This is a genomic window from Delftia sp. Cs1-4, from assembly GCF_000214395.1.
GTDB lineage: Bacteria > Pseudomonadota > Gammaproteobacteria > Burkholderiales > Burkholderiaceae_C > Comamonas > Comamonas acidovorans.
Map to the genome: position 1 here is coordinate 3,667,896 of NC_015563.1, position 112,180 is coordinate 3,780,075.

The 112,180-nt window shown below is 66.0% G+C and carries 107 protein-coding genes, 1 tRNA gene, 1 pseudogene and 1 riboswitch (1 of these 110 running past the window's edge); of the genes and pseudogenes, 52 read left to right on the forward strand and 57 right to left on the reverse strand.

Features of this window, described 5'->3' with window-relative positions:
* From DELCS14_RS16035 to DELCS14_RS16045, 3 genes are all read left to right on the forward strand, one after another.
* Positions 1-181, forward strand: partial view of a hypothetical protein gene (locus tag DELCS14_RS16035; protein WP_228676763.1) — the 3' portion only. The gene continues 152 nt to the left of window position 1, outside the view; 181 of the gene's 333 nt are visible here — the last part of the coding sequence; the start codon falls outside the window, past its left edge; it ends in the stop codon at positions 179-181.
* Between the two features lie 255 nt (positions 182-436).
* The gene (locus DELCS14_RS16040) at positions 437-913 is read left to right on the forward strand and encodes a sigma-70 family RNA polymerase sigma factor (RefSeq protein WP_043781909.1); all 477 of its coding nucleotides are present in this window, start codon (positions 437-439) and stop codon (positions 911-913) included.
* Between the two features lie 4 nt (positions 914-917).
* On the forward strand, positions 918-1,889 hold the full coding sequence (locus DELCS14_RS16045; RefSeq protein WP_013802590.1) for a FecR domain-containing protein: 972 nt from the start codon (positions 918-920) through the stop codon (positions 1,887-1,889).
* 47 nt (positions 1,890-1,936) lie between these two features.
* On the opposite strand, the gene DELCS14_RS16050 is transcribed toward DELCS14_RS16045, so the two are convergent.
* Positions 1,937-2,494 (reverse strand): ATP-binding protein, encoded by a 558-nt coding sequence (locus DELCS14_RS16050; protein WP_013802591.1) that lies wholly within the window; start codon positions 2,492-2,494, stop codon positions 1,937-1,939.
* 178 nt (positions 2,495-2,672) lie between these two features.
* Positions 2,673-3,059: a fluoride efflux transporter CrcB gene (gene crcB / locus DELCS14_RS16055; RefSeq protein ID WP_013802592.1), complete on the reverse strand. Its 387-nt coding sequence runs from the start codon at positions 3,057-3,059 to the stop codon at positions 2,673-2,675.
* An 81-nt stretch (positions 3,060-3,140) separates the two neighbouring features.
* A riboswitch (Fluoride riboswitch) is annotated at positions 3,141-3,204 on the reverse strand.
* Positions 3,205-3,407: 203 nt separating this feature from the next.
* Between crcB and DELCS14_RS16060 the strand changes: the two genes are divergently transcribed.
* Positions 3,408-3,938: a DUF4124 domain-containing protein gene (locus DELCS14_RS16060; protein WP_049801507.1), complete on the forward strand. Its 531-nt coding sequence runs from the start codon at positions 3,408-3,410 to the stop codon at positions 3,936-3,938.
* 271 nt (positions 3,939-4,209) lie between these two features.
* Here the strand turns inward: DELCS14_RS16060 and DELCS14_RS30020 are convergent.
* From DELCS14_RS30020 to DELCS14_RS16115, 11 genes are all read right to left on the reverse strand, one after another.
* Positions 4,210-5,018 (reverse strand): IS5 family transposase gene (locus DELCS14_RS30020; RefSeq protein WP_085929071.1). Its coding sequence is split into 2 segments (ribosomal slippage): positions 4,210-4,688 and positions 4,688-5,018, totalling 810 coding nucleotides; the frame shifts between segments, so codons are not numbered across the junction.
* A gap of 455 nt (positions 5,019-5,473) precedes the next feature.
* Positions 5,474-5,974 (reverse strand): hypothetical protein, encoded by a 501-nt coding sequence (locus tag DELCS14_RS16075; protein WP_228676764.1) that lies wholly within the window; start codon positions 5,972-5,974, stop codon positions 5,474-5,476.
* The gene (locus tag DELCS14_RS16080) at positions 5,916-6,497 is read right to left on the reverse strand and encodes a lysozyme (protein ID WP_013802596.1); all 582 of its coding nucleotides are present in this window, start codon (positions 6,495-6,497) and stop codon (positions 5,916-5,918) included. Before DELCS14_RS16080 ends, DELCS14_RS16075 begins: the two co-directional genes overlap by 59 nt.
* Positions 6,494-6,805 carry a hypothetical protein gene (locus tag DELCS14_RS16085; protein WP_013802597.1) on the reverse strand — a complete coding sequence of 104 codons (312 nt, stop codon included), beginning with the start codon at positions 6,803-6,805 and terminating at the stop codon, positions 6,494-6,496. The genes DELCS14_RS16080 and DELCS14_RS16085 overlap by 4 nt, the downstream gene beginning before the upstream one ends.
* Before the next feature lie 50 nt (positions 6,806-6,855).
* Entirely contained in the window at positions 6,856-7,149 is a 294-nt protein-coding gene (locus tag DELCS14_RS16090; protein ID WP_228676765.1) for a hypothetical protein, read from the reverse strand.
* An 80-nt stretch (positions 7,150-7,229) separates the two neighbouring features.
* Positions 7,230-7,769 carry a hypothetical protein gene (locus DELCS14_RS30625; RefSeq protein WP_157158281.1) on the reverse strand — a complete coding sequence of 180 codons (540 nt, stop codon included), beginning with the start codon at positions 7,767-7,769 and terminating at the stop codon, positions 7,230-7,232.
* Between the two features lie 124 nt (positions 7,770-7,893).
* Complete coding sequence (locus tag DELCS14_RS16095) at positions 7,894-8,547, reverse strand: hypothetical protein (RefSeq protein WP_013802599.1); 654 nt, start codon at positions 8,545-8,547, stop codon at positions 7,894-7,896.
* Positions 8,544-8,795, reverse strand: a complete 252-nt coding sequence (locus DELCS14_RS31020) for a hypothetical protein (protein ID WP_172642960.1) — start codon at positions 8,793-8,795, stop codon at positions 8,544-8,546. Before DELCS14_RS31020 ends, DELCS14_RS16095 begins: the two co-directional genes overlap by 4 nt.
* A complete protein-coding gene (locus tag DELCS14_RS30630; RefSeq protein WP_157158282.1) occupies positions 8,770-9,396 on the reverse strand; it encodes a hypothetical protein in 627 nt (208 codons plus the stop codon). The genes DELCS14_RS31020 and DELCS14_RS30630 overlap by 26 nt, the downstream gene beginning before the upstream one ends.
* An 18-nt stretch (positions 9,397-9,414) precedes the next feature.
* A complete protein-coding gene (locus DELCS14_RS29545) occupies positions 9,415-9,876 on the reverse strand; it encodes a hypothetical protein (RefSeq protein WP_013802601.1) in 462 nt (153 codons plus the stop codon).
* Complete coding sequence (locus DELCS14_RS16115; protein ID WP_013802602.1) at positions 9,873-11,051, reverse strand: hypothetical protein; 1,179 nt, start codon at positions 11,049-11,051, stop codon at positions 9,873-9,875. The genes DELCS14_RS29545 and DELCS14_RS16115 overlap by 4 nt, the downstream gene beginning before the upstream one ends.
* A gap of 343 nt (positions 11,052-11,394) precedes the next feature.
* On the opposite strand from DELCS14_RS16115, the gene DELCS14_RS30635 reads away from it, so the two are divergent.
* Positions 11,395-12,351 carry a hypothetical protein gene (locus tag DELCS14_RS30635; RefSeq protein WP_013802603.1) on the forward strand — a complete coding sequence of 319 codons (957 nt, stop codon included), beginning with the start codon at positions 11,395-11,397 and terminating at the stop codon, positions 12,349-12,351.
* Between the two features lie 160 nt (positions 12,352-12,511).
* On the opposite strand, the gene DELCS14_RS30640 is transcribed toward DELCS14_RS30635, so the two are convergent.
* Complete coding sequence (locus DELCS14_RS30640) at positions 12,512-12,832, reverse strand: hypothetical protein (protein ID WP_157158283.1); 321 nt, start codon at positions 12,830-12,832, stop codon at positions 12,512-12,514.
* A gap of 35 nt (positions 12,833-12,867) precedes the next feature.
* On the opposite strand from DELCS14_RS30640, the gene DELCS14_RS16125 reads away from it, so the two are divergent.
* From DELCS14_RS16125 to DELCS14_RS16170, 12 genes are all read left to right on the forward strand, one after another.
* The gene (locus DELCS14_RS16125; RefSeq protein WP_013802605.1) at positions 12,868-13,047 is read left to right on the forward strand and encodes a hypothetical protein; all 180 of its coding nucleotides are present in this window, start codon (positions 12,868-12,870) and stop codon (positions 13,045-13,047) included.
* Between the two features lie 101 nt (positions 13,048-13,148).
* Positions 13,149-13,712, forward strand: coding sequence for a hypothetical protein (locus DELCS14_RS30645; protein WP_157158284.1), 564 nt, complete (start codon positions 13,149-13,151; stop codon positions 13,710-13,712).
* 160 nt (positions 13,713-13,872) lie between these two features.
* Complete coding sequence (locus DELCS14_RS16130; RefSeq protein WP_013802606.1) at positions 13,873-14,220, forward strand: hypothetical protein; 348 nt, start codon at positions 13,873-13,875, stop codon at positions 14,218-14,220.
* A gap of 446 nt (positions 14,221-14,666) precedes the next feature.
* Positions 14,667-14,963, forward strand: a complete 297-nt coding sequence (locus DELCS14_RS16135) for an excalibur calcium-binding domain-containing protein (RefSeq protein ID WP_013802607.1) — start codon at positions 14,667-14,669, stop codon at positions 14,961-14,963.
* A gap of 230 nt (positions 14,964-15,193) precedes the next feature.
* Positions 15,194-15,535 carry a hypothetical protein gene (locus DELCS14_RS16140; protein WP_013802608.1) on the forward strand — a complete coding sequence of 114 codons (342 nt, stop codon included), beginning with the start codon at positions 15,194-15,196 and terminating at the stop codon, positions 15,533-15,535.
* Positions 15,536-15,793: 258 nt separating this feature from the next.
* The gene (locus DELCS14_RS30650; RefSeq protein WP_013802610.1) at positions 15,794-15,958 is read left to right on the forward strand and encodes a hypothetical protein; all 165 of its coding nucleotides are present in this window, start codon (positions 15,794-15,796) and stop codon (positions 15,956-15,958) included.
* A 115-nt stretch (positions 15,959-16,073) separates the two neighbouring features.
* The gene (locus tag DELCS14_RS16150) at positions 16,074-17,057 is read left to right on the forward strand and encodes a recombinase RecT (protein WP_013802611.1); all 984 of its coding nucleotides are present in this window, start codon (positions 16,074-16,076) and stop codon (positions 17,055-17,057) included.
* A 1-nt stretch (position 17,058) separates the two neighbouring features.
* A complete protein-coding gene (locus tag DELCS14_RS31275) occupies positions 17,059-17,853 on the forward strand; it encodes a YqaJ viral recombinase family protein (protein ID WP_228676766.1) in 795 nt (264 codons plus the stop codon).
* 38 nt (positions 17,854-17,891) lie between these two features.
* The gene (locus DELCS14_RS31280; RefSeq protein WP_228676767.1) at positions 17,892-18,857 is read left to right on the forward strand and encodes a hypothetical protein; all 966 of its coding nucleotides are present in this window, start codon (positions 17,892-17,894) and stop codon (positions 18,855-18,857) included.
* An 86-nt stretch (positions 18,858-18,943) separates the two neighbouring features.
* The gene (locus DELCS14_RS16160; RefSeq protein ID WP_013802612.1) at positions 18,944-19,576 is read left to right on the forward strand and encodes a 3'-5' exonuclease; all 633 of its coding nucleotides are present in this window, start codon (positions 18,944-18,946) and stop codon (positions 19,574-19,576) included.
* A gap of 38 nt (positions 19,577-19,614) precedes the next feature.
* Entirely contained in the window at positions 19,615-20,313 is a 699-nt protein-coding gene (locus DELCS14_RS16165) for a hypothetical protein (protein WP_013802613.1), read from the forward strand.
* A 54-nt stretch (positions 20,314-20,367) separates the two neighbouring features.
* Entirely contained in the window at positions 20,368-20,649 is a 282-nt protein-coding gene (locus DELCS14_RS16170; RefSeq protein WP_013802614.1) for an H-NS histone family protein, read from the forward strand.
* Here the strand turns inward: DELCS14_RS16170 and DELCS14_RS30655 are convergent.
* Positions 20,637-21,290, reverse strand: coding sequence for a hypothetical protein (locus DELCS14_RS30655; protein ID WP_013802615.1), 654 nt, complete (start codon positions 21,288-21,290; stop codon positions 20,637-20,639). The two genes, DELCS14_RS16170 and DELCS14_RS30655, sit on opposite strands and share 13 nt — an antisense overlap.
* A gap of 79 nt (positions 21,291-21,369) precedes the next feature.
* On the opposite strand from DELCS14_RS30655, the gene DELCS14_RS31285 reads away from it, so the two are divergent.
* Both DELCS14_RS31285 and DELCS14_RS31290 read left to right on the forward strand, forming a co-directional pair.
* On the forward strand, positions 21,370-21,747 hold the full coding sequence (locus DELCS14_RS31285) for a DNA adenine methylase (protein WP_228676768.1): 378 nt from the start codon (positions 21,370-21,372) through the stop codon (positions 21,745-21,747).
* Positions 21,711-22,232 (forward strand): hypothetical protein, encoded by a 522-nt coding sequence (locus tag DELCS14_RS31290; protein WP_228676769.1) that lies wholly within the window; start codon positions 21,711-21,713, stop codon positions 22,230-22,232. Before DELCS14_RS31285 ends, DELCS14_RS31290 begins: the two co-directional genes overlap by 37 nt.
* Positions 22,233-22,614: 382 nt before the next feature.
* Here the strand turns inward: DELCS14_RS31290 and DELCS14_RS30660 are convergent, their stop codons facing one another.
* Positions 22,615-23,253, reverse strand: a complete 639-nt coding sequence (locus tag DELCS14_RS30660; protein WP_013802616.1) for a hypothetical protein — start codon at positions 23,251-23,253, stop codon at positions 22,615-22,617.
* A 133-nt stretch (positions 23,254-23,386) separates the two neighbouring features.
* Between DELCS14_RS30660 and DELCS14_RS31295 the strand changes: the two genes are divergently transcribed.
* From DELCS14_RS31295 to DELCS14_RS16190, 3 genes are all read left to right on the forward strand, one after another.
* Positions 23,387-24,550, forward strand: coding sequence for a DNA cytosine methyltransferase (locus DELCS14_RS31295; RefSeq protein ID WP_228676770.1), 1,164 nt, complete (start codon positions 23,387-23,389; stop codon positions 24,548-24,550).
* Complete coding sequence (locus tag DELCS14_RS31300) at positions 24,538-25,065, forward strand: hypothetical protein (RefSeq protein WP_228676771.1); 528 nt, start codon at positions 24,538-24,540, stop codon at positions 25,063-25,065. The genes DELCS14_RS31295 and DELCS14_RS31300 overlap by 13 nt, the downstream gene beginning before the upstream one ends.
* A 308-nt stretch (positions 25,066-25,373) precedes the next feature.
* On the forward strand, positions 25,374-25,619 hold the full coding sequence (locus tag DELCS14_RS16190) for an AlpA family phage regulatory protein (RefSeq protein ID WP_013802617.1): 246 nt from the start codon (positions 25,374-25,376) through the stop codon (positions 25,617-25,619).
* Here the strand turns inward: DELCS14_RS16190 and DELCS14_RS16195 are convergent.
* Positions 25,606-26,880, reverse strand: coding sequence for an integrase arm-type DNA-binding domain-containing protein (locus DELCS14_RS16195; protein ID WP_013802618.1), 1,275 nt, complete (start codon positions 26,878-26,880; stop codon positions 25,606-25,608). The two genes, DELCS14_RS16190 and DELCS14_RS16195, sit on opposite strands and share 14 nt — an antisense overlap.
* 188 nt (positions 26,881-27,068) lie before the next feature.
* On the opposite strand from DELCS14_RS16195, the gene DELCS14_RS16200 reads away from it, so the two are divergent.
* The gene (locus DELCS14_RS16200; protein WP_013802619.1) at positions 27,069-28,085 is read left to right on the forward strand and encodes a D-2-hydroxyacid dehydrogenase family protein; all 1,017 of its coding nucleotides are present in this window, start codon (positions 27,069-27,071) and stop codon (positions 28,083-28,085) included.
* A 45-nt stretch (positions 28,086-28,130) separates the two neighbouring features.
* Here the strand turns inward: DELCS14_RS16200 and DELCS14_RS16205 are convergent, their stop codons facing one another.
* The 3 genes from DELCS14_RS16205 to DELCS14_RS16215 are packed head-to-tail and all read right to left on the reverse strand — an operon-like array spanning position 28,131 to position 31,013.
* The gene (locus tag DELCS14_RS16205) at positions 28,131-28,955 is read right to left on the reverse strand and encodes a hypothetical protein (protein ID WP_013802620.1); all 825 of its coding nucleotides are present in this window, start codon (positions 28,953-28,955) and stop codon (positions 28,131-28,133) included.
* Between the two features lie 3 nt (positions 28,956-28,958).
* A complete protein-coding gene (locus DELCS14_RS16210) occupies positions 28,959-29,390 on the reverse strand; it encodes a DNA polymerase III subunit chi (protein WP_012205376.1) in 432 nt (143 codons plus the stop codon).
* 45 nt (positions 29,391-29,435) lie between these two features.
* Positions 29,436-31,013, reverse strand: a complete 1,578-nt coding sequence (locus tag DELCS14_RS16215) for a leucyl aminopeptidase (protein ID WP_013802621.1) — start codon at positions 31,011-31,013, stop codon at positions 29,436-29,438.
* A gap of 23 nt (positions 31,014-31,036) precedes the next feature.
* Between DELCS14_RS16215 and lptF the strand changes: the two genes are divergently transcribed.
* The 8 genes from lptF to DELCS14_RS16255 all read left to right on the forward strand — a co-directional run bounded on the left by lptF (position 31,037) and on the right by DELCS14_RS16255 (position 41,114).
* Positions 31,037-32,164, forward strand: a complete 1,128-nt coding sequence (lptF, locus tag DELCS14_RS16220) for an LPS export ABC transporter permease LptF (protein WP_013802622.1) — start codon at positions 31,037-31,039, stop codon at positions 32,162-32,164.
* Positions 32,164-33,273: an LPS export ABC transporter permease LptG gene (gene lptG / locus DELCS14_RS16225; protein ID WP_012205373.1), complete on the forward strand. Its 1,110-nt coding sequence runs from the start codon at positions 32,164-32,166 to the stop codon at positions 33,271-33,273. Before lptF ends, lptG begins: the two co-directional genes overlap by 1 nt.
* A 10-nt stretch (positions 33,274-33,283) precedes the next feature.
* Entirely contained in the window at positions 33,284-33,697 is a 414-nt protein-coding gene (locus tag DELCS14_RS16230; RefSeq protein WP_013802623.1) for a CbiX/SirB N-terminal domain-containing protein, read from the forward strand.
* Between the two features lie 64 nt (positions 33,698-33,761).
* Positions 33,762-34,703, forward strand: a complete 942-nt coding sequence (locus DELCS14_RS16235; protein WP_034398475.1) for a CysB family HTH-type transcriptional regulator — start codon at positions 33,762-33,764, stop codon at positions 34,701-34,703.
* A gap of 58 nt (positions 34,704-34,761) precedes the next feature.
* On the forward strand, positions 34,762-35,928 hold the full coding sequence (locus tag DELCS14_RS16240) for a pyridoxal phosphate-dependent aminotransferase (RefSeq protein WP_013802624.1): 1,167 nt from the start codon (positions 34,762-34,764) through the stop codon (positions 35,926-35,928).
* 105 nt (positions 35,929-36,033) lie between these two features.
* Positions 36,034-37,728, forward strand: a complete 1,695-nt coding sequence (locus tag DELCS14_RS16245) for a tannase/feruloyl esterase family alpha/beta hydrolase (protein WP_013802625.1) — start codon at positions 36,034-36,036, stop codon at positions 37,726-37,728.
* A 126-nt stretch (positions 37,729-37,854) separates the two neighbouring features.
* On the forward strand, positions 37,855-38,817 hold the full coding sequence (locus tag DELCS14_RS16250) for a helix-turn-helix transcriptional regulator (RefSeq protein WP_013802626.1): 963 nt from the start codon (positions 37,855-37,857) through the stop codon (positions 38,815-38,817).
* 77 nt (positions 38,818-38,894) lie between these two features.
* Positions 38,895-41,114, forward strand: a complete 2,220-nt coding sequence (locus tag DELCS14_RS16255) for a TonB-dependent siderophore receptor (protein WP_228676772.1) — start codon at positions 38,895-38,897, stop codon at positions 41,112-41,114.
* Here the strand turns inward: DELCS14_RS16255 and DELCS14_RS16260 are convergent.
* The 4 genes from DELCS14_RS16260 to DELCS14_RS16275 all read right to left on the reverse strand — a co-directional run bounded on the left by DELCS14_RS16260 (position 41,111) and on the right by DELCS14_RS16275 (position 46,087).
* Positions 41,111-42,421: a RhtX/FptX family siderophore transporter gene (locus DELCS14_RS16260; protein WP_013802628.1), complete on the reverse strand. Its 1,311-nt coding sequence runs from the start codon at positions 42,419-42,421 to the stop codon at positions 41,111-41,113. The two genes, DELCS14_RS16255 and DELCS14_RS16260, sit on opposite strands and share 4 nt — an antisense overlap.
* Positions 42,418-42,828, reverse strand: coding sequence for a cupin domain-containing protein (locus tag DELCS14_RS16265; protein ID WP_013802629.1), 411 nt, complete (start codon positions 42,826-42,828; stop codon positions 42,418-42,420). Before DELCS14_RS16265 ends, DELCS14_RS16260 begins: the two co-directional genes overlap by 4 nt.
* A 30-nt stretch (positions 42,829-42,858) precedes the next feature.
* Positions 42,859-45,027: a TonB-dependent siderophore receptor gene (locus tag DELCS14_RS16270; protein ID WP_013802630.1), complete on the reverse strand. Its 2,169-nt coding sequence runs from the start codon at positions 45,025-45,027 to the stop codon at positions 42,859-42,861.
* Between the two features lie 172 nt (positions 45,028-45,199).
* Positions 45,200-46,087 carry an AraC family transcriptional regulator gene (locus DELCS14_RS16275; RefSeq protein WP_013802631.1) on the reverse strand — a complete coding sequence of 296 codons (888 nt, stop codon included), beginning with the start codon at positions 46,085-46,087 and terminating at the stop codon, positions 45,200-45,202.
* Positions 46,088-46,322: 235 nt separating this feature from the next.
* Here DELCS14_RS16275 and DELCS14_RS16280 point away from each other — a divergent pair, with 235 nt between their 5' ends.
* Positions 46,323-47,315, forward strand: coding sequence for a tripartite tricarboxylate transporter substrate binding protein (locus tag DELCS14_RS16280; protein WP_013802632.1), 993 nt, complete (start codon positions 46,323-46,325; stop codon positions 47,313-47,315).
* Here the strand turns inward: DELCS14_RS16280 and DELCS14_RS16285 are convergent.
* The 9 genes from DELCS14_RS16285 to DELCS14_RS16325 form a co-directional block, all read right to left on the reverse strand.
* On the reverse strand, positions 47,251-48,480 hold the full coding sequence (locus DELCS14_RS16285; protein ID WP_013802633.1) for an FAD-dependent monooxygenase: 1,230 nt from the start codon (positions 48,478-48,480) through the stop codon (positions 47,251-47,253). The genes DELCS14_RS16280 and DELCS14_RS16285 overlap by 65 nt on opposite strands.
* A 9-nt stretch (positions 48,481-48,489) precedes the next feature.
* On the reverse strand, positions 48,490-50,391 hold the full coding sequence (locus DELCS14_RS16290) for a LodA/GoxA family CTQ-dependent oxidase (RefSeq protein ID WP_013802634.1): 1,902 nt from the start codon (positions 50,389-50,391) through the stop codon (positions 48,490-48,492).
* 179 nt (positions 50,392-50,570) lie between these two features.
* A complete protein-coding gene (gene rng / locus DELCS14_RS16295; protein WP_013802635.1) occupies positions 50,571-52,058 on the reverse strand; it encodes a ribonuclease G in 1,488 nt (495 codons plus the stop codon).
* Positions 52,059-52,219: 161 nt separating this feature from the next.
* Entirely contained in the window at positions 52,220-52,834 is a 615-nt protein-coding gene (locus DELCS14_RS16300; protein ID WP_013802636.1) for a Maf family protein, read from the reverse strand.
* A gap of 127 nt (positions 52,835-52,961) precedes the next feature.
* Positions 52,962-53,429: a 23S rRNA (pseudouridine(1915)-N(3))-methyltransferase RlmH gene (gene rlmH, locus DELCS14_RS16305; protein WP_012205361.1), complete on the reverse strand. Its 468-nt coding sequence runs from the start codon at positions 53,427-53,429 to the stop codon at positions 52,962-52,964.
* A 21-nt stretch (positions 53,430-53,450) separates the two neighbouring features.
* Complete coding sequence (gene rsfS / locus DELCS14_RS16310; RefSeq protein ID WP_013802637.1) at positions 53,451-54,236, reverse strand: ribosome silencing factor; 786 nt, start codon at positions 54,234-54,236, stop codon at positions 53,451-53,453.
* A gap of 249 nt (positions 54,237-54,485) precedes the next feature.
* Entirely contained in the window at positions 54,486-55,460 is a 975-nt protein-coding gene (hemF, locus tag DELCS14_RS16315; protein ID WP_013802638.1) for an oxygen-dependent coproporphyrinogen oxidase, read from the reverse strand.
* 4 nt (positions 55,461-55,464) lie between these two features.
* Positions 55,465-56,748, reverse strand: coding sequence for a phosphoribosylamine--glycine ligase (purD, locus tag DELCS14_RS16320; protein WP_012205358.1), 1,284 nt, complete (start codon positions 56,746-56,748; stop codon positions 55,465-55,467).
* On the reverse strand, positions 56,745-57,464 hold the full coding sequence (locus DELCS14_RS16325; protein WP_012205357.1) for a YebC/PmpR family DNA-binding transcriptional regulator: 720 nt from the start codon (positions 57,462-57,464) through the stop codon (positions 56,745-56,747). Before DELCS14_RS16325 ends, purD begins: the two co-directional genes overlap by 4 nt.
* A gap of 78 nt (positions 57,465-57,542) precedes the next feature.
* Between DELCS14_RS16325 and DELCS14_RS16330 the strand changes: the two genes are divergently transcribed.
* The 3 genes from DELCS14_RS16330 to upp all read left to right on the forward strand — a co-directional run bounded on the left by DELCS14_RS16330 (position 57,543) and on the right by upp (position 60,880).
* Positions 57,543-59,069, forward strand: coding sequence for a helicase HerA-like domain-containing protein (locus DELCS14_RS16330; RefSeq protein ID WP_013802639.1), 1,527 nt, complete (start codon positions 57,543-57,545; stop codon positions 59,067-59,069).
* A 147-nt stretch (positions 59,070-59,216) separates the two neighbouring features.
* Positions 59,217-60,194: a threo-3-hydroxy-L-aspartate ammonia-lyase gene (locus DELCS14_RS16335; RefSeq protein ID WP_043796794.1), complete on the forward strand. Its 978-nt coding sequence runs from the start codon at positions 59,217-59,219 to the stop codon at positions 60,192-60,194.
* A 56-nt stretch (positions 60,195-60,250) separates the two neighbouring features.
* The gene (gene upp, locus DELCS14_RS16340) at positions 60,251-60,880 is read left to right on the forward strand and encodes a uracil phosphoribosyltransferase (protein ID WP_012205354.1); all 630 of its coding nucleotides are present in this window, start codon (positions 60,251-60,253) and stop codon (positions 60,878-60,880) included.
* Between the two features lie 72 nt (positions 60,881-60,952).
* Here upp and DELCS14_RS16345 read toward each other — a convergent pair whose 3' ends face one another.
* A complete protein-coding gene (locus DELCS14_RS16345) occupies positions 60,953-61,654 on the reverse strand; it encodes a YebC/PmpR family DNA-binding transcriptional regulator (protein ID WP_012205353.1) in 702 nt (233 codons plus the stop codon).
* Positions 61,655-61,947: 293 nt separating this feature from the next.
* Between DELCS14_RS16345 and DELCS14_RS30025 the strand changes: the two are divergent.
* Positions 61,948-62,088, forward strand: a pseudogene (locus DELCS14_RS30025) (PQQ-dependent sugar dehydrogenase); the annotation flags it as partial.
* Positions 62,089-62,108: 20 nt separating this feature from the next.
* On the opposite strand, the gene DELCS14_RS16350 reads toward DELCS14_RS30025, so the two are convergent.
* The 5 genes from DELCS14_RS16350 to DELCS14_RS16370 all read right to left on the reverse strand — a co-directional run bounded on the left by DELCS14_RS16350 (position 62,109) and on the right by DELCS14_RS16370 (position 67,163).
* Positions 62,109-63,101: a tripartite tricarboxylate transporter substrate binding protein gene (locus tag DELCS14_RS16350; protein WP_013802641.1), complete on the reverse strand. Its 993-nt coding sequence runs from the start codon at positions 63,099-63,101 to the stop codon at positions 62,109-62,111.
* Between the two features lie 63 nt (positions 63,102-63,164).
* Positions 63,165-63,986 (reverse strand): amidohydrolase family protein, encoded by an 822-nt coding sequence (locus DELCS14_RS16355; protein WP_013802642.1) that lies wholly within the window; start codon positions 63,984-63,986, stop codon positions 63,165-63,167.
* Positions 63,986-65,149, reverse strand: a complete 1,164-nt coding sequence (locus DELCS14_RS16360) for a CoA transferase (RefSeq protein ID WP_013802643.1) — start codon at positions 65,147-65,149, stop codon at positions 63,986-63,988. Before DELCS14_RS16360 ends, DELCS14_RS16355 begins: the two co-directional genes overlap by 1 nt.
* Before the next feature lie 58 nt (positions 65,150-65,207).
* Positions 65,208-66,212: a tripartite tricarboxylate transporter substrate binding protein gene (locus DELCS14_RS16365; protein ID WP_013802644.1), complete on the reverse strand. Its 1,005-nt coding sequence runs from the start codon at positions 66,210-66,212 to the stop codon at positions 65,208-65,210.
* An 81-nt stretch (positions 66,213-66,293) separates the two neighbouring features.
* Positions 66,294-67,163, reverse strand: a complete 870-nt coding sequence (locus DELCS14_RS16370) for a CoA ester lyase (protein WP_013802645.1) — start codon at positions 67,161-67,163, stop codon at positions 66,294-66,296.
* Between the two features lie 75 nt (positions 67,164-67,238).
* On the opposite strand from DELCS14_RS16370, the gene DELCS14_RS16375 reads away from it, so the two are divergent.
* Positions 67,239-68,156: a LysR family transcriptional regulator gene (locus tag DELCS14_RS16375; protein ID WP_013802646.1), complete on the forward strand. Its 918-nt coding sequence runs from the start codon at positions 67,239-67,241 to the stop codon at positions 68,154-68,156.
* A 9-nt stretch (positions 68,157-68,165) separates the two neighbouring features.
* Here the strand turns inward: DELCS14_RS16375 and DELCS14_RS16380 are convergent, their stop codons facing one another.
* Positions 68,166-69,074, reverse strand: a complete 909-nt coding sequence (locus tag DELCS14_RS16380; RefSeq protein WP_193760945.1) for a LysR family transcriptional regulator — start codon at positions 69,072-69,074, stop codon at positions 68,166-68,168.
* Between the two features lie 107 nt (positions 69,075-69,181).
* Here DELCS14_RS16380 and tam point away from each other — a divergent pair, with 107 nt between their 5' ends.
* Complete coding sequence (gene tam, locus DELCS14_RS16385; protein ID WP_013802648.1) at positions 69,182-69,955, forward strand: trans-aconitate 2-methyltransferase; 774 nt, start codon at positions 69,182-69,184, stop codon at positions 69,953-69,955.
* A 19-nt stretch (positions 69,956-69,974) separates the two neighbouring features.
* Here the strand turns inward: tam and DELCS14_RS16390 are convergent, their stop codons facing one another.
* Positions 69,975-70,370 carry a VOC family protein gene (locus tag DELCS14_RS16390; protein WP_013802649.1) on the reverse strand — a complete coding sequence of 132 codons (396 nt, stop codon included), beginning with the start codon at positions 70,368-70,370 and terminating at the stop codon, positions 69,975-69,977.
* A 148-nt stretch (positions 70,371-70,518) separates the two neighbouring features.
* Between DELCS14_RS16390 and DELCS14_RS16395 the strand changes: the two genes are divergently transcribed.
* Genes DELCS14_RS16395 through DELCS14_RS16405 form a run of 3 tightly spaced genes read left to right on the forward strand, consistent with a single transcriptional unit; the run spans position 70,519 to position 72,478 of the window.
* On the forward strand, positions 70,519-71,748 hold the full coding sequence (locus tag DELCS14_RS16395; protein WP_013802650.1) for a spore maturation protein: 1,230 nt from the start codon (positions 70,519-70,521) through the stop codon (positions 71,746-71,748).
* Between the two features lie 53 nt (positions 71,749-71,801).
* Positions 71,802-72,092 (forward strand): nucleotidyltransferase, encoded by a 291-nt coding sequence (locus DELCS14_RS16400; protein ID WP_013802651.1) that lies wholly within the window; start codon positions 71,802-71,804, stop codon positions 72,090-72,092.
* A complete protein-coding gene (locus DELCS14_RS16405) occupies positions 72,089-72,478 on the forward strand; it encodes a DUF86 domain-containing protein (RefSeq protein ID WP_013802652.1) in 390 nt (129 codons plus the stop codon). The genes DELCS14_RS16400 and DELCS14_RS16405 overlap by 4 nt, the downstream gene beginning before the upstream one ends.
* A 75-nt stretch (positions 72,479-72,553) precedes the next feature.
* Here DELCS14_RS16405 and sbcB read toward each other — a convergent pair whose 3' ends face one another.
* From sbcB to dnaE, 5 genes are all read right to left on the reverse strand, one after another.
* Positions 72,554-73,993 (reverse strand): exodeoxyribonuclease I, encoded by a 1,440-nt coding sequence (sbcB, locus tag DELCS14_RS16410; RefSeq protein WP_013802653.1) that lies wholly within the window; start codon positions 73,991-73,993, stop codon positions 72,554-72,556.
* Positions 73,994-74,030: 37 nt separating this feature from the next.
* Positions 74,031-75,485 (reverse strand): cardiolipin synthase, encoded by a 1,455-nt coding sequence (cls, locus tag DELCS14_RS16415; protein ID WP_012205340.1) that lies wholly within the window; start codon positions 75,483-75,485, stop codon positions 74,031-74,033.
* Between the two features lie 83 nt (positions 75,486-75,568).
* A complete protein-coding gene (clpA, locus tag DELCS14_RS16420) occupies positions 75,569-77,905 on the reverse strand; it encodes an ATP-dependent Clp protease ATP-binding subunit ClpA (RefSeq protein WP_012205339.1) in 2,337 nt (778 codons plus the stop codon).
* 63 nt (positions 77,906-77,968) lie between these two features.
* Complete coding sequence (gene clpS / locus DELCS14_RS16425; protein ID WP_012205338.1) at positions 77,969-78,346, reverse strand: ATP-dependent Clp protease adapter ClpS; 378 nt, start codon at positions 78,344-78,346, stop codon at positions 77,969-77,971.
* Positions 78,347-78,479: 133 nt separating this feature from the next.
* Positions 78,480-82,013 carry a DNA polymerase III subunit alpha gene (dnaE, locus tag DELCS14_RS16430; RefSeq protein WP_013802654.1) on the reverse strand — a complete coding sequence of 1,178 codons (3,534 nt, stop codon included), beginning with the start codon at positions 82,011-82,013 and terminating at the stop codon, positions 78,480-78,482.
* A 212-nt stretch (positions 82,014-82,225) separates the two neighbouring features.
* Between dnaE and DELCS14_RS16435 the strand changes: the two genes are divergently transcribed.
* A complete protein-coding gene (locus tag DELCS14_RS16435; protein ID WP_012205336.1) occupies positions 82,226-83,017 on the forward strand; it encodes an outer membrane protein assembly factor BamD in 792 nt (263 codons plus the stop codon).
* On the opposite strand, the gene DELCS14_RS16440 is transcribed toward DELCS14_RS16435, so the two are convergent.
* On the reverse strand, positions 82,980-85,142 hold the full coding sequence (locus tag DELCS14_RS16440; protein WP_013802655.1) for an ATP-dependent DNA helicase: 2,163 nt from the start codon (positions 85,140-85,142) through the stop codon (positions 82,980-82,982). The two genes, DELCS14_RS16435 and DELCS14_RS16440, sit on opposite strands and share 38 nt — an antisense overlap.
* A 136-nt stretch (positions 85,143-85,278) precedes the next feature.
* Between DELCS14_RS16440 and DELCS14_RS16445 the strand changes: the two genes are divergently transcribed.
* Entirely contained in the window at positions 85,279-86,049 is a 771-nt protein-coding gene (locus DELCS14_RS16445; RefSeq protein ID WP_012205334.1) for a protein phosphatase 2C domain-containing protein, read from the forward strand.
* A gap of 9 nt (positions 86,050-86,058) precedes the next feature.
* Here the strand turns inward: DELCS14_RS16445 and DELCS14_RS16450 are convergent, their stop codons facing one another.
* The 5 genes from DELCS14_RS16450 to DELCS14_RS16470 all read right to left on the reverse strand — a co-directional run bounded on the left by DELCS14_RS16450 (position 86,059) and on the right by DELCS14_RS16470 (position 93,746).
* Positions 86,059-86,787, reverse strand: a complete 729-nt coding sequence (locus tag DELCS14_RS16450; protein WP_013802656.1) for a hypothetical protein — start codon at positions 86,785-86,787, stop codon at positions 86,059-86,061.
* 40 nt (positions 86,788-86,827) lie between these two features.
* Positions 86,828-87,931 carry a cell division protein ZapE gene (gene zapE / locus DELCS14_RS16455; protein ID WP_013802657.1) on the reverse strand — a complete coding sequence of 368 codons (1,104 nt, stop codon included), beginning with the start codon at positions 87,929-87,931 and terminating at the stop codon, positions 86,828-86,830.
* A gap of 97 nt (positions 87,932-88,028) precedes the next feature.
* Complete coding sequence (gene lpdA, locus DELCS14_RS16460) at positions 88,029-89,456, reverse strand: dihydrolipoyl dehydrogenase (protein ID WP_013802658.1); 1,428 nt, start codon at positions 89,454-89,456, stop codon at positions 88,029-88,031.
* A 90-nt stretch (positions 89,457-89,546) separates the two neighbouring features.
* Entirely contained in the window at positions 89,547-90,812 is a 1,266-nt protein-coding gene (gene odhB, locus DELCS14_RS16465; protein WP_013802659.1) for a 2-oxoglutarate dehydrogenase complex dihydrolipoyllysine-residue succinyltransferase, read from the reverse strand.
* Positions 90,813-90,866: 54 nt separating this feature from the next.
* Positions 90,867-93,746, reverse strand: coding sequence for a 2-oxoglutarate dehydrogenase E1 component (locus DELCS14_RS16470; protein ID WP_013802660.1), 2,880 nt, complete (start codon positions 93,744-93,746; stop codon positions 90,867-90,869).
* 231 nt (positions 93,747-93,977) lie between these two features.
* On the opposite strand from DELCS14_RS16470, the gene DELCS14_RS16475 reads away from it, so the two are divergent.
* From DELCS14_RS16475 to DELCS14_RS16515, 8 genes are all read left to right on the forward strand, one after another.
* Positions 93,978-95,141, forward strand: coding sequence for an AI-2E family transporter (locus tag DELCS14_RS16475; RefSeq protein ID WP_013802661.1), 1,164 nt, complete (start codon positions 93,978-93,980; stop codon positions 95,139-95,141).
* 358 nt (positions 95,142-95,499) lie between these two features.
* Entirely contained in the window at positions 95,500-98,565 is a 3,066-nt protein-coding gene (gene fdnG / locus DELCS14_RS16485) for a formate dehydrogenase-N subunit alpha (RefSeq protein WP_157158287.1), read from the forward strand.
* Between the two features lie 10 nt (positions 98,566-98,575).
* Positions 98,576-99,505 (forward strand): formate dehydrogenase subunit beta, encoded by a 930-nt coding sequence (gene fdxH, locus DELCS14_RS16490; protein ID WP_012205325.1) that lies wholly within the window; start codon positions 98,576-98,578, stop codon positions 99,503-99,505.
* Positions 99,502-100,128, forward strand: coding sequence for a formate dehydrogenase subunit gamma (locus DELCS14_RS16495; protein WP_012205324.1), 627 nt, complete (start codon positions 99,502-99,504; stop codon positions 100,126-100,128). The genes fdxH and DELCS14_RS16495 overlap by 4 nt, the downstream gene beginning before the upstream one ends.
* Positions 100,129-100,340: 212 nt before the next feature.
* Positions 100,341-101,315, forward strand: coding sequence for a formate dehydrogenase accessory protein FdhE (gene fdhE / locus DELCS14_RS16500; RefSeq protein ID WP_013802663.1), 975 nt, complete (start codon positions 100,341-100,343; stop codon positions 101,313-101,315).
* Between the two features lie 14 nt (positions 101,316-101,329).
* Positions 101,330-102,796, forward strand: a complete 1,467-nt coding sequence (gene selA / locus DELCS14_RS16505; protein ID WP_013802664.1) for an L-seryl-tRNA(Sec) selenium transferase — start codon at positions 101,330-101,332, stop codon at positions 102,794-102,796.
* A 10-nt stretch (positions 102,797-102,806) separates the two neighbouring features.
* Entirely contained in the window at positions 102,807-104,750 is a 1,944-nt protein-coding gene (gene selB / locus DELCS14_RS16510) for a selenocysteine-specific translation elongation factor (protein WP_013802665.1), read from the forward strand.
* 181 nt (positions 104,751-104,931) lie between these two features.
* Positions 104,932-105,027 (forward strand) — tRNA-Sec (locus tag DELCS14_RS16515).
* Between the two features lie 32 nt (positions 105,028-105,059).
* Here the strand turns inward: DELCS14_RS16515 and DELCS14_RS16520 are convergent.
* The 4 genes from DELCS14_RS16520 to DELCS14_RS16535 all read right to left on the reverse strand — a co-directional run bounded on the left by DELCS14_RS16520 (position 105,060) and on the right by DELCS14_RS16535 (position 108,343).
* Positions 105,060-105,566: an OmpA family protein gene (locus DELCS14_RS16520; protein WP_013802666.1), complete on the reverse strand. Its 507-nt coding sequence runs from the start codon at positions 105,564-105,566 to the stop codon at positions 105,060-105,062.
* 1 nt (position 105,567) lies between these two features.
* Positions 105,568-106,797, reverse strand: coding sequence for a sensor domain-containing diguanylate cyclase (locus DELCS14_RS16525; protein WP_013802667.1), 1,230 nt, complete (start codon positions 106,795-106,797; stop codon positions 105,568-105,570).
* The gene (locus DELCS14_RS16530; protein ID WP_013802668.1) at positions 106,794-107,351 is read right to left on the reverse strand and encodes a YfiR family protein; all 558 of its coding nucleotides are present in this window, start codon (positions 107,349-107,351) and stop codon (positions 106,794-106,796) included. Before DELCS14_RS16530 ends, DELCS14_RS16525 begins: the two co-directional genes overlap by 4 nt.
* A gap of 182 nt (positions 107,352-107,533) precedes the next feature.
* The gene (locus DELCS14_RS16535; protein ID WP_228676773.1) at positions 107,534-108,343 is read right to left on the reverse strand and encodes a GNAT family N-acetyltransferase; all 810 of its coding nucleotides are present in this window, start codon (positions 108,341-108,343) and stop codon (positions 107,534-107,536) included.
* Positions 108,344-108,457: 114 nt separating this feature from the next.
* Between DELCS14_RS16535 and selD the strand changes: the two genes are divergently transcribed.
* Positions 108,458-109,516, forward strand: a complete 1,059-nt coding sequence (gene selD / locus DELCS14_RS16540) for a selenide, water dikinase SelD (RefSeq protein WP_013802670.1) — start codon at positions 108,458-108,460, stop codon at positions 109,514-109,516.
* 105 nt (positions 109,517-109,621) lie between these two features.
* On the opposite strand, the gene DELCS14_RS16545 is transcribed toward selD, so the two are convergent.
* Positions 109,622-112,072, reverse strand: a complete 2,451-nt coding sequence (locus DELCS14_RS16545; protein ID WP_013802671.1) for a penicillin acylase family protein — start codon at positions 112,070-112,072, stop codon at positions 109,622-109,624.
* Positions 112,073-112,180 lie beyond the last annotated feature (108 nt).

Sequence of the window (112,180 nt, forward strand, 5' to 3'; positions counted from 1 at the left end):
CCTGCCCTTGCTGCCGACGCAGCCCACCCTGCAATCCGCGCCTGAGCAGCCTTCAGGCCTGCGCATCATCCAGCGGTCGCCGCAGGAGCAGCCGGAATGCCTGTTCATCTCCGGGCGCATGGCCGATGTCTGCGCTGCTCTGGAGCGCATGGAGGCACACGGCGGATCAGCGTCCAACTGAGGCCCGATGCAAGGTGTGCGACACACCTTGCACGACACAAACTGGGTGGCGTGGACCGCGTGCCGCACGAGGAATCGGCCTGCGCAAAGCTGCTGCAGGCTGGCGGCCACCACTACCCTGTAGCGCACATGCAACAAGTGGACGCCCTCTTTGCGGGAGGGGCGCCGGCCTGAAAGATAATTGATAAGCATTCTTATTATCTTTTGCAGCAGCGATTGCCACTGCGCGCCCGCCTCCTCCGCCCCAGCCTTCTCCGTGCACAGCCTCTACCAGAACCACCATCCCTGGCTGGAAAGCCTGCTGCGCAAACGCCTGGGCAACCGTGACGATGCCGCCGACCTGGCCCAGGACACCTTTGTGCGCCTGCTGCGCTCGCCCCTGCCGCAGCAGGACATCCGCGAACCCAGGCGCTACCTGGCCACCATCGCCCGGGGCCTGGTCGCCGACCTGTTTCGCCGCCGCACGCTGGAGCAGTCCTATCTGGACTATCTGGCCCAGTTGCCGCAATCGCTGGCGCCTTCGCCCGAAGAGCAGGCCATCGTCCAGCAGACCCTGCTGGATGTGGACCGCATGCTCCAAGGCCTTCCGCCCAAGGTTCGCGAAGCCTTCGTGCTGGCCCAGTTCGAGGAACTGAGCTACCCAGAGATCGCCCAGCGCCTGGGTGTATCGCTGCGCACCGTCAGCAACTACCTGACCCGGGCGATGGAGCATTGCTGCCTGGTCCTGGCATAGCCACATGGGCGAGAGACATCTGGAAGGCAACGACCGCCGCGCCTTGCATGAGGCCGCCGCCTGGCACGTGAAACTGCGCGGCGCCTCCGCCACAGCGGGCCTGCAACAGGACTGGCAGAAATGGCATGAGGCCGATCCCGCCCACCAGCGCGCCTGGCTGCGCGTGCAATCCGTCACCGCGCAACTGTCGCATCTGCCCGCCCCCCTGGCGCGCCAGGCGCTGGGCCGTCGCGCCTCGCCCACCCGCCGCTCCGTGGTGCGCGGCGTGGCGCTGGGCCTGGGCAGCGGCGCCACGGCCTGGATGGCCTGGAAAGGCGCACCACTGGAAAGCTGGCAGGCAGGGCAGCGCACAGCCACAGGCGAGCGCCGGAATCTGACGCTGCCCGACGGCTCCCTGGTGGCCCTGGATACGGCAACCGCCTTGGACACCGTTTTTGACGACCGCCAGCGCCTGCTGCGCCTGCACCGTGGCCGCATCCTCGTCGCCACCGAGCCCGACGCGCTGGGCCGTCCCTTCAGCGTGCAGACACCGCAAGGCCACGTACTGGCCCTGGGCACGCGCTTCACGGTCCATCTTGCGGACGATGGCCTGTGCCACGTCACCGTGCAGGAAAAGGCCGTGCGCCTGCAGCCTCTGGACAGCGATGCGCCCTCCGCGCAATTGCAGGCCGGACAGCAGGCCGCCTTCTCTTCCAGCGCCACCCAGCCGCCCACGTCCGCAGACCCCTTTGCAGCCAGCTGGCATGAAGGCGGCCTGGTCGCGCTGGACATGCCGTTGGGCCAGCTGATTGACGCCCTTGCCCGCTACCGGCCCGGCTACCTGGGCTGCTCGGCCGAGGTCGCCGGGATGCTTGTCTCGGGCGCCTTTCCCGTGGATGACACGGATCGCGCCCTGGCCGCGCTCGTCAGCCGCTTTCCTCTGCAATTGCGCACGCGCACCCGCTATTGGGTGGAGGTGCAAGCTCGATCAAGCTGAGATGATGGGATGAGGCCGTGGCGAAGTCTCTCGTCCAGGCCGGCACTTCAGACCGGCGCATACGGGTGATGCACCACGTCGAAGCCCTCCTCGTCGGAGGGCGCGACAAAGTAGCTCGTGATCAGGTCGAATTGCTCATCGCTGGCCTGAAACGGATGCTCGCCTGCCGCATTGCGCACACGCAAGCGCTGCTTACAGACCTCGTCAGGCACATCCAGAAAATGCAGGCGGTGCGAGGCACCCACTTTCTCGAACACGCTGCGCGCCCAGCCCCGACCCTCCAGGGTATTGGCCGGAAAATCCAGCACCACCGACACGCCAGCGTCCAGCAGCGCCTGTACATGCGCCCCCATCAACCCCTTGAGCCGCGTGCTGCAACGCACGTAATCGGCCACCGACTGCATCTCGCCGGGGTACAGGCCGGCCAGCCAGGAATCCTCGCTGACCAACACCGTTCCGGGCCCGGCCGCCAATTGCCGCGCCAGCGTTGACTTGCCCGAGCCGATCTTGCCGCAGACCATGTGCAGCGTGGCAAGCCGCGCGTTGGCGGCAGGGGCATCGGCATATTCTGCGCAACGGGGCCGGGACTGTTCGGAAACCTGCATATCCATCTCCTGAAAGGCTTGAGAAAACCCCGGAGACGGAATGAAAAAACCCGCCTCCTCTGGGCGGGTTGCATGGCGCTGAAGGCCCCTGGCTAACCCACCATCCAATGGATGGTGCGAATAATCTGCGTTGCGTTCAGGCGGGCCATGGCGCACAGCATAGCGCAATCACGGTATCTCAATGGGCCACCATGCGCACCAGCCCCAACCCCGCAAACAGCGCGGCCACGCCCAGCACCAGCGAGCCCAGCGCATACAGCACGGAGGCCAGCCAGTCGCCACGCTCATACAGCATGCCGACCTCCAGCGCGTACGTCGAAAACGTGGTGAAGCCACCCAGAATGCCCGTGGTGATGAACAGCCGCGCACTCTGCGGCAGCGATGTCTTGAGCGCAAACCACTCCACCACCACCCCCATCACGAAGGCACCCAGCACATTGATCGCCAACGTACCCAGTGGATACGCACCGCCCACCAGCCGCAGTGCGAGCAAGTTCGTGCCATGCCGGAGCGCAGACCCCAGGCCGCCTCCAACGAACACCAGAATGAAACCGTAGAACCCCATGACCGTCCTTTCATCGAATAACCGGGACGGGCGTGCCGGGCGGGATCAAGACATGGCCCCGCCACCGGCAGGACCCATCCCACCAAGGCAGGAGCCATCAGCCCTTCGCAGGGCGGTTTCGGGAAGCTCCATTCCCATCGTGCAGCGAGTGCTGGCTGCGGGGGCGAGTTTACTCTGGACCTGGCAGGCTCAGGAGACCGCTGAAGCAGCCCGCCGCGCTGCCCTGCGGGACGCCGAGTGAAGCGGGCAATTCGAACCAAGACGAAAGTTGCCAGGCATGCGGGTCAAAGGACTATTCTTCGTCTGTAATTCGATTCCGATCAGGCCCATCAATTCATCGATATGCATATGCGACTCTTGACCACAGCAATCTTTACAGCACTTTTCGCATTGCCTGCCGCAGCCCAGGTCTTTCAATGCAAGGATGCTTCTGGAAAGTCGACTTTCTCAGACAGTCCTTGCAGCAGCACTGACACTGGCGCCCTGATACAGCGCAAAAAATCGGACGATGAGATCTCCCGTGAACGGGCTGATGCAGCACAGGCGAATGAACAAAAGTATCAGCGCCAGATGAACGAAATGCAGCAGCGCCAGATCGAGAGCCAGCAGCGTGTCATCGAGCAACAAGCCCGCCAGACAACTGCTCCTGCGCCCGAGCAGCTCGGCGCGTCCCTTCAGTGCAAGCAGGCGCGCAAGGAGCTGGAATTCGTCTCCAGCATTCGCACCATTTCCCAAGACGAAAAACGGATGCGGACCAATGCCGCGATCACGGGTGTCAATGCTGCATGCGGCTCAAATACGCCCCTGATGCAGGAGCCGCCGAAGGTGATTGTGACACCGGGAGTACCCCACTCCATTCAGCAACCAGTTTCTCAATGAGAACCAGGCACGGAACTGCCAGATATCGAGCGCAATCATGACTTCTTTCCCGCCACTTACCAGCGGGGGAGCATGTTCAGGCATTCTCCCAATGCCACGCAGCCTCTTCAGACCGCCGCCAACCCAGTCTTTACCGACTTCGCCAACAGGCGGCCATCCACCAAGCCTTCTCGACATCATCGTCGCCAAGACGTTCCAGTGTGTAAGCCACTGATACGGTTGCGCGGAGCCGACCTTGGCCTGCCTGCCTGCGCTCGTTGGATAAGACTGGCTAACACCACCGATCCACGAAGCGCGCGCAGATGATCGCTGCCGCCAATTTCAGCAGCGCTTCGTGGATATCCAGCCGTCGTTCAAAGCGGATTCGCAGCTTGCCAAAGCCTGCAAACCAGCTGTGCGTCCTCTCCACCACCCACCGGTGTTTGCCCAGCCGCTCGCTGCTCTCAATGCCTCGTCTGGCAATTCGGCCAATGATGCCCCGCTGCCTCAGGTGGGCTCGGCATCGCTTGAAGTCGTAGCCTTTGTCGGCGTGCAGCTTTGCCGGTCTTCCACGGGGACGTCCTGGCAGGCCAGCAATCGCAGGAATCGCGTCCACGCACCTCTCGAACATCTTGGAGTCGTGCCGGTTCGCGCCGCTGACCAAGATCACCAGTGGGATGCCTCTGGCATCTACGACGATGTGCCGCTTGGAGCCGAGCTTGCCTCTGTCCGTGGGGTTGGGGCCCGTTTCCTGGCCCCCCGGGGGCTTGGTACCGAGGAGCCATCAATGCTGGCCCGGCTCCAATCGATTTGGTCATGTTCACGCAAGCGAGTCAGCATGGCCTGGTGCAGTTGCTCCCAGATACCAGCGGCATTCCAGTCGCGCAGACGCCGCCAGCAAGTCATGCCGCTGCCGTAGCCCAGGGATTGGGGAAGGTCTTCCCATGGAATGCCTGTTTGCAGCACGAACAAGATGCCGTTGAGGGCGGCCTCATCGCTGACTGCGAGCTTGCGCGCACCGCCTTTGGCAGAAGGCACGAAGGCTGGGATCAGGGGTTGTAGCTGTCGCCACAGTTCTTTGCTAACGGGTCGTCTTGCCATGGGGGCCAGCGAGCATAACTGCTCTGCGGGGGCCTGTGACGAAGTGGTGTTAGCCACTCTTAGGCCAGTTGAGCATTCGACCACTCGACTCAAACCAGTCTGGGCGACATTGTCATCGCCAAGACTTCAACCAAGCGTCAACAAGATAAAATCTTTTATGTAACGAGTTTTTTACATCATAATTGACGGCTACAAGGGAGGATATGAAATGGTAGCTTTATTCTACATCGGATTCGCAATCGCTTTGATTGGGTACATCGGCGTCTTGAGGGCGGCATTCAAAACGGACGCATTCTGGGGGCTAGGCAGCTTGTTCATAGCGCCTATCACGATTCTATTCTTTCTAAAGCACTGGAGCGCTGCAAAAAACCCGTTTCTTCTGCAACTATCGGGAATTGCCGTGATCGCAGTCTCTCTCGTTTTCTTAGAGAAGACAAATTAGGGTCAATTCACTGCTACGGGGGCTTCGGGATCACGGGCCAGGCGGCGCCGAGGGTTTGGACATCAGCTGCGTGTCCTGCAGCCTTTGCTGCCATGTCACCATACGCTGCGCGGCAGTCTTCAAATACGACTCCGAGGGCAGTGGCGTACTCAAGGGCGGCAGCGGGGGGAGCGCTGGCAAGTCGGCGGGCGGCATTGAGGGCTCCTTGGTATTTGGTGGTCATGACCTTCTCGGCCTGGCGCACGCGGGCGTCTGCCGCGCGCTGGGCGGTGCTGGTTGCCAGCTGCTGGGTGGTGGTTTCCAGCCGGGCCTCGGCCAGCTCGGCGTTCAGACGTGCGCCCTGGAACTGCCATGCCAGCATGGCGGCCACGGCGGCGGCGCCCAGGTGGGTGTAGAGCGCGGGGATCACCGTCCGCCCCTCCACCAATACCACCACATTGCGATCCAGATCGGGCTCATGGCTGGGCCTCCATGCACGCGGCGTGCCGCGCCCGTTGACGGGTCCAGACGCCACGGCAAAACTTGTTGCCGGGCGCCGAGCAGTCGAAGCGCCACCGGGTGGGCAGCCAGCCCGCGCCCCACTGGTAGGCGGCGTAGCCTTGCAGGGGCTGGGCGCTGGTCATGAAGCGATAGGCCAGGTAGGCATGGCAGGCGCCGGCATAGTCGCCGGCCCGCGTGCGCGCCAGCATCGAGGAGCCGCGCCAGGCCTCGCACCCATACTGGCCGGCGAAGTCCACCGCCTGGGCAAACTCGACAGGATGCACCAGCGTGTCGCCCAGGGAATCGCGCACGCAGGCCCCGTACTGCTGCTCCAGCAGGTTCGCGGCCAGGTCGCGGGCGCGCTCCCTGGTGATGGGCGGATCTGCCAGGGTCACGCGCGTGCCGTCCTCGTAGCGCGTGGCGCCATGGCCGATGGTGGGAACATCGCCGCGAACTGGGATGATCGGATCTGCGCTGAATCCTTCTGCGGCAATCCATGCCGCGAGAATGGCCGCGCCAATGCCCAGGCCTGCCGCTGGCGCGCGGGCCGTGCTCATGGCGCGCCCCAGTCTGTTTCGGGCTCCGGCTTCAGGCCGGCCAACCGCGCGAGGCGCTGCCGCTGCTGGGCCCGTTGGTAGTCCTGGCGCCACTTCCAGACCAGATAACCAGCCTGCAGTGCAATGAAGGCCAGGGACGCCACGACGAGCCAGTCGCTCAAAGGCAGGCCCCAGACCTTGAACACCCCAGTCGCGGCGGCGCCCGGCGTGGCCTGCATGATGGCGCCGGCAATGTCCTGCCGCTGCTCTGCGCTCAGGTGCTGGTGGATGCCCATCAGCGCGAGCAGGGATACAAGGTATTTCTTCATGGCCCCGATGATTCCGGGGCCGGGCCGCGCTGGCGAACCCTACACGGGGGCTAGGCGCGCTGCGCCGCCGCCCAGACGAACAGCGCGTCCACCTGCTCCGCTGTCAGGCCCAGCACAGCAGCCACCGCCGCCACGGTCTCGCTATCGCGCAGCCAATCCTTTGCATCGTTGAGTACGGCGCCCACGCGGTCGAGCTGCTCGGCGGCCGGGAGCCCGTCGCGCCACTCCAGCACATGCGCCAGCAGGTTGTCGGTGGGTCGGACGTCGTCAGGGCCCTGCAGCACCAGAGCCCCCTGCTCCAGCACATGACGCTTGAGCGCCAGACGGCCAGCCCAGCGGGGCACTTCGTGAGTCGCGTCATCGTGGGAAGGTTCCAGCAGCGGCCCGTGGCGAACGATGACACCTCCGATTTCTTGCTCGTAGATCATTGTTCAGACTTCAGGATGTATGCCAGCGTCGTGTTGGCCACCGTCGCCGTGCCGGCTGGTGTGTAAATTATGCTTACCGAGCGCCTGAATGGCAGGCCGGCATCACTGGGAATTGCGGTGTATGCCGGGAATGTGGTTGTGGATACAGCAACCGCTCCTGGAGCACCGACAAATACATTGACATCAGCAGCAGCGGATTGAATTGTCGAGTCAAAAACACGCCGTCCATCAACAACCACTTCGAACCGCCCAGCTCCTGTGGTTGTCTTCATGAAGCCAAGGAACGCAAGAACGCCTCGTCCAGACGCGCTGAAAATCTCAACACGCGCACCAACCGCAATTGCACCGGGTAGATCCTTCAACGCGCCGTTTGCGAAGAACTGCGGACCAGCGTTTCCATTATTAGAAATGGTTATTGACAGGCCAAGCGCGGTGACTCGCGTGTACGTCATCGCGATGTAATTCGTGAGATCGTCCGCAGGGTCTGTTGTGCCGCTGCCTGTCGCGGCAATGCGCCGGTATTCCTCCCAGTCCAACCCGCTCGCCCTGAGCGACGGTCATGCCTGATTGCCAGACTCTGGTCATAGCTATCGAGTCTCCATCTGGCAGCTCTCTCAGAGAGCCGCCGATCATGACAAGGGGGCGCCGCTCGGCCATGGCTTACGCCAGCACCACAGGGACGCCGGATTCGAAGTTGATGGCTGTGGGCCTGATCGCAATGCCCAGGCGCTGCACCACGTTGCCGGCGGCGCTGGGGGCCGTGGCGCCTGCTGTGCCGGCCGTGGTCTGCAGGAAGACGGGGCCTGCCGTCTGGCCAGACACCTGGGTGTTGGTGCCCTCGAAGTACACGGTGGCATTCGCGCCGCTGGTCACGGCGGCCAGCACGAAGCCATGAGCCTCCTTGCCGGACACCGAGCCATCGGCTTTTCGGACCTTCGCGCCGGTGCTGTTCCAGACATTCACGAAGTCGCCTGCTGCGAGGGCCTCGCTGGCGGCAATGACAGCCGTGTCGGCCCCCATCCCCACGGGCATCATGCTCATATCCAGGCGCCCGGAGTCGTCCAAGGAGACGATGTCGCCCGCATTTGCAGCGCCTGTGGATGCCTGCACGCCGAACACCTCGGTGATGGCGTTGCCGGCTGGGCCTGGCGGACCACGCTTGCCCTCGGGGCCTGGAATGCCCCGCGTCACGACGACAGCGCCCAGCGCTGGCTGCCGAACCACATAGGTCTTTCCACCCTCGCGCGTCACCACGACCGAGGTCTGCCGCTCGATGACGGCGGCCGAGGGTTCGGACGAGACGACGGTGGTCACCGGGTGCCCTCCGGGTACAGGGCGAAGTACAGCTCGTACTGCCGCTCCACGTCACCGCTGGGGCACGTAACCTCGATCTGGCCGATGCAGGAAGTCCAGCCGGGCGCAATGGGTCCGTACACAAAGGCTGCGGTCTGCTCTGCCGTCATCAGCAGGCGCAGCCAAGCGCCGTCCAACTCGATCCCGCCGTTGGCCGTGCTCAGCTCCAGCAGCACCTCCGGGTCATCGATCTCGCGCTGCAGCTGCATGCGGGCCGTGCAGCCGGTGTAGTCCTCGTAGGCAGCGTGGACCAGGTACTTCGCCGTGCCGCCCCGGGGCAGCGAGGCCTTGAAGATCGCGCAGCCGCTCACCCCACGGGGCACCTTGATACGCGCGCCGTTGCGGAAGATCTCTGCCTTGGTTCCGCATGCCTGCATGCTGGGCTCCAGTGATCGCATACCGGAAGCCGTTGCCATGGTCATAGGTCAGCACCTCCTTGTGGTCGTCGCTGATCCAGTCGTGCGGCCCCGCCAGCAGATCCACGTTCTCTTTGCGGCGCAGCCCCTTGTCGGAGGCATTCAGGGTCATGGCGCACAAGGGCGAGATCTCCTGGCCATCCTTCTGGTGTACGCCCAAACCATGGTCCAGGCTCGTGGGCCAGACCAGATAGTCCCAGCGCCCGCCCTGGATCTCGATCCAGGCGTCGTCCCCGGCGAGGGTCACGCGCACCAGCATATCCAGCAGCTTGTAGCGCTGCGTGATGTGGCGAAACCCTGCTGCCCGCAGGGTGCGCACGCGCCCCCGCGCGAAGGGCAGCAGCTTGGCCTCTTCGGCGCCGCCCAGTAGCAGGTGTTCGCGCTCCGTTCCCATGGCCTGCCCACCCTCGCCTTACTGCGCCGGAATCATGTACGAGAACGAATCGATCGTGATGGGCTGGCCAACGACCACCGTGAGCGTCGAGAACTTGCCCTCGCCCGAGCCCACCGCTGCAGCACCGTCCAGACGCGGCAGCAGCGTCGACAGCGAGCCGTCATCGGCCGCATTGCCCACGAACCGAAACCAGCCGATGGTGCCCGCGGCCAAGCCGATGAACTTCCAGATGGCGGCGGCAGGCTTGAGCACCCCGCCGTTGACTGGTGCATCCAACACCAGACCATTCGTGGGCGAGCCTGCGACCCAGGGATCGCCATTGAGCGTGGCGCGACCCAGCAGCACGCCCGTGGGCGCGGCATCCGCGGTGATGGGCTGGGGCCCGCTGTAGACCAGGATGCAGCCGCCATTGAGCACGCCGGCCAAGCCGAGAGTGCCGGCCTGTGCATTGCGCACGCCGGTGGAGAGTTTGAAAGTCATGGCGATACCTCGCGTCGTTGGTTGAAGGGGATGCCGCCCGCATGCAGGCAGGCAAGGAATCGGACCTGGCCGTCGAGCTCGAGCACGGCCGCGCCGGCTTGCAGGCCGGGCGCCACGCTCACGCGCGAGGCGGTCAGGTTGGTGAATTCAGGGAACTGGCACAGACCGCGCTGGGACCAGATGAGAGTCCGCTTTCCGTCCAGCGCCCAGGGAAGGCCCGGCACCGTGCCGTAGCTGGCCAGCAGGGCCAGGCCCTCGGGCGTGTAGGCATGCATGGCGCGGTCGGTGGCCACGACCAGACCGGCATCGTTGGGCGCCAGGGCGTGCACGCGGCCAGGCACCATGAAGAAGCCTTCGGAGAGATTCCAGAGGTGCGGCGCCAGCGGCCCGCTGCGCCACACGACCGTCTTGTCATCCTCAGGCAGGTACTGGGCGGCGAAGATTCGGCCGCGCCATTCGGCGATCACGTCCACACCCACCGGCAGCGGGTCCAGGCCATCCGTCAGCAGTTCCTGGCCCAGGGCCTCGGGCGGCTGTGCCCAGACCGCGGCCGGGCCGGCATCGCCAAAGGCAAGCTGAAATGCGGTGCTGTCGGCCGGCGCCACGTAGACCCGCGCTACGCAGCCGGGCAGCTGCTCGATGCCGCTGATCTGCAGCGCAGCGCCCTGCTCCACCACGACCTCGGCCGCCGTACTGGCCGGGGTCTCGCGGCCGTCTGGCAGCAGGAAGGTGGCGCAGACGCGGTACTGGCCTGCCGGCAACTGGCCGCCCTCGCCCAGCACCACGCGCGGCTCGGCCGGCACGGGCAGGCGCCAGGGCAGCGCCTCGCCCTCGGCGGTGATGATGCCCGCCGCGTCGCCGGCCACATACAGCACCTGGTCGTTGATCTCAGCCCACCACGCATCGCGGCCCAGGCCCCGCGCCAGGGGGCGCACGGTCATGTCGTCCAGGACTTGGCGCAGCTCGCCGCCGTCGACCACATACAACCGGCTGAAATCGCGGGTGGAATACAGGCCCGTTGGCGTGCATGCCATCGCCAGCGTGCGGCCGACACGAACCTGCACCCCGCCCGACTCCGTCACATCGACGTTGTCGGCACGGGTGAACCAGGACAGGCCGAGCCGCAGCGGATCGGTGACGTTGTTCAGGCCTCGGAAGGAGCGGATTGCTGGCATGCCAAAAGTGTCTAGCCCGAATGCGATTTAACCGAACCCTAGCCGGAGACAACGCTACCAATTCATGCCGAATTCATTGCAACGGGATAGCTGTGTACTACGGCTACCAAGTTGTGAGGTGCATACCCACTATCAACCAAATGACCACTACTTAGAGAAGCCCCGCCCGCCGCGATCAAGACAATAGCAAATACAGGACTTCAACGGCCAAATCAATAGGTTCTCTGGTGTTGTTAACCATCTAACTCTCCAACTATCATGTTCTTTGCTGACAAAAGAGAATTTTGCAAAACACATCTACCTTTTTTAGCAAACAGACTTCAACAACCAAACCGGAGATACTATGAAAACCATCATCGCAATTACATCATTGGCACTTTCATCATCCATATACGCATCGAACGTCTGGCTGTATTCCACACCACAGACCCTGCCGCCAATTATTAACACTGTTGGATCCAACCAAGTAAATACACTTACAAGCCTTAACTTTTCTCTGGGGAATTTTAACTACACGCCGACAAGCGGAAATGAAAATTTCACCGGGCTAGTTGTCCCTGCGAATCTAAAATCCACCTACGAAAGATCCACAGACCCCAACTGGTATGGGGCTTCTTTTGTTCAAACCTATGAAAATAAGTTTTCTTTCTTTATAAACTCTGATTCAGCCCCCATAAACAACCGACCATTGGCACTGTATACATCAAATTTCCAAATAAACTTCACCAATGATATTCGGCCCTGGAGCGCAACCTACGGTGATAATCCAAGCCTTTGCAACGCATTCTTTGCAGCGGTGCCAACTTCGTGGCACGGTGGTGGATCACACAATCAAGGAGGTTTCAACTTCAATCTTACCGATATCTCTACAGGGCTAGTCCTCAGTCCAGGTGGCCTGTACTACGACAGCACGCCAAGCAATCTGGTGCAGCAAAGTGGTTTAGATGAAGAAACTCAATGGTTCTGGGTTGCAGCGAGTTACGGAAATCAAAACTATTTCACCACATCACCAGGATCCAGCAATGGACGCAGCACCACATGGAATACAGAAGATTGGTTTGGTTTATGCATCTATAAAAACAACCTTCTGACAATGGTTGATGCTGCGAATCAGACAATCCAGTCTACCAATGTAATTAGAGCACAAAAAAATCTTCCCGCACTTCCGTATTTTTCACGGCTACCAGCAAATTATCGACTGAACTTCGCCGTATTGGGCGGAGAAATTGTAGCCAACAGGCCTGCTACTGGTCACATGGGCGCAAGATTCCGAGAATGGAATATTTTTATTCAGCAATAAATTTGCAGCACCAAGGAAATTCCATCCCGCACTCTGACACGCAGGCTCGAATTTCCTTCCCACTAAATTACCCAAAGCGCCATTGAGTGTTTAGGCCTGCCAACTGCACTCATCAATCTATTTGAGGTCGGTAGCACTTGGCATTTCATTTAGCAGAAGTTCAGCCGACTTCCGCAGCCATCTCCCGCATTTGCTGACGCAGGGCCTTTGGCGATGTGTCTGCGATCCGGTCGGTGCGATCCTTGTTCATCTCGCGCACGCGCTTCATCACGTCGGGGACCTTGACCACGATGGGCTGCTCGGGGTTGTTCTTGTTCCAATCGGCCAGCCGGTCGCGCACGCGCTGCAGGCCGGCGCCCTGATGCCGGTCACGCGCCGCATCGAATACAAGGCCCGGCCTTCTCTGCATGAGTGCAACGCCAAGTGCCTGAACGGCAAACACAACGGCACTTGCGAATGCCGGTGCGGCGGCAAGAACCACGGGCGCGGCATGTTCACCAAGATGCTGGTGGCCGCATGAAAGTCACCAAGCTCCAGGACAAGCGCAAGCAGCCCCAGCGCGCGAACTACAAGGCGGCAGTCTTGGATGCGTTCGACGCGCTGTTCCCAAAAGAGCGGCAGCAGCAAGCCATCGGCAAGCCCCAGCGCCTCGACACCGATCCCGAGGTGAGGCGCAAGGCGAAACAGCAACTGTGACCGCCGCCCCGAGCGTCATCGGGGCAAACAAAAGAGGCTTGTACAGGGCCGCCGCGTTTTGCTCATGTGTTACAACTCCCCAATCCAAGAAGGGAGAGAAAATGCTCAAAAGCCAGCAGACACTGGCCGCTATTGCCTTGGCATTCGCTGCAACTGGCCCTGTATCAGCTCAGGTGAGATGCACCATGCCAAATCAGAAAGTCATCACGCTTCAGACAGCTAGCAAATGTCCGGCGGATGCCTTGAAAGCGGAGACGCTGGATGGCAAAGACATCACGCCGCCGCAAAGCGAACGTCGCACTCCAGCGCCCAGGCCGACCATCGTCGCACCCGCACCGCCGACGCCCAAGCCTATCGAAAACCATATCGTCAGACCTCGGCAGGAGGAGTACCGGGAGCCGTTCGATGTTGCGCGGAACATCTGTACCGTTGTCAAAGACGGCAAAGTAGGCATTTGCAGCATCGATCAAGCCCGTAGGCCGGGTGATCTGCCAAACATCCGCGTCGTCTCTGATGGCACAACTGCTGAATTGCGCCAGTTGTGCCAAATGCTCGCGAAGATGGGCAACGAGCTGAGCAAGGGCAGCATGCGAAATAATAATTGGGAAGTGAAAGTGTTCTCTCGTCATGATTTTTTTACACCTGTCGAAACCTGCAGGGTGTAGCTCATGACGCGCCATAGATCACAAGTCGCATGACACCACGCAACTTGTGAACCACCACAACCCGCACGGCAAACGCCTTGCGGGTTTTTTATTGCCTGCCCGCACTCTCGGGCCTTTTCATTCCCGGCCCGCAGCGGCCACCACCACAGGAGAGACCACCGTGAACCAACGTGACCATTTCAACAGCGGCATTCGCCACGGCCAAGCCGCCCAGGCCTCGGACAGCATGCAAACCGGCGTTACTGCAGAGGCCATCCCCATCAGTCCTGTCGATTCCGCCATCAGCCTCGTCTCGGTCAATGTGCGTGACCTGCAGGCCACCATCCAGCGCCTGCGCGCACGGCTGGAGCCGGTGCTCATGCCGACTGCCCCCATCGGGCAGGGAAGCCAGACGAACCCCGTGCCCGCCGCGCCTGCGCCGCTGGTCGGCCACATCGAAGACCTGTCCGACCAACTGCGCGAATCCTGCGCAGCCCTGCAGGACCTGGAGCGGCGCTTGGCGCTGTGACCTGCAATCCCGATTGAGCGGATTGACAGCGGCCCATTGATACCGCACCGACAGCCCTGGCGAGGCTTTCGGAACTCAACCCCTGACGATCCAAGTAGCGTGCGGCCGCGCGCGAAAGTGATGCCGGAACCGTAACCGGCAGCCTGACGCCTCGGAAAGACGAGGGCCATCACAGATAGGGAATGCGCAGGCTGATGCGACAGAAGGAACCTCGGGCGGATAGGACAAACGGGTCGCAACCGTACCTTGTAACGCCGCCAAGCCGGAGATCAGCACCGGCCCCTATCTGTGATGGCCAATCGTGACGGGTAGTTGCCCACCCGCAAGCGGTGAGAGTCCGCCAAACCGTTGTTGAGGGAAAGCCGGGGCGAATACGGCAGGCCATCTTCATTTCCGACTGCGATACGATGCCCGCCATATCAATCACAACAAGAGAGGGGCATTCAATGCTGAGGCTCATTGTTTACGTGCTGCTCGCGGTGGCGGCCTGGAAAGCGTACACGGCATATCAGGCCAAGACTGGCGGCCTATCGCCCACCCTGCTGCTGACGGAGCCACGGCCTCGCAGCATCGACGTGGGCAGCAGCACCTCCAGCGCGCCCAAATACACCTGCGACGGGCGCACGCACTGCTCGCAGATGACCTCCTGCGAGGAGGCCAAATTCTTCTTGCGCAACTGCCCCAACACGAAGATGGATGGGGACAACGATGGCATCCCTTGCGAGCGTCAACTCTGCAACTGATGCCAACGATCTTTTACCTCCCGTACATGTTTTTCTGATCATGTCCGGGCCATACTGAGTTCAACAGTTTCACGCCGAGCCTGGGTTTCCTCCTCCCTCCCTCTCTAATTCCCAGGCACGCCTTTCAGGCATCGGCACTTTCCACCAAAGGCCCGCAGCTATTCAGCTCGCGGGCCTTTTTCATTCCCCGGCCCGCAGCGGCCGCAACCACCACCACAGGAGATTCAGCCATGCTGATGACCGCCAACCCCTGCGCGGATGCGGAGCGCTGGGAGAACGAGATGGACCGCCGCGCCGCTGCGGCTGATGAAGACAGGGCCCGCGCCATGCAGAAGCTGCAGCGCGCCGCGGCGTTCATGACGCCGGTGGACTGGTTCCACGAGCGCATGCCCGGACCGTTCGGCTTGCCCATGTCGTTCGACGAGATGCTGGCCGAGGCCATCGCCGACGGTGACCATGACAGCATCACGGCACTCGGCGCGCTGATGGTCAGCCAGCCGGCCCTGCAGCTGCGAACCGCCGTCATGGCCCACATCGCCAACCGCTATCCGGAGGGCATCAATGCTGCCTGATGCCCGCCCTCCGATACAGCTCCAGCAGTTGCCCCGCCGCAAGAAGCCCGCCATCAAGCGGGCTTCGCTGCTTCTGGGCCTTGTCCTGGGGCTGATTGCCCTTGTGCTGACCATTTCCGGCTGCAGCGCAGCGGACGCAGCACAGGACAGCGCTAGCCCCGCCGACCTGAAGCGCGCTGCCGCTGGAGCCTGGCTCTGCCCGGGTATGCATGCGCAGTGGCTCAGCGACACCCAAGTTCAATGTTTGAAGGAGCGGCCATGAGCCAGACCCTGACCTACCAACAGTTGCAGGAGCAGCGCGACGAGCTGGCCCAAATGGTGCGCGAAGCTTGCCAAAAGCTGGACCGCTGCCTGCCGGCCGGCGGCCAGTTCTGGCTGAAGCGCGTAAACGAGATGCTGCCGCAGGAGGACGCTGAAGCATGAACGCCCTTCTCCACCTGTTCCTCTGGCTGGGCCTGAGCGCCATGTGCGCCGGCCTGGCCGCCCTCACTTCCGGCGCCTTCTGAGTGCCGTTTTCATTTCCACCACAGAGGTATTCATGAACAGCCTTGTCACCCAGGCCAGCGGCGGCCAGCTGCGCGCCGCCTCCCAATTCGACCTGAGCCCGCAGAACTTCGAGCAGGCCCTCACCTTCTCCAACTACCTCGCCGAGAGCGACATGGTGCCCAAGGATTTCAAGGGCAAGCCAGGCAACTGCCTGATCGCCATGCAGTGGGGCGCGGAGCTGGGGCTGAAGCCGCTGCAGTCGCTGCAGAACCTCGCCGTGATCAACGGCCGGCCTGCGCTCTGGGGCGATGCCGTCATCGCCCTGGTGCTGGCCAGCCCGGTCTGCGAGTACGTCAACGAGGACGACGACGGCAAGACAGCCTACTGTCGCGTGAAGCGCAAGGGTGGCGTCGAGCAGGTCCGCAGCTTCAGCATGGATGACGCAATCAAAGCCGGCTTGGCCGGAAAGCAGGGCCCGTGGTCGCAGTACCCCAAGCGCATGCGCCAGATGCGCGCCCGTGCCTTTGCCCTGCGCGACGTCTTCCCGGACGTGCTGCGCGGTATGCCTGTGGCCGAGGAGTTGCAGGACATGGCCAACGCTGCGCCGCCGCAGGGCGAGCGCCACATGGGCGATGCGGAAGTCGTGCAGCCCGAATGGCCAGCCGACCGCTGGGCCGCAGGCCTGGCCAAGTGGGTGGACGGCATCGTCAGCGGCGGCAAGCCCATCGCCGACGTGCTGGTCTGGCTGGGCAGCAAGGGCAAGGTCACGGCCGAGCAGGAGAAGCAACTGCGCGACGAGGTAGCCAAACGCCAGGGCGCCAGCGCGGCGCCTGCAGGTGCTGCGGCCGGCCCGGCCACCGACGCCGACGGCGTGCTGGTGGTGGACGCGGCCAAACTGGAACAGGACCTGCGCGGCGCCGCCGACCTGGACACGCTCTACAAGCACGGCTCCCTGCTGGACGCCGTGGAAGACCTGGGTGAACGCCAGCGCCTCACCGAAATCTTCGAGGCCCGCGTGGCCGAACTGGAGGGATGACATGCAGATCGTGAACCTCACGCAGGGCTCGCCCGCCTGGCACCAGCACCGGGCCCAGCACTGGAATGCCAGCGACGCGCCGGCCATGATGGGCTGCAGCAGCTACAAGACGCGCAGCGAGCTGGTGCGCGAGCTGACCACGGGCATCGCGCCCGAGGCAGACGCCGCCACCGAGCGCCGCTTCGCCGACGGCCACCGCTTCGAAGCCCTGGCCCGGCCGCTGGCCGAAGAGATCATCGGCGAAGAACTTTCGCCGTGCGTGGGCACCGAGGGCAAGCTCTCTGCCAGCTTCGACGACCTCACATTCATGAGCGACACCGCGTTCGAGCACAAGAGCCTGAACGACCGCCTGCGCGCGACCATGGGCGAGGGCTGTACGGGCGCCGACCTGCCGCTGCAGTACCAGGTACAGATGGAGCAGCAGGCAGCTGTGGCCGGTTGCGATCGCATCCTGTTCATGGCCACGAAGTGGGCGCCCGACGGCACCCTGCTGGAGCAGTTGCACTGCTGGTACACGCCCAACCCTGAACTGCGTGCCCAGGTCCTTGCCGGCTGGGAGCAACTGGCCCTGGAGGTGGAAGCCTATGCACCAGCGGAATGCGGCGCCGCTCCCGTGGCGGCCAGTCCTGTCGCGGCGCTGCCCGCTGTCGTGGTGCAGGTCACTGGCTCATCGCCGTCACCGACAACTTCGACGAGTTCGAAATGGCAGCCCGTGCCTTTCTGGAAACCAAGCTCATCCGCAAGCCCGAGACTGATCAGGATTTCGCCGATCTCGAGGCACAGATCAGACAGATGAAGGCCGCTGAGGAAGCCCTGGATGCATCCGAAAGCCAGATGCTTGCCCAAGTCGCACCTGTGTACTCCCGAAAACAGCGCAAGGACCTGCTGCATGCCCTAATCCGTGACAACCGCCTCTTGTCCGAGAAGCTGCTCAAGGCCGAGAAGGAAAGCCGCAAGGCCGAGATCGTGGCCAGTGCCCAGGCGAACCTGGACCAGCACATCGCGGCCTTGAACCAGCAGCGCCTGGGCGCCAACTGGATTCCGCGCGTTGCCGGCGGCTTCGCCGAGGCCATCCGGGGCAAGAAGTCGCTGGACAACATGCGCGACGCCATCGCGGTAGTGCTGACCAACGCCAAGGCCGACGCCAACGCGCTGGCCGGCAGGCTGGAAGCGAACCGCCAGCACCTGCGCCAGGACGACGGCGACTCGATCGCGCTGTTCGCGGACTTCGCTGCCGTGGGCGGCAAGGCGCCCGAGGACTTCCAGGCCCTGGCCGCGCTGCGCATCGGGCAGCACCGGCAGGCCGAAGCCAAGCGCCTGGAGGCCGAGCGTGCACGCATCCACCAAGAGGAGCAGCAGCGCGCAGACGCAGAGGCCCGCGAGAAGCTGGCCCAGGCCAACGCCCAGGCACAGGCCGGCATCGCCGAAGGCCGCGAGGCTGGCGCGCTGTCCGCGCCGCTGCTGGATGACCTGAGCGCCGCGGCCTCGCACGTGCACGACAGCGGAGTGGCAGCGCTCGACACGCAGCAGGCCATCAGCACAGCCCAGGCCAGCAGCGCTGCAGCAGCGCCCGCAGCCGAAGAGGCCGGCGCCACGATCACCCTGGGCCAGCTCAACGCGCAGCTGAAGGCCGAAAACCTGTCGGTCAAGGTGTCCGCCGAGACGCTGGACGACCTGGGCCTTCCGTACCGAAAGGAGCGCGGCGCCGTCCTGGTGCTGGTCTCCGACGCCAAGCGCATGGCCCTGAAGCTGGCCCTGGGCTTCGAGAAGTTCGCCCACGCGCTCACCGCACCCGCCTGATCCCGGGCTCTGCCCGCCGCCCCGGTGCCCGCTTCTCGCGGGCATTGTTTTTTCTACATCGGCCGCCTGGCCGGGAAAGACTGGACATGAACCCCGCCCTCTTCTTCGACACGGAAACCACCGGCCTGCCGCTCTTCAAGGAGTCCAGCGAACACCCGGACCAGCCCCACCTGGTGCAGCTGGCCGCCAGCCTGGTGGACCTCGACACCCGTACGGAGCTCTCCAGCATTGATGTCATCGTCAAGCCGGACGGCTGGACCATCCCGGACGACGTGGCCAAGATCCACGGCATCACCACCGAGAAGGCGCTGGACCTGGGCGTGCCCGAGGGTGTGGCCGTGAACATGCTGCTGTCGATGTGGGGCGGTCGCATGCGCGTGGCCCACAACGAGAGCTTCGATGCCCGCATCCTGCGCATCGCCATCAAGCGTCACATCGATGCGCGCGAGCCGGCCCCTGCCCTGCCCCAATCCAACATCTGGAAGGCCGGCCCCAGCACATGCACGGCGCTGCTGACCACGCCGCTCTGCAAGCTGCCGCCCACCGAAAAGATGCGCGCCGCCGGCATAGGCAAGTTCAAGACACCGAAACTGGCCGAGACCTACCACCACTTCTTCGGCCGCGACTTCGAGGGCGCACACACCGCTGGTGCTGACGTCGCCGCCCGCATCGCTGTGTATTTCGCTGTCCAGGACCTGAAGGCGGCAAAGGCAGCCTGACCCTTTTTCCACCACCACCACCACCGAGGACCATCCCCATGGCATTTGAACTTGCCGAATCCACGGCCGTCACCATCACCAACGCCAACCCGCGGCGCGAGCTGCACGGCGAAGAGAAAGTGCGCGCCATAGACATCTCCTTCACGCTCACGGGCGAGAACACGCTGCTGGACCTTCTGGAGCCCGGCCTGCGCGAGCACCACTACTGCAACAAGGCGGCCACGGCCGGCCAGGAGGCGCTGCCCGGCGTGCTGATCCCGCTGCCGAACCTGCGGCACCCGCTGCTCCCCACGAAGTACACCTTCGCACACAAGCAGAAATGGCGTGGCTACCGCTTCATCTGGGACTACGGCCTCAGCGATGCCCACGTGGACTTCGTGGACGCCGTGCTCAAGGGGTTGGAGTACGACATCCACGAAGGCGGCAGCGTCACGATCCGGGGCACGGTCGAGTTCAACGGCGATGAGCTCAACGACAACGTGCTCTACGGCGAGCTGTCTGGCCTGGCCTCCGAGGAAGAGGTCTACATCAAGCTGCTGGCCCCGGCCGAGCTGCTGCAGGCCAAGAAGGGCTACCGCGCCGGCAAGCCGGACACGCCCGCCAGCCAGCCGGACAACGAGGACCAGCAGGAGCTGGAGGTGGATGGCGAAGAAGAGCTGCCCACCGACCCGAACCACCCTGTGAACCAGACGCCCGAAGACGCTTTCGCGGCAGCCGTGACCGGCGAACCGGCCTGAACCATCCACTGAACCAACCTACGGCGCCCGCGCGGCGCCACGAAAGGAAACCCGATGTCCGAATACAAGACCCTGCTGGCCCGCAAGGCCGAGCTCGAAGCCCAGATCGCAGCTGCTCAGGCTGCGCGCAAAGCCGAGGGCATTGCCCAGGCACGCGCGCTGATCGGCGAATACGGCCTGACGGCTGCCGACATCTTCCCGGCCCCGGGCAAGAAGGCCAAGGGTAGCGTGGGCGCCCCGAAGTACCGCGACCCCGCCACTGGCGCCATCTGGACCGGCCGGGGCAAGCCGCCGAACTGGATCAATGGCCAGGACCGAACTAATTACCTCTTATGAGCTTCGCTCCCTGCTGAATCTGCCGCGCCAGCTAGTGGCGCGCGCAAATACCGCCGCTCATCCCACGCAGAAGTTATTTCCCTTAAACGCTCCGAATAATGAGGCATAAATCTCTTAAGAATTTGGAAAGGAGGTTTTGCTTGAGATGCTCGCTCCTCGTTTATTAAAACCTCAACTTGCGAGCAAACAGAGATTGCAGCAAGAATTGTTGATTCCGACTGTGAATCCAACAAATTAAAATCAACCGCACGAGCGATTGCCAGGGCTTCCGTAACAACTGCACCCCTAAGCAAAACATCCGACTTATCTCCAGAAGAGTCAAACGCTAGCTGGAGAGCCTTAATTGAGGCACCTGTAAGAATCAAGAATCGCTCGCCAGTTGCCCGTGCCTCACGCTTTTTTTGTTCATACTGCCGAAGCTGTTCTTCTATAGCACGAGTCTGTGCTTTCCGATCCTCAAACCTGCTCCACATAGCCAAGCCAATAGCGACAATCAAAGCGAGAATTGATCCAACTGCCTGCCACCAGCCTGACCATTCACTTTTTGTCATACAAGTCGCCCACCAATTTATCCAGAGAAAACAAAACTCGTCCGGCCCTGGATTTGGCAGCGCAGAAATAATCGCATGAGTCTCAATCATCGCCCTCTCCTTTCATGAGCGGCGAATCCTAACCTCCCATAGCCCGTCTGGCAGTCGCCTCTCGGGCTTTTTTGCGCCCATGCCACAAGTCACATCCCCCGCATTGCGCTATCACGGCGCCAAGTTCCGGCTGGCACCGTGGATGCTCCAGCATTTCCCCGTGCGCCGCTGCTACGTCGAGCCCTTTGGTGGCGCAGCCGGTGTCCTGCTCCAGAAGCCGCGTGCCTATGCTGAGGTCTACAACGACCTGGACGACGACATCGCCAACTTCTTCCGCGTGCTGCGCGACCCTGGCCAGTCCGAGCGACTCATCCAGTTGCTGCACCTCACGCCATACGCGCGGGCCGAGTTCGACCTGTCTTATCAAGACTGCGATGAGCCCGTGGAGCGCGCCAGGCGCACCGCCGTGCGGGCGCATGCATGGGCTTCGGCTCTGCCGGCGCCACAAAGGGAGTGACGGGCTTCCGCATTGACACTGCCAGGCCCTACGGCACGGCACAGCACCTCTGGAGCCGCTACCCCGGCCAGCTGCCGCCCATCATCGAGCGCCTGCAGGGCGTGCTGATCGAGAACAGGCCCGCGATCGAGGTCATGCAACAGCACGACACCGCAGACACGCTGCACTTCGTGGACCCGCCCTATGTCTTCGGCACGCGCTCACTGCGCAACGTGACCCAGGGCTGCTACCGGCACGAGATGACGGACGAGCAGCACCTGGAGCTGCTGGGCGTACTGCGAGGCCTGCGCGGCATGGTCGTGCTCAGCGCCTACCCATCGGAACTGTACGAGCGCGAACTGGCCGACTGGCAGGCCCACACCACCGGCGCCCGCATCTCTGCTGGCCGTGGCACAGCGGTCAAAACCGAAGTGCTGTGGCTCAACCCAGAGTGCCAGCAGCGCCTGGCCGTGCCACCCGCCTTGCAGCAAGCGCTCGGGATCTAGCTCGAGCAATTCTCCTGCCAGGCCGGCCATGACAAGCCACCGAACTGGATCAACGGCAAAGACCGCGGGCAATTCCTGATCGAAACGGCCAAAAGTTAGGCGAGGGGCTGCCGATACACCAAGTAAGGAGGTGCGCGCCAAGTCTAGGCGGCGCCTCAAGCCCCTGGGTGTGCGCTCCAGGGGCTTTTTCTTCCCAGGCGGCGCCCAAACTGGATCGTTGGCAAGGATCGGGAACAATTCCTGATTGCAAGTCAGTGGCAGACGTATACACCACTGATTAAGAGCTCGTAAAAAATAGCGAGCCATGAGAAATTAATATCTCGCATGGTCGCCAAAAATGCAACTCAACGTAATTTATTTGCAAACGCAAATGCTTTAACTATTAGTTTGTGTGCCTCACCCCAAAACCACGCAAATTATCCAAGTATCCCGGGGTATTATCTGCATCACATTGCTTGCAGACGCCATCAATCCCTTTTCGAAGCAACTCTTCGATTGTGACTGGCGTTGTTGGGAACGGGTTCTCTTCCTGCGTGACGACTATCGTGAATGTATCCCAATATGTTCCTTCACCCCACGACCAACGATATTCTCCAGGTCTAAGTCCTAAACTACTAAGGGTCCAGTCGTTCCATCTAGCGAGTGATTGAAGAGGTGCGCCGGACACATACCCGTTTGGCACCATTAGAGTACCCCACGATGCATCAATACCTACAGCATCACCTTCTGCATACGTGGCATCTATAACCCCGGGAGCAAATCCAAATCGATCAGGCCCAGTAACTTGCCCTAGATATATACCGGGATTACGCTTGCCTAATGCCAAAAGCCCATAACCAGAGGCAATATTGGGTTGAATAACGCGAGTATATACATCCCCCTTTAAACTTATCATATTAATTGACCCACTCCCCACCGCAATAACGTCACTGCCAGACTGATAAATTGTCACTGTGTAATGCGCATGCGCACAAACGGAAGTAGCAAAAGCAATTGCTGCAATCAGTTTTTTAAATTTCATTTAACCCCTCTTTGTTGATTACCAAATTTTACAACAAACCATTCTAATTTATCTTGAGCAATCGACAGGTATCTCGAAGCCGCCCGGCCCTGCCGCGAGCGGCTTTTTTTTGGCCCAAATTTCAAGGAGCCGCATGCTCACCCCTCAATTTCTCCTGCCCCTCGCTGCCAAGCTGGTGATCGACCTGTTTGCCGGTGGCGGCGGCGCATCGACCGGCATTGAGCAGGCCATCGGCCGGCCCGTCGATGTCGCCATCAACCACGACGCCGATGCCATCGGCATGCACGAGGTCAACCACCCGCAAACCAGGCACTACCGCGCCGACATCCGCGAGGTGGACCCGCTGTCCGTGACCAAGGGTGAGCTGGTGGGCCTGCTGCACGCATCCCCGGACTGCACGCACCACAGCCAGGCCCTGGGCGGCCAGCCGCGCAACGGGGAAATCCGGTCGCTCGCATGGATCGTCATCCGCTGGGCCGGCAAGACCCAGCCCGATGTCATCACGCTGGAGAACGTCGAACAGATGATGCAGTGGTCCCCGCTGATTGCGAAGCGCGATCCCGCCACGGGCAAAGCCACCTTCCGCGTAGCCGAACCCGGCGAGGTGGTGCCGCGCGGCAATCAGTTCCTGGTGCCAGACCCCAAGCACAAGGGCCGCAACTGGCGCCACTTCATCCAGGCGCTGCGCGACCTGGGCTACAAGGTCGAATGGCGGGTGATCTGCAACGCCACCCTGGGCTCTCGCAGCACCCGCACGCGGCTGTACCTGATCGCCCGCCGCGACGGCCTGCCCATCGTGTGGCCAGCGCAGACGCACTGGAAGCATCCGAAGGCGGGCCAGAAGCCATTCCGCCAGGCAGCCGAGTGCATCGACTGGAGCATCCCCGGGCAAAGCATCTTCGGGCGCAAGAAGGAACTGGCGCCGGCCACCATGCGGCGGATCGCGCATGGCCTGGACAAGTTCGTGCTGAACAGCCCCCAGCCGTTCATCGTGAACATGGCCCACGGCGGGAAAATCGAAAAGCTCGACCGACCCATGAGCACCATCGCCACGGAAAAAGGTGGCTGCCGCGCCCTGGTGTCGCCCACCCTGATCCAGATGGGATACGGCGAAGCCAAGGGCCAGGCACCGCGCGTGCTCGACTTGTCCCAACCTCTGGGCACTGCCGTGGCCGGCGGCATCAAGCACGCCGTCAGCTCGGCATACCTGGTGCAGGCCGGGCACGGCGAGGGCAAGACGGCGGCAAGCGCTGGAGCCACGGTGCCAACGACATCAAAGCTCCTTTGGGCACCGTGACGGCCAGCGGCGGCGGGCAGAGCCTGGCATCCGCGTTCATGCTCCAGGCCAACGGCGGGTTCAACAGCACGCCGACCCGCGACCTGCGCGACCCTGTATCGACCGTGACCACCAGCGGCAGCCAGCAGCAGCTGATCGCCGCGCACCTGTGCACACTGCGCCGAAACAGCGTGGGCCGCGACATGCACGAGCCCGTGCCCACCGTCACGGCCGGGGCCGAGCACCATGCCCTGATCCAGTACCACCTGTCGCCCGATCAGGAGGCCGGCGCCCTGCGCTGCGCCGCCTTCCTGATGCGCTACCACGCCAGCGGCGGCCAGTGGGCGGATCTGCGCGACCCCATGACCACGATCACCACGCGCGACCGCCTGGCGCTCGTGACTGTCTGGCTCAAGGGCGAGCTCTGGGTGATCGTGGACATCACTCTGCGCATGCTGGTGCCACGCGAGCTCTACAACGCCCAGGACTTCCCCCTGGCTACGTCATCGACAGGACCGCCTCCGGCAAGCCCCTGACGAAGACCGCCCAGGCGCGCACGGTCGGCAACTCCGTGAGCCCCGTGCCCATGCAGCAAATCGTCTCGCTCAACTCCCCCGAGTCCACGGCCTGGCAGCTACGCCGGGCCGCCTGATCTTTCCCCGGGCCCGCCACGCGCTGGCCGCCGCACTAACGCGGTTTTACGAGCGTGCCCACGACATCAAGGAAACCTAACCATGGCCAGCAAGAAGCCCAAACACTAGCGCGACAAGCGCGCTCCGCTCCCCGACAACGACGAACCACCCACCTGGCCCGCACCCGCGGGCCTTCTTCATTGAGGACGCCCATGTCCAAGAGCATCACCCTGAACTTTGCACCTGCCGTGCTCGGCCGCGAGCATGCCGCAGCCTACGTGGCGCTGAGCGTCAGTTCCTTTGAACAACTGGTGCGTGAGCGCCAGATACCCCAACCCCGCCAGCTGTCTGCCAGGCGCGTTGGCTGGCTGCGCGCGGAACTCGATGAGTGGTCAGCCCGGCGGCCAGCGTCTGAACTGCTGCCACCTGAGAACACCGGTGCCCCTAAGCCGCGATGAACTCCTCCAACTTCGCATCGAGCGCTGCCAGCCATTGGCTGCGCTCGGCGTCGTACCGGTAGAGGTTGTAGTCGCCGGCCACGCCAGGGAGGACGTGGCCAAGGATCGCCTCCCCCACCTCATGCGGACAGCCCATCGACGCAAGGATGGTGCGCCCCGTCCGCCGAAGATCATGCGGTGACCAATGCGTCACGGTCAGCCGCGCCCGCCGGTGCTCGGGCTTCGTCTTGCTGTAGGGCTGCAGATAGTGCACCTTGGTCTGCATGTAGGCCTGGGTCTGCCCTTTCAGCACACCATCGCGCCCAATGCTCGGGAACAGCCATTGCCCCTCATTCGCCAGCAGACGTCGCACGATCTGCTCGGCCCGACCGAACAAAGGCACACGCAGGTCATGTGCGACCTCAACGTGCCGAATCTTCATTGCCTCCTTGGGCACGGTCCACCAAAGCACACCCCCCTCTTCCGACAATTGCTTCTTCTGCATCTGGCAGATCTCCCCGCCACGCGTGCATGTCCACAGCTGCAGCGTCAGGAAATCCTGAACCTGCTGGCTGAACATCGACAGCTCACCCTCGATCAGCGTCTTGATCTCCGCGCCGCTCAGCACGCGCTTGCTGGTGCCCTTGTGTTTGCCCTCGCGCACTGCCCCTTTGCTGCGAAGCTTGTGGGACGTGCGTTCCGCCCACCAGTTGGGCATGCCGTCCGGAATTCGCCCTGACTCCAGCCCCACGCGCCATGCAGCTGCCATCTCCATCTTCACGGACTTGGCCAAGACGGGGCGGTCGGCCAGGCCTTCAATGACGTCGTAGACAAAAGAGCGCCCCACCTCGGCCACGGATGTCGACTCCCGTCCCGAGATCGCATTGCGCAGACGCTGCTCGATGTTGCGGGCGCCCTTGGCCTCTCGGTTGACCATGAGATACCGGGCGGCATAGTCGTCCACCAGCTTGGCCAATGTGTAAACCTGTGCAACCGGTTGCGCCAAAGCCTTGCGCGCCAGCTTTCGCTCGTCCGCTGGATCTCTTCCCTGCTCACGCAGGTCCCGCGCTGCCTGCCATTCGGCTGCAGCCTGGGCTGGCGACATGGCTGGCCATTGGCCGAGTTTGACCTGCTTGAGCTTTGCCGAATCCGCCAAGCTTCTGTAACGATAGGTCCAAGATTTCGTGCTGGCCGTCGCTTCGAGCCTCAAGCCTGGGCAACCTTGTACGACAATGTGTTCGCCCTGCTTTAGGGTCTTGGCTGAACGTGCGTCAAAGAACATCTGAAGCTACACCTTGAATGCCGGAAAAACCTACACAAAACCTATACCGAGCGGTGAAGTGTAGACGAGTCCAGGCAAGCGCAGATGAAGCACAAAGGTAAGCGCAGGAATGGAATAAATCATTTGCCGACAACATCTTACGCGGCAAACCAGAGATAAATCAAAGGCTTATGACGGATTCACAGGCAATGAACATCATCATTCTTGACGACTACCAGGACGCCGTGCGCAAGCTGGACTGTGCTCGTCTGCTGGAGCCCTTCAACGCCAAGGTCTTCACCAATACCGTCAAGGGCGTAGGCCAGCTGTCGGTGCGGTTGCGCGATGCGGACATCATCGTGCTGACCCGCGAGCGCACGCAGATCAGCCGGCAGCTGCTGGAAAAGCTTCCGCGCCTGAAGCTGATCGCGCAGACCGGCAAGGCCGGCGCCCATATCGATGTGCAGGCCTGTACCGACCAGGGCGTTGCGATTGCCGAGGGCGTGGGTTCGCCCATTGCGCCGGCAGAGCTGACCTGGTCGCTGATCATGGCGGCCACGCGGAGGCTGCCGCAGTACATCGCCAACCTCAAGCACGGCGCATGGCAGCAATCGGGCTTCAAGGCTGCGTCCATGCCTGCGAATTTCGGACTGGGCAGCGTGTTGCACGGGCGCACGCTGGGTATCTGGGGCTACGGCCGCATTGGACGGCTGGTCGCGCACTATGGCCATGCCTTCGGCATGCAGGTTCTGGTCTGGGGCAGCGAAAGCTCGCGCCAGAAGGCACAGGCCGATGGCTTTGCGGCGGCGGAATCGCGCGAGGCTTTCTTTACCGAATCCGACGTGCTGTCCATGCATCTGCGACTGCATGAGGCCACACGCGGCATCGTCACGGCGCAGGATCTGGCACGCATGAAGCCGACCGCCCTGTTCGTGAACACCTCGCGCGCGGAGCTGGTGGAGGCCGATGCCCTGCTGGGTGCGCTCAACCGGGGCCGGCCGGGCCTGGCGGCCGTGGACGTGTTCGAGAGCGAGCCCATCCTCCAGGGCCATGCGCTGCTGCGGCTGGAGAACTGCATCTGCACGCCGCACATCGGCTACGTGGAGCAGGACAGCTATGAGCTGTACTTTCGCGCCGCCTTCGACAATGTGGTGAACTTCGTTGCGGGGCAGCCCAGCAACATACTCAATCCCGAGGTGTTCTCAGGCCCGGCCCGCGCAGGCTGACGACCGATCAGGCGGGGGCTTGCGCCACCCGCCCTTGCCCTGCACTCAACGGTCGCCCTGGCCGGAGTCGCCACGTGCGGCCGTGGCGCGAAAGGCCAGCTCATCGGCCACCGCCTCATAGACGGCCTGGCGCACGACGGATTCCACCTCCTCGCGCAGACGCACGACGATGGACCGTGTCTGCTGTTGAACCACGGTGGCAATGGCGTCGCGCAGGCGCTGGTCCAGCACCAGGTCCACACGCTGCATGAGGCGATGGACCAGATATTCCTCGGTGACCTGCTGCGCATGACTGTCCCAGATGGACTCCATGGTGGGGGCTGCCGGCATGGCGGGGGAAGCCGGAGTCGGCGCGGCAGCCGCCTCTGCTACGACAGCCTGTACCACCGGGACCACCAAGTCGGCAGGGACCACTTCCCCGGCCGGTGCCGCGTCGCCCGCTGCAGCCGCACCTGCCGCATCAGTCACATCAGCCACGTCAGCCATTTCGGCCAGACGGCCTTCCTGGGCCAATTGCATTTCCACGGACGGGGCGCTGGGCGGCTGATAGTCCGAGAGCACGGGCTGCATTGCAGGTGTCGGGATTTCCTCAGGTGCATCCTGCTCGGCGACCATGGGCCGCTGGGGTTCCAGGTCCTGCGGCAGCGGCGGCAGGGACGCAGGCAGGGTGACCACGCCACGCCGAGGCGCCAGCATGCCTTCGCTGGCCCAGGGCGTCGCTTCGTCAGTCAGCGGCAGTTCGGACACGGGGTGTGCCAGGGGTGCCGGGGGTTCGACCGCCTGAACCGGTGCCTGCACCGCATCCACCGCAACGACATCGGTGAGCGTGGGAACAAAGCGCGGTGGGGTTTTGGAGGGAGGAGCGCTCATGGCTTACTCCTTGAGGACCAGGTCATGGCGCTTGATGGAAATACCCTGGGCCGCATAGTGCTTCCAGCGCTGCCGGGCCAGGTGGCGGTCTTCCTCGTCGGTGGCGGAAACCACTTCGACGACACGCGCAAAGCGCTCGAACCCTTCGGGCACTTCGCCGCCCAGGTTGACCAGCATGTCGTGGTGCGGCGCGCCGTCCAGCCGCTCCAGCAGAACGATGGGCGAGAAGGCCATGATGTCTGCCCCATCGCCTTCGCCCGCATGGGCCAGGAAGTCGGTGGGCGAGACACTCCACAGCCTGGGCGACAAGGCCTTGAGCAGCGGCGGCGACCCCAGCACCACCAGTTGCGTGCGGTGCCTGAGCGCCTTGCGCGCCAGGCGGCAGACATAGGCCAGCTTGTCGGGCGCGTTGAAATGGAACGCCACTTCAGTCAAGCGATGCTCCCTTCAAACAGGCCCGGGCTGACAGGGACGATGCGCTCATGCCTGCTCCGGCTGAGCGGCAACTGCAGCCTTGCGGCGGCTGGCAGATCCTGCCTTGGGTGGCACAGGTTTCTTGGGTGCAGCAGCTTTATGAGATGCCGCAGCCTTGGCCTGCGCCTTGCCAGCATCGATGCCGGCCAGCAGATAGTGCAGCAGCAGGCCCACGGGGCGGCCTGTACCGCCCTTTGCGGCGCCGCTCTTCCAGGCCGTGCCGGCGATGTCCAGGTGCGCCCATGGAATGTCGCCCACAAAGCGCTGCAGGAACTTGGCTGCCGTGACCGCGCCACCCGCGCGGCCAGCCACATTGCCCATGTCGGCGAAATTGCTCTTGAGGCCTTCGCCGTACTCCTCGTCCAGCGGCATGCGCCAGCAGGGGTCAAGTGCCGCATCGCCGGCCTGCTCCAGCGCGCGGGCCAGTTCGTCGCTGGGCGAGAACATGCCGCTGCGCAGCCCGCCCAGGGCGATGACGCAGGCGCCGGTCAGCGTGGCGATGTCCACCATGGCGCGGGGCTTGAAGCGGGCGGCGTAGGTCAGCGCATCGCAGAGCACGAGGCGGCCTTCGGCATCGGTGTTGAGGATCTCTATGGTCTGGCCGCTCATGCTGGTGACCACGTCGCCCGGCTTGACGGCAGCGCCGCCGGGCATGTTCTCGGACGCCGGAATGAGGCCGACGACATTGACAGCCGGCTGCAGCCGGGCCAGCGCCTGGAACACGCCCAGCACGCTGGCGGCGCCGCCCATGTCGAACTTCATCTCGTCCATTTCAGCGGCAGGCTTGAGAGAGATGCCGCCGGTATCGAAAGTGATGCCCTTGCCGACCAGCACCACGGGCGCGGCGCCCTTGGTGCCACCGTTGTAGTGCAGTTCGATAAAGCGCAGCGGCTGCTCCGATCCCTGGGCCACGGCCATGAAAGCGCCCATGCCGAGCTTGGCGACTTCGGCGGGGCCGTGGATCTTGCAGCTGATGCCGGGCAGCTTGGTCAGGGCGCGGGCCGCGTCAGCCAGCAAGGTGGGCGTGGCGTGGTTGGCGGGGCGATTGGCCCATTCGCGTGCCAGGGTCATGCCTTCGGCCTGGGCCACGGCGGTCTTGAAAGCGTCGGCAACGCCATTCTTGTCGCCCGCCTTGACGGCTGCGGCAATCACCAGCTTCTTGAGCGCCACGGGCTTGGCCTGCGGCTTGGTGTGGGTATAGCTGTAGCAGGCATCGGCCGCCGCCAGAACGGCGGCAGCAACGGCAGGACCTGCCGCATCGAAGCCAAAGCACAGCAAGGCCTTGCCAACACCGGTCGCCTTGAGCGCAGCACCTGCGCCGGCCACGGCCTGGCGCACTTCCCGTGCCGAGCCGTTGCCCGCGCCCAGCAGCACGACGCGGCGTGCAGCGACGGCTGGCAGGCCGTACAGTGCCAGCTGTTTGCCGGCTGCCGTTTCGAAATCTCCGGCCTTGACCGCGTGTGCGACCAGGGTGGACAGCGCGTCGCTGCCCGTGACCGTGGCTTCGGTCACCAGCACCAACAACAGGTCACACTTTTCACGTACTGCTGCGGCAGTCGTCAACGGCTTCAGTTCAAAGTTCATAATCGGCGTTTTCCTTTCAGCCAATGTTATTCGATTCATCCATACGCAAAGAGCTGGCCCGCAGCTTCGGTGCCACGGTCGTGGTGCTGATCACGGTCGTCATGACCATGATGCTGATCCGCACGCTGGGCCAGGCTTACAAGGGCAATGTCAGCCCTTCCGACGTTCTGCTGGTCATGGGCTATACGGTGCTTGGCCAGTTGCCCACGATTTTGGGCCTGGGGCTTTTCGTGGCCGTGGTCGGCTCGCTGTCGCGCATGTACCGCGACAGCGAGATGGTGATCTGGTTCGCCGCAGGCCAGGGGCTGGCCAGCCTGCTGCGCCCGCTGCTGCGCTTTGCCTGGCCGGTGCTGGCCGTGATCGCCGTGCTGGGCCTGGGCATCCTGCCCTGGGCCAATCAGCAGATCGAGCAGATCAAGACCCAGTTCGAGCAGCGCAGCGACATTGACCGCATCGCTCCCGGCGAGTTCCAGGAGTCTGCCGGCGGCTCGCGCGTGTTCTTCATCGACAAGGACGTGCCCAGCGCCACCGCTGCCAACAATGTGTTCATCGTGGCCAATGAGCGCGGGCGCGAGTCCGTGACCTCGGCGCGCGGCGCGCGGCTGGAAGTGGTCAAGGGCGAGCGCATGGCCGTGCTCACCGACGGCCAGCGCATGGAAACGCAGACCAGCGACGGCTCGGTGAAGATCAGCGAGTTCAAGGAATACGGCACGCAGCTCGGCAGCGGCAGCAATCTGGCCGCCGCCGAGGAAATGGCCGCACGCAGCACGTACACGCATGAGCTGCTGCCGCGCACCGAACCCATCTACCGTGCCGAGCTGGGCTGGCGCATAGGCCTGCCGCTGGCGGCGCTGAACTTCGTGATCCTGGGCCTGGCCGTGGCCAGCGTGAACCCGCGCGCTGGTGGCAGCGGCAGCCTCATGCTCGCGCTGTTCGCCTTCATCGTGTACTACAACCTGATGACGCTGGGCGAGAACTGGGTGGCCTCGGGCAAGCTGAGCATGCCCGCCATGACGGCCCTGCTGCACGGTGGAACATTGCTGCTGGCACTGCTGGTGCTGCTGGCCCGGCACAAGCGCTGGTCGCCGCGCGACCTGTGGCGCAGGCCCTGCAAGCCGGCTGCCCTGGACGACGCAAAGGCGGTGCCCTGATGAGAGTTCTGAGAAACCTGCTGTACCGCGACATCATCGCGGCCGTCGGCTATGTGACGCTGGCCTTCCTGGCGCTGTTCTTCTTCTTCGATCTGGTCGATGAGCTGCGCTGGGTCGGGCGCGGCGGCGACAACGGCTACCAGATCACGCACGCCCTGCTCTTCGTGGTGCTGCGCATCCCCAGCCACTTGTACGAGCTGATGCCCATCACCGTGCTGATCGGCACCATCTACGTGATGGCGCGCTTTGCCCAGAGCTCGGAATTCACCATCATGCGCACCAGCGGCATGGGCCCCTGGCTGGCGCTGCGCACGCTGATGGTGCTGGGCCTGGGCTTTGTGCTGGCCACCTTCGGCACGGGCGACTACCTGGCGCCGGCGGCCGAGAACGCGGGCCAGAACATCCGCGCCATCCACCTGGCCCAGCTGTCGCGCGGCGCCACGGGTGCCTGGCTCAAGGAACGGCAGGGCGATCACTCCATCGCCATCAACGTGCGCGCCATCCGCGGGCCCGGCGATTTCTCCAATGTGCGCATCTTCGACTTTGACGGCCAGGGCCGCATCTCGGCCCAGATCCATGCGCAGGCGGCGCAGGTCAGCGAGGATGGCGAATCCTGGACGCTCCAGGGCGTTGAGGCCAGCCGCCTGAAGGCCAAGGCCGACGCAGGCATGGTGCTGCTGCGCGAGAAAGAGGACAGCCTGGTCTGGAAGACCGGCATCAGCGCCGAAATGGTCTCGGCCGCGCTGCTCAAGCCCGACCGCATGTCCACCATCTCGCTGTTCCAGTACGTGCGCCACCTGGAGGCCAACGGCCAGGCCGCGCAGAAGTACGAGATCGAGTTCTGGCGCAAGGTCTTCTACCCCATGAGTTGCCTGGTGATGGTGGTGCTGGCCCTGCCCTTTGCCTATCTGCATTTCCGCTCGGGCGGCATCGCAGCCTATGTGTTCGGCGGTGTGATGGCCGGCATCAGCTTCTTCCTGCTGAACAACGTGTTCGGCTACATCGGCACGCTGCAGACCTGGTCGCCCTGGCTGACCGCTGCGGCGCCGGGCCTGCTCTACAGCCTTCTTTCATTGACCGCCTTCACCTGGCTGGTGCTGCGCCGCTAGGTCCGTTGCCATGCAAAACGACACAACAGCGGCCGGCATTGCCGGCCTGATCCTGCTGGCCCACGGCTCCCGCGACGCCTTGTGGCGCCAGCCCATCGAGGCCGTGCTCGGCGCCGTCCGGCAAACGCGGCCCCACGGCCTGGCTGCATGCGCCTACCTGGAAGCCTGTGCGCCCGACCTGCCCACCGCCGCGCGCGGGCTGGTCGAGGCGGGCGCCATGCGCATCACCGTGCTGCCCCTGTTCCTGGGCACGGGCAAGCATGCGCGCGAGGACATCCCGAAGCTGGTGCAAGAGATCCGCGACACCCACCCACAGGTGGCCGTGGAACTGGAGCCTGCCGTGGGCGAGCATCCGCGTGTCACGGCCCTGCTGGCAGAGCTGGCGTTGGCGGCCATGGAGCCTTCCGGCAGCTCAGGAAGCTGAAATAACGAATCGCTTCTTTATATAAATGCAGCATAATGGCGCGCTGCACCCAGCTGTCACCGCCATGAACCTGCACCAATTCCGATTCGTCCAAGAAGCGGCGCGCCGCAACCTCAACCTCACCGAGGCGGCCAAGGCCCTGCACACCTCGCAGCCCGGCGTCTCCAAGGCCATCATCGAGCTGGAGGAGGAGCTGGGCATCGACATCTTCGCGCGCCACGGCAAGCGCCTCAAGCGCATCACCGAACCCGGCCTGGAGGTGCTCAAGAGCATCGAACTCATCATGCGCGAGATCGGCAACCTCAAGCGCATCGGCGAGCAGTACAGCGCCCAGGACAGCGGCACGCTGTCGATTGCCACCACCCACACCCAGGCCCGCTACGTGCTGCCGCCCGCCGTGGCACGGCTGCGCGACCTTTATCCCAAGGTCACCATCAGCCTGCACCAGGCCACGCCGGCCGAGGTGGCGCGCATGGTCATCGACGAGATCGCCGACATCGGCATGGCCACCGAATCCCTGGCCGACTACCCCGATCTCGTCACCCTGCCCTGCTACGAATGGCAGCACGTGCTGGTCATGCCCACGGGCCATCCGCTGGCGCAGAAAGAGCGCATCACGCTGGACGACATCGCCCATGAGTCGCTGATCACCTACCACCCCTCTTTCACCGGGCGCGGCAAGATCGACCAGGCCTTCGCCACGCGCCGGCTGCGTCCGCGCATCGTGCTGGAGGCCATTGACTCCGACGTGATCAAGACCTACGTGCGCCTGGGCCTGGGCATCGGCATCGTGGCCGAGATGGCCATGCGCGACGATCCGGTCAACGACCTCGTGGTCCGCCCCATGGGCCATCTGTTCGGCCAGAGCGTGGCGCGCGTGGCCATCAAGCGTGGCGCCTATCTGCGCAACTTCGTCTACCGCTTCGCAGAGCTGCTCAGCGACCGCCTGACGCGCGACCTGATCATGCGCGCCATGAGCGGCCACGTGCACGACTACGAACTCTGATCCTCCGCCCCACCGGGCCCGCAGTGCGGGCCCGTTCCCGTTTTCCGCTGCCTCCGCCATGACCTCTGCCACGCCCCGCACGCCCGCCTTCCCCAGCCGCCTGCCCCATGTGGGCACGACCATCTTCACCACCATGTCGGCGCTGGCCGCCGAGCACCAGGCGGTGAACCTGGGCCAGGGCTTCCCCGACTTCGGCTGCGACCCCAGGCTGGTCGATGCCGTCACGGCCGCCATGCAGGCCGGCCACAACCAGTACCCGCCCATGCCCGGCCTGCCGCAGCTGCGCCAGGCCATGGCCGACAAGATGGAGGCGCTGTACGGCCGCCGCTACGACGCGGGCACCGAGATCACGGTCACGGCCGGCGCCACGCAGGCCATCCTCACCGCCATCCTGGCCACCGTGCATGCGGGCGATGAAGTCATCGTGCTCGACCCCTGCTACGACAGCTATGTGCCCAACATCGAGCTGGCCGGCGGCGTGCCCGTGCGCGTGCCGCTGACGCCGGGCAGCTTCAAGCCCGACTTCGCCAAAATTGCCGCCGCCATCACGCCGCGCACACGGCTTTTGATCATCAACAGCCCGCACAACCCCAGCGCCACCATCTGGAGCGATGCCGAGATGCTGCAGCTGCAGGAGCTGCTGGCGCCCACCGACGTGCTGCTGATCAGCGACGAGGTCTACGAGCACATGGTCTACGACGGCCGCCAGCACCAGAGCGCCGCGCGCTTTGCCGGCCTGGCGGCGCGCGCCTTCATCGTCTCCAGCTTCGGCAAGACCTACCATGTCACGGGCTGGAAGGTGGGCACCGTCGCCGCGCCGGCCGCGCTCACGGCCGAGTTCCGCAAGGTCCACCAGTTCAACGTCTTCACCGTCAACACGCCCATGCAGGCGGGCCTGGCCAGCTACATGGCCGACCCTGCGCCCTATCTGCAGCTGCCCGCCTTCTACCAGGCCAAGCGCGACCTGTTCCGCCAGGGCCTGGAAGGCTCGCGCCTGCGCCTGCTGCCCACGGCGGGGACCTACTTCGTCTGCGCCGACATCTCGGCCGTGTCGGACCTGGACGAAGCCGCGTTCTGCCAGTGGCTGGTCCGGGAGCACGGCGTGGCGGCCATCCCGCTGTCGGCCTTCTATGGCGACGGCTTCGACCAGCGCGTGGTGCGCTTTTGCTTTGCCAAGCAAGACAGCACGCTGCGCGCGGCGTTGGAGCGGCTGCGCAAACTCTGAAGCCGGGCGCGGGGCAGCGCCCACGCCGGGTTGTCCCGTCATCCTCTGAGATGACATGGCCCCTCCGTCCCTGGTCTTACGCTCGGGCGACAGGAGACACAAGCCATGCGAACCGACCACGCCCCACGCGCCTTGCGGCGCGTTTTTCCATCCACGGCCGCCTTTGCCGCATCCCTGCTCATGGCGGGCTGCGGCGGTGGCAGCAGCCCCACTTTGGCCGATGCCGCAACGCCGGCGGCCGCCTGCGCCGACCTGCCTGACAGGGCAGGCCTTGCGGCCACCCGGCTGTCCACCAGCTACGTGCCGCCCGACACCCGCAGGCCGGGCGGCGCCAGCACCGGCGCGCTGCTGCCCGGGCACTGCGTAGTCACCGGCGCCATCAACCCGCGCATGGGCGTGGACGGAAAGAACTACGCCATCGGGTTCCAGCTCAGCCTGCCGGACCAATGGAACGGCCGGTTTCTCTTCATCGGCGGCGGTGGCAACGACGGCATCCTGCGCGACACCTCGCTGAGTTCCAGCATCTCAGGCGCAACGCCTTCGCCGCTGGGCCAGGGCTTTGCGGTGGTCTCCACCGACGCGGGCCACACCGGCACCACGGCCAGCTTCGGTGCCGACCCTCAGGCCCGGCTGGACCACGCCTACAACGCCTACGACAAGACCGCCGTGGCGGCCAAATCGCTGATCTCCACGCGCTACGGGCGCAAGCCTGAGCACTCCTATTTTTCAGGCTGCTCGGGCGGAGGACGCCAGGGCATGGTGTTCTCGCAGCGCTTTCCCGACTACTTCGACGCCATCACGGCCGGTGCCCCTGCGATGCGGGTATCGAGCGGCGCCACGGTAGCCGCGATGTGGAACACCATCGAGTTCGACGCCATCGCGCCGGCCGACAGCAGCGGCCGGCGCATCCTCTCCCGGGCCTTCAGCAACGAGGACCTGAACCTGGTGGCCAAGGCAGTGACCGCCTCCTGCGATGCGGCCGACGGCGTGGCCGATGGCATGGTGAACCACGTCAAGGCCTGCCATTTCGACCCCGGCGTGCTGCAGTGCGGCGGCGCCAAGTCTGGCAGTTGCCTGAGCAGCGGACAGGTGAACGCGCTCAGAAACGTGTTTGCCGGGCCGCGCAACTCGGCAGGCCAGGCCCTGTATGCGGGCCAGCCGTGGGATCCGGGCCTGGCAGCGCCGGGCTGGCGCACCTGGACACTGGGCAGCTCCACCACCGCCACGCCGGATTCGCGCTACATCACGCTGATCGTGGATGCGCTGGTCAACGAATTCCTCACCCCGCCAGACCTGGGCTTCAACCCGCTGGCCTTCAACTTCGACACCGACCCGGCGCGCATGCAGGCCTACTCGGCCATCTATGACACCTACCGGGATGACCGGCTCACGGCCTTCCGGCAGCACGGCGGCAAGATGCTCTTCATCCACGGCATGTCCGACCCCATCTTCTCGGCGCTGGACACGCTGGACTACTACGAGCGCCTGGCCGCCAACAACGGCGGCATGCAGGCCACGCAGGACTTTGCGCGCACCTTCCTCGTGCCGGGCATGAACCATTGCTCGGGCGGCCCGGCCACGGACAGCTTCGACTCCATACAGGCCATGGTCGACTGGGTGGAGAAAGGCAACGCCCCGGACACCATCGCCGCCAGGGCCCTGCCGTCCAGCGCGGATTTCCCGCAGCGCACGCGCCCGCTGTGCCCGTATCCGAAGATTGCCAGGTACAGGTTCGAGGGCGCAGCCGCCGGCACGGGCAATGTGGAGGATGCGGCCAGCTTTGTCTGCGCCCTGCCCTGAGCCTGCGCATCTACGGGCTGGACGCCACAGGCCGTGGCAGCCGCAGGGCCGAAGCAAGCCTGCAGCGATAATGAGAAGCGTTCACTGCAGCGAGCGCTTCCTGCCACCGCCTTTCCGCCTCCGCCCATGCCCGCCCCTTCCCAACGCTACACCACGGCGCAGCTCGACGCCATGCGCCAGCGCCACGGTTTCAGCGTGCGCTTTCTCTCCACCGTCTCCGAAAACGATTGCATCTTCGAGGGCCAGGTACAGGAGCACCAACTGCCTTCGGGCCTGCAGCTGGTCAGCTCCGACATCCGCATCAACCATGGCTATGAATCCACGTCCGAGCATCCGCGGCGCTTCACCGCCGTAGTCCTGCTGGACGGCCAGGCCGAGCTGCAGCTGCCCGCCGCCCGCAAGGCCCTGAGCGTGACGCGCCATGCCGCTGCGGCATTCTCCTGCGGCGACACCGAGGTGCTCAAGGCCACCCATGCGGCAGGCCAGAGGGTGCGCGGCTTCAACCTGTCCATCGAGGCGCCCGAGGCCTGCGTCGATGCCGAACTGGCCGAGCTGCTGCACCATGCCCTGCGGCAGTCCGGCCCGCCGCTGCATGCCTGGTCGCTGCCCGAGCATCTGGCCGTCTCGCTGCGCCAGCTGCTCGATGGCGTCTGGAGCGGCAGCCTGGCCCGGCTGCACCGCGAAGGCATTGCGCTGCAGGTGCTGGCCTGCGCGCTGCAGGCACATGCGCAGCCGCGGCCTGCGCCCTCGCCGCGCATCCATCCCCGGGACAGGCGCGGCCTGGAGCGCGTGTGCGAGTGCATGGATGCAGCGCCGGGCCAGGCGCACAGCCTGGACGACCTGGCGCGCCTGGCCTGCATGAGCCCGACCACGCTGCGCGAGAAATTCCAGGCCGCCTACGGCCAGACCGTGTTCGGCTGGCTGCGCGAGCGCCGCATGCAGTTGGCGCGCGAACGGCTGGCACAGGGCTGGAGCGTGCAGGAAGCGGCCGACTGCGTGGGCTTTCAGCACGCCAGCAATTTCGCCACGGCCTTTCGCCAGCGCTTCGGCCACGCACCCAGCCAAGGCAGCCTGCGTCGCAAACCATAGGTCTGGCGTCGCCGGGAACAGGCGGCGGCGGCGCACATTTCCCACAATCCGGGCTCACGCCCAGGACCATGGAAATGATGAGCATTCGCATTCAAAACCCCACCCCGCGACACCCCCAAGGCGCGCGGACCCCGCTGTCCCTGCTGATCTGCGCCCTGTGTGCCGCCCCTGCGCCAGCAGTCTGGGCCGCCGACGAGGACAGGCCCCCTGCCAGGAAAGGCGACACCGAACTGGGCACCATCACCGTGCGCGCCGCCTCCGATGCCGGCACCACGGAGGGCGCGGCCCGCTATACCAGCGGCGCCACAGGCACGGCCACGGGCCTGCAACTGTCGGCGCGCGAGACACCGCAGTCGGTCAGCGTGATCACGCGCCAGCTCATGGACGATGCCGGCCAGCTCACGGTCTCGCAGACGCTGGAGGCCTCCGCGCCCGGCCTGTCGGTGAGCCGCAGCGACAGCAACCGCTACCAGTTTTCCTCGCGGGGCTTTGGCATCAGCAACTTCCAGTTCGACGGGCTGGCCTCGCCCATCAACAGCCTGTGGAACTTCGGCGCCACCGACATGGACACCGCCTTCTACGACCGCGTGGAAATCGTGCGCGGCGCCACGGGCCTGCTCAATGGCTCGGGCGATCCGTCGGCCACGGTGAACTTCGTGCGCAAGCAGCCGCGCGAGACGGCGGGCGGCCATGCCTCGCTGACGCTGGGCCGCTGGAACCTGCGCCGCGCCGAAGCCGATCTGTCCCTGCCGCTGGACCGCGAAGGCCGCGTGCATGGCCGCGTCGTGGCCGTGCAATCGGACAGCGACAGCTACGTCAGCCACTTCGGCCAGCGCAGGCAGGGCCTGTACGCCGTGGTCAGCGCGGCCCTGACGCCCGCCACCCGGCTCGTGACCAGCCTCGAATACCAGAAGAACACCAGCCCCGGCATGGGCGCCGGCTTTCCGCTGTTCTATGCGGACGGCAGCCGCACGGACTTCGACCGCTCGGTGTCCAACAACACGCGCTGGTCGCATTTCGGCACCGAGAACACCACGGCCACGCTGGACCTGACGCACCGCCTGGACAACCGCTGGCTGCTGCGCGCCGCCTACAGCCGCAACGACGGCAACTACGACATGCGCTACGTCTACCGGGGCGGCGCGCCGGACGCCACCACCGGCCTGGGCATGGCCAACTCCTTCATCAAATACCGGGGCGACCGCTCGCGCGACAGCCTGCACCTCACGGCCAGCGGCCCGGTCGCGCTGTTCGGGCGCCAGCACGAGATTGCCGTGGGCTGGAACCATGTGCGCGACGACATCGACATCCGCCGCTATGCACCGCTGGGCACGCTGCCCGCCACGGACAACTTCCTCGACTGGCGCAACGGCAGCCTGGCCGAGCCGGGCTGGTCCGACGTCTCCAACGGCGGCGACGACAGCCGCATGCGCCAAAGCGGCGGCTATGCCGTGGGGCGTTTCTCGCTGGCCGATGGCTGGACGGCCGTGGCCGGCGCCCGCCTGAGCCGCTGGTCCACGCGCCAGAACTACTTCGGCAGCCTGCGCGACTACCGCTACAGCAACGAAATCACGCCCTACGCCGGCCTGCTGTGGGACATCGATGCCCGGCACACGGCCTACCTGAGCTACACGGAAATCTTCACGCCCCAGAACTACCGCGACAAGCAAGGCAGCATCCTGGACCCCGTCACCGGCCAGGCCTTCGAGCTGGGCCTCAAGGGCTCCTGGCTGCAGGACCGGCTGCAGGGTTCTGCCGCGCTGTTCCAGACCCGCCAGGACAACCTGGCGCAGGACACGGGCGAGTTCATCGACGGCACCACGGACCAGAAGGCCTATCGCGGCGTCAAGGGCGCCCAGGTGCGCGGCATCGATCTGGAACTCAGCGGCGAGCCGGCCCGGGGCTGGCGCATGGGCGCCAGCTACACGCACTACACGGCACGCAGCGCCAGCGGCGCCGCCTTCAACACCACGCACCCGCGCAGCCTGGTCAAGCTCACGGCCATGCGCAGCTTCGAGGGTGCGCTGCAGGGCCTGAGCCTGGGCGGCAACCTGCGCTGGCAAAGCCGCATCTGGCAGAACGTGACCAACCCGCTGCGCCAGAGCGTGCAGGTCGGCCAGGGCAGCTACCTGGTGGTCAACCTCTCGGCCCACTACCGCATCGACCCCACCTGGTCCGCCAGCGTGCAGCTCAACAACCTGCTGGACCGCCAGTACTACAGCCAGATCGGCTTCTACAACCAGGGCTGGTGGGGCGAGCCGCGCAACCTGACGGTGAGCCTGAAGGCGGATTTCTAGGAGGACTTCGCCACCGGATCGGCGCTGGCATCGGCAACGATGCTTTGCGCTCCACCCTGGCGCCCCAGCACGCGCCAGCAGACGGCCAGCGTCACAGCCGCAGCCAGCAATCCAGCAGCAAAGCCACCGCCGTAGCCCACGGCCGCCGCCAGCGATGTCACCAGGGTGGAGGCCAGAATCTCCCCCGTGTCGCGGGCGCTTTGCACGGCCGTCATGTCGGTGCCGGCCTGCGGGCCGGCACCGGCAAAGCGCATGGCCAGCGTCATCACGGCCACCGAAGATGCACCCGTTCCAAACGCCCCCAGCGCCTGGGCCGCAAAGGCAGTGCCCATGTCCAGAGGCAGCAGGCCTGCGGCCAGGGCCATCCAGCCCAGCGCCGAGGCGGCGCAGGCCGCCAGCCCGCAGGCCAGCGCCGGCCTGGCGCCCAGCCGTGCCACCAGCCAGGCGCCCCCGCCACAGCCCAGCAGCACGGTCACCGCACCGCCCGCCATGCCCACGCGCCCCACGGCCTCGACCGGCCAGCCTGCATCCACGAGAAACAGCTTGGCCAGGCCAAAGCCGCTGACGGCCGTGATGGACGACAGCACGGCTGCCGCCACCAGCGGCCAGGCGCCGGAGCGCTGCACAAAGGCCTTGAGACGGGCTGGCGACCGGCGAACGCCCGGCCGGCTGCGCAGGCCCTGCAGCGCAGCCGGCTCACGCCACAGCGCCACCAGCAGCAGGCTGAAGGCCACGGGCAGGCATAGGGCCGCCAGCGCCAGACGCTGTCCCAGCAAGCCCGCCAGCACCATGCTGCCGGCCCCGCCCACAAAGAAGCCCACCATGGTGCCGCCCACCTGCAGCGCATTGGCGCCAGCCAGACCACGGCCCCTGAAATGCTCGGCCACCAGCCCGTCCGTGGCAATGTCCTGCGTGGCACTGGCCAGGGAACCCAGGGCCGCCAGCGCCACGATGGCCGGCGCCGTCTGCAGCGTGATGCCCAGCGCAGCCGATGCCGCCAGGCACAGCAGCACCAGGGCCTGCATGGGCAGGATCCAGCTGCGACGGCGCCCCAGGCGGGCCGACCACCGGTTGTCCACGCGTGTGGCCCACAGGAATTTCAGCACCCAGGGCAAGCCCACCAGGGGCAGGAAGGCCAACGCCCCCAGCTGGGCGCCCTCGCTGCGCAGCAGTGTGGGCACGGCGTCCATGGCCAGGCCCAGGGGCATGCCCTGGGTCAGGTACAGGCCGGCAACCATCAGCCAGGTGTGCAGGTCCGGCTGCGACATCGCAGGGGCGCTGTCCGCATCGTGCAGGGGCGGGCTCATGGCTGCACCTTCTCGTGCTCGCTGCCACGCGCGGGCGTGATGAACATCAGGCGGCCCGGCTGCACCGCTTCCAGCCGGTGCCAGCAGCCGCGCGGCACCACCAGCATCTGGCCTGCCGAGAGTTCCAGAACCGGAGCCTCCTCCCCGCGCCGCTGCGGGCGCAGCAGCACACGCACTTCGCCGTCCAGCAGGCACAGCACTTCGTCGCCGACGGGATGGCGCTCCCAGTGCCCGTCATGCAGCGAGGCACCGTCGCTGAAAGGCTTGATGCCAATGATCCAGTCGCTGGCCGGGTCCAGCTTTTCGTGCGGGCCCAGCACGCGCACCTGCGAAGGGGCGCACAGGCCGATGAGGTGGCTGGCCTGCGCCAGCGGCCGGGCGATGAGGGAATGGGCGTTCTTGTCCATGGTGTGTTCCATCGATGGTGAAGCGGGTTCTCAGAACTCGGCGCGCAGGCTGAGCGTGGCGCTGCGCGGCTCGCCATAGCGGTTGTTCCAGCCCGTGCCGGACAGGCTCTGGTAGTAGCGGCGGTCCGCCAGGTTGTCCACCTGCAGGGCCGCCGTGAGCTGGCGGTTGATGCGCCAGCCCAGGCGCAGGCTGGCCAGCGCGTAGCCGCCCTGCCGCAGCGTCACGCCCTGCGCCTGGTTGTAGAAGTCGCTTTGCGCGCGCAGGCCCAGGCCGATGCTGAAGCGGCGCTCTGCCACCGGCACCTTGTAGCTGGCCCACAGGCGCAGGATGTGGCGCGGCGTGAAGCTGGCGAAGGGCAGGCCCTGGTTCTGCGCGTCCTGCAGGTACTGCGTGCGGTTCCAGGTGTAGGAGGCGCTCAGGCGCAAGTCGCGGTGGGGCTGGCCTTCGATCTCGGCCTCCAGCCCTCGGCTGCGCACCTCGCCGGTGGCGATGTACCAGCAGGCATTGCCCACGCAGGGATGGGCCGGATCGGCCTGGGCACGGTTCTTCTGCCGGATCTCGAACAGCGCCAGGCCCAGGTTCAGGTGGCCGCCCAGCAGTGCACCCTTGATGCCGGCCTCCAGGTTGTTGCCCTGTACCGGGTCCAGCAGTTCACCGGCATAGGTGTAGCTGCTCTGCGGCTGGAGGATGCGCGCATGGCTGGCATAGGCGTTCCACTGCGGGCCGAGTGCGTACACCAGGCCTGCATAGGGGGTGAACTGCGTGCCCATGCGCGTGCGCACGCGGCTGGCGGCTCCGCCTGCGCCGCCCGTCTCTTGCTCCCAGCGCGTGAAACGCCCGCCCAGCACCAGCTTCAAGGGGTCGGCCAGCTGCAGCCGCGCCATGCCGTACAGGCCGCTTTGCCGCGTCTCGGTGGGGCCGCGCGTTGCGTAGCTGCCGACCAGGGGCAGCGGCACGCCGTGCGGATTCCAGTTCCAGACATCGACCGGGCTTTGCGGCAGATTGAGGATGGAGGCGGCCCATTGCGTGCTGCGCGTGCGCTGGTGGTTGAAGCCGGCCAGCAGCTCGTGCGTGCGGCCCCACAGCTGCACCGGGCCGCTGGCAAAGGCATCCACACTGGTCTGGCTGTCGTCGAAGCGGTAGGCCGCACCCGTGAGGCGCCCGCCCAGGCCCGTGGCGGGATTGACAGCGCCGTTGGCCCCGGCATAGAGCAGCTCGGAATCGCCGGAGAGGTGATTGAGGTTGAGCCTGGCCTGCCACCCGTTGCTCCAGACATGCTCGACGCCGGCAAAGCTGCGCGTGGTGTTCCAGTCGAAGCGGTCCCAGGCCGCGTCCAGATAGGTGCTGCGCGGCAGGCCCACATCGCGGCCGTCTGCATAGAAAGGCACGCCCGCCATGTTGGTGGTGGAGCGTATGCGCTGATGGTGCACCCCGGCGTGCACCGTGGCGCCGGGCGCCAGGTCCAGCTCGGCAATGGCGTAGAGATTGCCGGTGCGCTCGCCAGCCACGTCGTAGAAGAAGTCACGCTCCTCCTGCGTGGCCACCACGCGGGCACGCAGGCTGCCCGAGGCATTGAGCGGGCCGCCGACATCGGCCTCGGCGCGACGCCGGCCCCAGCTGCCCAGGGTCAGCCCCGCGCTGCCGGCAAACTCCCGCGTGGGCCGCTTGGGCACGAGGTTGACCGTGGCGGCAGGGTTGCCCGTGCCATGCAGCAGGCCTGCGGCGCCGCGCACGATCTCCACGCGCTCGTACATGGCCATGTCCATGCGCGGGCTGGCCGTGTTGCCCATGAGAATGGGCACGCCGTCCTGCTGGAACGAATCGATCTTGAAGCCGCGCTGGTAGTAGCCCGTGGTCAGCAGCTGGAAGGGCTGCACGGTGACACCGGGGGCGTTCTGCATCACGTCGTCCAGGCTGTAGAGGTTTTGTTCGCGCATGCGCTCCTGCCCGATCACCGTGACCGACTGGGCGATTTCCTGCAGGCTCTGGCCCAGCTTGTCCACGCCCGTGCCGGTGACTGCGCTGGCGCGGACCGTGATCCCTGGCAGTGCGGCTGTTTCAGGCGCGCTGCCTGCATCAACCGCCTGCGTCTCGGCATGCAGCCGGGCCGATCCGCCCGTGGCAAAGGCCAGGCACAGGGCCAGCGGCAAGGGGCGCAACACCAGGGGCCGCGCCGCTTTCATTGACGATGAATCCATCACTCCTCCCGAATTTCAAATGAGAACCAATCTCATCCAAATTCTGAAAGACGTGGGCAGCGTCCATGCGCGATTGCGTCACGGCCTGCCGCGATCCCGGCACGATCACGGCAAAATCACGGCACGATTGCAGCGCTGCAAAGCGGCAGCGGAGCCTGACCTGGGATGGAGACTATCCGCGCCGCAAGGCGCTGGGCAGCACGCCATGGTGGCGCTGGAAGACCTTGCTGAAATGCGAGGGGCTGTAGCCGCTGAGCGCGGCCGCCTGGGCCACATCCATCCGCGCAGAGGCCAGCAGCTCGTAGGCGCGCGCCATGCGCTGGGCCTGCAGCCATTCGGCCACCGTGCAGCCAAAGCACTGGCGAAAGCCCTGGGTGAGCTTGTTCACGTTAAGCCCCACCTCACGCGCCAGAGCGCGCAAGCCCGGTGGATCATCCAGGCGCTCGCGCAGCAGCTGCGCCGCACGCTCCAGTTGCTGGCGTCCGCGCCCGGACAGGTCTTCTTCCCCGGGCCGGGGCATGCACAGGGCCAGCAGCTCCAGCCCCTTGCCCGCCAGATAGAGCTGGCGCGCCGCGCCCTGCAGCGGACAGTGCAGGATCTGCTGCGCCACCGCGCGCTGGGCGGCACTGGCCTGGGCATCGCGGATGAGCGAGCCGCAGGCGCCGGATGCACCGGAATCTCCAGGAGCGCCTGCCTCCATCGCATCGGCCAGCCCCTGCGGCGTCAGGCCCAGGCTGGACGCCAGGCCCGACATGGGCAGGCTGGCCGACACGTACTCCAGATCCGAGCCCTGCTCCATGCCATGCAGCACGTCATGGGGTGCATCGCGCAGGCGCAGATGTACGGAGGGACCGCACAGCCGCACGGGCGCCGAGCGTTCCAGCTGGTAGCTGATGCTGCCGGACAGCACCAGCACGAGCTTGACCCCGGCCTGCTCGCTCTCGCTGAACCACTGCGTGCGGTCAAAGCGCAGCCGGCCTGCCGACAGGCTGAGCATGGGCGTGGGCATTTGAACGGCGCCGCCGGGGGAAGAAGCAGGAAGGGTGCGGTCCTTTTTCATGGGCGGGTCCGGGCAGCTTGCGCCGTGGTGGCAGGGATCAAGAGGGGCGCATGTTAATGCAATCCATTCTCATTTGCCGAACAAGGCCGAACAGGTCATTCGCCCGCCGCATGACGTCCTGCCAAAACATTGATTGACGTCAAGACAGCCACCGCCCAGCATTGGCCCGCCTGAAAAATCCGCCGCCGGCCCCAGCCGCTGCGCCACCAAAAACACCGACAAGGAGACATCCCCCATGCCCCGTACTCTTTCACGCAAGCAATTCCTGCGCGCTGCCGCGCTGCTCGGCGCCACGCTGCTGCCCCTGCCCCAGGCCTGGGCGGATGCCTATCCCACCCGGCCCGTCAAGCTGGTCGTGCCCTTCGCCCCTGGCGGCAATACCGATGTGCTGGCGCGCATGGTGGCGCAGGGCCTGTCCGAATCGCTGGGCCAGCCCGTGATCGTGGAAAACATCTCCGGCGCCAACGGCTCCATCGGCGCCAGCCGCGTGGCTTCGGCGGCCAATGATGGCTACACGCTGCTGTTCGGCACGGCCGGCACCCAGGCCATCAACCAGAGCCTGTACAAGAACCTCAGCGAGAAGAACCTGGGCGATTTCGAGTACGTGGCCCTGGTGACCACCATTCCCAATGTGCTGGTCGTCAACGAGACGCGCACGCCCGCCAGGACGGTGAAGGACCTGGTGGCACGCGCCGCCGCGCAAAAGACCGGCATGAGCTATGGCTCGCCGGGCAGCGGCTCCACGATCCACCTGTCGGGCGAGCTGTTCAAGAGCGCCACCCAGCTGGACATGGTGCATGTGCCCTACAAGGGCAGCGCGCCGGCCCTGACCGACCTGCTGGGCGGCCAGATCGATTTCATCTTCGAGAACGTGACGCCCGCCCTGCCCTTCGTGCAGTCCGGCAAGCTCAAGGCCCTGGCCGTGACCTCCGAGCAGCGCCTGCCCGCCCTGCCCGATGTACCGACCATGAAGGAAAGCGGCTACCCCACCTTCGTGACCGGCACCTGGAACGGCGTGCTGGCACCCAAGGGCACGCCGGCCGCCATCGTCAAGCGCCTGGAGGAAGCCACGCTCAAGGTGGCGGGCCATGCCGACTTCAAGTCCAAGGTGACGGCACTGGGCGGCGAAGTGCGCCTGCTGGACTCCAAGGCCTTCCGCGAATTCACGCGGGCCGAGTACCAGCGCTGGAATGCGATCGTGCAGACGGCGAAGCTGGAGCGACAATAACGTCGGCTCCGGCCCCCGCCTCCGGCGCCCGCTGGCGGCGGGCCCAGAACGTCTCGTTCGCCCAGCGCTGCTCCAGCGCGTAGTAGTGCTGGTGATGGGTGCGGTACGCGGCGCGTATCGTGCCGATCCACGCACTCCAGGACGGCAGCGCATCGGCATCGCCCGCCAGGCTGCGGCGCACGGCCAGGGCGGCCTCGCTGCCCGTGACCAGGCTGTTGAGCAGGCCCTGCGATGCCAGGGGATCGAAGGACAGGCCTGCATCGCCCACGGCCAGCCAGTCCGGCCCGCTGGCTGCATCAAGCCATTGCTCCTGGGCGGCGGCCACGCGCAGCGGCTCCAGCACCCGGCTGCCCCTGCTGCGCGCGCCCACCAGGGCCGTGTGATGCGCCATTTCCAACAGATCGGCCGTGCTGCGCAGGCGCCGGGCTTCAGGCAGATCGATGTCGGTCTGCCAGGCAATCACGCAACTGCCATCGGGCAGGTCGGCGCTGTACCACCAGCCTTCGGCATCCGACTCGATCATGGTGGTGCCTGCATGCTCATGCGATGGCGGCTCCACCCAGGCGTGAAAGCAGACCAGGCGGCCACCACGGTGGACCTGGGCGCCCGCCTGCCGGGCCACGCGGGCCGCGCGGCCCGTGGCATCGACCACGATGCGGCAGGACAGCTCCAGCGGGCCGTGCGCCGGGTCGCCCTGCGCCCTATCGATCAGGCAGCGCCAGCGCATGGGTGCGCCTGGCGGCTGGCGCTGCAGGCTGCGCAGCGTGGCGGGCACCAGGCAGGGCACGCCACGGCTGCGCGCAGCCTCCAGCAGCATGGCGTCGAAGCGCGCACGGTCCAGGTGCCAGCCCGCACCATGCGGGTCGAACAGCGCGTCCTGAAAGATGACCTCGGAGCTTCCCCACAATGACCGCCGCGCCCAGGCAGGACGGTGGCCCTGTGCCACGAACGCATCCCACACGCCCAGGTCGGACAGAATCACCCGGGCCGCAGCGGGCAGGGTTTCGCCAATGGCCCGCCCAGCCTGCACGGCGCGTCCTACCAGCGCCACGCGACAGTGCCCTGCCAGTTGCGCGGCAACGGCCGCGCCCGCCGGTCCCGCGCCCACGACGAGCACATCCAGTTCATCCGGCAGCGGCGCGACGGCCATGGCGTGCGACGGCATGGCCGGCACTCAGCGCGGCAGCACCGGGCCGCGCTGCGTCATGGCGCGCAACTGCTGCTCGTTGTCTGCATCGAAGGGCTCGATGCGGGGAGGCGCCTCCTGCCCGTCCGGTTGCACCGCAGTCTTGAGCATGTGCGACGGCGCCGGGGCGATGCGGTTTTCCACCTGCATCACCGGCGGGAAGTCCCTGTCGCCCCGCAGGCCGGGCCGACTCTCGATGACGCCCATGTCACCGAAGTGGCTGATCATGCGGTTGATCTCGCTCTCATAGCCTTCCTCACCTAGTGTGCGGAACCACGACTCGCGGCGGTTGAAGGCGGCAACGCGCTGCTCGCGCGGCAGTTCGGTGTCGATGACCCTTTCATAGGCCTCCCGCGTCAGCACCTGGTTGGGCACGCGGGCCGGCCAGAACGTGGGCAGGTAGGGGTCGTAGCGTGGGCCATAGCCGGCGTAATAGCCGCTGCGGCAGCTGGCGGTGTCGGTCTGCCAGGGGACCGCCATCCAGCGCGTGAGGTCGCCGGCCACCTGCGCATACAGCGGCCCGCTCTCGGACAGGGCCACCGCAGGCGTGAGCCGGGAGCCGTAGAGCTGCAGCTCGGGCGGGTTCACTGCCGCCTCGCGGATGCGGAACGGCGCCCGGTACATGCTGGCGTGCCGCATGGGCCAGGTGATCTCGCAGCCCGGGTGGAAGGCGTCGGCCAGGCAGTCGTCCATGGCAGCATGGTCGAGCATGGCCGGCTGCTCCTGCAGCGGCACGTCGGCGAGCTGGGCAGGGTACTGCTGGCCGGGTTTCCAGTCGGACAGGAAATGGCCACCGGCCCACAGGTCCAGCATTCTCAGCTGCGTGGGGGTCAGCGCCGCATGCTGGCGCGGTGTGTCGGCGGGCGGCACGGCCATGGCGTCGCCATACAGCCAGGGCCAGGGCTGGGGAGATGCGCCATCACGGTCAAAACGGCGGAAGGCATTGGCCACCTGCTGGCGCAGCTCGGCCCAGGTCGTGCCCGGGCTGTTGAGCCTGGCGATCCACGCCTCGTCATCCGCACTGGCCGCCCCACCCCAGCCGAACTGGGATGCAAAGCCCTTGTTCGCCCACTGCAGGCTGCTCTGGCGCTGGAGTATGGGCAGGATGTGCCGGCTGAAGGAGACGTGCAGCGGGAAGGCGGCCATGCCCGAGTGGATGTACACATCCTCCATCAGGTCCTTCATGGTGCGCACCGACTTCATCTGCGGGCCGTAGTTGGGCGGCGCAACCGTGACCCATGCCGCATCCACCGGCACGGAAACGCCGGCCACGACGACCTTGGCACGCACGGGGCCGTCAGCCACATCGTCATGCCAGCCCTCGTTGTTCGCAAACGTGGTGGCCTTGGAGCCATCCACGGAGGCAGAGACGCCACGGCCTCCCAGCACGAGAAGCTGGCCCGTCTTTTCAATGCGCAATTCGCCCAGATAAACCGGCTTGCCGCAGAAACTGCCGCTGTCGAATGCCACCGGGGCCGAGCCTTTGGCAATTCGGCGGGCTCCGGGTCGAATGGCCAGGCTTTTCCGGTCCTTCACCGTGGCATTGCGCAAAATCGTGGGATCGGCCGTTGCGGCTTCAGGCACGTCCAGCGCCAATTGGAATTGATACCAGGCGGCCTTGGTATTGGCCAGTTCGACCTCCCATTCGATCTGGTCCTGGTCGGACGTGAGTTCACGCACCACCTCGCCCGCGGCGTTGTAGCCGTAGATGCGAAAGCGCGCAGCCTGGCGCTTGAGCGCACCCTGCGCATCACGCAGGCTGCCCGGCGCCATGGGCGGCACATGCATCAGCTCGGGGCCGACATAGTACTCATCCGGACTATTGCCAATACGCGCCACACCAATTCCCGGGTGTATGGCTGCACGCACAATGGTGGAGTCGATTCCCATTCGTCGCCCTTTCAGTTGCTGAGGCACTGATTGCAACAAACAGTATCAAAAAAGCCGAGACAAAGTTAATTATCGGGAATCAACAATCCATAGCAACGCAAGAATGAGTTCAATTGAAACCATTCATTCGCCAATAGATGCACTGCTATTGATAATGAATTAGCAGGATAAATATCAATTCACAGCAGCACGATGTCGTATTGCTCCTGTGCCATGGCTGTCTCGGCCTGCAGCGAGATGGGCTTCTTGATGAAGTCGGACAGGCCTGCCAGGTGCTGGCTTTCCTCGTCCAGGAACATCTCCACCACCTTGGGCGAGGCCACGATGCGGAACTCGCGCGGATTGAACTGGCGCGCCTCGCGCAGGATTTCGCGCAGCACCTCGTAGCAGACGCTGCGCACGGTCTTCACATGGCCCTTGCCCTGGCAGACCGGGCAGGATTCGCACAGCATGTGGGCCAGCGATTCGCGCGTGCGCTTGCGCGTCATCTCCACCAGGCCCAACTGCGAGAAACCGCCCGCCATCGTCTTGACGCGGTCGCGCCCGAGCTGGCGCTTGAATTCGGACAGCACCTCGGCCTGGTGGTCATCGCGCACCATGTCGATGAAGTCCACGATGATGATGCCGCCCAGGTTGCGCAGGCGCAGCTGGCGCGCGATCTGCTGGGCCGCTTCCAGGTTGGTCTTGAAGATGGTGTCGTCGAAGTTGCGCGCCCCCACGTAGCCGCCGGTGTTGACGTCCACCGTGGTCAGCGCCTCGGTCTGGTCCACGATCAGGTAGCCGCCGGACTTGAGGTCCACGCGGCGGCCCAGCGCGCGGGCGATTTCCTCGTCGATGGCGAACAGGTCGAAGATGGGCCGCTCGCCGCGGTAGTGCTGCAGCTTGGGCACGGCCGCCGGCATGTACTCCTGCCCGAAGGTCATGAGCAGGGCGAACTGCTCCTTGGAGTCGATGCGGATGCTCTGCGTGCCCTCGCCCACCAGATCGCGCAACACGCGCTGCAGCAGGTTCAGGTCCTGATGCAGCAGCGACATGGGCGGCAGGCGCACCGAGGCGTCCTTGATGCGGCTCCAGGTCTTGCGCAGGTAGCGGATGTCGTCGGCCAGCTCGGCGTCGCTGGAATCCTCGCCATTGGTGCGCAGGATGAAGCCGCCGCCCCCGCCGGTTTCCTTGGTGCCCACCAGGCCCTGCAGGCGGGCGCGCAGCGCGTCGCGCTCGCCCTGAGGGATTTTCTGCGAGATGCCGATGTGGTCATCCTGGGGCAGCAGCACCAGCAATCGCCCCGCGATGCTGATCTGCGTGGACAGGCGCGCACCCTTGGTGCCGATCGGGTCCTTGATGACCTGCACCATGATGGTCTGGCCTTCGAAAACCTGCTTTTCGATGGGCACGACAGGCATATCCTTGCGCGCGAACATGGGGGCCTCGCCCCCTTCCTGACGCTGCCAGACATCGGCCACGTGCAGGAAGGCTGCCCGCTCCAGGCCGATGTCGATGAAGGCCGACTGCATGCCCGGCAGCACGCGCGAGACCTTGCCCAGATAGACGTTGCCGACCAGGCCGCGCTCCAGCGGGCGCTCCATGTGCAGCTCCTGGACGGCGCCGTTCTCGATGATGGCCACGCGCGTTTCCTGTGGCGACCAATTGATCAGAATGTCTTGCTGCATGCTGTGCCTGTGGTGTGCTTTGTCGTTTGTATTTCTCGGCCATGGCGGCCCGGCAATCATTGCGCCGGTGGCCGCTTGCCACTATCTTGCCGCGCCATCCGCTGCCATCGGCGGTCTGCGCATGCCTGCACGCCCCTGCGGGCCCAGGTCGGGGAGCCGGCCTACAGTGCCCAGCCCAGCTCGCGCAGCAGCGCCGCCGTCTCGAACAGCGGCAGGCCCATGATGCCCGAGTAGCTGCCGTGCAGCCACTGCACATGGGCCGCCGCGCGGCCCTGTATGCCATAGGCGCCGGCCTTGCCCATGGGCTCGCCCGAGGCCACATACGCGTCGATCTGCTGCGCGCTCATGGCCGAGAAGCAGACCTGGGACACCGACAGCGCAGCCAGGCGCCGCGCGCCGTGCTGTATGGCGACGGCGGTCAGCACCTCGTGCTCGCGGCCCGCAAGCGCGGTCAGCATGCGGCGGGCATCGTCGGCATCGGCAGGCTTGCCAAGAATGCGGCCATCCAGCGCCACCGTGGTGTCCGAGCACAGCACGGGCGCCACATCCAGGGCGCGGCGCGCATGGCGGGCCACGGCGGCATCGAGCTTGAGCGCGGTGACGCGCTGCACATAGTCGCGCGCTGCCTCATCGGCCAGTTCGGCCTCTATGGCCTCGGCATCTTCGGCAATGTCGCCCTCAGCGTTGGGCAGCAAAAGCTCATGGGCCACACCCAGCTGCTCCAGCAGCTGGCGGCGGCGGGGGCTCTGGGAGGCGAGGTAGATGAATGGCGGCATGATAAGAATGAGAAATGCCTTCAGCCCTTTGTTGCAAAGCGCTGAAGGCTATCAAAATCATAGTATCACGAGATCCTCGGATCCGCGTGACAGGGCCGCTGGCAGAGCCTGGGAGCCGGGACAGGCCCTATTCCCGGTGGTAGGGATGGCCGGCGTTGACCGACCAGGCACGGTACAGCTGCTCGATGAGCAGCACCCGCACCATGGCATGCGGCAGGGTCAGGTCCGACAGGCGGATGCGCTCGTGCGCAGCCTGCCTGAAGGCGGGGTCCAGTCCGTCCGGGCCGCCAATGATCAGGGCCACGTCGTCGCCCTCCAGCTGCCAGCCCTGCAGGCGCTGGGCCAGTGCCTTGGTCGTCAGATTGGTGCCGCGCTCATCGAGCACGACGATGCGCGTGCCACGCGGAATGGCGGCCTCGATGCGCTTGCGCTCGGCCGCGTACAGGGTCTCGACCGTCTTGGAGCCGCGCGGCTCGGTCTTGACGGCCTTGAGTTCAACCTTGAGCTCCGGGGGAAAGCGCTTGGCATAGTCGTCGTAGGCCGTCTGCGCCCAGTCGGGCACATGCTGGCCCACGGCCACGATCAACAGCTTCATGCAGCGTCAGTCCCGAACCGTTCAGGCCTTGGCGCGTGGAGCGCGCTTGGCGGCCGGCTTGGCAGCGGCACCTGCCTTGGGCTTGGCGGGAGCGCGGTTGACCACCACAGTCTTGATGGCCTTGGGCGCTGCCGTCTTGCGGGCCGGCGCCTTGGCGGCGGCCGACTTCACGGCGGCAGACTTGGGAGCGGCCGACTTTGCAGCAGCCGTACGGGATGCGGCCGGCTTGGCAGCCGCGGAACGGGGTGCAGCGGCCTTGGCAGGAGCTGCCTTCTTGGCAGCGGGCTTCTTGCCTGCGGCAGGCGCAGCGGCAGAAGCGGCCTTCTTGGCAGCAGGCTTGGCGGCCGTTGCAGCAGCCTTCTTGGAAGCGGCCTTCTTGGCCTTTTCCTCGGCCTTGTCGGTGGCGGCAGAGCGCGTGGGCTTGGGAGCACCCAGCTTCAGGCGCACAGGCGTCTCGCCCCAGATCTCTTCCAGGCGGTAGTACTGGCGGATGGCTGGCTGCATGACATGGACCACGGCCTGGCCGCAGTCCACGATGATCCACTCGCCGTTTTCTTCGCCTTCCTGGCGTGGCACGGGAAAACCGGCCTGCTTGACGGCGTCGCGCACGCTGGAGGCCAGCGCCTTGGTCTGGCGGTTGGAGGTGCCCGCAGCCACGATCACGCGCTCGAACAGCGGCGAGAGCTTTTCGGTATTGAAGACCTGGATGTCTTGGGCCTTGACGTTTTCGAGGCCGTCAACAATGGCGCGTTGCAGCTTGGTCACGTCGCGCTTGGCTGCGGAATCCGATTTGGTGGAAGTGGTCATCAGGCGGTGATCAGTGGAATAGAAATGGGATCAATATAGCGCGAGCGCCGTGCGGCCCGTAGAGGGCTTGGCTGTAGCGGCGCTCCAAAATGCATGGAGTTCGCCCACAGATCGCCGGAAGATTTCGCGCCGAAGAAAGTGGAGAACGCAGCCAACGCTGCGCCTCAAGCTATTGAAATTATAGTTTTGCCGCCTATTCCCTTGCACGCGCGGATTTCGCCACGCGGCCGGAGATGGCGGCAATGGAACTCAAAGCCAGTCGCGGCGCACCAGGAATTGCTCCAGCAGCGCCCGCTCGGGCGTGCCGGGCGCGTCCTCGCGCTGGTAGCTCCAGCTCGCATGCGGGGGCATGGACAGCAAGATGGATTCCGTGCGCCCGCCGGACTGCAGGCCGAAGTGCGTGCCCCGGTCCCAGACCAGGTTGAACTCCACGTAGCGGCCGCGGCGGTAGCGCTGGAAATCGACCTGCTGCTGCCCGTAGTCCATGGCCTGGCGGCGCTCGACGATGGGCAGGTAGGACTCCAGAAAGGAATCTCCCACCGAACGCAGCATGTCGAAGCTTCGCGCCTGGCCCAGCTCAGAGAAGTCGTCGAAGAAGATGCCGCCGATGCCGCGCTGCTCGTTGCGGTGCTTCAGGCAGAAGTACTCGTCGCACCAGGTCTTGAAACGCGGGTAGAGCGTGTCGCCAAAAGGCGCCAGCGCATCGCGGCAGACGCGGTGAAAGTGCTGTGCATCTTCCTCGAAGCCGTAGACCGGTGTCAGGTCCATGCCGCCGCCGAACCAGCAGGTGGGTTCGTTGCCCGGATGCCCTGCCGCACCTGAGCCCGCCGCACCTGAGCCGGCCGCAATCATTCGCACATTCATGTGTACCGTAGGCACAAAAGGATTGCGCGGATGGAAGACCAGGGACACGCCCATGGCCTCGAAAGGCGCACCCGCCAGTTCAGGCCGGTGCTGCGTGGCCGAGGGCGGCAGCTGCGGCCCGCGCACATGCGAGAAGCCGCAGCCCGCGCGCTCGAACACGCGGCCGCCCTCCATGATGCGGGTGATGCCATCGCCCTGCAGGCGCTCGCCGGGGCCCTTGCTCCAGGTGTCGGACAGAAAGCGTGCACCGCCCTCGCCTTCCACCTGCTCCAGCGCCTGCGTGATGCGGGCCTGCAGGCCCGTCAGGTACTCGCGCACCTGGGCCACGGGCAGCGCCTGCCCGGTCGATTGCTCTGCCATGGACTCAGTTCTTCACAGCACGGAAGCCGATGTCGCGGCGGTACTGGGCACCATCGAAATGGATGCCGCGCGCCACGTCATAGACTTTTTGCTGGGCCTGCTTGACGCTGTCGGCCAGCACGGTGACGCACAGCACGCGGCCACCGCTGGTGACGGGCACACCGTCCTTGAGCTGGGTGCCGGCATGGAAGACCATGGCATCGGCGGCGTCCTGCGGCAGCCCGCTGATGGCATCGCCCTTGCGCGGGTCCTCGGGGTAGCCGGCCGCAGCCATGACCACGCCCAGCGCCGTGCGGCGGTCCCATTGCAGCTCGACCTGGTCGAGCTTGGCATCGGTGGCCGCCAGCATGACGTCCACCAGATCGCTCTTGAGGCGCATCATGATGGGCTGGGTCTCGGGGTCGCCCATGCGGCAGTTGAACTCCAGCGTCTTGGGATGGCCGGACGCGTCGATCATCAGGCCCGCATAGAGGAAGCCGGTGTAGGGAATGCCGTCCTTTTCCATGCCGCGGATGGTGGGCAGGATGATCTCGCGCATGGCGCGGGCATGCACGTCGGCCGTGACCACGGGCGCGGGCGAGTAGGCGCCCATGCCGCCCGTGTTCGGGCCCTGGTCGCCGTCCTTCAGGCGCTTGTGGTCCTGGCTGGTTGCCAGGGCCAGGACGTTCTTGCCGTCGCACAGCACGATGAAGCTGGCTTCCTCGCCGGCGAGGAATTCCTCGATCACCACGCGGGCGCCGCCGTCGTTGTGGGCCACGCCGTACTTGTTGTCCACGAGCATGAAGTCCACGGCGTCGTGGGCTTCCTGCAGCGTTGTCGCAACGACCACGCCCTTGCCTGCGGCCAGGCCGTCGGCCTTGACCACGATGGGCGCACCCAGGCGGTCCACGTAGGCATGGGCCGCCACCGGGTCGGTGAAGGTTTCATAGAGCGCCGTGGGGATGCCGTGGCGCGCCATGAAGTCCTTGGAGAAGGCCTTGGAGCTTTCCAGTTGGGCGGCCGCCTTGGAGGGGCCGAAGATGCGCAGGCCATGGGCGCGGAACTCATCGACCACGCCGGCAGCCAGCGGAGCCTCGGGGCCGACCACGGTCAGCGCGACCTTCTCGGCCTGCGCCCACTCGCGCAGCGCCTGCGGGTCGGTGATGTTGAGGTTTTCCACCTTGCCGCCGGCCAGGCCCGTGCCACCGTTGCCGGGGGCCACATAGACCTTGGTCGATTTCGGCGATTCAGCCAGTTTCCACGCCAGGGCGTGCTCGCGGCCTCCGCCACCAATCACAAGAATTTTCATAGTTCAGCGTTGTGGTAGACGTCCTGTACGTCATCCAGGTCTTCGATCATGTCCAGCAGCTTTTGCATGCGGGCTGCGTCATCGCCTTGCAGGGCGATGGTGTTTTCCGGGCGCATGGTGACTTCAGCCACCTCCGGCGTCAGGCCCTTGGCCTGCAGCGCGTCGCGCACGGTTTCGAACTCTGCGGGTGCGGTCAGCACCTCGATGGCTCCCTCGTCATCGGTGATCACGTCCTCGGCGCCGGCCTCCAGAGCCACTTCCATGATCTGGTCCTCGTCGCTTCCGGGAGCGAAGATCAGTTGTCCGACATGCTTGAACTGGAAGGACACGGAACCTTCCGTGCCCATGTTGCCACCGTACTTGCTGAAGGCGTGACGCACATCCGCCACAGTGCGCACGCGATTGTCGGTCATGGTGTCCACGATGATGGCCGCGCCGCCAATGCCGTAGCCTTCGTAGCGGATTTCCTCGTAGGTCACGCCTTCGAGGTTGCCCGTGGCCTTGTCGATGTTGCGCTTGATGTTGTCGGCCGGCATGTTGGCCGCCTTGGCCTTTTCCACCGCCAGGCGCAGGCGCGGGTTGGCGCTGAGATCGCCCCCTCCCGTGCGTGCCGCCACCATGATTTCACGGATGATGCGAGTCCAGACCTTGCCGCGCTTTTCGTCCTGGCGGCCTTTGCGGTGCTGGATATTGGCCCATTTACTGTGTCCTGCCACAGGCTGTCCTTTGATATTGATTTAACCTTGCGGCTGGGATTTTACTTTTGACCGCATGCTCCCCCGAGGAAACCCGAAATGGCCGCTCCACTTCTGATCGCCCGCCACTCTGCCACAGAATGCCTGCTGCTGCCCGCACTGGCCAATCGACATGGCCTGATCACGGGCGCCACCGGCACCGGCAAGACCGTGACGCTGCAGAAAATGGCCGAGGGATTCTCCGAGATCGGCGTGCCGGTGTTCATGGCCGACATCAAGGGAGACCTGTCCGGCATCAGCCAGGCTGGCAGCACGGGCGCCAAGATGGTGGCCTCCCTGCAGGAGCGCGGCATCGAGATTCCCCAGCCCCTGGCCTGCCCCACCACGCTGTGGGACGTGTTCGGCGAGCTGGGCCACCCGGTGCGCGCCACGGTCTCGGACATGGGTCCGCTGCTGATCGGCCGCATGCTGGCCCTGAACGACACGCAGATGGGCGTGCTCAACCTGGTCTTCAAGATTGCCGACGACAACGGACTGCTGCTGCTGGACCTCAAGGACCTGCGCGCCATGCTCCAGCATGTGGGCGACAACGCCAAGCAGTTCACCACCGAGTACGGCAACATCAGCGCGGCCAGCGTGGGCGCCATACAGCGCGGGCTGGTGGCCATCGAGTCGCAGGGCGGTGACAAGTTCTTTGGCGAGCCCATGCTCGACATCAACGACCTGATGCAGACCGATGCCGGCGGCAAGGGCGTGGTCAACATCCTGGCCGCCGAGAAGCTGATGAATTCGCCGCGCCTGTACTCCACCTTCCTGCTGTGGATGCTGTCCGAGCTGTTCGAGCGCCTGCCCGAGATCGGCGACCCCGACAAGCCCAAGCTGGTCTTCTTCTTCGACGAGGCCCACCTGCTGTTCAACGACGCGCCCAAGGTGCTGCTCGAACGCATCGAGCTGGTGGTGCGCCTGGTGCGCTCCAAGGGCGTGGGCGTGTACTTCGTCACGCAAAACCCCATGGACGTGCCCGACACCGTGCTGGCCCAGCTGGGCAACCGCGTGCAGCACGCGCTGCGCGCCTTCACGCCGCGCGACCAGAAGGCCGTCAAGGCCACGGCCACCACCATGCGGCCCAAGCCCGGCCTGGATATCGAGGCCGCCATCACCGAGCTGGCCGTGGGCGAGGCCCTGGTGAGCTTCCTCGACGACAAGGGACGCCCCGGCATCACCGAGCGTGCCTACGTGATCCCGCCCGGCAGCCAGATCGGCCCCATCAACGAGGAGCAGCGCAAGACCCTGCTGGCACAGTCGCTGGTGGCCGGCGTCTATGAAAAGGCGGTGGACCGCGAGTCGGCCTACGAGGTGCTGCGCGGCCGCACGGCAGCGGCCGGCGACGGCGCAGCGCCAACCGGCACGGGCCCGGCCGGTGCTGCGCCCGCGGCAAGCGAAGGTGGCGCCATGATGGACGGGCTCAAGGACCTGCTGTTCGGCACCACGGGCCCGCGCGGCGGCAAGCACGACGGCCTGGTGCAGACCATGGCCAAGTCCACCATGCGCACCATGGGCAATTCGCTGGGCAAGGAGATCCTGCGCGGCGTGCTCGGCGGCATCCTGGGCAACAAGAAGCGCTGAAGCGCTGGCGCACCGGCCCTGCGCCGCATCAAACACCATAGCACCCAGCCGTTGCCATGCAACGGCTGGCGCATTTCAGGGCTCTGAAAGCCCGCGCATGCGGCTATGATCGAAAGTGCCTCCATCCACTTTGCGGAACCGCACGCCATGACGACGAACAGCCCTCCCTCGCTGCCCACCTATGACGATGTCGCCGCCGCCGCTCGCCGGCTGGAAGGCGTGGCCCACCGCACACCCATACTGCGCAGCCGCACCGCCGACGAGCTGCTGGGCGCCCAGCTGTTCTTCAAGTGCGAGAACCTGCAGCGCACGGGTGCCTTCAAGATACGCGGCGCCTACAACGCGCTGTCGCAGTTCACGCCCGAGCAGCGCAAGCGCGGCGCACTGGCCTTCTCCTCGGGCAACCATGCCCAGGCCGTGGCCCTGGCCGCGCAGATGCTGGACATGCCCGCGCTCATCGTCATGCCCGAGGATGCCCCCGCCTCCAAGATGGCGGCCACGCGCTCCTACGGCGCCCAGGTGGTGACCTATGACCGCTTCACCGAGGACCGCGAGGCCATCTCCCGCCGCCTGGCCGACGAGCGCGGCATGACGCTGATCCCGCCGTTCAACCACCGCGACGTGATCGCCGGCCAGGGCACGGCAGCCAAGGAACTGTTCGAAGAGGTGCCCGACCTGGACTACCTGTTCGTCTGCCTGGGCGGCGGCGGCCTGCTGTCGGGCAGCCTGCTGGCGGCCAGGCAACTGGCGCCGCGCTGCAAGGTCTACGGCGTCGAGCCCCAGGCCGGCGACGATGCCCGCCAGTCGCTGCGCGCAGGCCAGATCGTGCAGATCCCCACGCCCCACACCATTGCCGACGGTGCCCAGACCCAGTCCATCGGCGATATCACATTCGCCATCATCCGCGAGCATGTGGAAGATATCCTGGCCGTGGCGGACGAGCATCTGGTGCAGGCCATGCGCTTTTACGCGGAACGCAAGAAAATCGTGGTCGAACCCACGGGAGCGCTCTCGCTGGCGGGCGCCCTGCATGGCGGGGTTGCGCTGTCGGGCGCGCGCGTGGGCATTCTGATCAGCGGCGGCAATGTGGACCTGGCGCGCTACGCACGCTTTCTGCACGACTGAACCGCCCCCTGGCGCCGGCCACAAATGCCGGCGCCCCTTTTTTCCAGAAGAAAACCATGAGTACTCTGCACCTGATCGACCACCCGCTGGTCCAACACAAGCTCACGCTGATGCGCCGCAAGGAAGCCAGCACCAACAGCTTTCGCCGCATGCTGGGCGAGCTGTCCACGCTGATGGCCTACGAGATCACGCGCGACATGCCGCTGCAGGACATCGAGATCGAAACCCCGCTGGAGACCATGACCGGCAAGGTCATCGACGGCAAGAAGCTGGTGCTGGTGTCCATCCTGCGCGCCGGCAACGGTTTCCTCGACGGCATGCTCAACGTCGTGCCCGGTGCGCGCATCGGCCACATCGGCCTGTACCGCGACCCCGAGACGCTGCAGCCCGTCGAGTACTACTTCAAGATGCCTTCCGAGATGGAAGAGCGCGACGTGCTGGTCGTCGATCCCATGCTGGCCACGGGCAACTCGGCAGCCGCCGCCGTGGCGCGCCTGAAGCAGCTGAACCCGAAGTCCATCAAGTTCATGTGCCTGCTGGCCGCGCCCGAAGGCGTGGCCACCATGCAAAAGGCCCATCCCGACGTGGACATCTACACGGCCGCCGTGGACCGCCAGCTCGACGCGCACGGCTACATCCTGCCGGGCCTGGGCGACGCGGGCGACCGCATCTTCGGCACCAAGTAGGCTTGGTGCAAGCACCCACAAAAAAGCCGCACATCGTGCGGCTTTTTTGCTGGGGAGCGGGGGACAGCGGGATCAATCCACCAGCCCCGCATAGACGTGCTGCACGTCATCATCGTTCTCGATGCCGGCCAGGAAGTCCTGCACTTCCTCCTGCTGCTCGGCCGACAGGCTGGCCATGCTGACCGGCGTCTTGGCCTTGTAGCCTAGCTTGGCCGACAGCACCTTGAAGCCCTGGGCCGGCAGCGCCTTGCTCACGGTATCCAGGTCCGTCGGGTCGGTGATGAACAGCGTCGTGCCCTCTTCCTCGCCGGGCTCGAAGTCCTGTGCGCCGGCCTCGATGGCGGCCAGCTCGGCATCGGCACCGCCTTCGGGCTCGCCCTCGATCATGCCTACATGGTCGAAGTCCCAGGCCACGGCCGTCATCTGGCCCTTGCGGAAGCACACGCGCATGTTGGGCGCCGTGCGGTTCACGTTGTCGGTCAGGCACTCGATCATCACGGGCACGCGGTTGGGGCCGTAGCCTTCATAGACCACGCGTTCGTAGTTGACGGCATCGGCACCCACGCCCGAGCCCTTCTTGATCGCACGCTCGAGCGTGTCCTTGGGCATGGAGGCCTTGCGGGCGGCTTCCACGGCCATGCGCAGGCGCGAGTTGCCTGCCGGATCGGCGCCGGCGCGCGCCGCGACGATGATTTCCTTGGCCAGCTTGCCAAACAGCTTTCCCTTGGCATCGGCGACCAGCGCCTTGCCCTTTGCTTTCCATTGCGCGCCCATGGCTGCTTTTCCCTTGCGGATTCTCTGGTGGGTAGGAGGCGCCGCCGACCGCCCCACGCAGGGACCCGGCCCGGCGCCGAAAGAGCGCTGTTTATACACCCGCGCAAGTGGCTGCGCGGGCTTTTTGCGCAGTGGTTGACAGGGCGCCGCTGGCTCTGGCCGCGTCGTGCATGATGTTTGCCAGATCAAAGCCGGCCGACTGCGATACAGCGCAGTCGGCCGGGCCGCATGCGCATCGTGCACGGTGACGGGCGCCTCGCGCCGGCACCCGCTGGCCTGCCCCCCTGTGGACAGGCAAGGTGACCGCCAGCGAGCAGGTACTGCTGCGCCTGGGCCAGCGCGTGCGTGATGTCCGCCAGGGACAGGACGGCTGGCTTTACCTGCTGACGGATGCCCAGGACGGGCAGTTGCTGCGCGTCACCGCCACGCCCTGAGCCCCGTCACGCGCGGCGGCTCACTGCACGGTGATGCCGTTGGCCTTGACCACGGCATCCCAGCGCTTGCGCTCGGCCGCCACGAAGCCCGTGAAGGCGGCGGAGGAACTGCCCACCGGCGTCAGGCCCAGCTTTTCCAGGCTGGCGCGCGTGGCCGGCAAGGCCAGTGCCTTTTGCACCAGGTCCTGCAGCTTCTGCACGGTGTCGGGCGCCGTGCCCGCAGGCAGGAAGAAGCCGTTCCACTCCGTGACCTCGAAGCCCTTGATGCCGCTTTCCGCCACCGTGGGCACGTCGGGCAGGTCGGGCATGCGCTTGGCCGAGGACACGGCCAGCGCCTTGAGCTTGCCGCCCTTGACGTAGTTGATGCTGGAGGCTGCGTTGGCAAAGTACACATCGACCTGGCCGCCCATGACATCGACGATGGCGGGCGCCCCGCCCTTGTAGGGAACGTGGACGGCATCGAACTTGGCGTCTGCCTTGAGCAGTTCCGTCGCCATCTGGGCCAGGCTGCCCGGACCGTAGGAGGCATAGGTGAGCCTGCCGGGCTTTTGCCGCGCGGCATTCATGAAGTCGGCCAGGCTGTTGTAGGGCGAGGACGGCGCCGCCACGAGAATGTTGGGCACGCTGATGGCCTGGGACACGGCAATGAAATCCTTGGCCGGGTCATAGGGCAGCTTGCGCAATGCGGGGTTGATGGCGAAGGACGATGCGTCATACAGCACCGTATAGCCATCGGCCTTGGCGCGCGCCACGAGGGCGGCACCAATGGCGCCGCTGGCGCCGGCCTTGTTGTCCACCACCACGGTCTGGCCCGAGACTTCGCCCAGCGCCTTGGCGATGATGCGCGCCGCATTGTCCGCACCGCCGCCGGCCGAGAACGGCACGACGACGGTGATGGCCTGCGCGGCCGGATAGTCGGCCGCATGCAGCGTGCCCTGGAAAAGTCCCAGTCCCAGGCCCAGCCCCAAGGCCAGCACCGTCATGGCGGGCCGCAGTGTCTTGATCTTCTTCACGTTTCTGTCTCCTGTTGCTCAATGGTGAAAACCTGGGCTGCGAGGCTTGCGTGCCCCGCGCCCTCAATCGAATCCGTACAGCTCGGCGGCGTTGTCCACCAGCACGCGGGCGCGCAGCGCCGCATCGGGAATCCAGCGCGACAGCAGCGCCAGCAGCAGGGGGGTCTGCGGCGGATGGGCAACTTCGGTGACATGGGGCCAGTCGCTGCCCCAGACCAGGCGCTGCGGGGCCTCGGACACCCAGGCCTGCGCCAGCGCGTCGCAGTCGGCATAGCCTGCGGCCAGGCCCGCCCGGCTGTTCAGATACGGGCCCGAGAGCTTGACCCAGGCCCTGCCCTGCTGCACCAGCCCACGGACCACGCCAAAGGCGGACTGGTGCACGCCAGCGCCGTCAGCACTGTCAGCGAGCCGCGCCATGTGGTCGAACACCAGGGTGCATGGCAGCCTGTGCAGCAACGCCGCATGGGCCTCGATCTGGCTGGCCAGCCAGTGCAGCTGCACATGCCAGCCCAGCGCGGCAATGCGCTCGGCCAACGGCTCCAGCATGTCCAGCCGCACGGCTGCATCGTGCTCGGTGTGCAGCGAAAAGCGGATGCCGCGAATGCCGCCGTCATGCAGCGCCTGCAACTGTGCGTCGGTGATCTCGGGGTGCACTACGGCAATGCCGCGCGTGCTTGCAGCGCCCAGCGACTGGATGGCGTGCAGCGTGGCCCGGTTGTCCGTGCCATGCGCACGCGGCTGGACGATGACGGCGCGCTCCAACCCCATGGCGCCGCGCAGCTGCGCATAGTCGGCAGCCGTGGCATGGGCACCAAAACGCGTATCAAAGCGCGGATCGAAGACATGCAGATGGGCGTCGCAGGCACCAGCGGGCAGTGCCTGCATCAGCAGCCCTCTTGTGCGGCGGCCTTTAGGGCCTGGGTGTGCTGGCCCAGCGTGGGCGCAGCAAAGGCCGGCGGGCCGGGCGTGCGGTCGAATTCGACGGCGCCGGCAAAGCCCCGGTAGCTGCCCAGGGTCGGGTGCTCGAAACGGGTGACCATGCCCTCGGCCTGCACCTGCGGGTCGTCGAACATGTCTTCCACCGTGCGGGCCGCCGCGCAGGGCACTTCCTCGCCAAACAAGGCCTCCCATTCCAGCGCGCTGCGCCCCGCCAGCGCCTGGCGCAGCAGGGGCACCAGCACGTCGCGGTGCTGGGCGCGCTTGCGCACGGAGTCGTAGCGCTCGTCGCTGGCCACCTCGGGCAGATCCAGCTTGCGGCACAGCGCCGCCCAGAAATGCGCGGTGTTGGCCGAAATGTAGAGATATCCTTCGCGCGTCGGGTGGATGCCCGTGATGCCGCCGGAGCGCATGTCGCGCCCCACCTCGCGCGGCTCGCCCTCGGCCCAGACCATGCGTGCGGACTGCATGGTCAGCGCCGCGCGCAGCAGGGACACGCCTACATGCTGGCCCAGCCCGCTTTTCTCGCGCTCGTACAGCGCCGACGACACACCACCCGCCACCAGGGCCGAGGCGTAGTAGTCCACCACGGAGCCGTAGAGAATCTCGGGCGGCCCGCCTGCCTTGCCCTGCATGGCGCACATGCCGGTCATGGTCTGCAGCACCTGGTCGTAGCCCGCCTTGGCCTTGAGCGGCCCGCGGCTGCCATAGCCGGTGACGCTGCAATAGATGAGGCGTGGGTTGATGGCGGCCAGTTGCGCAAAACCGATGCCCAGCCGCTCGGGCACGCCGGGGCGGAAGTTGTGGACCAGCACATCGGCCTCGCGCACCAGGCGCAGCAGCACGGCATGGTCGGCCTCGTTCTTCAGGTCCAGCACCATGCCCCACTTGCTGCGGTTCACGCCCAGGAAGGCGCGGCTTTCAGCTTCCAGCGTGGACGGGTACTTGCGCAGGTTGTCGCCCACGGGCGGCTCGACCTTGATCACCTCGGCGCCCTGGTCCGCCAGCAGCGAGCAGCCATAAGGCCCCGCGATATAGGCGCTCAGATCCAGCACGCGCACACCGCTGAGCGGGCCTTTCGGTCCCTGGCGTTCACCGGGCACAAAACTCATTCGTTTCTCCTGATAGGGAAGCGGGAAGGCCTGGGGCACCTCCCGCCAAAGGCCGGGTTCAGTCGGCCTGGATATTGCGGTCCTTGGCGAGCTGCTTCCAGCGCGCCACGTCGCTGCGGATCACCTGTGCGAACTGCTGCGGCGTCACGGGGTTGGCAATGGCGCCTTCGCGCAGGAAGCTGGCCTGGATGGTCGGCTTGGCCAGCACCTGGTTCACGGCCTGGTTGAGGCGGTCCACGATGTCGGCGGGCGTGCCCGCAGGCGCCAGCAGCCCCCACCACAGATCGAATTCGTAGCCCGGGATGGCCGTTGCCATGGGCGTCAGGTCCGGCGCAATGGGGCTGGGCTTGAGACTGGTGATGCCGATGGCGCGCAGCTTGCCGTTGCGCACCATGGGCAGGATGGACGGGCCGCTGGAGACCAGCATCTGCACCTGGTTGCCGATCACGTCGGTCACGGCCGGACCCTGTCCCTTGTAGGGCACATGCATGATGTCCATGCCCGGCACCATGGAGCGCATCATCTCGGTCGCGAAGTGGTTGATGCTGCCAGTGCCCGAGGTGGCGTAGTTGAACTGGCCCGGGCTGGCCTTGATGGCGCGCACCAGATCCTGCGGCGTCCTGGCGGGGAATTCGTTGTTCACGGCCACCACCAGCGGGCCCTTGGCAAACATGGCCACGGGCGCCAGGTCCTTGACGGGGTCGAAGGGCATCTTGGCCTGTACCGCAGCATTCGTGGTCATGCTGGACGAGACCGCCACCAGCGTGTAGCCGTCTGCCGTCGACTTGGCCACCGAGGCCGTGCCGGTGTTGCCGCTGGCGCCGGGCCGGTTGTCCACGATCACGGTCTGCTTGAGCAGATCGCCCATTTCCTTGGCCACCTGGCGTGCGAAAACATCGTTGGAGCCTCCCGGCGGATAGGGAACCACCATGGTGATGGCCTTGGACGGGAAGGCGCCCTGCGCCATCAATCCCGGCGAAGCCAGCCCGGCCAGCGTGGCCACCGTTGTGGTGGCGGCCAGCGCCACCAGCCTGCGCCGCGCGCGGCAATGGGAAATGCTCATGTCTTTGTCTCCTGTACTGTTTCTTGTCATGGGGATGCCCGGCATGCCGGATGCCGGGGCACCGGATTGCCGGCCGCCCGTTCAGGCCGCCAGCAGCCCCTGTGCATGCGCCGCAGCCACGATGGCCTGGGCGCGCAGCACAAAGGGCTTGTCCACCATCTTTCCGTCCACCACATAGGCGCCCAGCGAATTGGCGTCAGCCTCGCGGGCCGCCTGGACCACCTTCAGCGAGTGGGAAATCTCCTGCTCGGTGGGCTGGTAGACCGCATTGGCCAGGGCGATCTGGCTGGGATGTATGCACGTCTTGCCCAGAAAGCCCAGGCCGCGCGACAGGCGGGCCTCGGCGCTGAAGCCCTCGCTGTCGCGGATGTCGGCAAAGGCGCCGTCGTAGGCGTAGACGCCGGCCTCGGCGGCGGCCATGCGCACGGCAAACAGCGCCTGGGCAATGGCGGCGGGCTCACGCCGGTTCACGCCAAAGGGCTCGAACAGATCGCCCAGCCCCATCTGCAGGCCGGCCACGCTGGCATGGGCGCTGGCCAGCTCGGCAGCGCAGCGCAGGGCACGGGGTGTTTCTATGTTGAGCAGCAGGCCAGGCGCCTGGGCCACGCCGTTGGCACCTGCCGCCTCGGCAATGCGCTGTGCGGCCTCGCGCACCTGCTGCACGGTCTCGGGCTTGGGCAGGTTGATGAGGTGCACGCCGTCGCGCACCATCTCGGCGATGTCGGCGCCGAAATGCGGCGTATCCATGGCGTTGACGCGCACGATCAGCGTCTTGCCATGGCCCCGGCTTTCAGGGCTGAGCAGGAAGCTGCGCAGCAGGCCGCGCGCCTCGTCCTTGCGGGCCTCGGCCACCGCGTCCTCCAGGTCGAAGGACAGTGCGTCGGCCTCGCCGGCCAGGGCCTTGGCGAACAGCTCGGGACGCGATGCGGGAACAAACAGTTTGCTTCTCATGCACCGCATTGTGGGCGGCAGAAAGCCAAGAGAAACACAGGTAATATTTGTTCAAACCACACAAATTCTTTGTTTATGGAAACCAGCTACCTGCACAGCTTCCTGCTCGTGGTCGAGACGGGCTCCATGGCCGAGGCCGCGCGGCGCCTGAACATCACGGCCGCCGCCGTGGCCCAGCAGATCCGCATCCTGGAGCGCGAGTTCGACGCCCCCCTGCTGGCCCGCGCAGGCCGCACCGTGCTGCCCACGCCAGCCGGCCACCGGCTGTCGCAATCAGCCCCGCTGCTGCTGCGCGAGCTGGCCAACGCCAAGACCCATGTCAACCATGAGGGCGCCGACGGCGAGCTGGTGATAGGCACCATCAACACGGCCCTGCACAGCCTGCTGCCCGACATCCTGGCGGGCTTTGTGAAGAAGTGCCCGCAGACCAAGGTCTTCCTGCGCTCGGCCACCACGCGCGAGCTGTACCAGGCCGTGCAGCAGGGCGAGCTGGATGCCGCTGTCTGCCTGCACCCCTCCTTCGCCCTGGCCAAGACCTTCGACTGGACACTGCTGCGCGAGGAGCCGCTGGTGCTGCTGGTGCCGCACCAGCTGGCGCACCTGGACCCGCACACGCTGCTGCGCACCCAGCCGCTGATCCGCTATGACCGCAGCCTCGGCGGCGGGCAAATGGTGGAGCGCTATCTGCGCGCCGCGCAGATTGCGCCGCAGGAACGCTTTGAACTGAGCTCGCTGGTGGCCATTGCCATGATGGTGGAGCGCGGCCTGGGCGTCTCCCTGGTGCCCGACACGGCCCTGAACCTGCCCGATGGCCAGGGCGTGGTGCGTCTGGCCCTGCCCGAGGAATCGCAGTCGCGGCGCTTTGGCGTGATGTGGCTGCGCTCGTCGGCACGGCTGCCGCTGATCCACAGGCTGGTGGACTGCGCACGCACCGTGGTCAAGCAGCGCGGCGGCCCGCGCGCTGCCGCACGCGCAGCAACCAGGACACCATAGTCCGCACCTTCAGGACTCCGCCACGGCCGCCGTGGCAACCAGGTCCTGGAACCTGCGCAGCACGGCCGACGCATCGCCCACGCGCGTGGCCAGATGCAGGGGAGCGGCCAACCCGGGGCACTGGGACAGCGCACGGTAGACAATGCCGTCGCTGCGCAGGCGCTGCATGGAGGCCGGCACGATGGACAGCCCCAGCCCTGCCGAGACCAGGCTCAGCGTGGCCGTCATGCGCGGCGCCTCCTGCACCACGCGCGGGCTGAAACCCGCCTCCAGGCAGGCCTTGAGAATGGCGTCGTACAGGCCCTGCCCTACCCTGCGCCGGTACAGCACGAAATCCTCCGAGGCGAGCTGCGGCAAAGGCACGGGCCGGCGCAATGGGCGTGCCAGCGCATGCCCTGCAGGCAGGGCCAGCAGCATGGGCTCCTCCAGAATCGGCACGGCCTGCAGCCCCTGGCTGCCATGCAGGGGCGAGCGCACAAAGGCCGCGTCCAGCCGCTCGTGCAGCAATGCATCCATGAGTTCACCCGTGCCCGCCTCCTCCAGCGCCACGGCCACGCCGGGCACCTGCTGGCGGAACATGCGCAGCACGCCGGGGACAAAGGGATGCAGCGCGGCAGAGCTGGTGAAGCCCACGGCCAGCCGGCCCGTCTCGCCCCGGGCGGCACGGCGCACCACCTCGGCCAGCACGTCACAGCGCTCCAGCAGCGCCTTGGACTCTTCCAGCAGCGCCAGCCCCGCCGCCGTCGGCCGCACGCCGCGCGGCAGGCGCTGCACCAGCTCCACGCCCAATTCGTGTTCCAGGCCCTGCAGCAATCGCGTCAGCGGCGGCTGCTGCATGCCCAGGCGCTCGGCCGCACGCGTGATGTGGCCTTCCTCGGCGATGGCGACAAAGGCGCGCAGTTGGCGAAGCTCGGGCACATCAATACTTTCAAGGTATGGGAAGACTTCAATTGTGGCATTTGCAATCATGGATGGACGGATTTACGCTCGCGCCCCACAAACACACCTACATGAAAGGCAACACGATGACCTGGTCCGCAAAGCAGTACACAACGTTCGAGCAGGAACGCACGCGCCCCGTGCGCGACCTGGTGGCCGCCATTCCCGATCTGCCTGGCCGCGCCGTGCGGCTGGCCGTGGACCTGGGCTGCGGCCCCGGCAACTCCACCGAGGTCCTGGCCCAGCGCTTCCCCGGAGCCACCGTGACGGGGCTGGACAATTCCGAGGACATGCTGGATGCCGCACGCAAGCGGCTGCCGGGCACGGCCTTCTCCCTGGCCGACATCGCCACCTGGCAGCCCGACCAGCCGCAGGACGTGATCCTGGCCAATGCCTCGCTGCAGTGGCTGCCCGACCACCAGCAGCTTTACCCGCGCCTTGTCAGCCACCTAGCACCCGGTGGCAGCCTGGCCGTGCAGACGCCGGACAACCTGGAAGAACCGGCCCACCGGCTGGCACGCGAAGTGGCCGCCAGCGGCCCCTGGGCGCCCAGGATTGGCGATGTGCGCCACCCCGCACGTCACAGCGCGGACTTCTACTACGCCCTGCTTCGCCCGCACTGCAGCAACGTCGATGTCTGGCGCACCACCTACTTCCACCCGCTGGCGGGCGGCCATGCCGCGGTGGTTGAGTGGTTCAAGGGTTCGGCGCTGCGCCCCTTCGTCGCGCCGCTGGACGCGGAGCAAAAGGCCGGCTTCTACGCAGCGTATCTGCAGGCCATCTCCCAGGCCTACCCCGCGCTGGACGATGGCACGGTGCTGCTGCCCTTCCCCAGGCTGTTCATCGTGGCCAGCCGCTGAAGCGGTGCGCCTTCAGCCCTCAGCGCGCAGGATGCGGCTCGATGAGATCCCACAGATTGCCGTAGAGGTCTTCGAACACGGCCACGGTGCCGTGGGGCTTGCGCTGGGGGTCCTGCACAAAGCGCACGCCGCGCGAGCGGTAGGCCTCGAAGTCGCGCAGGCAGTCGTCGGTCTGCAGGAACAGGAACACGCGCCCGCCGGTCTGGTTGCCCACGCGCGCGGCCTGTTCCTCATTCGTGGCGCGGGCCAGCAGCAGGCGCACACCGCCGCCACCGGGGGCCACGGTGACCCAGCGCTTGCCCTCTGACAGGGCGGTGTCCTCGATCAGCACAAAGCCCAGCGCGCCCACATAAAAGCGCAGCGCCTCGTCATAGTCGCGCACGGCGACGCTCACCTGTCCTATCACCTGGGGCATGGAATCCTTTGCAGCAATGGTGCGGTCCTCGGACCACGGGGCCGCGAGGATAACGGAGCCCTGTCAATGCCCTGCCGCCCTGGCCCGTAAGCCCTGCAGCTGGCCCCACAATGGCGGCTTGCAATTGCCTCGTGAGGGACGGGAAACCATGCTGAATGCCTTGTGGCTGGGCTTTTTTCTGGTGGCGGCCGTGGCTGCGCTGGCGCAATGGCTGGTCGGCGGCCAGGCCGGGATTTTCTCGGCCATGGTGCAGGCGCTGTTTGCCATGGCCAGGCTGTCGGTCGAGGTCATGGTGCTGCTGTTCGGCACGCTGACGCTGTGGCTGGGCTTTCTGCGCATCGCAGAGAAGGCCGGCGTGGTGGAGTGGCTGGCGCGCGTGCTGGGCCCGTTGTTCGCCAGGCTCATGCCCGAGGTGCCGCGCGGCCATCCGGCCCTGGGCCTGATCACGCTGAACTTCGCGGCCAACGGGCTGGGACTGGACAACGCGGCCACGCCCATGGGCCTGAAGGCCATGCGCTCGCTGCAGGAGCTCAATCCCCGGCCCGACACCGCCACCAATGCGCAGATCCTGTTCCTGGTGCTCAACGCCTCGTCGCTGACCCTGCTGCCCGTGACCATCTTCATGTACCGCATGCAGCAGGGTGCGCCCGATCCCACCCTGGTCTTTCTGCCGATCTTGCTGGCCACCTCGGCCTCGACCCTGGTCGGCCTGCTGGCCGTGGCCGCCGTGCAGCGGCTGCCGCTGTGGAGCCCCGTGGTGCTGGGCTATCTGCTGCCGCTGGGCCTGGCGCTGGCGGGCTTCATGGCCTTTCTGGCCACGCTGTCGGCGACCGCGCTGGCGCAGCTGTCATCGCTGCTGGGCAACCTGACGCTGTTTGCCCTGATCGTGCTGTTCGTCAGCCTGGGCGCCTGGCGCAAGGTCGCGGTCTACGACAGCTTCATCGAAGGCGCCAAGGAAGGCTTTGACGTGGCCAAGGGCCTGCTGCCCTACCTGGTGGCCATGCTCTGCGCCGTGGGCGTGTTCCGCGCATCGGGTGCGCTGGAGTACGCGCTGTCGGGCATACGCTGGGTGGTCGATGCCCTGGGCATGGACGCCCGCTTCGTGGACGCCCTGCCCACGGCCCTGGTCAAACCCTTCTCGGGCAGCGCGGCGCGCGCCATGCTGATCGAGACCATGCAGACCCAGGGCGTGGACAGCTTCGCCGCCCTGGTGGCCGCCACCATCCAGGGCAGCACCGAAACCACCTTCTACGTCCTGGCCGTCTACTTCGGCGCCGTAGGCATACAGCGCGCCCGCCACGCCGTGCCCTGCGCCCTCATCGCCGAACTGGCCGGCGTGGTGGCGGCCATCGTGGTCTGCTACAAGTTCTTTGGCTGACAGCACAGTGGATTGCATATCATCTCAACGAGATTCGACAAGAAAGGATGCCTATGCGCCCGTCCGTTGTGCTTGACATGAAGCGAAGTGCGGTGCGCGAAGCGGTCAGCCGCTTTCGCACGGCAAACCCGCGAGTCTTCGGTTCGGTACTGCATGGCACCGACCGGGACGGGAGCGACCTCGACCTGCTGGTCGACGCGCTGCCCGGTGCCACCTTGTTGGACTTGGGTGATCTGGAAGACGAGCTGAAATTGCTGCTCGGCGTTGACGTCGATTTGCTGACGCCCGGTGACCTGCCGTCGAAGTTCCGTGCCAAGGTGCTTGCAGAGGCAAAACCGGTATGAGCGAGAACTACCGCCTGCCTGACTACCTGGACCACATCCAGCAGGCTGCGATCGATGCGCGCAGCTTCGTGGAAGGGTTGACCAAGGAGGACTTCTTCGCCGACAAGCGCTCCCAGCAAGCCGTCATCATGAGCTTCATCATCATCGGCGAGGCAGCCACGAAGGTAATGGACGGCTACGCCAAGTTCACCCAGACGCACCCCGAGGTGCCGTGGCGCAGCATGCGCAATATGCGCAATCGCATGGCTCACGGCTATTTCGACATCAACCTTGATGTGGTGTGGGAGACAGTGCAGGAGTGGCTGCCGGCACTGCTCAGGCAGTTGCCTGCCGTGCGTCTAGATGCTGACGATGAAAACCGCAACGACTCTGGCATGGAACCGTGACTGACAACAGCAAGCTGCCGGTGTTCAGCCCCTCTTCCGTGTTCATGATTGAACCGGCCCCCTGACACTCCAGCGTCAGACCTCCGGCATGATGGCTTCCGCATAGTCATACAGCGCCCCCAGGATTTCCTCGCCGCGCTCGTCGGCAGTTTCCGATAGCTGATCGACCATGGCAAACATCTGCTCGGCCGTGCGTGCGCCGCCCTTGCCGTCGATCAGGCAGGCAGCGCAGTGCTGCAACCAGCGCTGGCGCTCGGCCGGGTTCAGGCTGGCGGGAAAGTTGCGGGCGCGGTAGCGGAACAGCAGTTCGGTCAGGCGGGCATCGTCGAATCCCGTGCGGTCCAGCGCCAGCTCCTGCGCGGACAGGCTGCGCAGGTGGTTCAGGCGGCGCCGGTCCTCGTTGCCCACAAAGCCGCCGTACAGGTCCTGGTCGGCATCCAGCCCTTCCTGCGCAGGGCGCTGGTGAACGGCACGCCACAGCGCGCTCATGTCGGGCAGGTCACGTGCAATGGCCGCATGGCCCATGCACTGCTCCACATCGATGCCCCATTGCGCGGCCATGGCCGGGCTCAGCGTCTTGAGGCTGCCGACCACCATGGGCGACTTGTTGACGTGGATGCTCTTGATGGGCAGGCGCTGCATGCCCTCGGGCAAGTCGGCCGCGCGCGAGAACAGGCGCAGGCGCAGCGTGTCCACGTCAATGGAGGCCAGCTCGGACGGGTCCTGCGCCAGATCCCAGCAGATGATCTCGTTCTTGTTGGTGGGGTGCGTGGCCAGCGGCCACATGACGGCGATGCAGCCGCGCTCGGGCCGGATCATGCCGCTGACGTGCAGGAAGGGCCTGGCATGCGCCGGCTCGGCCGGCAGGCCCATTTCCTGCAGCACGCGGTCCTTCTTGTGCAGCGAGAAGGCGAAGTCGAACAACCTGGGCTGGACCTTGCGGATCAGCCGCGCCAGCCCGATGGTGGCGCGCACGTCGGACAGCGCGTCGTGCGCCTTCTCGTGCAGCAGGCCGTTGGCACGGGCCAGATCCTCGAGCTTGAAGCTCGGAGATCCATCCTCCTTTTTCGGCCAGACAATGCCTTCGGGGCGCAGCGCATAGACCATGCGCACCACGTCGAGCAGGTCCCAGCGCCCGCAGCCGTTTTGCCATTCGCGCGCATAGGGATCGATGAGGTTGCGCCAGAACATGAAGCGCGTGATCTCGTCGTCAAAACGGATGGTGTTGTAGCCCACACCCACGGTGCCTGCCTGGGCCAGTTCTGCCTCGATGCAGGCGGCGAACTGGGCCTCGGGCATGCCCTGCTCCAGGCATTGCTGGGGCGTGATGCCGGTGATCAGGCAGGACTGCGGATCGGGTAGGTAGTCGCCTGCCGGCTGGCAATACCACATGACGGGCTCGCCGATTTCATTGAGTTCCGCATCGGTGCGGATGCCCGCGAATTGCGCGGGCCGGTCATAGCGCGGCTGGGCGCCGAAGGTCTCGTAGTCGTGCCAGAAGAAGGTATGGGCCATCGGGCGAGTATGCCTGCGAAAAACGGGCCACCGGCCCTCACAGCAGGGGCGAACACAGCCGCGCGCCCGAGTCGAACAGGCGCAGCGCAAAGCCCAGGTCGCGCTTGAAATGCACGCGCTGGGCCTGCTCCAGATCGGCCTCGAACTGCTTGGCCAGATCGCCGTTGAGCGCAGGCCCGTAGGCGATGGCGCAGACCTCGTAGTTCAGGAAGAAGCTGCGGTAGTCGAAGTTGGCCGTGCCGATGATGGCGATGTTGTCGTCCACCACCAGGGTCTTGGAGTGCAGCATGCGTGCCTTGTACTCGTAGACGCGCACGCCGCAGCGGATCAGCTCGTCGTAGTAGGAGCGCGCAGCCGCCGTGACCAGGGCCGAGTCCGAACGGCGTGGCACCAGCAGCTGCACATCGACACCGCGCAGCGAGGCATTGGTGAGCGCTGCCAGCGCGGCCTCCGTCGGCACGAAATACGGCGTGGTCAGCCAGACACGTTCCTCGGCCGCGTTGATGGCGGCAAGATGGGCGCGGTAGATGGCCTGCAGGCCGTTGTCGGGGCCCGAGGTGATGATCTGCACGGGCAGCGGGCCCTCGGGCGCATCCGGCAGCAGCAGGTCGATGTCGGCGGGCTCGTTCTTGGGGTCCTTTTCCAGCGCATAGGCCCAGTCTTCGAGGAACACGGTCTGCAGCCAGTTGACGATGGCGCCCTCCAGGCGCAGGTGCACGTCGTGGTAGGCATCGGGCATGACACGCGCGTTCTCTTCGTCGGTCACGTTGACGCCGCCCGTGAAGCCCACCTTGCCGTCGCACACCAGGATCTTGCGGTGGGTACGGAAGTTGATGACCGGGCGCAGGCGCCGGCCGATCTTGGTGCCATGGAACAGTGCGACCTCGGCGCCCGCATCCTCCAGCGGCTGCAGAAAGCGCCGCCCCAGCTTCTTGGAACCCAGGGCATCCACCAGCAGGCGCACCTGTATGCCTGCGCGGGCCCGCTGTATCAGCAGGTCGCGCAGGGCCGTGCCGGTCTGGTCCGGCTCGAAGATGTAGTACTCCAGGTGGATGTGGTGGCGCGCCGCATTCACCGCCTCGATGATGGCGTCAAAGGTGGCAGCGCCGCCCACCAGCAGCCGCAGGTCGGCGGCCGTGCTGACGGGAAAGTCGCTGGTGGCCGCCACCAGCCGCGCGACCTGGTGCAGTCGCTCAGAGCTGCCCGGCATGCGCTCACGCAGGCGCTGCACGCCTGTTCGCACACGCGATGTCTTTCGCGCGCGCAGCCGCTTGATGCGCTGGCGCTTGAGCCGCTGCGGGCCGAAGAAGTAGTAAATGGCCAGCCCGCCCACGGGAATCGCCGCCATGGACAGAAGCCAGCTCAGCGTGGCCACGGGCGCGCTGCGCTGCAGAAGGATCCACACCGCGACGATCACCACATAGACCGACCAGGTCACCGACAGCAGCAGCAGCGCATTCTCATGGGTCAGGTACTGACGAAGCCACTCCACAAAGACTCCTTCGGGCGGATCAAAGAAAAAGCCGGCAGCCCGGGGGGCTGTCGGCTTGCGCGATGGGCATCAGGCGATGCACATCAGTCGGCAGTGGCCTCTTTGGGCTCGGCCGGCTCGGAAGCCGGGTCCTGCTTGGGCTGGGGCGTGATGTCGAGCTTGACTTCGCCCTTGTCGGCATCGTCGGCGTCGGCCACCCAGTCCACTTCCAGGCGGCCACCGTCGACCAACTGCCCGAACAGCAGCTCGTCGGCCAGCGAACGCCGGATGGTGTCCTGGATCAGGCGCTGCATGGGGCGGGCGCCCATGAGCGGATCGAAGCCCTTCTTGGCCAGGTGCTTGCGCAGCGCATCGGTGAAGGTGACCTCCACGCGCTTTTCGGCCAGTTGCTGCTCCAGTTGCAGCAGGAACTTGTCGACCACGCGCAGGATGACCTGCTCGTCCAGCGGCTTGAAGCTGACGATGGCGTCCAGACGGTTGCGGAACTCCGGCGTGAACAGGCGCTTGATGTCGCCCATTTCGTCGCCGGCCTGGCGCGGGTTGGTGAAGCCGATCGAGGCCTTGTTGATGGTCTCGGCGCCCGCGTTCGTGGTCATGATGAGGATCACGTTGCGGAAATCGGCCTTGCGCCCGTTGTTGTCCGTCAGCGTGCCGTGGTCCATGACCTGCAGCAGCACGTTGAAGATGTCCGGATGCGCCTTCTCGATTTCGTCGAGCAGCAGCACCGAATGCGGCTTCTTGGTCACGGCCTCGGTCAGCAGACCGCCCTGGTCAAAGCCCACGTAGCCCGGAGGCGCGCCGATCAGGCGGCTGACGGCGTGGCGCTCCATGTACTCCGACATGTCGAAGCGGATCAGGTCCACGCCCAGGATGTAGGCCAGCTGCTTGGCCGCTTCCGTCTTGCCCACGCCCGTGGGGCCCGAGAACAGGAAGGAGCCGATCGGCTTGTCCGGCTTGCCCAGGCCCGAGCGCGCCATCTTGACCGAGGAGGCCAGCGCTTCCAGCGCCTTGTCCTGGCCGAAGACCACGCTCTTGAGGTCGCGCTCCAGCGTCTGCAGCTTGCTGCGGTCGTCGTTGGACACGTTGGCGGGCGGAATGCGCGCGATCTTGGCCACGATGGCCTCGATCTCGGCCTTGTCGATGGTCTGCTTGCGCTGCTCCACCGGGATGATGCGCTGCGCGGCACCGGCCTCATCGATCACGTCGATGGCCTTGTCGGGCAGGTGGCGGTCATTGATGTACTTGGCCGACAGCTCGGCCGCAGCCTGCAGGGCGGCGGCGGCGTACTGCACGCTGTGGTGCTCCTCGAAGCGCGACTTCAGGCCCTTGAGGATGTCCACGGTCTCGGCCACGGTGGGCTCGACCACATCGACCTTCTGGAAACGCCGCGACAGCGCCGCATCCTTTTCGAAGATGCCGCGGTACTCGGTGAAGGTGGTCGCGCCGATGCACTTGAGCTGGCCGCTGGACAGCGCCGGCTTGAGCAGGTTGGACGCGTCCAGCGTGCCGCCCGAAGCGGCGCCCGCGCCGATCAGCGTGTGGATTTCGTCGATGAACAGGATGGCGTTGGGCCGGTCCTTGAGCGACTTGAGCACGCCCTTGAGGCGCTGCTCGAAATCACCACGGTACTTGGTGCCCGCCAGCAGCGCGCCCATGTCCAGCGAATAGACCACGGCTTCGGTCAGCACCTCAGGCACCTTGCCCTCGGTGATGCGCCAGGCCAGGCCTTCGGCGATCGCCGTCTTGCCCACGCCGGCCTCGCCGACCAGCAGAGGGTTGTTCTTGCGGCGGCGGCACAGGATCTGGATGGTGCGCTCGACCTCGTAGTCGCGCCCGATCAGCGGATCGATCTTGCCGTCCTTGGCCGCCTGGTTGAGGTTCAGCGTGAACTGCTCCAGGGGCGAAGCCTTTTCGTTGCGCTCGCCGCCGGCGCCCTCTTCGGACTCGGCAGGGTTTTCGGCCTTGGCGGGCTCGGGCGGTTCGCCCTTCTTTATGCCGTGGGCAATGAAATTGACCACGTCCAGGCGCGTCACGCCCTGCTGGTGCAGGTAGTAGACGGCGTGCGAATCCTTCTCGCCGAAGATGGCCACGAGCACGTTGGCGCCCGTGACTTCCTTCTTGCCGTTGCCGGTGGATTGCACATGCATGATGGCGCGCTGAATCACACGCTGGAAACCCAGCGTGGGCTGTGTGTCCACCTCATCGGAGCCCGCCACCTGGGGCGTGTTGTCCTTGATGAAGTTGGACAAGGCCGAGCGCAGGTCATCGATGTTGGCTGAGCAGGCGCGCAGCACTTCCGCTGCACTGGGGTTGTCCAGCAGGGCCAGCAGCAGGTGTTCCACGGTGATGAACTCGTGGCGCTGCTGGCGCGCTTCGACAAAGGCCATGTGCAAGCTGACTTCCAGTTCCTGGGCGATCATTGATGACTCCTTTTCGCTTGCTGGGGATTATTGACTGCAACCATAAATCAGGGCGGCCCGGGTTTATTCAACAGGCTCGAACATCGCCTGCAACGGATGGCCTGCCTTCTGGGCCGCCTGCAGCACCTGTTCGACCTTGGTGGCCGCCACATCGCGCGAGTACACGCCGCAGACGCCGCGGCCGTCGAGATGGATCTTGAGCATGATCTGGGTGGCCGTTTCGCGGTCCTTACCGAAGAGTTCCTGCAGGACGATGATGACGAATTCCATGGGCGTGAAGTCATCGTTGAGCATCACGACCTGGTACATCTGCGGCGGCTGGACGCGCTGGCGTCGCCGCTCCAGCACCACGGCACCGTCATCGTCGGACACGGGCCGCACTGTAGGGATGGCAGGAGGGATCGAAGGGGGTTGGGTTGCCATGAAAATCATTCTAGCCATCGGAGCCACTGTTTTCCGGAAGGGATATGCGAGGCATGCCTGAAGAATTCAAGCGCGGTGCCCGCCCGGGCCGGCAAGCACGCACCAAAGCAGTGCCTGCTCGCCGCCATCGGGCGCTGCGCCACCTTGCGGGTTATTCGTAGACCACCTTGACCTGGGCACTGCCGGCCTGGGCGTACCAGGCCGCCAGGGCCGCATCGCTGGGATAGAAGCGGCTGGCATCGCCCAGCGCCAGCTCGCAGCTGGCCGAGCCGCGCTCGTCCTCGCAGACCAGCCCCAGGCGCACTTTCATGCCGCGCTGCAGCTCGCCGTGCTCGCCCTGCTCCACCACGGCGGGGAACTGGCGCAGCAGGCCAAGCACGTCAGGCATCTTCTCGCCCACGCTGACCTGCAGGTAGCGCGCAAAGCGGCAGCGCGCGTCCGCCAGATTCCACAGCTGCTGGGCCTTCATGCGCAGGCCGCCGCTGAAATGGTCAAGCTGCAGGCGCCCGGTGATGACGACGAATTCATCGTCCTTGAGCAGTTCGCGGTAGGTGTTGAGCGTGTTCTCGTCCACCGAGGCCTCGATCACGCCCGAGCCGTCATCGATCTTGAACAGGCCCAGCCGCCCGCGCTGGCCGTTGATGGCGCGGAAGTCGCTGATGATGCCGGCCAGCGTCTGGGGCTCGCGGCTGTCGCGCAGCTCGGCCAGGGGCGTGCGCACGAAGCGGCGCACCTCTTTCTCGACCTCGTCGAACAGGTGGCCCGAGAGGTAGAAGCCCACCGCCGTCTTTTCCTGGGTCAGCCGCTCCTTCACTCCCCAGGGCAGTGCCTCGACCAGCGGCGGCTCCTGGGTGCTGGAGCCCACGGCATCATCGCCCATCATGTCGAACAGGCCGCCCTGGTTGGCATTGGCCAGCGTCTTGTTGCCGAACTCGAAGGCATGGTCGATGGAGGCCACCAGCGACGCCCGGTTGAGCTCGATCGCGTCGAAGGCGCCGCCCTTGATCAGGGCTTCCAGCGTGCGCTTGTTCAGGCGCGTGCGGTCCACGCGCACGCAGAAGTCGGCCAGGCTCTTGAAAGGACCCTTGTCGGCACCGCGCGGCCCCACGCCGCGGCCTTCACGCGCCGCAACGATGGCCTCGATGGCCTGCTGGCCCGTGCCCTTGATGGCGCCCAGGCCGTAGCGGATGACCTTGTCGGTGACGGGCTCGAAACGGTACATGCCGCGGTTGACGTCCGGCGGCTCGAAGCTGATGCCCATCTTGAGCGCGTCTTCGTACAACACCTTGAGCTTGTCGGTGTTGTCCATTTCAACGGTCATGTTCCCGCAGTAGAACTCGGCCGTGTAGTGCACCTTGAGCCAGGCCGTGTGGTAGGCCAGCAGCGAGTAGGCGGCGGCGTGCGACTTGTTGAAGCCGTAGCCCGCGAACTTCTCCATCAGGTCGAAGACCTCGTCGGCCTTGTCCTCGCTGATGCCCTGCTTGGCCGCGCCCTCGCGGAATATCCCGCGGTGCATGACCATTTCCTCGACCTTCTTCTTGCCCATGGCCCGGCGCAAGAGGTCGGCGCCGCCCAGCGAGTAGCCGCCCAGCACCTGGGCGGTCTGCATCACCTGCTCCTGGTAGACCATGATGCCGTAGGTCTCGGCCAGCACCTGCTGGACCAGCGGGTGCGGGTACTCCACCACTTCCTTGCCGTGCTTGCGCGCGACGAAGCTGGGGATCAGGTCCATGGGGCCCGGACGGTACAGCGCGTTCAGTGCGATCAGATCTTCCAGGCGGCTGGGCTTGGCGTCGCGCAGCATGCCCTGCATGCCGCGCGATTCAAACTGGAACACGGCTTCGGTCTTGCCCTCGGAGAACAGGTGGTAGGTGCGCGCATCGTCCAGCGGGATGTTCTCGAAGGCGAAGTTCTCCTGGCCCTTGTGGCGCTTGATGATGAACTCGCGCGCGATCTCCAGGATGGTCAGCGTGGCCAGGCCCAGAAAGTCGAACTTCACCAGGCCCACGGCCTCCACATCGTCCTTGTCGTACATGGCCACGGCCGAGTCGCTGCCCGGCTGCTGGTACAGCGGGCAGAAGTCGGCCAGCTTGCCCGGAGCGATCACCACGCCGCCCGCGTGCATGCCGATGTTGCGAGTCATGCCTTCGAGCTTCTGGGCCATTTCGATCAGGGTCTTGACGTCTTCTTCTTTTTCGATGCGCTCGGCCAGCATGGGCTCGGCCTCGATGGCGTAGGTGTACTTGTCGCCCTCCTTCTTCGGATTGGGCGGGTATTTGAGCGTGACGTGCAGGCCCGGCTTGTTGGGAATGAGCTTGGAGATGCCGTCGCAGAAGGTGTAGCTCATGTCCAGCACGCGGCCCACGTCGCGGATGGCCGCGCGCGCGGCCATGGTGCCGAAGGTGGCGATCTGGCTGACGGCGTCGCGGCCGTAGAGCTGCTTCACATAGTCGATGACGCGGTCGCGGTTGGCCTGGCAGAAGTCCACGTCAAAGTCGGGCATGGACACGCGCTCGGGGTTCAGGAATCGCTCGAACAGCAGGTTGTACTCCAGCGGGTCCAGGTCGGTGATCTTGAGCACGTAGGCCACCAGCGAGCCCGCGCCCGATCCGCGGCCCGGGCCCACGGGGCAGCCGTTGAGCTTGGCCCACTTGATGAAGTCGCCCACGATGAGGAAGTAGCCCGGAAAGCCCATCTTGAGGATGGTGCCGATCTCGAACTCCAGCCGTTCCACGTAGCGCGGGCGCTGCGCCTCGCGCTTGGCGGGATCGGGATACAGGTGGGTCAGGCGGTCTTCCAGGCCGTTGAAGGATTCGCTGCGGAAGAACTCGTCCATGGTCATGCCGTCAGGCACGGGGAAATTGGGCAGCTGCGGCTTGCCCAGCACCAGGGTCAGGCTGCAGCGGCGCGCGATTTCCACGGTGTTGGCAATGGCGCTGGGAATGTCGGCGAACAGCGCCTGCATCTGCGCGGCGGTCTTGAAATGCTGGTCGCGCGTGAAGCGGCGCACGCGCTTGGGGTTGGCCAGGATCTCACCCTCGGCGATGCACACGCGCGCTTCGTGGGACTCGTAGTCGTCGGGGCCGAAGAACTGGATGGGGTGCGTGGCCACCACGGGCAGGTTCAGCCGCTCGGCCAGTTGCACGGCAGCCAGCACGTGCGCCTCATCGTCCTGGCGGCCGGCGCGCTGCAGTTCGATGAAGAAGCGGTGCGGGAACATGCCTGCCAGCCGCTGGGCCACGGCGGCTGCGCCGGCCTCGTCGCCGCGCATCAGCGCCTGGCCCACGGGGCCGGCCTGGGCACCGGCCAGCACGATCAGCCCCTCGCCCAGCTCCTGCAGCCAGGCCCAGGTGTGCACGGCCTGGCCCTTGACCACGTTGCGGGTCCAGCCACGGGCCAGCAGTTCGGACAGGTTGTGGTAGCCCAGCGGGCTTTGCACCAGCACGATGATGCGCGAGACGGCGGCGCCGTTCTCGCCTTCGATCTGGATTTCCGCGCCCAGCACGGGCTTGACGCCCTTGGCCCGCCCTTCGCGGTAGAACTTGACGCCGCCAAACAGGTTGTTGAAGTCTGTGACGGCCAGTGCGACCTGCCCATCCTCGGCGGCGGCCTTGACGATGGCATTGATGCGGTTGGTTCCGTCCACGACGGAGAATTCGGTGTGCAGGCGCAAATGGACAAACATATGGGCGCCATTGTAGAAAGCTCCGCAAGGCCGGGACCCGTTCACGGCCATGCCTTTGCCGCCGCCCCCGCCTGCGGGGCGGTCATCGCAGGCCGTTACAATGCTCCGGCCCGGTTGCGGGAAAATCAGGCTTTGTGCGGCCCCTCAGCGCGGCCCGCGTCCCTGCCCGCCAACCCTCTCACTGCCCTTCGATTGCCCGAGAAACGTCCACCATGCAGCGTATTCCCCTGTCCATCGTTCCCGCCATGCTGGTCGCAGGCGTTCTGACAGCCTGCTCCAGTACGCAGCAAGACCCTACTGCCAAGTGGACCCCGGACCGCATCTATACCGAGGCCCGCGACGAAGCCGCCTCCGGCGCGTTCGACAAGGCCGTTCCGCTGTTCGAGAAGCTCGAAGGCCGTGCCGCCGGCACGCCCCTGGCCCAGCAGGCCCAGCTCGACAAGGCCTATGCCCAGTACAAGAGCGGCGACAAGATCCAGGCCACCGCCACGCTGGACCGCTTCCTGAAGCTGCATCCGGCCAGCCCCGCCACCGACTACGCCCTCTACCTGAAGGGCCTGGTCAACTTCAATGACAACCTGGGCATGTTCTCCTGGCTGTCGCGCCAGGATCTGTCCGAGCGTGACCAGAAGGCCGCCAAGGACTCGTTCGAGTCCTTCCGCGAGCTGGTGACGCGCTTCCCCGAGTCGCGCTACGCCGAGGATTCGCGGCTGCGCATGCAGTACATCGTCAACTCTCTGGCGCAGTACGAAGTGCATGTGGCCCGCTACTACTACGGACGCGGCGCCTACGTGGCCGCCATCGCGCGCGCGCAGACGGCCGTCAAGGACTACCAGGGCGTGCCCGCCGTGCGCGAGGCCATGCAGATCCTGGTGAATTCATACGACGCCCTGGGCATGACGCAGTTGCGCGACGACGCGCAACGCGTGCTGACCGCCTCCTACGGCCAGGAGTCCGACCAGGACCTCACGGCAAAGCAGAAGTCGTGGTGGAAGCTGTGGTGATCTGCGGCGCAGGCTGCGCCAGCGCCTGCAGGGCCTGAACGAAGGCCGCCTCGTCCACCAGAGTCCGCATGGGCGGCAGCGCGGCACGCAGCCGCCGCCCGTAACCCATGGTGGCCAACCGGGAATCACAGACCACGAGCACGCCGCGATCCGTCTCGCGCCGGATCAGGCGGCCGGCGCCCTGCTTGAGCGCCATGGCGGCCTCGGGCAGCATGTAGTCGGCAAAGGCCTGACGCCCCACGGATTCCAGACTGCGCGAACGCGCCTCGACCAGCGGATCGTCGGGCGGCGGAAACGGCAGCTTGTCGATGACCACCAGCTGCAGCGCATCGCCCGGCAGGTCCACCCCCTCCCAGAAAGTGGCCGAGGCCACGAGAATGCAGCCCCGCCCCGGGCCTTCCCTGCCTTCTCCGGCCGCGATAAAGCGCTCGATCAAGGCCAGCTTGGGCGCCTGCCCCTGGACCAGCACATCCAGTTCACCAAACAGCCCCAGCGACTGCTGCAGTGCATCGCCTATGGCGTGCAGCGCACGCAGCGTGGTCGTCAGCACCAGCGTGCGCCCGCCCAGGCGCTGGGCGGCATCCAGCGCCAGGCGCGCCACCTCGGTGCTGTGCGTGGCACTGCCGGCCTGGGCGAAGGGCCGGGGCACGTAGAGCGCTGCCTGCCGCGCATAGTCAAAGGGACTGTCCACGCGCAGCACCTGGGCCTCGCGCAGGCCGCAGGGCTCGGTGAACCAGCTCAGGCGCTCGTCGTCACCCAGCGTGGCCGAGGTGAAGATCCACGCGGTGCCCGATGGCTGCCGAGGCAGGCCTGCAGCTTCGGGAACGGGTACGGGCGCGCCTTCTTCCTGTTCTTGTGGCTCGGGCTCGGGCTGTGCATCCTCTCGCTCCTGATCTGCCGATCCCTCCTGCTCCTGCGTCAACCCCAGCAGCCGCGTGCGCATGATGTGCGCAATGGTCAGCGGAGACTCCAGCATGCGCATCTGCTGGCTGCCCAGCTCCAGCCAGCGCACCGTGTCCTGCACGGCGGCGGCGGCAAAGGTGGCCAGGCGCCGCAGCAGCTCGTTGCCGCGCTCGAACAGCCTGCGCAGTTCGGGGTCGCTGACCTGCAGTTGCACCAGCGGCTCCAGCAATGCCCGCAGGCTGCGCCCCAGTGTGACCAGGGCGGTGCGCCAGCGCTGCGCGTCCAGCCCCTGCGGCGTCACGCCCTGCCAGGGCAGGCGCCCGCCCACCGGGGGCTTGCCTGCCGCCAGTCGCAGCTCGCGCAAGGCCTGCTCCACACGTGCCGAAAGCTGCATCCAGTCGGCCATGCCGCGCGCCAGTTCCTGGCCGGCGCGCAGCACATCGCGGGCATAGCCCGTCAGTTGCTGGCCCGACAGGCTCTGGCCCGCGAACTGCACGCCGGTGTCGTTGAGCTGGTGGGCCTCGTCCACCACGACCACGCCCACGCTGGGCAGCAACTGGGCCACGCCCGACTCGCGCACATCCAGGTCGGCAAACATCAGGTGGTGGTTGATGACCACCACGTCGGCCTCCAGCGCAGCGCGGCGGGCCACGTTGACATGGCAGTCCTGCCAATGCGGGCAGTCGGAACCCAGGCAGTTGTCGCGTGTGGAAGTGACCAATGGCAGCGCGGGCGAGCGCTCGTCCAGCGCGGGCAACTCGCCCAGGTCGCCCGTGCGCGTGGTGCGTGCCCATCGCTCGACCAGGGCAACGCTGCGCAGCACCTGCGGGTCCTGCGGCGCCGTGCGGCCCTGGCGCACACGCTCCAGCCGCTCCATGCACAGGTAGGCGCTGCGGCCCTTGAGGCGCGCCATGCGCAGCGGCATGCCCAGCGCGGCAACGAGGCGCGGCAGATCGCGGGCATACAGCTGATCCTGCAGCGCGCGCGTGGCCGTGGACACCAGCACGCGCTGGCCGCTGAGCAGGGCTGGCACCAGGTAGGCATAGGTCTTGCCCACGCCCGTGCCGGCCTCGACCACCAGGGTCTGGCGCTGCTCGATGGCCTGGGCCACGGCCAGGGCCATGCGGGTCTGCCCCTCACGCGGCAGGAATAGCGCCTCGGCGCGCGACAGCAGGCCTTGCGGCGCGAAGGCCGCCTGCACGGCGGCGGTCAGGGAATGCAAAGGGCGGGTCCGTTTGTTGAAAAAGAGAGCGCCGCCGGGGTGCGGCGGGCCAGCGCCGGGGACGGTGCTCCGATAATATGCGCCATGACATTGGTGTGCCCATCCACCGCCCCAAGAGCCCACCAAACCAGAGACCATGCAGCCAGCGTACCGACTCCAAGCCGCCACAGGCATCCATCGCGGTGACAGGCAATACCAGCAAGACCAGGTGATGCTCATGGCCCACCCCTATGTACACGGCTGCCTGCTGGGCGTGCTGGCCGACGGCATGGGCGGGCGCAGTGGCGGGCGCAAGGCCTCCGACCAGGTCATGCTCACGGCGCGCCAGCTGTTCGAGCGCTTCGAGCCGGGCAAGGAGGACTGCACGGCGCTGCTGGAGAGCATCGTCCACGAGTCGCACATGGTGATCCGGCTGACGGCCATTTCGGCCGAGCAGGAGCCGCACAGCACCATTGCCGCCTTCGTGCTGCTGCCCCAGGGCCGCTGCCACTGGGTGCATTCGGGCGATTCGCGCATCTACCACTACCAGGGCGCGACCATGGTCCACCGCACCAAGGACCACTCCTACGTCCAGTCCCTGGTGGACAGGGGAGAACTCACCGAATTCGAGGCCCATGTGCACCCCAAGTCCAACATCCTGCTGGGCTGCCTGGGCACCGAGGCCGAGCCGCCCATGAGCCACCACGTGATCGAGCACGTGCACCCGGGCACCACGCTCATGGCCTGCAGCGACGGCGTCTGGCACTACTACACGGCGGAGGAACTGGGCACCGTGCTCAACGCGCTCACGCCGCGCGAGGCAACTGAGTTCCTGATCGACAAGGCACGCGTGCGCGCCCAGGGCGGGGGTGACAACCTGTCGCTGGTGGTGCTCAAGCTCGAGGCACTGGAGCCGGTGACGGCCTGACCACCGGACTCAGGGCGCCGCAGGCGCGGGAGGCGCAGGCAGTGGCGCTGCCTGCGGGCCGCGATCACGGGCGGCATCGGCGGCGCGGGCCTTGCGCTCGGCAGCCTCTTTTTGCTTGGCCTCGAACTGGGCGCGGGCAGCAGCTCGCCGCTCCTGCTCCTGCGCGGACTGGCGCTGCTCGATCTGCGCCTGGCGATCACGCTGGTGGCTGGCCTGCTGGGCTGCGCGCTGCTGTGCGTCCTGGGCACGCTGGGCCCTGATGGCCTGGGTGTCGCGCTGGGCGGCCGGTGGCCGCTCCTTGGCTTGCATGGACGAGGCGGCCTTCTGCGCCTTCTTGGCCTCGATATCCTCAAGGCGCTGGGCGGCGCGCTCCTTGCGCTCCTCGTCGTTGATCTGCAGCTCGCGTTCGCGCAGTGGCTTGTCCTGCTCGCGGGCCTCTTCGCGCGCCTGCCTGAGGCAGTCTTCCACGGCAAAGCGCTGGTAGCACTCGGACTCCAGGGCCGTGCGCCGCCTGTCGATGACGGCACGCTGGGCCGCGATCTCGGCGCGTGCAGCCTTGCGCTCGGCCTGGACCTGCTTTGCAGCCTGGGCGCGTTCCTGCCGCGCATCGGTATCGCTATCCGCGCCAGCCTCCGCAGCCATCGCCGGGCCGGCCAGGACAAGGCAGGCCAGCGCAGCGCCCAGGGGAGCGGGCAGTTTCTTCAAAAGGGCGAAAGCAGAGGTAGGCAGTTTCAGCATGTACAGGTCCGGCAAACGACGCCAGCGGCCGGGACCGGCCTCAGGTCAGGCTGGTATCCACCACACGGCGCTCCAGCGCCAGGAATTCCTTGGACTGCATCTCGTTCAGGCGCGATACGGTGCGGGGGAACTCATGGGCCAGCGGACCCTCAGTGTAAAGCTGCTCGGGCGGCACGGCGGCCGAGATGACCAGCTTGACCCTGCGGTCGTACAGCACGTCCACCAGCCAGGTGAAGCGCCGCGCGGGCGATGCCATGTTGACCGGCATATAGGGCACGTCGGACAGCAGCACGGTGTGGAACTGGCTCGCGATCTCCAGGTAGTCGTTCTGCGAGCGCGGGCCGCCGCACAGCTCGCGGAAGTCGAACCAGACCACGCCACCGGCGCGGCGGCGCGCACGGATCTCGCGCGCCTCGATGTGCAGCACGGGGTCTTCGTCCTTGACTTCGGCCAGCTTGTCGAAGGTTTCGGTCATGGCCGCATCGGCCTGTGCACCCAGGGGCGTGTGATAGAGCCGGGCGTTTTCCAGCGTGCGGCGGCGGTAGTCCGTGCCGTTGTCCACGTTGACGACTTCCATGCGCTCGTTGAGCAGGTCGATGGCCGGCAGGATGCGGTCGCGGTGCAGGCCGCCCGGATACAGCTCGTCGGGCTTGAAGTTGGAGGTGGTGACAAAGCCCACGCCGTTGGCGAACAGCGAGACCAGCAGCCGGTGCAGGATCATCGCGTCCGTGATGTCGGCGACGTGGAATTCGTCGAAGCAGATCAGCTTGTACTTCTTGGAGATGCGCGCACCCAGCACGTCCAGCGGGTTCTGCGTGCCCTGCAGCACGGCGAGCTCGCGGTGGACCTCGCGCATGAATTCGTGGAAATGCAGGCGCACCTTGCGCCTGAGCGGCACGGCATTGAAGAAGCAGTCCATGAGAAAGCTCTTGCCGCGCCCCACCCCGCCGTACATGTAGACGCCGCGGGGAATCTCGGGATGGTTGATGAGCTTCTTGAAGGCGTTGGAGCGGCGCTGGCGGTAGACCGCCCAGTCGTCGGCACAGCGCTGCAGCGCCTCGACGGCGCGCAACTGCGCAGGATCACTGTGAAAGCCCTTGGCTACCAGTTCGGCCTCGTAGGCCTCTCGCACTGAAACGCTCATGCAGCATCAACCATTCGCTATGTATTCAGAAGCTGAAAACGCTTGCAGGGCAAGCGCTTTCAGGTCTTTGGCTTGGGCTAGATGGCTAGCCTGGCACTCAGAAATTCAGAGTGCGCTTGTCGACGGCCAGTGCCGCTTCCTTGGTGGCCTCGGACAGCGAGGGGTGGGCATGGCAGATGCGGGCGATGTCTTCGCTCGATGCCTTGAACTCCATGGCGACCACGGCTTCGGAGATCAGCTCCGAGACCATGGGGCCGACCATGTGCACGCCCAGGATTTCGTCGGTCTCGGCATCGGCCAGGAACTTGACCATGCCCGTGGTATCACCCAGGGCGCGCGCGCGGCCGTTGGCCAGGAAGGGGAAGGTGCCAGCCTTGTACTTGACGCCCTGCTCCTTCAGTTGCTGCTCGGTGCGGCCCACCCATGCGATTTCGGGGCTGGTGTAGATCACCCAGGGAATGGTGCCGAAGTTCACATGGCCATGCTGGCCGGCAATGCGCTCGGCCACTGCCACGGCCTCTTCCTCGGCCTTGTGCGCCAGCATCGGGCCGCGCACCACGTCGCCCACGGCCCAGACGCCGGGCAGGCTGGTCTTGCAGTCGTCATCGACCACGACGCAGCCGCGCTCGTCCAGAGCCAGGCCCACGGCCTCGGCATTGAGGCCGGCCGTGTTGGCGGTGCGGCCGATGGAGATGATCAGCTTGTCGGCCTCCAGCGCCTGGGCTTCACCCTTGGCGTTGGTGTAGGCGATGGACACGCCCTTCTTGCCGCTCTTGATTTCGCCGATCTTCACGCCCAGCTCGATCTTCAGGCCCTGCTTGTCGAACGCCTTCTTGGCTTCCTTGGCGATCTGCTCGTCCACGGCGGACAGGAACTTGTCCATGCCTTCGAGCACGACCACTTCCGTGCCCAGGCGGCGCCAGACCGAGCCCATTTCCAGGCCGATCACGCCAGCGCCGATCAGGGCCAGCTTCTTGGGGGCCTTGCCCAGGCGCAGAGCGCCGTCGTTGGACAGGATGTTCTCTTCATCGAAGGGCACGCCGGGCAGCGCGCGGGCGCTGGAGCCCGTGGCGACCACGATCTGCTTGCCCGTCAGCACTTCCTCTTCCTTGCCGGCAACCTTGATCTCGTAGCCGCCCTCGACCGCCTTGACGAACGAGCCACGGCCGTGGAAGAAGGTGACCTTGTTCTTCTTGAACAGGTACAGGATGCCGTCGTTGTTCTGCTTCACGACCGCATCCTTGCGGGCGATCATCTTGGCCACGTCCATCTCGACCTTGCCGGTGGAGATGCCATGGTCGGCAAAGTGCAGATTGGCGTGCTCGAAGTGCTCGGACGACTGCAGCAGGGCCTTGGAGGGAATGCAGCCCACGTTGGTGCAGGTGCCGCCCGGAGCGGCGCCGCCCGCGGCGTTCTTCCACTCGTCGATACAGGCCACGTTGAAGCCCAGTTGTGCGGCACGGATGGCGGCGATGTAGCCACCAGGGCCCGCGCCGATGACGATGACGTCGAATTGCTTGCTCATTTCAGGAATCTCTTGTCTGTGATGCATGAAAAAACCCACCGCAGGGCACGCGGCCAAGGGTGGGTTTTCGTCGTGTCGAACCCTGTGGAATTACAGGTCGAACAGCAGGCGCGAAGGATCTTCCAGCGCGTCCTTCATGGCCACCAGGCCCAGCACGGCTTCGCGGCCGTCGATGATGCGGTGGTCATAGGACATGGCCAGATAGTTCATCGGGCGGACCACGACCTGGCCGTTCTCGACCATGGCGCGGTCCTTGGTGGCGTGCACGCCCAGGATGGCCGACTGGGGCGGGTTGATGATGGGGGTGGACATCATCGAGCCGAAAGTGCCGCCGTTGGAGATGGAGAAGGTGCCGCCGGTCATGTCTTCAATGCCCAGCTTGCCGTCTGCCGCCTTCTTGCCGAATTCGGCAATCTTCTTTTCGATGTCGGCGAAGCTCATCTGGTCTGCATTGCGCAGGATGGGCACCACCAGGCCACGGGGCGAACCCACGGCGATACCGATGTCGAAGTAGCCGTGGTAGACGATGTCGTTGCCGTCCACGGAAGCATTGAGCACGGGGTACTTCTTCAGGGCGTGCACTGCCGCCTTGACGAAGAAGGACATGAAGCCCAGCTTGGTGCCGTGTTCCTTGGTGAAGGCATCCTGGAACTTCTTGCGCAGATCCATCACCGGGGCCATGTTCACTTCGTTGAACGTGGTCAGGATGGCGTTGGTGGACTGCGACTGCAGCAGGCGCTCGGCCACACGGGCACGCAGGCGGCTCATGGGCACGCGCTGCTCGGGACGGCCGCTGAGGTCTTCCTTGGCAGCGGGAGCCGACACCTGGGGCAGCGCCTTGGTGGGCACGCCGGTGGGGATGACGGCAGCCGTGGACTGCACGCCGCCCTTGACGGCGGCCAGGGCGTCGCCCTTGGTCACGCGGCCATCCTTGCCGGAGCCAGCCACGTTGGCGGCCGACAGGTTGTTCTCGGCCAGCAGCTTGGCAGCGGCGGGCATGGCGACATCGCCCTTGCTGCCGCCAGTGGCAGCAGCAGCGGCGGGAGCAGCAGCAGGCGCTGCGGCAGCGGGAGCGGCGGCTGCGGCAGGAGCGGCGGCGGCCACGCCGGCCACGCCTTCGGTGTCGATCTTGGCAATCAGTTGCTCGGCCACCACGGTGGCGCCGTCACCTTGCACGATCTCGGCCAGCACGCCAGCGGCGGGTGCGGGCACTTCGAGCACGACCTTGTCGGTTTCGATTTCGATGAGGATCTCATCGATTGCAACCGCTTCGCCGGCCTTCTTCTTCCAGGTCAGCATGGTGGCCTCAGCGATGGACTCGGACAGCTGGGGAACTTTGACTTCAACGATAGCCATTTGTGATTCTTTCCAAAAGTGTTCTGTACTGATACGTAGCGGGTGGGGGCTGCCTTACTTGTTCAGGACAAAACCCTTGAGCTTGGAGAACGCGCCTTCCACCAGGGCCTTTTGCTGCTCCTGGTGCAGGTGTGCGTAACCCACGGCGGGCGATGCCGAGGCAGCGCGGCCGGAGTAGCCCAGCTTCTGGCCATCGAGCATGTTCTCGTGGATGTAGTGCTGCACGAAGAACCAGGCGCCCTGGTTCTGCGGCTCGTCCTGGCACCAGACGATCTCGGTGGCGTTGCCGAACTTCTTGAGTTCAGCGGCGAAAGCCTTGTGCGGGAAGGGGTACAGCTGTTCGACGCGGATGATGGCGACGTCCTTGCTTTCCTTCTCGGCGCGCTTCTTGACCAGGTCGTAGTAGACCTTGCCCGAGCATGCGATCACGCGCTTGACCTTGGCCGCGTTCTTCACGACGGCTTCGTCCTGCTCGGGGATCACGGTCTGGAAACCACCGCTGGTGAATTCGGACAGCGGCGAGGTCGCATCCTTGTTACGCAGCAGCGACTTGGGCGTCATGATGACCAGCGGCTTGCGCAGCGGGCGCACCATCTGGCGACGCAGCACGTGGAAGATCTGGCTGGCCGTGGTGGGCTGCACGATCTGCATGTTGGCGTCGGCGGCCAGCTGCATGAAGCGCTCCAGGCGTGCCGAGCTGTGCTCGGGGCCCTGGCCTTCATAGCCGTGCGGCAGCATCAGCGTCAGGCCGTTGATGCGGCCCCACTTGACTTCACCGGAGGCGATGAACTGGTCGATCACCACCTGGGCGCCGTTGGCGAAGTCGCCGAACTGGGCTTCCCAGATCACCAGGGTGTTGGGATCGTTCGACGCGTAGCCGTACTCGAAGCCCAGCACGGCCTCTTCGGACAGGATGGAGTCGATGACGGTGAACGGAGCCTGGCTGTCGGCAACGTTCTGCAGCGGGATGTAGGTGCCTTCGCTCCACTTTTCACGCTTTTGGTCATGGATGACCGAGTGGCGGTGGGTGAAGGTGCCACGGCCGCAGTCCTCGCCCGACAGGCGCACGGGGTAGCCCGATGCGACCAGCGATGCGAAGGCCATGTGCTCGCCCATGCCCCAGTCCACGTTGACATCGCCGCGGCCCATGGCTGCGCGGTCGTCATAGACCTTCTTGACCAGCGCGTGCGGGGTCACGGTCTCGGGGATCGTTGTGATGCGTTCGGCCAGGCGCTTCCATTCGGTCAGCGGGATGGCGGTGTCGCCAGCGTCGGTCCAGGTCTTGCCCAGGAACGGGCTCCAGTCCACGGCGTACTTGCTCTTGAAGTTCGTCAGCACCGGGTCCACGGTGTGGCGGCCTTCGTCCATGGCGGCACGGTAGGCCTTGGCCATGTCGTCGCCCAGCGATTCGCCCAGGCCTTGCGTGGCCAGCTTGTCGGCGTACAGCTTGCGGGTGCCGGGGTGGGCGCCGATCTTCTTGTACATCAGCGGCTGGGTCAGGGCAGGCGTGTCCTGCTCGTTGTGGCCCAGCTTGCGGAAGCAGACGATGTCCACGACCACGTCCTTGGAGAATTCCATGCGGAATTCCAGCGCCAGCTGCACGGCCAGTGCCACGGCTTCCGGATCATCGCCGTTCACGTGCAGCACGGGCGACTCGATCATCTTGACGATGTCGGTGCAGTACAGCGTGGAGCGGGTATCGCGCGGATCGGAGGTGGTGAAGCCGATCTGGTTGTTGATGATGATGTGCACCGTGCCGCCCGTGGTGTAGCCACGGGTCTGGGCCAGCGCCAGGGTTTCCTGGTTCACGCCCTGGCCGGCAAAGGCGGCATCGCCGTGCACCAGCACGGGCAGCACTTGCTTGCCGTGCGGGTCGTCGCGGCGGTCCATGCGCGAGCGCACCGAGCCTTCGACCACGGGGTTGACGATTTCCAGGTGCGAGGGATTGAAGGCCAGCGACAGGTGGACAGGGCCGCCAGCGGTGGACACATCGGAGCTGAAGCCCTGGTGGTACTTCACGTCGCCCGAGGGCAGGTCTTCGGGGGCAGTGTGATCGAACTCGGCGAACAGGTCCTTGGGCATCTTGCCCAGGGTGTTGACCAGCACGTTCAGGCGGCCGCGGTGGGCCATGCCGATCACGACTTCCTGCACGCCCTTCTGGCCGGCAGCGTTGATCAGCTCGTCCATGGCGACGATGAAGCTTTCGCCACCTTCCAGCGAGAACCGCTTTTGGCCGACGTACTTGGTGTGCAGATAGCGTTCCAGGCCTTCGGCAGCCGTCAGGCGGTCGAGGATGCGCTTTTTCTGGCTGGCGTCAAAGCTGGGCTTGGTACGGCTGGTTTCCAGCTTTTGCTGCCACCAGCGCTTTTGCGTCTGGTCGGTGGCATACATGTACTCGGTGCCCAGGGTGCCGCAGTAGGTCTCGCGCAGCGCGTTCATCAGCTCGCGCAGCGACATGCTTTCCTTGCCGAAGAAGGTGTTGCTCGTGTTGAACACCGTTTCCTGGTCGGCATCGGTGAAGCCGTAGAACGACGGCTCCAGCTCGGGAATTTCGGGGCGCTCGGTGCGCTTGAGGGGATCGAGATCGGCCCAGCGTGCGCCGACATTGCGGTAGGCGGCGATCAGCTGCTGGACGGCGGTGCGCTTGCGGCCCAGCTCGGAGTCGGCGCCGGAGGCCACGACCACCTTGGTGCCGCCTTGCTTGGCGCGCTCGGCGAAAGCGTTGATGACGGGCTGGTGCGGGACGTCCTTGGAGTCCGTGCCGTCGACTGCGGGCACATGTTGCAGTGCATCAAAGTACTCGCGCCAGGAATCCGGCACGCTACCGGGGTTGGCCAGGTAGTTCTCGTACATTTCTTCGACGTAGGGGGCATTGCCGCCGAAGAGGTAAGTATTGCCTTGATAGGCTTGGTAGACCGACGTCTGATCGCTCATATTGCGCTGACCTCCGCCTCCCTGAAGGAGGCATTAGCTGGTTTGTAGAACCTTCCGCGACACGGCTGTACCGATTGGCGGATGCGACTGTGGCTGGGGAAGGGCCTGGTTGCGACCGCCATTGTGCCACCGTTCAAACATCGCAGCAGGGCAGTTACCAAGCGATTACCTGGACCCTCCGGGAGTTCCCGCAGTCGCGTACATTGGCGCATCTTCCGAACGGACCGACAGATGAACCTGCTGCCCTTACACAAACGCACTTTCATGCTGCTGCTGATCGCGGCGACCATAGGCTTCGGTGCCGTGCTCTGGGAATTCATGGGGGCCATCTTCTGGGGCGTCGCCCTGGCCATCCTGTTCTCGCCGCTGCACCGGCGCCTGCTGGCGCGCATGCCCCGGCGCACCAATCTCGCCGCCCTGTCCACCCTGCTGCTGTGCCTGGTCGTGGCCATCCTGCCGCTGGCGCTGATCGGCGCCTCCCTGGTGCGCGAGGCCTCGTTGATCTATGAGCGCGTCAACAGCGGCAACCTGGACGCGGGCACCTATCTGCAACAGATCATGGACGCCCTGCCCTCCTGGGTCACACCCTGGCTGGAGAGGTTGCACCTGGGTTCGCTGGCCGAGCTGCAGGACAAGCTGTCCAGCATCGCCATGCAGGCCTCCAAGCTGGCCGCCACCAAGGCGCTGGGCATAGGCCAGAACACGTTCGGCTTCCTGGTGGGCTTTTGCGTGATGCTGTATCTGCTGTTCTTCCTGCTGCGCGACGGCCGTGACCTGACCCAGCGCATCCGCATGGCGATTCCGCTGCAGGCCGACCACAAGGCCGAGCTGTCGAGCAAGTTCACCACCGTGATCCGTGCCACCGTCAAGGGGAACCTGGCCGTGGCGGCCGCCCAGGGCGCGCTGGGCGGGCTGATCTTCTGGATTCTGGGCATCCAGGGGCCCGTGCTGTGGGGCGTGGTGATGGCCTTCCTGTCGCTGCTGCCCGCCGTGGGCGCCGGCCTGATCTGGGCACCCGTGGCCATCTACTTCCTGGCCACCGGCGCCATGGGCAAGGGCCTGATCCTGATCGCCTACGGCGTGCTGGTGATCGGACTGGTGGACAACGTGCTGCGCCCCTTGCTGGTGGGCAAGGACACGAAGATGCCCGACTACATCGTGCTGATCTCGACGCTGGGCGGCATGGCTCTCTTCGGACTGACGGGTTTTGTGATAGGCCCCGTGATCGCGGCCCTGTTCATGGCGATCTGGGACATGTTCTCGCGCATGCAAGTGCAGGATGAGGAAAAGCGCAGCCAACTTGCCCAGGCAGGTTTGGCGCATGCTGAATATCAGACATCGGATGATATGGACCTCAAGCAAGCACCGCACGATCCGCGCCCGCCGGCACGCTGAGCCTGCTCCGGCCCCTCCCTCTGGACGAGGGCCGGAAATCCATTTTCAGGCATTCAATGGGTGCAAATGGATCGCATTCGCGCAATAGCCTGGATCCATCGACCTCATTCATCCACTCAATGAATGGCGGATTGATATAAAACAAAATGTCCGAAGCCCTGAATCCAGATAATCATTTCAACTGATGATCCCGCCGGGCGGCGCCCCGGCAAGCCCCGCGCAGCAAGGCCTGGCGTGGAGCTTGCGCGCGAATGCCGCACAGGACGACTCAGGATTAAGGGTTATTTCCCGGATTGATTCCGGGGTGCACTCGTAGAATTTGCTTACAAGCGTCAATTTCTATTAGAAGGTACCCCACATGGTCCAATTCTCCAGACGCCAGTTCATGAAAGTGACTGGTTCGACTCTGGCCGGATCCAGCCTGGCGTTGATGGGCTTCTCGCCCACTGCCGCCCTGGCTGAAGTGCGCCAGTTCAAGCTGGCCGCCACCACGGTCACCCGCCAGACCTGTACCTACTGTTCGGTAGGCTGCGGCATCCTGATGTATTCGCTGAGCGACGGCGCCAAGAACGCCAAGCTGTCGGTGATCCACGTCGAGGGCGATCCGGACCACCCCGTCAACCGCGGCACGCTGTGCCCCAAGGGCGCCTCGCTGCTGGACTTCGTCCACAGCCCGCACCGCCTGAAGTACCCCGAGTACCGCGCCCCCGGCTCCAACGAGTGGAAGCGCATGTCCTGGGACGAGGCGCTGACGCGCATCACCAAGCTGCTCAAGGACGATCGCGACGCGAACTTCGTCGAGCAAAACGACAAGGGCCAGACGGTGAACCGCTGGCTGACCACCGGCATGCTGGCCGCCTCGGCCTCCAGCAACGAAGCCGGTTACGTCACACACAAGGTTGCCCGTTCCTGGGGCCTGCTCGCACTCGATAACCAAGCACGTGTCTGACACGGCCCGACGGTGGCAGGTCTTGCCCCGACGTTTGGCCGTGGAGCGATGACGAACCATTGGGTCGACATCAAGAACGCGGACGTTATCCTGATCATGGGCGGCAATGCCGCTGAAGCACATCCCTGCGGTTTCAAGTGGGTGACCGAAGCGAAGGAGCACAACGGTGCGCACTTCATGGTGGTCGATCCGCGCTTCAACCGCTCCGCCTCCGTGGCCGATTTCTATGCCCCCATCCGGTCGGGCTCGGACATCGTGTTCCTGGGTGGCGTGATCAACTATCTGCTGACGAACGACAAGATCCATCACGAATACGTGAGGAACTACACCGACTTCTCGTACATCGTGAAGGAGGAGTTTGCGTTCGACGAAGGCATCTTCTCGGGCTACGACCCGCAGACACGCAAATACGACAAGTCCAGCTGGGACTATGAGCTCGACGCCGACGGCTACGTGAAGGTGGACGCCAGCCTGCAGCATCCGCGCTGCGTGTACCAATGGCTCAAGCGCCACTACGCCAGCTACACGCCCGAGAAGGTGGAGAGCGCCTGCGGCACGCCCAAGGAAAAGTTCCTGCACGTGTGCGAGAAGCTGGCATCGACCGCCGTGCCGGGTCGCGTCGCGACCATCCTGTACGCACTGGGCTGGACACAGCACACCACGGGCGCGCAGATCCTGCGCACGGGCGCCATGGTCCAGCTGCTGCTGGGCAATATCGGCGTGGCCGGTGGCGGCATGAACGCGCTGCGCGGGCACTCCAACATCCAGGGCCTGACGGACCTGGGCATCCTGTCGGCCTCGCTGCCCGGCTACCTGACGCTGCCCAACGAGGGCGAGCAGGACTACCAGAAGTACATCGACGCGCGCACGCCCAAGGCCATGCGCCCGGGCCAGATGAACTACTGGTCGAACACGCCCAAGTTCCACGTGAGCCTGATGAAGGCCTGGTGGGGACCGGCGGCCACGGCCGAGAACAACTGGGCCTTCAACTACCTGCCCAAGCTGGACAGGCAGTACGACATGCTGCAGGTGTTCGACCTGATGGCACAGGGCAAGATCAACGGCTACATCGCCCAGGGCTTCAACCCGCTGGCGGCCCTTGCGAACAGCAACAATGTGCGCGAAGGCCTCAAGAAGCTGAAGTTCCTGGTGATCATGGACCCGCTGGTCACCGAGACATCGGAGTTCTGGCAGAACCACGGCGAGTTCAACGACGTGGATCCGGCATCGATCCAGACCGAGGTGTTCCGCCTGCCCACGACCTGCTTTGCCGAGGAAGACGGCGCCGTCGTCAGCTCCTCGCGCGTGCTGCAGTGGCACTGGAAGGCGGCCGAGCCTCCGGGCGAGGCCAAGACCGACATCGCCATCATGTCGGCCCTGCACCTGCGCCTGAAGCAGGCCTATGAGAAGGACGGCGGCAAGTTCCCCGAGCCGATCACCAAGCTGTGGTGGCCCTACGCCCATGCCGATCATCCGACCTCGGAAGAGATCGCCAAGGAGTACAACGGCCGCGCCCTGGTGGACCTGTTCGACCCCAAGGACCCGACCAAGCTCATCCGCAAGGCCGGCGAGCAGCTGGCCGGCTTCGGCGAGATGCGCGACGACGGCACGACGATGGGCGGCTGCTGGATCTGGGCAGGCTGCTGGACCTCGTCCGGCAACCAGATGGCCCGGCGCGACAACAGCGACCCCACGGGCATCGGCAACACGCTGAACTGGGCCTGGGCCTGGCCGGCCAACCGCCGCGTGCTCTACAACCGCGCCTCCTGCGACCGCAACGGCCAGCCGTTCGATCCCAAGCGCACGCTGATCCGCTGGAACGGCAAGAACTGGGGCGGTGCCGACGTGCCCGACATGGGCCCGACCATGCCGCCGGAGACCACCGATCCGTTCATCATGAACCCCGAGGGCGTGGCGCGTTTCTTCTCCCGCAAGGGCATGAACGAGGGACCGTTCCCCACCCACTACGAGGCCTTTGACAACCCGCTGGGATACAACCCCATGTATCCCGACAACAAGCTGGCGGTCATCAACCCGGCCACGCGCATCTTCGACTCCGTCAAGGATTCGGCGGGCTCGCCCAGCGAGTTCCCGCACGTGGGCACGACGTACCGCCTGACCGAGCACTTCCACTACTGGACCAAGCACGTTCAGCTGAACAACATCGTTCAGCCCGAGCAGTTCGTGGAAATCGGCGAGGCGCTGGCCAAGGAACTGGGCATCGAGACCGGCCAGCATGTGAAGGTCAGCTCCAAGCGCGGCTTCGTCAAGGCAGCCGCCGTGGTGACCAAGCGCATCAAGCCCATGAAGATCGATGGCAAGACCATCCACCACGTGGGCGTGCCCATTCACTGGGGCTTCTCGTCGACGGGCCGCAAGGGCTACATGGCCAACAACCTGACGGCATCGGTGGGCGATGGCAACAGCCTTACCCCGGAATCCAAGACCTTCCTCGTGAAGGTGGAAAAGGTTTAAGGAGCAGCTGATGTCATCAACCATGTCTCTCGATATCAAGCGTCGCTCGGCCACGACGACGCCTGCTCCCAGTGCGCGCGAAACGCACAGCGGCGAGGTGGCCAAGCTCATCGATGTCTCCAAGTGCATCGGGTGCAAGGCCTGCCAGACCGCCTGCATGGAGTGGAACGACCTGCGCGACGAAATCGGAACCTGCGCGGCCGGCGTCTATGACAACCCGACCGATCTGACCGATCAGTCGTGGACCGTCATGCGCTTTACCGAGTACGAGAACGAAGCGACCGGCAACCTGGAGTGGCTGATCCGCAAGGACGGCTGCATGCACTGCGAGGACCCGGGCTGCCTGAAGGCCTGCCCCTCGCCGGGCGCCATCGTGCAGTACAGCAACGGCATCGTGGACTTCCAGCAGGACCAGTGCGTGGGCTGCGGCTACTGCGTCACGGGCTGCCCGTTCAACATCCCGCGCATCTCCAAGAAGGACCACAAGGCCTACAAGTGCACGCTGTGCTCGGACCGCGTGGCCGTCGGCCGCGAGCCGGCCTGTGTCAAGACCTGCCCCACCGGCGCCATCATGTTTGGCACCAAGGAGGCGATGAAGGACCAGGCCGAGCACCGCATCGGCGACCTCAAGCGGCGCGGCTATGCCGAGGCGGGCCTGTATGACCCGCAGGGCGTGGGCGGCACCCATGTGATGTACGTGCTGCATCACGCGGACAAGCCTTCGCTGTACAAGGGCCTGCCCGACGACCCGAAGATCAGCCCCATGGTGTCCCTGTGGAAGGGCGTTGCCAAGCCGCTGGCCATGGCCGCGCTGGGCGCAGCTGCCGTCGGCAGCCTGTTCCACTACATCACCAAGGGCCCGAACGACGTGTCCAAGGAACTGGAAGACGAAATGGACCGCAAGGACCAGGAAGCCGCTGAAAAGGAGGCCCGCCGATGAAACGCAATCCACGTGACCTGGTGCGCTACAACGCATCGGAGCGTGCCAACCACTGGGTGGTCGGCATCTGCTTCATCCTGCTGGCGCTGTCGGGCCTGGCATTCTTCCACCCGGCCTTCTTCCCGCTCACGCAGCTGTTCGGCGGCGGGCCGTGGACGCGCATCCTGCACCCCTACATCGGGGTGGTGATGGCGCTGTTCTTCATCATCATGGCGCTGCGCTTCTGGCGCCTGAACGTGGTCGAGCCGCGCGACATCGAGTGGCTCAAGAACGTCAACAAGATGATCGACGGCGACGACCACGACATGCCCGAGCAGGGCAAGTACAACGGCGGCCAGAAACTGCTGTTCTGGGGCCTGGTCATCGGCATGCTGGCGATCACCGTGACCGGCGCGCTCATGTGGCGCGCCTGGTGGACGCTGCCCGTCAACGTGGTGCGCGCCGCCTCGGTGGTGCATGCCATTGCGGGCGTGTGGATGATCGGCCTGATCATCATGCACGTGTACGCGGCCATCTGGACCCGGGGCACCATCCGCGCCATGCTGTACGGCACGGTGACGCGGGCCTGGGCCAAGCAGCACCACCGGGGGTGGTATCGCAAGATGACCGGAGACAACGACTGAGCCCCCTGAGCGGCTGCGCCGCTTCCCCCTCTCGCTTCGCGGGGGGGACGGCACCCTCGGTGCGGGGCGGCCCTTCCTCGGTGCCCCTGCTCTGGGGCACGCCGGTTTCATAGGCCAAGGACAATGCGGAACCCCGTGTTAGCCTTTCGCCTGAAGCCACCAGCCGCCCGGCGTCCCTGGACGCTGGGCGATTGTCTTTTTGGAACATTCCAATGCAACGCATTCTTCAACCCGGCGATATCGAGTCGCTGGATCACACCAGTTTTCCGCGCGTGCTGCTGCCGCAGTTGCCGGGGCTGTTCGTCGAGCGGGCGGCGCGGCTGCGGCAGCTGGCCGAGGGCAATCCGATTGCCGATTACCTGCGGTTCGTGGCGCAGATCGTGGACGCGCAGGGCAAGGCGGCCGGGCAGTTGACGCTGGCCGAGCCCGATGCGGCGCTGATCGCGCGGGCGCAGGAGCATTCGATGCCGCTGCTGCCTGCCGCCGACCATATCGATCCCGCCTGGCACGGTGTGCTGGACCGCATGCTCGATGCCCTGTCGGGCGCCGATGGCCTGCCTGCGCCGCTGCAGCCGCTGCTGCAGGAGCTGCGCGCGCTGGACACGGCCGGGCGTGACGAGATCGCGCAGCGGCTGCTGCAAAAGGAAGTGGCGGCCCGCCACGTGGGCATGGCGCCTTTTGTGATGGCTGCGCTGCAGGTGGTGTTTGCCACGCGCGCCAGCGGCCTGAGCGCACGCGACGTGCCCTATACCGATCCCGCCTCGATCTGCCCCGTCTGCGCCAGCGAGCCCGTGGCCAGCGTGCTGCGCATTGGCGGCAAGGCCGCAGGCCACCGCTACCTGCACTGCGGCACCTGCTGCACGGAGTGGCACATGGTGCGCGTCAAGTGCTCCCACTGCGAGTCGACCAAGGGTGTCGAGTACCAGGGCATCGATGGCGCAGGCGATACCGTGCTGGCCGAGACCTGCGAGGAATGCGGCAGCTACCGCAAGGTGGTCAACCAGGAAAAGGACCCGATGGCCGAGCCCCTGGCCGACGACCTGGCCTCGCTGATGCTGGACCTGCTGATGGGCGAGGAGACTCGCTTTCAGCGCGCCAGCGCCAATCCCCTGCTCTACGTGGCCTTTGCCGAGGAGCAGGATGAGGCCGGCGACGCGCTGATCGACCCCGCCACGCCTGCTGCCTGAACCTTTCGCACGCCATGACCGATACCGCCGCCACCTCTGCCGCATCCCCTGCCGCCTCCCCTGCCCCGTCCGCGCTGCGCCTGCCTGCCGTGGACAAGGTGCTGCTGAGCACCGACATGCTCGCGCTGCGCGAGCGCCACGGCCTCGATGCCTGCACCCAGGCCGTGCGCGAATCCCTGGCGCAGATGCGAGCCGATGCGCAGGAGCGGCTGCGGTCGGGCGAGCCCGATGCAGGCGCGCCCGGCATCACTGAGGTGGTCCAGGCGGCCGGCCTGCGCCTGGCGCGGCGCTTTGCGCCCCGGCTGCGCACGGTCTTCAACCTCACGGGCACGGTGCTGCACACCAACCTGGGCCGCGCCCTGCTGCCGCAGGAGGCGGTGGACGCCGTGGTGGCCGCCATGACGGCGCCGGCCAACCTGGAGTACGACCTGGAAGACGGCGGCCGTGGCGACCGCGACGACCTGATCGAATCCCTGGTCTGCGAACTCACGGGTGCCGAGGCCTGCACCGTCGTCAACAACAATGCCGCCGCCGTGCTGCTGACCCTGGCCACGCTGGCGGCCGGGCGCGAGGTCATCGTCTCGCGCGGCGAGCTGGTGGAGATCGGCGGCGCCTTCCGCATTCCCGACGTGATGACGCGCGCAGGCGCCACCCTGGTCGAGGTGGGCACCACCAACCGCACCCATGCGCGCGACTACGAAGGCGCTGTCGGCGAACATACCGGCCTGCTCATGAAGGTGCATTGCAGCAACTACGCCATCACCGGCTTCACCAAGGCCGTGAGCGACGCGGAGGTGGCATCCATTGCCCATGCGCACGGCCTGCAGATGGTTGTGGACCTGGGCAGCGGCACCCTGGTCGATCTGCGCGAATGGGGCCTGCCCTACGAGGTCACGGTGCGCGAGACCATCGAGTCGGGCGCCGACATCGTCACCTTCAGCGGCGACAAGCTGCTGGGCGGCCCGCAGGCCGGCCTGATCGTGGGCCGCAAGGACCTGATCGCCCGCATCAAGAAACACCCGCTCAAGCGCGCACTGCGCGTGAGCAAGCTCACCCTGGCCGCGCTGGAGCCCACGCTGCGCCTGTACCTGCACCCCGAAAAGCTGGCCGAGCGCCTGACCACGCTGCGCCTGTTCACGCGCCCCCAGGCCGACATGCAGGCCCGCGCGCAGGCGCTGCAGCCGCTGGTGCAGCAGGCGCTGGGCAGCCGCTACGTGGTGGAAACCGCCGAGATGAACAGCCAGATCGGCAGCGGCGCCCTGCCCGTGGAAAACCTGCCCAGCTGGGGCCTGCGCCTGCATCCGGCCGACGGACGCCAGGCCGGCCGCCAGCTCGCCCGGCTTGAAGCAAGCCTGCGCCGCCTGCCCCGCCCCGTCATCGGCCGGCTGCATGAAGACGCGCTGTGGCTGGACCTGCGCTGCCTGGAGGCAGCCGACGAGCCTGCCTTCACCGAACAGCTGCCGCTGCTGCACATCGCCTGAGGACGAACGCATGATCATCGGCACCGCCGGCCACATCGACCACGGCAAGACCACCCTGGTGCGCGCGCTCACGGGCGTGGACACCGACCGCCTCAAGGAAGAGAAGGCGCGCGGCATCTCCATCGAGCTGGGCTATGCCTACACGCCGCTGCCCAATGGCGAGGTGCTGGGCATCATCGACGTGCCGGGCCACGAAAAGTTCGTGCACACCATGGCCGCAGGCGCCGTGGGCATAGACCATGCCCTGCTGGTGGTGGCGGCCGACGACGGCGTCATGCCGCAGACGCGCGAGCACCTGGACATCCTGCAGCTGCTGGGCGTGCGCGAAGCCACCGTGGCACTGACCAAGGCCGACCGCGCCACGCCCGAGCGGCTGCAGCAGGTGCGGGCCGAGATCGGGGCCCTGCTGGCCCCCACGCCACTGGCCGGCGCGCCGGTCTTCCCTACTGCGGCAGCCCTGCCTGACGACGCAGGCGTGGCGCAGCTGCGCGAGCACCTCATGGCGCGCGCCCAGTCCATTCCCGCGCGGGCCAGCGACGGGCTGTTCCGCCTGGCCGTGGACCGCAGCTTCACGCTGCCGGGCCAGGGCACCGTGGTCACGGGCACCGTGTTCGGCGGGCAGGTGAAGGTGGGCGACACGCTGGTGCACTCGGCCTCGGGCACCGAGGTGCGCGTGCGCAGCCTGCATGCCCAGAACCAGGCCAGCGAACAGGGCCTGGCCGGCCAGCGCTGCGCGCTCAACCTGTCGGGCATTGCCAAGGAAGCCATCACGCGCGGCGACTGGATCGCCGACGCACGGCTGCTGCAGGCCAGCGACCGGATCGACGTGCGCCTGCAACTGCTGGCCGATGCGCCATCACTGGCCCAATGGACGCCTGTGCATGTGCACATCGGTACGGCGCGCTGCACGGCCCACGTGGCCCTGCTGCAGGACCAGCCGCTGGGCCCGGGCGAACAGGCCATCGTCCAACTGGTGCTGGACATGCCCGTACATGCCCAACCCGGCGACCGGCTCATCGTGCGCAATGCCCAGGCCAGCCGCACCATTGCCGGCGGCAGCGTCATCGATCCCTTTGCACCCGCACGCAAGCGCCGCAGCCCCGAGCGCACGGCCTATCTGCAGGCGCTGGAATCGCTGATTGCCACTGGGGACGCCAGCGCGCTGGTGCAAGGCGCGGCGCACGGCATTGCCACGTCGCAGCTCATGCGCCTGACGGGCCGCGCATCGGTGGCCACGGATGCCCGCCTGCACCGCCTCCCCCTGGCCGAGGGCGATACGCTGCTGCTGGGCGAGGCACGCTTGCAGCAACTGCGCAACCAGGTGCTGGACAGCATGGCGCGCTTCCACGACAAAAGCCCCGACGAGCCCGGCGTGAACGCCGCACGCCTGCGCCGCATGGCACTGTCGGGCCTGGTACATGCAGGGCATGACGCGCTGTGGAAGGGCCTGCTGCAAGCCCTGCTGCAGGACGGCAGCCTGGCCGCCAGCGGCGCCTGGCTGCACCTGCCCGGCCACAGCGTGCAGCTGTCGGACAGTGAAAAGCAGATCGCCCAGAAACTGCTGCCGGCCATCGAGGCCGGCCGCTACGACCCGCCCTGGGTGCGCGACCTGGCCCGCGACAGCGCCACCGGCGAGGAAACCGTGCGCCAGCTGCTGCGCAAGCTCGCACGCCAGGGCCAATTGTTCCAAGTCACCAAGGACCTGTTCTACACGGCAGCCCGCATGGACGAACTCGCAGCCCTGGTCCGCGAACTGGCCTGCTCCACCCCCAACGCCGAAATCCAGGCCCACGCCTTCCGCGACGCCACCGGCCTGGGCCGCAAACGCGCCATCCAGATCCTCGAATTCTTCGACCGCATCGGCTACACCCGCCGCCTGCGCGACGCCCACCTGCTGCGCCCCGATGTGCAGTGGACCACTGGCGGAAATTCGCTCACCCCAGCCAAAAGCTGAGCCATGACGCTCCCATGGGACCGCTACAATAGCCGGCTTTGGGCATAGCACCTGCAATGGCGCGGCCCAACCCAGGGACGCCGAGCAAGAGCCGCCTCGCGGCGATGGCGTCGTCCCCCTCCCGCGCAGCGAGAGAGGGGGAAGCGGCGCCAGCCGCTCAGGGGGTGCCCAACATCCAGAAGGAAAGCATACGCACCCGGTGGTGCGCCCGGGCTTCAAACCCGGTCAGGGGCGTCAGCCGCTCCTGGGTAGGTTCGACTCCTGCTGCTTTCCGCCAATCCCCCGACTCTGATTCCAGCCAGGTTACGGCTATTGCAAGGGCACGACGATGGCCACGCGGCGGTTCTCCGCCGCATCGCTGGGCACCACGGGCATGGCGCGGCCCAGACCCTTGACCTCGATATCCTGGCGCGCCAGGCCAGCTTCGGCCAGCACATCGGCCACGGCCTCTGCACGGCGCAGCGAAAGGCGCATGTTGTAGGCATCGCTGCCGCGATCGTCCGTATGGCCTTCCACGCGCAGCCGCTCTATGCCCACGCCCTTGAGGGCACGGCCCAGCTCCAGCACCTTGGTGCGCGCCTGGGCGCCGACTTCGGCCGAATCAAAGCCGAACAGCAGCTTGCCCGACATCTGCAGCTCCCAGCCCTGGTCTGCCTGCGCAAAACCCTGGCTGCGCAGCAACTGCTGCTGTTCTTCGGTCAGCCCCGGCGCCTTGGCCGGCGCCTGCGGCACCGTCTGGCAACCGACCAGCGCAAGGGCCAGCACTGCGGCCGCACCTGCGCCGCACATCCGGATCCAGCTCCGTCGTTTCAACATGTCATCCTCCTGTGATTCGTTCGGCCTGGCGCATGGCCTTGGCCTGGTACATGGCCTGGTCTGCATGGCGCATCAGCGTCTCCATGCTCTGGCCATGCTTGGGAAAAAGGGCGACGCCCGCGCTGACCGAAGGCTGCAGCACCACGCCGTCGCCAACGACCAGGGGCTCGCGCATGGCGGCCTCTATCTTGTCCTGCACCATCTGCGCATCGCCACCGCCGCCGATGGGATAGAGCAGGATGGCGAATTCGTCGCCACCCAGGCGGGCGACCAGATCGGTCTCGCGCACCTGCGAGCGCAGCCGAGCACCCACCGCCTTGAGCAGCACATCGCCCACGGCATGGCCGTAGGCATCGTTGACCTGCTTGAAGCGGTCGTTGTCCAGAAACAGCACGGCCAGCTTCTGCCCGCTCTCCGCCGCACTGTCCAGCGCCTGCTGCAGTCGCTGCTCGAAATGCAGGCGGTTGGCCAGCCCCGTGAGGCTGTCGCGCGAAGCCTGTCGCTCCAGGGCCGAATTTTGCTGCTGCAGCCGCTCATGGCGCGTCTGCAGCTCGGCCAGCAGTGCGTTGAAGTTGTCGCCCAACTCGCGCAGCTCGGCAATGCGCGCCAGCGGCACGCGCTGGTCCATGGATCGGTCATGGCGCACGGCCCTGGCCACGCGCGCCAGCTGCTGCAGCGGCTCGGCAATGTCGCGCAGCATGCGGCGCGACTGGCGCAGGCCCACATAGCCGCTGACACCCACGCACAGCACCAGCACGATGAAACCTGCGCCCAGGAAGCGGACCAGGCCCACGCCATCGCTGGCCAGTTGCACACTGCCGACCAGCCTGCCGTCCTGGCGCACATCGGCCTCGGCGCGCGGCAGGCCAATGCCCACGGCCAGCAGCTCCCCGATGCTGGACAGCGCCGAGCCACCATGGCCCGACCACCGCACGAACGGGCGGCCCTCGGCATCGAAGACCTCGGCGTGGGCCACGCCTTCGCCACGCAGCAGCTGGTCCAGCACGCGGGCGGCCTCGTCGCGGTCACCGAAGACCAGCGATGCCTCGACCGTATAGGCCAGCGAACGGGCCACCAGATGCAGGTTGTTGGACAGGTACAGGCGCAGGGTGGCCACGCCGACGATGAGCAGCAGCGCCCCCGCCAGCGCGATGGCCACCGCCGCCATGCGCAGGTGCGCGCGGCGGATCACGTTGCGCAGGGACGCATTGCCGGACAGGGACAACTTCATGGCAAGGTCCTGTGGCGCGCCAGTTGCAGCACCTTGGGATTGACACGCAGGCCGCTGCGGGCCACGGAGTCGAGGCTGACCTCGAAGCCCGCGCCCTCGCCACGGCGGCGCAGGCAGAACATGGCGCCGATGCGGCACAGCTCGCCCCGCTCGCTGATGGTCAGCAGCGGCCGCCCGGCCAGTTGCTCCATGAGCTTGCGCCAGGCCGCCTCATCGAGCTGGCCGGCATAGATGCCCTCGCATTCGACCAGGGCGCGCGCATCGACGGGCACCACGCGCCGCACCTCCAGCCGCTGGCTGCCCACGGTCTGCGGGGCGCCATTGAGCAGGTCGTCGGCATATTCGGTGGAGCCCACCACGCACAGCCGCAGCACGGGGCTTTCCGTGGGCCAGCGCGTGTAGCCCAGGATGCCTACGACGGTGCGGGTCACCCCCAGCTCATGCTCATCGGCCGCCGGCTCCGCATGTGCCTGCCCCACCAGCCCGGCCTGCAAGGCCAGCAAGCCCACGACCAGCCAGGCCCGGGCAGACAGGCCTTTGATCCTGCAATCCATGCCCCACCTGCGGTGTGTGTGATGTATGCGATGTGTGCGAGCTGCCAACCAAGGCTCCTTGAACGGAATATCCATGCATTGCGCCACTCTGGCGCACTGAAGCATTTTTTCACATATCGACCCCATCGGGCCGCCGGGACTGTCACGCCGGGGCGCCCGTGATGGGCCAATGCGGCAACACATCAAAGCGCAGAGGCAGGCAGCCGGTAGTGATAGCCGTAGAGCGCCTGAAAGCCCAGGCTTTCATACAGCCCGCGCGCCACCATGTTGGGCGCACGCACCTGCAGTTCGGCCCATTGCGCTCCCTGCGTCTGCCCCCAGTGCATCAGGCCATGCACCAGCGCCCGGCCCAGTCCCTGGCCGCGCAGCGCAGGCGTGATGACGATGTCATACAGGCCCACGCAGCCGCGCTCCACGACGGCCAGGCCAAACCCGGCCACCTCGCCGCCCGCTCCACCGCCCACTTGCAGCGAAGCAAATGCGGCGGGCCAGGCAATGGACTGCAGCATATGGTGGTGCGCCTGCCTGTGCTGCTCCGGCACGGCGCCGGCCTCGGCAAAGCCCTGCAGCCAGGCCGTGCCAGGCTGGGCTTGAATGGCAAGGGTCCAGCCCTGGTCGTTCGCTGGCGGCGCCATGTCCGTCAATGCGGCACGCATCACCAGGGAAGGGTCGGCCAGCAGGTAGCCGGCCTGCGCCAGCTGCGCATCCGCATCGGGACTTGCCAGGGGCGAGAGGCGAAAGATGGCAGGCAGGCCCTGGCGCTCGTAGAAGGCCTCGATCTGCGGCAGCAAGGCGCCAAGGCGGGCGCCGGGCTGCTGGGCATTGGCCGAGTTGGCGCGCTTGGTATGGCCCTGCGCGACGCGCAGCAGCCAGTCGCCGCAGAGCACGGTGCGCTGGGCCGGCCAGGCGTTGAAGCCGCGCTGCTCCACGCCCACCACCGTCTCGGGATCGCATTCCACGGATGCGCGGTCATGAGTGAAAGACTTGGACATGCCCGCTTGTACCATGGCCGCCCGCCGTGCCCGCCCATAATATGGCGCGCCGCCGCGCTGGCGGCAGGCACTCTTTCCCACTACTGCGATCGCCGCCGATCGCCGGATTGCTCCATGACCACAGACACCTCCCAAGCCCCCCGACTCACCTCGCTGTCCCATGGCGGCGGCTGCGGCTGCAAGATCGCGCCGGGCCTGCTGGCGGAGCTGATCGGCAAGAGCGCGCTGCCCAAGCAGTTCTTCCCGGACCTGCTGGTGGGCACGGAGACCGCCGACGACGCCGCCGTCTACCGCATCAACGACGAGCAGGCCATCGTGGCGACCACGGACTTCTTCATGCCCATCGTGGACGACCCGTATGACTTCGGCCGCATCGCCGCGACGAATGCGCTGTCCGACATCTACGCCATGGGCGGCCAGCCCCTGATGGCCCTGGCCATCGTGGGCATGCCCATCAATGTGCTGCCGCACGACACCATTGCCAAGATCCTGGAAGGCGGCGAATCGGTCTGCCGCGATGCCGGCATTCCGCTGGCCGGGGGCCACTCCATCGATTCGGTCGAGCCCATCTACGGCCTGGTCGGCATAGGCATCGTCAACCCCCGCCAGATGAAGCGCAATGCCGACGCCCAGGCCGGCGACGTGCTGATCCTGGGCAAGCCGCTGGGCGTGGGCATTCTGTCGGCCGCACTCAAGAAGAACCTGCTGGACGAGGCCGGCTACCGCGCCATGGTGGAAGCAACCACCCTGCTCAACCGCCCCGGTACGGCGCTGGGCAAGATGGACGGCGTGCACGCGCTGACCGATGTGACGGGCTTCGGCCTGCTGGGCCACGGCCTGGAACTGGCACGCGGCGCGGGCCTGACGGCACGCATCGACAGCCGCAGCCTGCCCGTGCTGCCCACGGTGCAGGGCTTTGCCGAGCAGGGCGTCATCACGGGCGCCTCGGGCCGCAACTGGGCCTCGTATGGCGCGCAGGTTGCGCTGGGCGCCGGCATCACCGATGCGCAGCGCGCGCTGCTGACCGATCCGCAGACCTCGGGCGGCCTGCTCGTGTCCTGCGCGCCGGATGTTGCCGATCAGGTGCTTGCACTGTTTGCCGAGCAGGGCTTTGGCAGTGCCGCCATCGTCGGCCGCATGGAGGCGGGCGAGCCGCGCGTCATCGTGGACTGACGGCCAGCGCATTCCAAAAGCAACGGGGGCCTCGGCCCCCGTTGCTTTTGCACTCCCGGCGAGCCGCCAGCGAACCGGCGGCCCGTCACCGGGTCACAGGTTGCTTCACTCGCTCACGGTCTGCGTCTTGTAGGTCGGGCTGGCCTGAATGGCGCTGTCGGTGAACGGCAGCTTGAGCCATTGGCGGGCGCCGTAGGCCTTGGTGTAGTCCACGTAGTGGGCCGAGGCCGGGTCGTCCGACAGCGAGAAGGTCAGGAAGGTATGGGCCTCCACACCGGCCGACGGGAAGCTCACCACCTGCATGTAGCTGTTGCCGTGCGGCTGTCCATCCATGCTGTAGCCGCCCTGCTCTATCTTGTTTTCCGAGCAGGTGATGGTGAAGTAGCCCACCTCGCCGCAGCCGCCATACAGCGCGATCTTGTCGCCGCCGCGCTGCGAGAACAGCACGGTGCCGCGCGCCGCATCCATGGCAAAGCCGCTGGCCTGCACGGCCTTCACTGCTTCGGCGAACGCCTTTTGCAGCGCCGCCTTGGCAGTGGGCTTGATGCCACGCGGCGTGTTGACGGGGTCGGCCGCATCGAAGGGCACGGCATACAGGTCGGCCGATTTGATCTGGCTGGCCACGCGCTTCCAGAACTCATCCCAGACATGGGAACCCCTGGATGCCGCCGTGCCCGTGCCGTCCCAGGCCTGCAGCGCCGTGCAGGCAGCCGATACGTCCACCGTTTCACCCGCCGAGGACACGGGGCCTGGACAGACCTGGGCCAATGCCTCGTCCTTGAAGCGCGCGCTGTAGACACGGCTGTCCAGCACCATCTGGCGAACGATGTCGCTGGTGGCCAGCTTGCCCGGATAGCCGTCCGTGCCCGCCAGCCGCTGCAGCGCCATGGTGTGGCCCATGCGCGTGCGCAGGCTCTGGGCCGACGAAGTGGATCCGAAGATGGCCGGATAGCCGGTCAGCGGCGCCGAGGCATTGGACAGCCAGTAGCTGTCGTTCATGTTGCCCACGTAGTCGCTGCGCAGCAAATTGGGCATACGCGCGGGGCCGATGGCACCCGCCTGCACCGAATCCGCATCCGAACTCCAGTCGCACTGGCTGCTGCCACCGGCCAGCACCGGCACCTGGGGCAGCGCCGCGTTGATGGCGGCCGAGGCGGGCGTGGCACAGGCCTGCAATTGCGCGGGCGGCACGTTGGGCACGGCGCCTATGTCGGCATACCAGACCTGGGCATTGCCGCGCCCTGCGGCCACGGTGTTGACCCAGGGAATGGCCGACTCCTCCTTCTGGATGCGGATGAACTCGTCCAGCGACCTGGCCTGGTTCCAGCGCAGCCAGTTGCGGAAGGTGCGGTAGTTGTAGGCGTTGATGTCGCGGATGGCGAACACGCTCTGCGTGGTCCAGCCCAGCGCCGGGTCCATGGCGCCCAGGTTGACCACCGGGCCGTGCACGGTCTTGTACAGCGTGCGCGTGACCTGGTCCTGCCCGCCGGAGGCATTGCGCACGCTCACGGTGATCTTGCTGGCCTGCATGGCCTCGGTCTTGCCGTCACGCACATAGCGGGTCGGATCATTGGGCGCCAGCTGGTACATGAACAGGCCGAAGCGCCGCGCCGTGGACACGGTATGGCTCCAGGCCACGTCGTTGTTGAAGCCGATCAGCACCATCGGGATGCCCAGAAAGCTGGCGCCACTGACATCGATCTCGCCGGGAATCGTGAGCTGCGATTGATAGAAGCGGTCCGGCCCCTTCCAGTACCAGTGCGGATTGCCGAACAGCACGCTGCTGCCGCCGCCCGTGGCCTGCTGGCCAAAGCCGTACATGTTGCTGCCGATGCCCGTGGTGCCGCCCACCTGGAACGATGGCGCCACCACCTGCCCCGGCTTGAGCGCGGCCAGCTGTGTCGCGGCCAGCCGGGCCTTCGCCTGCTTGGCCGAGGCCGTTGCTGCCGCAGCCGCTGCAGGTGGCACGGCATTGGCGATCTGGGCGACGAAATTGCTGTAGCCGCCGGCCAGATTGGCCGTGTACATGCGCCGCCAGATGTCCTGCGCGGTAATGGCCTGCACCCAAGGCTGGCCCGCGCAGGCCGCATTGGTCTTGGCCCCGGCCGGGGTCTCGCGCACCACGCGGTTGTAGCCGGCCACGAAGCCATCGACCAGTTGCTTGAGCTTGTCCGGCTGGGCCTGGATCATGGCGGCCACGGCGTCATCGGAGACGACATGGCGGAAGAAGAAGTCCGAGTCGAGATTGCGCGGCCGGTCGATGGTGCTGTCGTAGACGGCCTGGGCATCGCCGCCCAGGTAGCGCGAGCGCTCCCCGCGGTACGTCAGGAAGGAGTCGGCCATGGTGCACAGGTTGTCCTGCGCCTGGGCATAGCCGGCGCCATAGCCCAGGCCCGTCCAGTCCTTGGCCTTGATGTGCGGAATGCCCATTTCCGTGCGGCGGATCTCCGCGCTGTACTTGCTGCTGGAGCCGTCGCCCGAACCGCCGCAGGCCGCCAAGGCGGCCAGGCAAATCAATGACAGGGGCTTCCATCCACTGCGAACCGCTGGGTACATGCTTTGTCTCCTGGTGTTATGCGTACACAAAGAAAGGCCCCCTGTTTGTACGGGGGCCCACAACAGCATAGGAGGGCCGCAAGGGACTGCCTACCCGGCAGTTTCACT

Excerpts from the sequence above, each read along its gene's own strand:
- DELCS14_RS16245 (WP_013802625.1), top strand. The coding sequence starts at position 36,034 with ATGCGAACCGACCACGCCCCACGCGCCTTGCGGCGCGTTTTTCCATCC.
- sbcB (WP_013802653.1), bottom strand. The coding sequence starts at position 73,993 with ATGGCCCATACCTTCTTCTGGCACGACTACGAGACCTTCGGCGCCCAG.
- DELCS14_RS16165 (WP_013802613.1), top strand. The coding sequence starts at position 19,615 with ATGGCATTTGAACTTGCCGAATCCACGGCCGTCACCATCACCAACGCC.
- hemF (WP_013802638.1), bottom strand. The coding sequence starts at position 55,460 with ATGGCAGAGCAATCGACCGGGCAGGCGCTGCCCGTGGCCCAGGTGCGC.
- DELCS14_RS16285 (WP_013802633.1), bottom strand. The coding sequence starts at position 48,480 with ATGCCGTCGCACGCCATGGCCGTCGCGCCGCTGCCGGATGAACTGGAT.
- DELCS14_RS16050 (WP_013802591.1), bottom strand. The coding sequence starts at position 2,494 with ATGCAGGTTTCCGAACAGTCCCGGCCCCGTTGCGCAGAATATGCCGAT.
- selA (WP_013802664.1), top strand. The coding sequence starts at position 101,330 with ATGACCGATACCGCCGCCACCTCTGCCGCATCCCCTGCCGCCTCCCCT.
- DELCS14_RS16250 (WP_013802626.1), top strand. The coding sequence starts at position 37,855 with ATGCCCGCCCCTTCCCAACGCTACACCACGGCGCAGCTCGACGCCATG.
- DELCS14_RS16230 (WP_013802623.1), top strand. The coding sequence starts at position 33,284 with ATGCAAAACGACACAACAGCGGCCGGCATTGCCGGCCTGATCCTGCTG.
- DELCS14_RS16495 (WP_012205324.1), top strand. The coding sequence starts at position 99,502 with ATGAAACGCAATCCACGTGACCTGGTGCGCTACAACGCATCGGAGCGT.
- DELCS14_RS31280 (WP_228676767.1), top strand. The coding sequence starts at position 17,892 with ATGCTTGCCCAAGTCGCACCTGTGTACTCCCGAAAACAGCGCAAGGAC.
- DELCS14_RS16405 (WP_013802652.1), top strand. The coding sequence starts at position 72,089 with ATGAGCGAGAACTACCGCCTGCCTGACTACCTGGACCACATCCAGCAG.
- purD (WP_012205358.1), bottom strand. The coding sequence starts at position 56,748 with ATGAAAATTCTTGTGATTGGTGGCGGAGGCCGCGAGCACGCCCTGGCG.
- DELCS14_RS16375 (WP_013802646.1), top strand. The coding sequence starts at position 67,239 with ATGGAAACCAGCTACCTGCACAGCTTCCTGCTCGTGGTCGAGACGGGC.
- DELCS14_RS16525 (WP_013802667.1), bottom strand. The coding sequence starts at position 106,797 with ATGAAGTTGTCCCTGTCCGGCAATGCGTCCCTGCGCAACGTGATCCGC.
- DELCS14_RS16270 (WP_013802630.1), bottom strand. The coding sequence starts at position 45,027 with ATGGATTCATCGTCAATGAAAGCGGCGCGGCCCCTGGTGTTGCGCCCC.
- DELCS14_RS16330 (WP_013802639.1), top strand. The coding sequence starts at position 57,543 with ATGGCCGCTCCACTTCTGATCGCCCGCCACTCTGCCACAGAATGCCTG.
- DELCS14_RS29545 (WP_013802601.1), bottom strand. The coding sequence starts at position 9,876 with ATGACTTTCAAACTCTCCACCGGCGTGCGCAATGCACAGGCCGGCACT.
- crcB (WP_013802592.1), bottom strand. The coding sequence starts at position 3,059 with ATGGGGTTCTACGGTTTCATTCTGGTGTTCGTTGGAGGCGGCCTGGGG.
- DELCS14_RS16160 (WP_013802612.1), top strand. The coding sequence starts at position 18,944 with ATGAACCCCGCCCTCTTCTTCGACACGGAAACCACCGGCCTGCCGCTC.
- DELCS14_RS16140 (WP_013802608.1), top strand. The coding sequence starts at position 15,194 with ATGCTGATGACCGCCAACCCCTGCGCGGATGCGGAGCGCTGGGAGAAC.
- DELCS14_RS31295 (WP_228676770.1), top strand. The coding sequence starts at position 23,387 with ATGCTCACCCCTCAATTTCTCCTGCCCCTCGCTGCCAAGCTGGTGATC.
- DELCS14_RS31275 (WP_228676766.1), top strand. The coding sequence starts at position 17,059 with ATGCAGATCGTGAACCTCACGCAGGGCTCGCCCGCCTGGCACCAGCAC.
- DELCS14_RS30660 (WP_013802616.1), bottom strand. The coding sequence starts at position 23,253 with ATGAAATTTAAAAAACTGATTGCAGCAATTGCTTTTGCTACTTCCGTT.
- DELCS14_RS16275 (WP_013802631.1), bottom strand. The coding sequence starts at position 46,087 with ATGAAAAAGGACCGCACCCTTCCTGCTTCTTCCCCCGGCGGCGCCGTT.
- tam (WP_013802648.1), top strand. The coding sequence starts at position 69,182 with ATGACCTGGTCCGCAAAGCAGTACACAACGTTCGAGCAGGAACGCACG.
- DELCS14_RS16060 (WP_049801507.1), top strand. The coding sequence starts at position 3,408 with ATGCGACTCTTGACCACAGCAATCTTTACAGCACTTTTCGCATTGCCT.
- rsfS (WP_013802637.1), bottom strand. The coding sequence starts at position 54,236 with ATGACCACTTCCACCAAATCGGATTCCGCAGCCAAGCGCGACGTGACC.
- DELCS14_RS16335 (WP_043796794.1), top strand. The coding sequence starts at position 59,217 with ATGACGACGAACAGCCCTCCCTCGCTGCCCACCTATGACGATGTCGCC.
- DELCS14_RS30645 (WP_157158284.1), top strand. The coding sequence starts at position 13,149 with ATGCTCAAAAGCCAGCAGACACTGGCCGCTATTGCCTTGGCATTCGCT.
- DELCS14_RS16450 (WP_013802656.1), bottom strand. The coding sequence starts at position 86,787 with ATGCTGAAACTGCCTACCTCTGCTTTCGCCCTTTTGAAGAAACTGCCC.
- DELCS14_RS16360 (WP_013802643.1), bottom strand. The coding sequence starts at position 65,149 with ATGAGTTTTGTGCCCGGTGAACGCCAGGGACCGAAAGGCCCGCTCAGC.
- dnaE (WP_013802654.1), bottom strand. The coding sequence starts at position 82,013 with ATGTTTGTCCATTTGCGCCTGCACACCGAATTCTCCGTCGTGGACGGA.
- DELCS14_RS16345 (WP_012205353.1), bottom strand. The coding sequence starts at position 61,654 with ATGGGCGCGCAATGGAAAGCAAAGGGCAAGGCGCTGGTCGCCGATGCC.
- DELCS14_RS16475 (WP_013802661.1), top strand. The coding sequence starts at position 93,978 with ATGAACCTGCTGCCCTTACACAAACGCACTTTCATGCTGCTGCTGATC.
- DELCS14_RS16235 (WP_034398475.1), top strand. The coding sequence starts at position 33,762 with ATGAACCTGCACCAATTCCGATTCGTCCAAGAAGCGGCGCGCCGCAAC.
- DELCS14_RS16365 (WP_013802644.1), bottom strand. The coding sequence starts at position 66,212 with ATGAGCATTTCCCATTGCCGCGCGCGGCGCAGGCTGGTGGCGCTGGCC.
- fdhE (WP_013802663.1), top strand. The coding sequence starts at position 100,341 with ATGCAACGCATTCTTCAACCCGGCGATATCGAGTCGCTGGATCACACC.
- odhB (WP_013802659.1), bottom strand. The coding sequence starts at position 90,812 with ATGGCTATCGTTGAAGTCAAAGTTCCCCAGCTGTCCGAGTCCATCGCT.
- DELCS14_RS16080 (WP_013802596.1), bottom strand. The coding sequence starts at position 6,497 with ATGAGCACGGCCCGCGCGCCAGCGGCAGGCCTGGGCATTGGCGCGGCC.
- lptF (WP_013802622.1), top strand. The coding sequence starts at position 31,037 with ATGTTATTCGATTCATCCATACGCAAAGAGCTGGCCCGCAGCTTCGGT.
- DELCS14_RS16545 (WP_013802671.1), bottom strand. The coding sequence starts at position 112,072 with ATGTACCCAGCGGTTCGCAGTGGATGGAAGCCCCTGTCATTGATTTGC.
- DELCS14_RS16045 (WP_013802590.1), top strand. The coding sequence starts at position 918 with ATGGGCGAGAGACATCTGGAAGGCAACGACCGCCGCGCCTTGCATGAG.
- lpdA (WP_013802658.1), bottom strand. The coding sequence starts at position 89,456 with ATGAGCAAGCAATTCGACGTCATCGTCATCGGCGCGGGCCCTGGTGGC.
- DELCS14_RS16290 (WP_013802634.1), bottom strand. The coding sequence starts at position 50,391 with ATGGGAATCGACTCCACCATTGTGCGTGCAGCCATACACCCGGGAATT.
- DELCS14_RS16370 (WP_013802645.1), bottom strand. The coding sequence starts at position 67,163 with ATGAGAAGCAAACTGTTTGTTCCCGCATCGCGTCCCGAGCTGTTCGCC.
- DELCS14_RS16255 (WP_228676772.1), top strand. The coding sequence starts at position 38,895 with ATGAGCATTCGCATTCAAAACCCCACCCCGCGACACCCCCAAGGCGCG.
- lptG (WP_012205373.1), top strand. The coding sequence starts at position 32,164 with ATGAGAGTTCTGAGAAACCTGCTGTACCGCGACATCATCGCGGCCGTC.
- upp (WP_012205354.1), top strand. The coding sequence starts at position 60,251 with ATGAGTACTCTGCACCTGATCGACCACCCGCTGGTCCAACACAAGCTC.
- DELCS14_RS16265 (WP_013802629.1), bottom strand. The coding sequence starts at position 42,828 with ATGGACAAGAACGCCCATTCCCTCATCGCCCGGCCGCTGGCGCAGGCC.
- clpA (WP_012205339.1), bottom strand. The coding sequence starts at position 77,905 with ATGATCGCCCAGGAACTGGAAGTCAGCTTGCACATGGCCTTTGTCGAA.
- DELCS14_RS16205 (WP_013802620.1), bottom strand. The coding sequence starts at position 28,955 with ATGAGCGCTCCTCCCTCCAAAACCCCACCGCGCTTTGTTCCCACGCTC.
- DELCS14_RS16085 (WP_013802597.1), bottom strand. The coding sequence starts at position 6,805 with ATGAAGAAATACCTTGTATCCCTGCTCGCGCTGATGGGCATCCACCAG.
- DELCS14_RS30635 (WP_013802603.1), top strand. The coding sequence starts at position 11,395 with ATGAAAACCATCATCGCAATTACATCATTGGCACTTTCATCATCCATA.
- rng (WP_013802635.1), bottom strand. The coding sequence starts at position 52,058 with ATGCAGCAAGACATTCTGATCAATTGGTCGCCACAGGAAACGCGCGTG.
- selB (WP_013802665.1), top strand. The coding sequence starts at position 102,807 with ATGATCATCGGCACCGCCGGCCACATCGACCACGGCAAGACCACCCTG.
- DELCS14_RS16400 (WP_013802651.1), top strand. The coding sequence starts at position 71,802 with ATGCGCCCGTCCGTTGTGCTTGACATGAAGCGAAGTGCGGTGCGCGAA.
- selD (WP_013802670.1), top strand. The coding sequence starts at position 108,458 with ATGACCACAGACACCTCCCAAGCCCCCCGACTCACCTCGCTGTCCCAT.
- DELCS14_RS30650 (WP_013802610.1), top strand. The coding sequence starts at position 15,794 with ATGAGCCAGACCCTGACCTACCAACAGTTGCAGGAGCAGCGCGACGAG.
- DELCS14_RS16530 (WP_013802668.1), bottom strand. The coding sequence starts at position 107,351 with ATGGATTGCAGGATCAAAGGCCTGTCTGCCCGGGCCTGGCTGGTCGTG.
- fdxH (WP_012205325.1), top strand. The coding sequence starts at position 98,576 with ATGTCATCAACCATGTCTCTCGATATCAAGCGTCGCTCGGCCACGACG.
- DELCS14_RS16170 (WP_013802614.1), top strand. The coding sequence starts at position 20,368 with ATGTCCGAATACAAGACCCTGCTGGCCCGCAAGGCCGAGCTCGAAGCC.
- DELCS14_RS31020 (WP_172642960.1), bottom strand. The coding sequence starts at position 8,795 with ATGCAGCTGCAGCGCGAGATCGATGACCCGGAGGTGCTGCTGGAGCTG.
- DELCS14_RS31285 (WP_228676768.1), top strand. The coding sequence starts at position 21,370 with ATGCCACAAGTCACATCCCCCGCATTGCGCTATCACGGCGCCAAGTTC.
- DELCS14_RS16435 (WP_012205336.1), top strand. The coding sequence starts at position 82,226 with ATGCAGCGTATTCCCCTGTCCATCGTTCCCGCCATGCTGGTCGCAGGC.
- DELCS14_RS31290 (WP_228676769.1), top strand. The coding sequence starts at position 21,711 with ATGGGCTTCGGCTCTGCCGGCGCCACAAAGGGAGTGACGGGCTTCCGC.
- DELCS14_RS30655 (WP_013802615.1), bottom strand. The coding sequence starts at position 21,290 with ATGATTGAGACTCATGCGATTATTTCTGCGCTGCCAAATCCAGGGCCG.
- DELCS14_RS16470 (WP_013802660.1), bottom strand. The coding sequence starts at position 93,746 with ATGAGCGATCAGACGTCGGTCTACCAAGCCTATCAAGGCAATACTTAC.
- DELCS14_RS16390 (WP_013802649.1), bottom strand. The coding sequence starts at position 70,370 with ATGCCCCAGGTGATAGGACAGGTGAGCGTCGCCGTGCGCGACTATGAC.
- DELCS14_RS16260 (WP_013802628.1), bottom strand. The coding sequence starts at position 42,421 with ATGAGCCCGCCCCTGCACGATGCGGACAGCGCCCCTGCGATGTCGCAG.
- DELCS14_RS16535 (WP_228676773.1), bottom strand. The coding sequence starts at position 108,343 with ATGTCCAAGTCTTTCACTCATGACCGCGCATCCGTGGAATGCGATCCC.
- clpS (WP_012205338.1), bottom strand. The coding sequence starts at position 78,346 with ATGGCTAGAATGATTTTCATGGCAACCCAACCCCCTTCGATCCCTCCT.
- DELCS14_RS30630 (WP_157158282.1), bottom strand. The coding sequence starts at position 9,396 with ATGGGAACGGAGCGCGAACACCTGCTACTGGGCGGCGCCGAAGAGGCC.
- DELCS14_RS16395 (WP_013802650.1), top strand. The coding sequence starts at position 70,519 with ATGCTGAATGCCTTGTGGCTGGGCTTTTTTCTGGTGGCGGCCGTGGCT.
- DELCS14_RS16445 (WP_012205334.1), top strand. The coding sequence starts at position 85,279 with ATGCAGCCAGCGTACCGACTCCAAGCCGCCACAGGCATCCATCGCGGT.
- DELCS14_RS16125 (WP_013802605.1), top strand. The coding sequence starts at position 12,868 with ATGAAAGTCACCAAGCTCCAGGACAAGCGCAAGCAGCCCCAGCGCGCG.
- DELCS14_RS16215 (WP_013802621.1), bottom strand. The coding sequence starts at position 31,013 with ATGAACTTTGAACTGAAGCCGTTGACGACTGCCGCAGCAGTACGTGAA.
- DELCS14_RS16355 (WP_013802642.1), bottom strand. The coding sequence starts at position 63,986 with ATGCAGGCACTGCCCGCTGGTGCCTGCGACGCCCATCTGCATGTCTTC.
- DELCS14_RS16200 (WP_013802619.1), top strand. The coding sequence starts at position 27,069 with ATGAACATCATCATTCTTGACGACTACCAGGACGCCGTGCGCAAGCTG.
- DELCS14_RS16195 (WP_013802618.1), bottom strand. The coding sequence starts at position 26,880 with ATGTTCTTTGACGCACGTTCAGCCAAGACCCTAAAGCAGGGCGAACAC.
- DELCS14_RS16300 (WP_013802636.1), bottom strand. The coding sequence starts at position 52,834 with ATGCCGCCATTCATCTACCTCGCCTCCCAGAGCCCCCGCCGCCGCCAG.
- DELCS14_RS16190 (WP_013802617.1), top strand. The coding sequence starts at position 25,374 with ATGTCCAAGAGCATCACCCTGAACTTTGCACCTGCCGTGCTCGGCCGC.
- DELCS14_RS16240 (WP_013802624.1), top strand. The coding sequence starts at position 34,762 with ATGACCTCTGCCACGCCCCGCACGCCCGCCTTCCCCAGCCGCCTGCCC.
- rlmH (WP_012205361.1), bottom strand. The coding sequence starts at position 53,429 with ATGAAGCTGTTGATCGTGGCCGTGGGCCAGCATGTGCCCGACTGGGCG.
- DELCS14_RS16135 (WP_013802607.1), top strand. The coding sequence starts at position 14,667 with ATGCTGAGGCTCATTGTTTACGTGCTGCTCGCGGTGGCGGCCTGGAAA.
- DELCS14_RS16150 (WP_013802611.1), top strand. The coding sequence starts at position 16,074 with ATGAACAGCCTTGTCACCCAGGCCAGCGGCGGCCAGCTGCGCGCCGCC.
- DELCS14_RS16115 (WP_013802602.1), bottom strand. The coding sequence starts at position 11,051 with ATGCCAGCAATCCGCTCCTTCCGAGGCCTGAACAACGTCACCGATCCG.
- zapE (WP_013802657.1), bottom strand. The coding sequence starts at position 87,931 with ATGAGCGTTTCAGTGCGAGAGGCCTACGAGGCCGAACTGGTAGCCAAG.
- DELCS14_RS16280 (WP_013802632.1), top strand. The coding sequence starts at position 46,323 with ATGCCCCGTACTCTTTCACGCAAGCAATTCCTGCGCGCTGCCGCGCTG.
- DELCS14_RS16520 (WP_013802666.1), bottom strand. The coding sequence starts at position 105,566 with ATGTTGAAACGACGGAGCTGGATCCGGATGTGCGGCGCAGGTGCGGCC.